At 35.9% G+C, this 115,343-nt stretch carries 93 protein-coding genes and 1 pseudogene (1 of these 94 running past the window's edge); 71 read left to right on the top strand and 23 right to left on the bottom strand.

Translation table 11 applies throughout. The features are described 5' to 3' along the window. The 5 genes from ACFSJT_RS07595 to ACFSJT_RS07575 form a co-directional block, all read right to left on the bottom strand. On the bottom strand, nt 1-7 hold the 5' end (the start) of the coding sequence (locus ACFSJT_RS07595) for an SDR family NAD(P)-dependent oxidoreductase (RefSeq protein ID WP_378319642.1). Its footprint begins 647 nt before the window's first position; the window shows 7 of its 654 coding nt (coding positions 1-7); it begins with the start codon at nt 5-7; its stop codon lies off the left edge, out of view. Between the two features lie 9 nt (nt 8-16). Next, nucleotides 17-442, bottom strand: coding sequence for an organic hydroperoxide resistance protein (locus ACFSJT_RS07590; RefSeq protein WP_378319641.1), 426 nt, complete (start codon nt 440-442; stop codon nt 17-19). A gap of 82 nt (nt 443-524) precedes the next feature. Continuing rightward, the gene (locus ACFSJT_RS07585; protein WP_378319640.1) at nt 525-1,127 is read right to left on the bottom strand and encodes an NADPH-dependent F420 reductase; all 603 of its coding nucleotides are present in this window, start codon (nt 1,125-1,127) and stop codon (nt 525-527) included. A gap of 4 nt (nt 1,128-1,131) precedes the next feature. Beyond that, entirely contained in the window at nt 1,132-2,511 is a 1,380-nt protein-coding gene (locus tag ACFSJT_RS07580) for a mercuric reductase (protein ID WP_378319639.1), read from the bottom strand. A gap of 169 nt (nt 2,512-2,680) precedes the next feature. Next, a complete protein-coding gene (locus tag ACFSJT_RS07575; RefSeq protein WP_378319638.1) occupies nt 2,681-8,071 on the bottom strand; it encodes a sigma 54-interacting transcriptional regulator in 5,391 nt (1,796 codons plus the stop codon). Between the two features lie 304 nt (nt 8,072-8,375). On the opposite strand from ACFSJT_RS07575, the gene ACFSJT_RS07570 reads away from it, so the two are divergent. From ACFSJT_RS07570 to ACFSJT_RS07535, 8 genes are all read left to right on the top strand, one after another. Next, nucleotides 8,376-9,383: a helix-turn-helix domain-containing protein gene (locus ACFSJT_RS07570; protein ID WP_378319637.1), complete on the top strand. Its 1,008-nt coding sequence runs from the start codon at nt 8,376-8,378 to the stop codon at nt 9,381-9,383. Nucleotides 9,384-9,866: 483 nt separating this feature from the next. Next, nucleotides 9,867-12,089: a xanthine dehydrogenase family protein molybdopterin-binding subunit gene (locus tag ACFSJT_RS07565; RefSeq protein WP_378319636.1), complete on the top strand. Its 2,223-nt coding sequence runs from the start codon at nt 9,867-9,869 to the stop codon at nt 12,087-12,089. Nucleotide 12,090: 1 nt separating this feature from the next. Then, the gene (locus ACFSJT_RS07560) at nt 12,091-12,483 is read left to right on the top strand and encodes a nuclear transport factor 2 family protein (protein WP_378319635.1); all 393 of its coding nucleotides are present in this window, start codon (nt 12,091-12,093) and stop codon (nt 12,481-12,483) included. A gap of 19 nt (nt 12,484-12,502) precedes the next feature. Beyond that, complete coding sequence (locus ACFSJT_RS07555) at nt 12,503-13,174, top strand: (2Fe-2S)-binding protein (RefSeq protein WP_378319634.1); 672 nt, start codon at nt 12,503-12,505, stop codon at nt 13,172-13,174. Nucleotides 13,175-13,184: 10 nt separating this feature from the next. Continuing rightward, a complete protein-coding gene (locus tag ACFSJT_RS07550; RefSeq protein ID WP_378319633.1) occupies nt 13,185-14,177 on the top strand; it encodes an FAD binding domain-containing protein in 993 nt (330 codons plus the stop codon). After that, nucleotides 14,174-14,896 carry a DUF2490 domain-containing protein gene (locus ACFSJT_RS07545; RefSeq protein WP_378319632.1) on the top strand — a complete coding sequence of 241 codons (723 nt, stop codon included), beginning with the start codon at nt 14,174-14,176 and terminating at the stop codon, nt 14,894-14,896. Before ACFSJT_RS07550 ends, ACFSJT_RS07545 begins: the two co-directional genes overlap by 4 nt. Beyond that, the gene (locus ACFSJT_RS07540) at nt 14,893-15,918 is read left to right on the top strand and encodes an XdhC family protein (RefSeq protein WP_378319631.1); all 1,026 of its coding nucleotides are present in this window, start codon (nt 14,893-14,895) and stop codon (nt 15,916-15,918) included. Before ACFSJT_RS07545 ends, ACFSJT_RS07540 begins: the two co-directional genes overlap by 4 nt. Nucleotides 15,919-16,370: 452 nt before the next feature. Further along, a complete protein-coding gene (locus ACFSJT_RS07535; protein WP_378319630.1) occupies nt 16,371-16,619 on the top strand; it encodes a hypothetical protein in 249 nt (82 codons plus the stop codon). 241 nt (nt 16,620-16,860) lie between these two features. Here the strand turns inward: ACFSJT_RS07535 and ACFSJT_RS07530 are convergent, their stop codons facing one another. Beyond that, nucleotides 16,861-18,222: an acyl-CoA dehydrogenase family protein gene (locus tag ACFSJT_RS07530; RefSeq protein WP_378319629.1), complete on the bottom strand. Its 1,362-nt coding sequence runs from the start codon at nt 18,220-18,222 to the stop codon at nt 16,861-16,863. Between the two features lie 428 nt (nt 18,223-18,650). Here ACFSJT_RS07530 and ACFSJT_RS07525 point away from each other — a divergent pair, with 428 nt between their 5' ends. The 5 genes from ACFSJT_RS07525 (at nt 18,651) to ACFSJT_RS07505 (ending at nt 24,328) form a co-directional block, all read left to right on the top strand. Next, on the top strand, nt 18,651-19,073 hold the full coding sequence (locus ACFSJT_RS07525) for an ABA4-like family protein (RefSeq protein ID WP_378319628.1): 423 nt from the start codon (nt 18,651-18,653) through the stop codon (nt 19,071-19,073). After that, nucleotides 19,070-19,870 carry a hypothetical protein gene (locus tag ACFSJT_RS07520; RefSeq protein ID WP_378319627.1) on the top strand — a complete coding sequence of 267 codons (801 nt, stop codon included), beginning with the start codon at nt 19,070-19,072 and terminating at the stop codon, nt 19,868-19,870. Before ACFSJT_RS07525 ends, ACFSJT_RS07520 begins: the two co-directional genes overlap by 4 nt. Nucleotides 19,871-19,880: 10 nt before the next feature. Next, nucleotides 19,881-20,963 (top strand): sensor histidine kinase, encoded by a 1,083-nt coding sequence (locus tag ACFSJT_RS07515; protein WP_378319626.1) that lies wholly within the window; start codon nt 19,881-19,883, stop codon nt 20,961-20,963. Then, entirely contained in the window at nt 20,944-21,696 is a 753-nt protein-coding gene (locus tag ACFSJT_RS07510; protein WP_378319625.1) for a LytR/AlgR family response regulator transcription factor, read from the top strand. The genes ACFSJT_RS07515 and ACFSJT_RS07510 overlap by 20 nt, the downstream gene beginning before the upstream one ends. A gap of 424 nt (nt 21,697-22,120) precedes the next feature. Further along, entirely contained in the window at nt 22,121-24,328 is a 2,208-nt protein-coding gene (locus ACFSJT_RS07505) for a DUF5916 domain-containing protein (protein ID WP_378319624.1), read from the top strand. Here ACFSJT_RS07505 and ACFSJT_RS07500 read toward each other — a convergent pair whose 3' ends face one another. The 3 genes from ACFSJT_RS07500 to ACFSJT_RS07490 form a co-directional block, all read right to left on the bottom strand. Continuing rightward, nucleotides 24,329-25,078: a LytR/AlgR family response regulator transcription factor gene (locus tag ACFSJT_RS07500; RefSeq protein WP_378319622.1), complete on the bottom strand. Its 750-nt coding sequence runs from the start codon at nt 25,076-25,078 to the stop codon at nt 24,329-24,331. It lies immediately after the preceding gene. A gap of 7 nt (nt 25,079-25,085) precedes the next feature. After that, complete coding sequence (locus ACFSJT_RS07495; protein ID WP_378319621.1) at nt 25,086-28,145, bottom strand: sensor histidine kinase; 3,060 nt, start codon at nt 28,143-28,145, stop codon at nt 25,086-25,088. Between the two features lie 173 nt (nt 28,146-28,318). Beyond that, nucleotides 28,319-28,888: a hypothetical protein gene (locus ACFSJT_RS07490; protein WP_378319620.1), complete on the bottom strand. Its 570-nt coding sequence runs from the start codon at nt 28,886-28,888 to the stop codon at nt 28,319-28,321. 582 nt (nt 28,889-29,470) lie between these two features. On the opposite strand from ACFSJT_RS07490, the gene ACFSJT_RS07485 reads away from it, so the two are divergent. The 29 genes from ACFSJT_RS07485 (at nt 29,471) to der (ending at nt 70,641) form a co-directional block, all read left to right on the top strand. Further along, nucleotides 29,471-30,046, top strand: coding sequence for a Pvc16 family protein (locus ACFSJT_RS07485; RefSeq protein WP_378319619.1), 576 nt, complete (start codon nt 29,471-29,473; stop codon nt 30,044-30,046). Then, a complete protein-coding gene (locus ACFSJT_RS07480; RefSeq protein ID WP_378319618.1) occupies nt 30,046-31,050 on the top strand; it encodes a hypothetical protein in 1,005 nt (334 codons plus the stop codon). The genes ACFSJT_RS07485 and ACFSJT_RS07480 overlap by 1 nt, the downstream gene beginning before the upstream one ends. 29 nt (nt 31,051-31,079) lie before the next feature. Continuing rightward, nucleotides 31,080-32,999 carry a phage tail sheath family protein gene (locus ACFSJT_RS07475; RefSeq protein ID WP_378319617.1) on the top strand — a complete coding sequence of 640 codons (1,920 nt, stop codon included), beginning with the start codon at nt 31,080-31,082 and terminating at the stop codon, nt 32,997-32,999. A gap of 37 nt (nt 33,000-33,036) precedes the next feature. Beyond that, nucleotides 33,037-33,480, top strand: coding sequence for a phage tail protein (locus tag ACFSJT_RS07470; protein WP_378319616.1), 444 nt, complete (start codon nt 33,037-33,039; stop codon nt 33,478-33,480). Then, nucleotides 33,480-33,926: a phage tail protein gene (locus ACFSJT_RS07465; protein ID WP_378319615.1), complete on the top strand. Its 447-nt coding sequence runs from the start codon at nt 33,480-33,482 to the stop codon at nt 33,924-33,926. The genes ACFSJT_RS07470 and ACFSJT_RS07465 overlap by 1 nt, the downstream gene beginning before the upstream one ends. Before the next feature lie 11 nt (nt 33,927-33,937). Then, nucleotides 33,938-34,099: a DUF5908 family protein gene (locus ACFSJT_RS07460; RefSeq protein WP_378319614.1), complete on the top strand. Its 162-nt coding sequence runs from the start codon at nt 33,938-33,940 to the stop codon at nt 34,097-34,099. Nucleotides 34,100-34,110: 11 nt separating this feature from the next. Further along, nucleotides 34,111-34,836, top strand: coding sequence for a CIS tube protein (locus tag ACFSJT_RS07455; protein ID WP_378319613.1), 726 nt, complete (start codon nt 34,111-34,113; stop codon nt 34,834-34,836). After that, nucleotides 34,837-36,582: a type VI secretion system tip protein VgrG gene (gene vgrG / locus ACFSJT_RS07450; RefSeq protein ID WP_378319612.1), complete on the top strand. Its 1,746-nt coding sequence runs from the start codon at nt 34,837-34,839 to the stop codon at nt 36,580-36,582. Nucleotides 36,583-36,614: 32 nt separating this feature from the next. Further along, the gene (locus ACFSJT_RS07445) at nt 36,615-36,905 is read left to right on the top strand and encodes a PAAR domain-containing protein (RefSeq protein ID WP_378319611.1); all 291 of its coding nucleotides are present in this window, start codon (nt 36,615-36,617) and stop codon (nt 36,903-36,905) included. A gap of 1 nt (nt 36,906) precedes the next feature. After that, nucleotides 36,907-37,323 carry a GPW/gp25 family protein gene (locus ACFSJT_RS07440; RefSeq protein ID WP_378319610.1) on the top strand — a complete coding sequence of 139 codons (417 nt, stop codon included), beginning with the start codon at nt 36,907-36,909 and terminating at the stop codon, nt 37,321-37,323. A gap of 9 nt (nt 37,324-37,332) precedes the next feature. Beyond that, the gene (locus ACFSJT_RS07435) at nt 37,333-40,626 is read left to right on the top strand and encodes a baseplate J/gp47 family protein (protein ID WP_378319609.1); all 3,294 of its coding nucleotides are present in this window, start codon (nt 37,333-37,335) and stop codon (nt 40,624-40,626) included. Continuing rightward, nucleotides 40,614-43,376 (top strand): hypothetical protein, encoded by a 2,763-nt coding sequence (locus ACFSJT_RS07430; RefSeq protein ID WP_378319608.1) that lies wholly within the window; start codon nt 40,614-40,616, stop codon nt 43,374-43,376. Before ACFSJT_RS07435 ends, ACFSJT_RS07430 begins: the two co-directional genes overlap by 13 nt. Before the next feature lie 28 nt (nt 43,377-43,404). Beyond that, entirely contained in the window at nt 43,405-44,214 is an 810-nt protein-coding gene (locus ACFSJT_RS07425; RefSeq protein ID WP_378319607.1) for a hypothetical protein, read from the top strand. Nucleotides 44,215-44,246: 32 nt separating this feature from the next. Continuing rightward, a complete protein-coding gene (locus ACFSJT_RS07420) occupies nt 44,247-44,675 on the top strand; it encodes a DUF6843 domain-containing protein (RefSeq protein ID WP_378319606.1) in 429 nt (142 codons plus the stop codon). A 26-nt stretch (nt 44,676-44,701) separates the two neighbouring features. After that, on the top strand, nt 44,702-48,880 hold the full coding sequence (locus ACFSJT_RS07415) for an eCIS core domain-containing protein (RefSeq protein WP_378319605.1): 4,179 nt from the start codon (nt 44,702-44,704) through the stop codon (nt 48,878-48,880). 31 nt (nt 48,881-48,911) lie between these two features. After that, nucleotides 48,912-49,658 (top strand): hypothetical protein, encoded by a 747-nt coding sequence (locus ACFSJT_RS07410; RefSeq protein ID WP_378319604.1) that lies wholly within the window; start codon nt 48,912-48,914, stop codon nt 49,656-49,658. A gap of 54 nt (nt 49,659-49,712) precedes the next feature. Next, on the top strand, nt 49,713-52,907 hold the full coding sequence (locus ACFSJT_RS07405; RefSeq protein ID WP_378319603.1) for a hypothetical protein: 3,195 nt from the start codon (nt 49,713-49,715) through the stop codon (nt 52,905-52,907). 16 nt (nt 52,908-52,923) lie between these two features. Beyond that, nucleotides 52,924-53,763 (top strand): DUF6734 family protein, encoded by an 840-nt coding sequence (locus ACFSJT_RS07400; RefSeq protein ID WP_378319602.1) that lies wholly within the window; start codon nt 52,924-52,926, stop codon nt 53,761-53,763. A gap of 26 nt (nt 53,764-53,789) precedes the next feature. Further along, nucleotides 53,790-55,442 (top strand): DUF6734 family protein, encoded by a 1,653-nt coding sequence (locus ACFSJT_RS07395; protein WP_378319601.1) that lies wholly within the window; start codon nt 53,790-53,792, stop codon nt 55,440-55,442. Beyond that, nucleotides 55,405-56,319, top strand: a complete 915-nt coding sequence (locus tag ACFSJT_RS07390) for a DUF6734 family protein (RefSeq protein ID WP_378319600.1) — start codon at nt 55,405-55,407, stop codon at nt 56,317-56,319. Before ACFSJT_RS07395 ends, ACFSJT_RS07390 begins: the two co-directional genes overlap by 38 nt. Continuing rightward, nucleotides 56,320-57,873, top strand: coding sequence for a contractile injection system tape measure protein (locus ACFSJT_RS07385; RefSeq protein ID WP_378319599.1), 1,554 nt, complete (start codon nt 56,320-56,322; stop codon nt 57,871-57,873). Between the two features lie 54 nt (nt 57,874-57,927). After that, nucleotides 57,928-62,118: a hypothetical protein gene (locus ACFSJT_RS07380; protein WP_378319598.1), complete on the top strand. Its 4,191-nt coding sequence runs from the start codon at nt 57,928-57,930 to the stop codon at nt 62,116-62,118. Between the two features lie 71 nt (nt 62,119-62,189). After that, nucleotides 62,190-63,032 carry an N-acetylmuramidase domain-containing protein gene (locus tag ACFSJT_RS07375; RefSeq protein WP_378319597.1) on the top strand — a complete coding sequence of 281 codons (843 nt, stop codon included), beginning with the start codon at nt 62,190-62,192 and terminating at the stop codon, nt 63,030-63,032. Continuing rightward, nucleotides 63,010-64,365 carry an ATP-binding protein gene (locus ACFSJT_RS07370; protein WP_378319596.1) on the top strand — a complete coding sequence of 452 codons (1,356 nt, stop codon included), beginning with the start codon at nt 63,010-63,012 and terminating at the stop codon, nt 64,363-64,365. Before ACFSJT_RS07375 ends, ACFSJT_RS07370 begins: the two co-directional genes overlap by 23 nt. A gap of 201 nt (nt 64,366-64,566) precedes the next feature. Continuing rightward, a complete protein-coding gene (locus ACFSJT_RS07365; protein ID WP_378319595.1) occupies nt 64,567-65,040 on the top strand; it encodes an RNA methyltransferase in 474 nt (157 codons plus the stop codon). 87 nt (nt 65,041-65,127) lie between these two features. Continuing rightward, nucleotides 65,128-66,471: an alanine/glycine:cation symporter family protein gene (locus ACFSJT_RS07360; protein WP_378319594.1), complete on the top strand. Its 1,344-nt coding sequence runs from the start codon at nt 65,128-65,130 to the stop codon at nt 66,469-66,471. Between the two features lie 99 nt (nt 66,472-66,570). Further along, entirely contained in the window at nt 66,571-67,455 is an 885-nt protein-coding gene (gene era, locus ACFSJT_RS07355; protein ID WP_378319593.1) for a GTPase Era, read from the top strand. Nucleotides 67,456-67,562: 107 nt separating this feature from the next. Then, nucleotides 67,563-69,095: a choice-of-anchor I family protein gene (locus tag ACFSJT_RS07350; RefSeq protein WP_378319592.1), complete on the top strand. Its 1,533-nt coding sequence runs from the start codon at nt 67,563-67,565 to the stop codon at nt 69,093-69,095. Nucleotides 69,096-69,333: 238 nt separating this feature from the next. After that, the gene (gene der / locus ACFSJT_RS07345) at nt 69,334-70,641 is read left to right on the top strand and encodes a ribosome biogenesis GTPase Der (RefSeq protein ID WP_378319591.1); all 1,308 of its coding nucleotides are present in this window, start codon (nt 69,334-69,336) and stop codon (nt 70,639-70,641) included. 66 nt (nt 70,642-70,707) lie between these two features. Here the strand turns inward: der and ACFSJT_RS07340 are convergent, their stop codons facing one another. From ACFSJT_RS07340 to ACFSJT_RS07310, 7 genes are all read right to left on the bottom strand, one after another. Then, a complete protein-coding gene (locus tag ACFSJT_RS07340) occupies nt 70,708-71,628 on the bottom strand; it encodes a leucine-rich repeat domain-containing protein (protein ID WP_378319590.1) in 921 nt (306 codons plus the stop codon). A gap of 83 nt (nt 71,629-71,711) precedes the next feature. Continuing rightward, nucleotides 71,712-72,518, bottom strand: a complete 807-nt coding sequence (locus ACFSJT_RS07335; protein WP_378319589.1) for a TPM domain-containing protein — start codon at nt 72,516-72,518, stop codon at nt 71,712-71,714. Next, nucleotides 72,519-72,956, bottom strand: a complete 438-nt coding sequence (locus ACFSJT_RS07330; protein ID WP_378319588.1) for a TPM domain-containing protein — start codon at nt 72,954-72,956, stop codon at nt 72,519-72,521. A gap of 24 nt (nt 72,957-72,980) precedes the next feature. Further along, nucleotides 72,981-73,592, bottom strand: a complete 612-nt coding sequence (locus tag ACFSJT_RS07325) for a LemA family protein (RefSeq protein WP_378319587.1) — start codon at nt 73,590-73,592, stop codon at nt 72,981-72,983. A 123-nt stretch (nt 73,593-73,715) separates the two neighbouring features. Next, nucleotides 73,716-74,045, bottom strand: coding sequence for a MerR family transcriptional regulator (locus ACFSJT_RS07320; protein WP_378319586.1), 330 nt, complete (start codon nt 74,043-74,045; stop codon nt 73,716-73,718). Next, nucleotides 74,045-75,154, bottom strand: coding sequence for a CapA family protein (locus ACFSJT_RS07315; RefSeq protein ID WP_378319585.1), 1,110 nt, complete (start codon nt 75,152-75,154; stop codon nt 74,045-74,047). Before ACFSJT_RS07315 ends, ACFSJT_RS07320 begins: the two co-directional genes overlap by 1 nt. A 6-nt stretch (nt 75,155-75,160) precedes the next feature. After that, complete coding sequence (locus ACFSJT_RS07310) at nt 75,161-76,138, bottom strand: M23 family metallopeptidase (protein ID WP_378319584.1); 978 nt, start codon at nt 76,136-76,138, stop codon at nt 75,161-75,163. Between the two features lie 197 nt (nt 76,139-76,335). On the opposite strand from ACFSJT_RS07310, the gene alaS reads away from it, so the two are divergent. Together alaS and ACFSJT_RS07300 are read left to right on the top strand one after the other, a co-directional pair. Beyond that, on the top strand, nt 76,336-78,969 hold the full coding sequence (alaS, locus tag ACFSJT_RS07305) for an alanine--tRNA ligase (protein ID WP_378319583.1): 2,634 nt from the start codon (nt 76,336-76,338) through the stop codon (nt 78,967-78,969). Between the two features lie 60 nt (nt 78,970-79,029). Next, the gene (locus ACFSJT_RS07300) at nt 79,030-79,977 is read left to right on the top strand and encodes a GSCFA domain-containing protein (RefSeq protein WP_378319582.1); all 948 of its coding nucleotides are present in this window, start codon (nt 79,030-79,032) and stop codon (nt 79,975-79,977) included. Nucleotides 79,978-79,989: 12 nt separating this feature from the next. Here ACFSJT_RS07300 and ACFSJT_RS07295 read toward each other — a convergent pair whose 3' ends face one another. Continuing rightward, nucleotides 79,990-81,750 carry an aromatic amino acid hydroxylase gene (locus ACFSJT_RS07295; RefSeq protein ID WP_378319581.1) on the bottom strand — a complete coding sequence of 587 codons (1,761 nt, stop codon included), beginning with the start codon at nt 81,748-81,750 and terminating at the stop codon, nt 79,990-79,992. A gap of 492 nt (nt 81,751-82,242) precedes the next feature. Then, entirely contained in the window at nt 82,243-83,310 is a 1,068-nt protein-coding gene (locus tag ACFSJT_RS07290; protein ID WP_378319580.1) for a hypothetical protein, read from the bottom strand. A 120-nt stretch (nt 83,311-83,430) separates the two neighbouring features. On the opposite strand from ACFSJT_RS07290, the gene ACFSJT_RS07285 reads away from it, so the two are divergent. From ACFSJT_RS07285 to ACFSJT_RS07275, 3 genes are read left to right on the top strand one after another with little or no spacing between them, the layout of a single operon-like run. Continuing rightward, entirely contained in the window at nt 83,431-83,955 is a 525-nt protein-coding gene (locus tag ACFSJT_RS07285; protein ID WP_378319579.1) for an RNA polymerase sigma factor, read from the top strand. Nucleotides 83,956-84,012: 57 nt separating this feature from the next. Then, complete coding sequence (locus ACFSJT_RS07280; RefSeq protein WP_378319578.1) at nt 84,013-84,918, top strand: FecR family protein; 906 nt, start codon at nt 84,013-84,015, stop codon at nt 84,916-84,918. A gap of 34 nt (nt 84,919-84,952) precedes the next feature. Continuing rightward, entirely contained in the window at nt 84,953-87,439 is a 2,487-nt protein-coding gene (locus ACFSJT_RS07275) for a TonB-dependent receptor (protein WP_378319577.1), read from the top strand. Here ACFSJT_RS07275 and ACFSJT_RS07270 read toward each other — a convergent pair. Further along, on the bottom strand, nt 87,436-87,762 hold the full coding sequence (locus ACFSJT_RS07270) for a hypothetical protein (protein WP_378319576.1): 327 nt from the start codon (nt 87,760-87,762) through the stop codon (nt 87,436-87,438). The genes ACFSJT_RS07275 and ACFSJT_RS07270 overlap by 4 nt on opposite strands. Before the next feature lie 443 nt (nt 87,763-88,205). Between ACFSJT_RS07270 and ACFSJT_RS07265 the strand changes: the two genes are divergently transcribed. Further along, a complete protein-coding gene (locus ACFSJT_RS07265) occupies nt 88,206-89,864 on the top strand; it encodes a T9SS type A sorting domain-containing protein (RefSeq protein WP_378319575.1) in 1,659 nt (552 codons plus the stop codon). A 26-nt stretch (nt 89,865-89,890) separates the two neighbouring features. On the opposite strand, the gene ACFSJT_RS07260 is transcribed toward ACFSJT_RS07265, so the two are convergent. Beyond that, on the bottom strand, nt 89,891-90,334 hold the full coding sequence (locus tag ACFSJT_RS07260) for an META domain-containing protein (RefSeq protein ID WP_378319574.1): 444 nt from the start codon (nt 90,332-90,334) through the stop codon (nt 89,891-89,893). A gap of 132 nt (nt 90,335-90,466) precedes the next feature. On the opposite strand from ACFSJT_RS07260, the gene ACFSJT_RS07255 reads away from it, so the two are divergent. The 21 genes and pseudogenes from ACFSJT_RS07255 to ACFSJT_RS07155 all read left to right on the top strand — a co-directional run bounded on the left by ACFSJT_RS07255 (nt 90,467) and on the right by ACFSJT_RS07155 (nt 110,230). Beyond that, complete coding sequence (locus tag ACFSJT_RS07255) at nt 90,467-91,036, top strand: TetR/AcrR family transcriptional regulator (RefSeq protein ID WP_378319573.1); 570 nt, start codon at nt 90,467-90,469, stop codon at nt 91,034-91,036. A gap of 101 nt (nt 91,037-91,137) precedes the next feature. After that, entirely contained in the window at nt 91,138-92,211 is a 1,074-nt protein-coding gene (paaE, locus tag ACFSJT_RS07250) for a 1,2-phenylacetyl-CoA epoxidase subunit PaaE (RefSeq protein ID WP_378319572.1), read from the top strand. Nucleotides 92,212-92,223: 12 nt separating this feature from the next. Then, nucleotides 92,224-93,204 carry a 1,2-phenylacetyl-CoA epoxidase subunit PaaA gene (paaA, locus tag ACFSJT_RS07245; RefSeq protein WP_378319571.1) on the top strand — a complete coding sequence of 327 codons (981 nt, stop codon included), beginning with the start codon at nt 92,224-92,226 and terminating at the stop codon, nt 93,202-93,204. Between the two features lie 33 nt (nt 93,205-93,237). Further along, complete coding sequence (gene paaB, locus ACFSJT_RS07240) at nt 93,238-93,522, top strand: 1,2-phenylacetyl-CoA epoxidase subunit PaaB (protein ID WP_378319570.1); 285 nt, start codon at nt 93,238-93,240, stop codon at nt 93,520-93,522. 102 nt (nt 93,523-93,624) lie between these two features. Then, nucleotides 93,625-94,380, top strand: coding sequence for a 1,2-phenylacetyl-CoA epoxidase subunit PaaC (paaC, locus tag ACFSJT_RS07235; RefSeq protein WP_378319569.1), 756 nt, complete (start codon nt 93,625-93,627; stop codon nt 94,378-94,380). 63 nt (nt 94,381-94,443) lie between these two features. Then, nucleotides 94,444-94,947 carry a 1,2-phenylacetyl-CoA epoxidase subunit PaaD gene (gene paaD, locus ACFSJT_RS07230; protein ID WP_378319568.1) on the top strand — a complete coding sequence of 168 codons (504 nt, stop codon included), beginning with the start codon at nt 94,444-94,446 and terminating at the stop codon, nt 94,945-94,947. A 1-nt stretch (nt 94,948) separates the two neighbouring features. Continuing rightward, nucleotides 94,949-95,314, top strand: a complete 366-nt coding sequence (locus tag ACFSJT_RS07225) for a VOC family protein (RefSeq protein ID WP_378319567.1) — start codon at nt 94,949-94,951, stop codon at nt 95,312-95,314. 1 nt (nt 95,315) lies between these two features. Further along, entirely contained in the window at nt 95,316-96,095 is a 780-nt protein-coding gene (locus ACFSJT_RS07220; protein ID WP_378319566.1) for an enoyl-CoA hydratase-related protein, read from the top strand. Between the two features lie 83 nt (nt 96,096-96,178). Further along, entirely contained in the window at nt 96,179-97,405 is a 1,227-nt protein-coding gene (locus tag ACFSJT_RS07215) for a 3-hydroxyacyl-CoA dehydrogenase NAD-binding domain-containing protein (protein WP_378319565.1), read from the top strand. 56 nt (nt 97,406-97,461) lie between these two features. Next, nucleotides 97,462-97,836, top strand: a complete 375-nt coding sequence (locus ACFSJT_RS07210) for a four helix bundle protein (protein ID WP_378319564.1) — start codon at nt 97,462-97,464, stop codon at nt 97,834-97,836. 36 nt (nt 97,837-97,872) lie between these two features. Beyond that, the gene (locus tag ACFSJT_RS07205; protein ID WP_378319811.1) at nt 97,873-98,277 is read left to right on the top strand and encodes a PaaI family thioesterase; all 405 of its coding nucleotides are present in this window, start codon (nt 97,873-97,875) and stop codon (nt 98,275-98,277) included. Between the two features lie 95 nt (nt 98,278-98,372). Beyond that, nucleotides 98,373-99,578: a 3-oxoadipyl-CoA thiolase gene (gene pcaF / locus ACFSJT_RS07200; RefSeq protein ID WP_378319563.1), complete on the top strand. Its 1,206-nt coding sequence runs from the start codon at nt 98,373-98,375 to the stop codon at nt 99,576-99,578. Between the two features lie 186 nt (nt 99,579-99,764). Continuing rightward, nucleotides 99,765-102,263, top strand: coding sequence for a phenylacetic acid degradation bifunctional protein PaaZ (gene paaZ / locus ACFSJT_RS07195; protein ID WP_378319562.1), 2,499 nt, complete (start codon nt 99,765-99,767; stop codon nt 102,261-102,263). Nucleotides 102,264-102,298: 35 nt separating this feature from the next. Continuing rightward, nucleotides 102,299-102,661, top strand: a pseudogene (locus ACFSJT_RS07190) (four helix bundle protein). A gap of 182 nt (nt 102,662-102,843) precedes the next feature. Further along, nucleotides 102,844-103,596, top strand: coding sequence for an enoyl-CoA hydratase/isomerase family protein (locus ACFSJT_RS07185; RefSeq protein WP_378319561.1), 753 nt, complete (start codon nt 102,844-102,846; stop codon nt 103,594-103,596). Between the two features lie 33 nt (nt 103,597-103,629). Then, nucleotides 103,630-103,974 carry a GIY-YIG nuclease family protein gene (locus ACFSJT_RS07180; RefSeq protein WP_378319560.1) on the top strand — a complete coding sequence of 115 codons (345 nt, stop codon included), beginning with the start codon at nt 103,630-103,632 and terminating at the stop codon, nt 103,972-103,974. Between the two features lie 3 nt (nt 103,975-103,977). Then, nucleotides 103,978-104,574 (top strand): acyltransferase, encoded by a 597-nt coding sequence (locus tag ACFSJT_RS07175; RefSeq protein WP_378319559.1) that lies wholly within the window; start codon nt 103,978-103,980, stop codon nt 104,572-104,574. A 5-nt stretch (nt 104,575-104,579) separates the two neighbouring features. Then, a complete protein-coding gene (locus ACFSJT_RS07170) occupies nt 104,580-105,365 on the top strand; it encodes a DUF3050 domain-containing protein (protein ID WP_378319558.1) in 786 nt (261 codons plus the stop codon). Between the two features lie 43 nt (nt 105,366-105,408). Beyond that, nucleotides 105,409-106,716 carry a dihydrolipoamide acetyltransferase family protein gene (locus ACFSJT_RS07165; protein WP_378319557.1) on the top strand — a complete coding sequence of 436 codons (1,308 nt, stop codon included), beginning with the start codon at nt 105,409-105,411 and terminating at the stop codon, nt 106,714-106,716. A gap of 149 nt (nt 106,717-106,865) precedes the next feature. Continuing rightward, on the top strand, nt 106,866-107,942 hold the full coding sequence (locus tag ACFSJT_RS07160; protein WP_378319556.1) for a branched-chain amino acid aminotransferase: 1,077 nt from the start codon (nt 106,866-106,868) through the stop codon (nt 107,940-107,942). Between the two features lie 224 nt (nt 107,943-108,166). Then, a complete protein-coding gene (locus ACFSJT_RS07155; RefSeq protein WP_378319555.1) occupies nt 108,167-110,230 on the top strand; it encodes an alpha-ketoacid dehydrogenase subunit alpha/beta in 2,064 nt (687 codons plus the stop codon). A gap of 15 nt (nt 110,231-110,245) precedes the next feature. On the opposite strand, the gene ppk1 is transcribed toward ACFSJT_RS07155, so the two are convergent. Both ppk1 and ACFSJT_RS07145 read right to left on the bottom strand, forming a co-directional pair. Further along, on the bottom strand, nt 110,246-112,285 hold the full coding sequence (gene ppk1, locus ACFSJT_RS07150; protein WP_378319554.1) for a polyphosphate kinase 1: 2,040 nt from the start codon (nt 112,283-112,285) through the stop codon (nt 110,246-110,248). A gap of 518 nt (nt 112,286-112,803) precedes the next feature. Next, nucleotides 112,804-113,553, bottom strand: coding sequence for a hypothetical protein (locus tag ACFSJT_RS07145; RefSeq protein WP_378319553.1), 750 nt, complete (start codon nt 113,551-113,553; stop codon nt 112,804-112,806). 292 nt (nt 113,554-113,845) lie between these two features. On the opposite strand from ACFSJT_RS07145, the gene ACFSJT_RS07140 reads away from it, so the two are divergent. Continuing rightward, the gene (locus ACFSJT_RS07140; RefSeq protein WP_378319552.1) at nt 113,846-114,349 is read left to right on the top strand and encodes a nicotinate-nucleotide adenylyltransferase; all 504 of its coding nucleotides are present in this window, start codon (nt 113,846-113,848) and stop codon (nt 114,347-114,349) included. 47 nt (nt 114,350-114,396) lie between these two features. Here ACFSJT_RS07140 and ACFSJT_RS07135 read toward each other — a convergent pair whose 3' ends face one another. Further along, the gene (locus ACFSJT_RS07135; protein ID WP_378319551.1) at nt 114,397-114,729 is read right to left on the bottom strand and encodes a single-stranded DNA-binding protein; all 333 of its coding nucleotides are present in this window, start codon (nt 114,727-114,729) and stop codon (nt 114,397-114,399) included. A 299-nt stretch (nt 114,730-115,028) separates the two neighbouring features. On the opposite strand from ACFSJT_RS07135, the gene ACFSJT_RS07130 reads away from it, so the two are divergent. After that, a partial coding sequence (locus ACFSJT_RS07130; RefSeq protein WP_378319550.1) for a helix-turn-helix domain-containing protein occupies nt 115,029-115,343 on the top strand: 315 nt, incomplete at its 3' end.

Below are 115,343 nucleotides of genomic sequence, written 5' to 3'. Positions count from 1 at the left end.
ATTTCATAGTCTATATTTAAAGTGTTGAAGTCATTTTGCGAACCAGATTAAGGATTACAGGAATATTATTTCTGGTGGCTTTTGAATAAGGGCAGTTTTGATGGGCTTTCTCAAGTAAATCATGGGCAGTTTCTTCGTCTATTTCGGGTAACGAAACCTCGAGAACGACAGCAATGCCATAGCTATTTTCATCTTGCTGCAAATCGACCAGACCATTCACTCCTGTTTCCGTTAATGTAAGGTGTTGCTGCCGAGCCAGCATCTGGATGGTACTTTCAAAGCAGGCTGCATATCCGGCTGCAAACAGTTGTTCGGGATTTGTGGCCGAACCATCATTTTTCAGGTTCATTTTTAAATCGAGAACACCATCTTCAGAAGTGACACTTCCTTCTCTTCCTCCCGTAGCGAATGCTTGGGCCGTATAGACTTTTCTTGTTTTCATATTCTTATGTTTAAGTAAATTGTTATTTTTCTTAATTTTAGTTTTATTTTCCTTACTTCAATGTGACTATCCGTATTTTCCTCTACGACTTTAATCTTTCTTCTATTTTTCGGTTTTTAGCAATATCGATAGTCTTGTTTCTTAGGATAGGTTGAAATTCTGGGATAAAACCTAAATGCGAAATAAGGTTTTCTACAATCTGTTTTACTTCGGGATGATTTGCTGTAAAAGGAATCGTGAGTTTTTGATGTTCAAGGCTATTAAATGCGAATCTTTTGATAACTTCGGCAGGGTGGACGTCAAAGGCTTTTGCCAAATAGGCATTTGGAAAAAGACGGCTTAAATAATTGTTTTGCGAACCATTTATAAATCGGTTATCCACTAACATTTTCTTTCCTTCAGGACAAGGTCGCGTGGTATCGATTAAAACCTTACCGGTTGTAAATCGTTCGCATTGGGCAGCTAGGTTTTGAAGTTCCATAAAAGGGATAGCTATCACATGAATATCTGCAAACTGTAACACATCTTCTACGCTTCCATAAAAAGCATTTGGTCCTATGGCTTGGGTAAATGTGTGCAAGCCTTCTTGCCTTTTACAAGTGAACATGACTTTATGCAGATTTTTACAGAACAGCTGCCCAAAGGTGCTGCCCAAACTTCCAGTTCCTATTATTCCAATGTTCATAGCGCTACTTCAAGGGTTTTAATTTTTCCATTAGGGTTGGCAAAAACTCCGACACTGTAGGATGTATGTGTACGGCATCCCTTAATTCTTCAAAGGTGCCTTTACAGTACATATTTTGAAGTACCGCATGAATGACCTCGTCCGCGCCGACGCCAAAGAGGGTCGCCCCTAAAATTTTCTTTGTTTTCTTATGAACAATAATCTCCATTAAACCCCTGGTATCACCTTTTTCTATGGCACGGGTTACATGTTCCATCGGTAACTGTGCTAGTAGAAAATTGTCCCTTTCAATAGCTGCCAAGGCTTCTTTTTTTGATAAACCTATATGGGCGAGCGGTGGGTCGATAAACAGTGACCAACAGGGTATTCTATCCGAAGCTTTGCGTTTTCCGTTGCCTAACAGTTGGTCTTTTACAATTTGATAATCGTGGTACGCCGTATGGGTAAAACCACCTTTACCGTTACAATCTCCCAATGCCCAAATATTTTTGACATTGGTTTCTAAAAGGTCATTGACTTTAATATAGCCATTATCATTACGTTCTATACCCGCTTTTTCCAGACCTAAATCATCGGTATTGGGCTGCCTGCCCGTTGCAAAAAGAATGTGCGTACCAGTTAATCGGTCTTTTTCTGATCCCGAGCAATGCAGGTGCACTTCAATTTGATTTTTACTGGTGTTGCAGTCGATGCATTCTGCATTCAGTCTAAAAATAATACCTTCTGCTTCGAGAACTTGTTGTACAGCTATACTAACATCCTCATGTTCCCTGGGTACTATCCTGCTACCCATTTCAACGATGGTAACTTTGCTACCGAAGCGGGCGAACATTTGTCCAAATTCCAGACCAATTGCACCAGCACCAATGATGATAAGATGCTCAGGTACCATTTCTAAATCGAGAATAGTAGTGCTGGTCAAAAAATCAACCTTGTACGCATACGAAGGGATGCGCGGTCGTGTACCTACGTTGATAAAAAAGAATTTTGCAGTTAAAATAGTGCCGTTGGCGCTTATACTTTGTGTACCGCTAAATCTGGCGTGTTGGTTGTAAAAATCAATATGTTTTAGTGCCTTGAATTTGTCTTCTCTCTTTTTAATCGGTGCTATAATGGCATTTTTTCGAGCTACGATTGCTTTTAAATCCGATTTAATCAAGCCCTGAACCACAACACCATATTCAGCAGCTCTTTTAGTATCATACAACATCTTGGCGCTGGCATGAAATGTTTTTGAAGGCACACCACCTACATTAGGGCAGGTGCCTCCGAAACGCTTGCGCTCAAATACAGCGACTTTTTTACCGGCGGCAGCCAAATCTTTCGCTAATGGTACTCCTGCCTGACCTGTTCCTATAATGATGGCATCATATTGTTTGTTCATACCTTACGACTAAACTCATGTTGATTTGTTCAACAGAAAAGTGGTCCTGTAAGGTAGATTATTTACAATGCTGATGTGTTTCACTTTTCCTAGGAAAAGTGACATAAAAACACTTCGGAAACTATCAGTTGTTTTTAAATAGGAAAGAAATAGTTTGGACGTCCGTTACTTATGAGGGCTTGGAAATGTGCAGTTTTTTCATGCGATACTCTAATGTTGTTGCTTTGAGCCCCAATAATTTTGCAGCTCCTTTTTGACCACTGACCCGCCAGTTGGTCTGCTCAAGTACTTGGGTGAGCAGTTCTTTTTCTAACAGGTTTTTTCGTTCTTCAATATAATCTATGGTTAAACCTTCCCTTACCATACCTTTGGTTGAAATTACGGGATGTTGCAGTGGTGATTCATCAGAGAATTGCAAGGTAACGATATCGGTTTTGGCGGTGACCAGTGCCTGTTCAACCCGGTTTTTGAGTTCACGAACATTGCCCGGCCAACTATACTCCTGAATTTGTAAAAGGCTTTGTGGTGTAAAACCGGTAAACGGTTTGCCTATTTTATAGGCAAAGGTTTTGGCAAAATGTCTTGCTAGTAACGGGGCATCTTCCAGACGGGCCCGTAAAGGTGGTAGATAAATCTGAAAGCCGTTAAGGCGATAAAACAAATCGCTTCTAAACGTGCCCTCATCTATGGCTTCTTGTAGATTGCGGTTGGTAGCAGCTACTACTCTAAAATCGGAAGTTAAGGTTTTGCTCCCTCCCAGGCGCTCAAATTCTTTTTCTTGTAACACCCGAAGTAATTTTGCCTGTGCTTCGAGGGATAGTTCACCAACTTCGTCTAAAAAGATGGTACTTTCGTGCGCCAGCTCAAATTTACCAATGCGTTGTTTGGTGGCACCGGTAAAGGCGCCTTTTTCATGACCAAAAAGTTCACTTTCTATGAGCTCAGAGGGCATTGCGGCACAATTCATCTTGATTAGCGTTTTTTCGCTGCGAACCGAGGTTTCGTGCAGTGCCCTGGCAATCAATTCTTTTCCCGTACCCGTTTCTCCTGTAATAAGGACGCTGATATCCATCGGCGCCAATTGCCGTACCTGCTCAAAAGCGTTTTTTAAGGAAATATGTTGGCCGATGATGTTCTCAAAATCATGGTCTAACTTTATTTCTTCACGAAGGTAGTTTTTCTCTTGTCTTAGCTGTGCATTCAGTTCGGTAATGCGCTCTAGGGCAAATACCTTTTCTAGAGCAAGCTCTAACGAGGGCCTAATGACTTCCAACAGCTGCTTGTCCTTTTCAGTATACCCTAAATCATTTTTGCTCAAAAAACTAAGGCGGTAGTGTCCGGGAAAGGTCAATTTAAACGAGGTTGTTAGTCTACTGTTTACATTGAACTTTTTAGCCACTTTTTGCAGTACTGTATTTTTTTGTTGATGTTTTACAAAGGCTGTACAGGTTTGCAGTAGCGAGCCGTTGGTTTTCTCTTTATTGTTTCGATATTCTTCTTCGTCAAGCTCTATAAAATCGAGAAAATTTTGATAATCAAAGTGTCTGTACTCATTAGCACCGACTTTTTCAAAAGTATGGCAGAATTCGGTGCTTCTTTCTGGTTGAAAAGCAAAAATAACTACATGGTTATCTAGATGATTAGAAAAGGATTGTGTCAATTGCAATAATTTGTCCTTCCAGGCGATGTTGCTGTTCAACGTATTAACGATACTGATTTGTAATGACTTTTCCTGTTCGCGTCGTTGAATGTCCTCAGCTGCCAATACATTGCTTACGGCCAACGCCAACTGGTTACTTAAAGATTTAAAGAGCTCGATCTGGCTGATATCAAATTTGTTGCCTTCAGTATACGCAAGTATAAAGACACCTATTATTTTTCCTGATACTTTGAGCAGTGCTATCGCACAGGTATCTAGTTTTTTGCGCAATTCTTCCAATAGCTTTTTATCCTTATATTGGCTATAGTCTTTATTGTAATCAAACAATACAGGGATATCGTTATTTTGTTTGATTGACAGAACCACTTCTTCTAATTGTGAACCTTTGTAAGGGATTTTGACACGGGAATAAAAACCCTTTTCAGATAACTTTAGGTCTAGCGCATTACCGGCGATTTCTTGGCGCATTACGGCCAAATCGACATATTCATCTTGTTCTTCATCGATAATAATCAAAGCGTGCTCTTGTGATTTAAATATAGGTACTAGTGTTTTGACTGTCTCTTTTAACAAAACATCGATTTTGTTAATGGTGCCTATCGACTTGGCAATATCAAGCGATACTTTTTTATGTTTGTTATCCAATTGAATGGCTTCATTGGCCAGTATATTACTGAGCGCCACACTTAATTGGTCGGACATGGCATTAAACAGGGTTAATTTATCATCAAACGCATTAGGTACCTTACTCCAAAAATAAAACAGCCCAATCGCTTGCTTGCCTTGTTTTAGCGGGCCAGCAATTATTTGTTGGAATGGAACTTTTTTGGTGTATTTAAAATGAGGGTGTCGATATTTTTGATATAGCTTTTCTGTAGATAATAGTACCGTCTTTCTTGCGATACTTTTAGAAAGCTCTGTCATTGGCAACCAACCCGTAATTCCAGATTGATTGATTGATTTACCTGTTTCCGATACAAAGTATCCATAGTCTATAATTAAATCACGCTCTTTTTCATTTTCCCAATCTAAATGAAATAATCCGGCCTCATCAAACTGTAATACTTTGTGTAGTTTGTCAAAAATAGCGCATACCAGTTCGGGACCGGTTGTTATGTTGGCTATACTCTCCGTAATGGCCAATAAGTCTTCAGTCTTTTGTTTTTCTTCGACTAACTGTTCATTAGCAAGAACGTTACTTAAAGCAACGCTTAATTGATCAGCAACGGTATTAAACAATACCAATTTCTCGTCGAACGCTTGAGGTGTCTTACTCCAAAAATAGAAAAGGCCAATGGTTCGCTCACCTTGCTTAAGTGGCCCTGCAATTATTTGTTGGAATGGAACTTTTTTTGTGTATTGAAAATGAGGATGCTGGTGCTTTTTATAAAGCGTTTCTGTAGATAGTATAACAGTCTTTTCAGCCATCCTTTTTGAAAGCTCGGTCATAGGTAACCAACCCCTTATTCCTGAAGAATTTATCGTTTTGCTGGTTTCTGATGAATAATATTCATAGTCAACTATAAGATCACGTTCTTTTTCGTTTTCCCAATCCAGATGAAACAGCCCGGCATTATCAAACGGAAATACCTTTTGAAGCTTATCAAAGATGGCAAGTACCAGTTCTGGGCCCGTTGTAATGTTGGCTATAGATTCAGTAATAGCCAACAAATCTTCGGTTTTTCGCTTTTCTTCGATAAGCTGTTCGTTGGCAATAATATTATTCAGAGCGATGCTCATTTGATCGGTAATCGCTTTAAAAAGTGGTAATTGATTATCAAAGGTATTGGGCTGCTTGCCATAGAAACACAATAGCCCAATAGTTTGGTCGCCATGTTGTAACGGTGCTGCTATGATTTGCTCAAATATGCGGTTTTTGGGATTTTTGAAATGAGGATGTTCAAGTTCTTCATAGATTTCTTTTCCTTTTACCAAAACACCTTGTTGTACCACCAGTTTGGAAGCTTGGCTCAAGGGCATCCATCCGGTTAATCCTTCATGCACATGGGCAGCATTGATGCCGCTGATTTCATAACCATAATCCACCGTTAAGTCGCGCTCCCTATTATTTTCATAATCTAAATGGAACAGCCCGGCATCATCAAAGGGAAAGACTTTTTGAAGCTTGTCGAAGATAGCTTTTATCAGTTCGGGTCCTGTAGTAATATTGGCGATAGATTCTGTAATGGCCAGTAAATCTTCGGTTTTTTGTTTTTCTTCGACTAACTGCTCGTTGGCAAGTACATTGCTTACCGCAACCGCCAATTGGTCGGCAATAGCTTGGAAGAGAGGAAAGTCTTTTTCGGAATAGAAGTTTTCTTGTTTACTGTTAAAGGCTAACATGCCAATTTTCTTTCCCTGATACACCAGCGGACCGCCGAAAATCTGCTTGAGTCCAGCTTCCTGCATAAACGGAAAGAAAGGGTGACCAGGGAAACGCTTTGTCAATTCACCCAATGAAATAGTCATCGGCCCTTCGTTCATAAACACCTTGACCGAATCATCGTGGGGCAAATACTCATTAATTTTTGATGCTTTTACACCTGTGTTGTATATACTATGTTCATCGGTAACCGCCAAATCACGGTGGTACCGACCGCTTGCGTCTAGGTGGAAAAGGCCAAAATCATCAAACTTAACAAGTGGTCTTATTCGTTCAAAAATGACCCGGAACAATTCTTTTCGGTCTTGAATACTTGCCACTGCCTCGCTAATACCCAATAAAGTTTCCTTAAACCGTTTCTCTTCCAGTAACTGCTCATTAGCGTTCACATTACTTACAGCCACGGCCAACTGGTCGGCAATGGCTTGGAAGAGGGGGAATTGTTCTTTTCTGTAATTTTTTTTTTCACACGAATTTAGGCAGAACAACCCTAAAATTTCCCCACTGTAACGAAGCAAAGCGATCATTGTATCCTGGTAGCCCTCTTCTTTAATTATGTCGTTTTGCACAAAATCGGGATAATTATCTGCTAGTTCTGATAAATTGACAATCAAGGGCGATCCATCATTCGTTAATTTCCTCATCAATTCAGAAACTAAACCGTCAGTATTTATTTCTATTTGACCGTACTTAGAAGGGTTTTCGAACATTTGTTGGCTACCTTTAGAGTCTGATAGGATAGGGTATTTGACTACCCAATCATTCAGATAGTTATTCTGATTATCGAAAACAAATAGTCCAATATCGTAAAAATTGAAGATGGGTTGTATATGGTCAAGTATAACTTTTATTAGCTGGGAACCGGTTTGAGTACTTGCTACTGCCTCGCTAATATCCAATAAGGTTTCTTTGAACCGTTTCTCTTCCAGTAACTGCTCATTAGCAAGTACATTGCTTACCGCAACGGCTAATTGGTCGGCAATGGCTTGGAAAAGTGGAAACTGTGTAATTTGAAAATTATTTTTTTGCAAACTGTTGACAAAAAAGGCGCCAATTAGGTCGCCACCTACAGAGAGTGTGGTAATCATAGATTCCTCATATCCTACTTCCTTCATTATATCTGTCTGGTAATAATCAGGCCACGTGTTGTAGAGTTCTTCGTTATAGTGAAGAATGTAGGGTTGCTTATTATTCTCTACAATATTTACTACCCATTCAATAGCAGATTTTTTATATTCAAAAGTATTTATTCCTTGAATAAACAGTTTATGATTTACCTCAGACGGACTTATATTTGGATTAATAGCCGCTAAATCACTTGCAGAACCATTTTTGTGAATAACAAATAAGCCAACATCATAAAAGTTAAAAATAGGCTTGATTTTTTCAAAAACCACCTTTAATAAAGCTTCACGGCCTTTAATACTTGCTACCGCCTCGCTAATGCTGAGCAAGGTTTCTTTGAACTGTATTTCTTCTTGCAGTTGTTGTACAAGCTTTTCTTCCTTTGATGTCATGGTGTTATAGACTATCGTTGTTGTTTATCAATTTCCCATATTATTTGGGAATGCAATCCTTTGGATTCTTTTTTATCGAAATACGGCCACTTTTTTCCTTGTTTTCACCAGTATCTTCTCGTGATTATGATTTTATCTTAAATTATATGGTAAATCAGGTTCAGTAGCTTTTCCATATTCCATTTTTTCCCAAAAATTATGGGATTAAATATAGCAATTTTTTCAGTTTTTTTGGGAATTTTTTTTGGTATTAAAATTATCATACAATTTAAATAATTGTAAACCAAACATTTAAATACAATAAATGTCTCTGGCATCATTTTGTGTTACTCTAAAATATAAAAGCAATTATATTTTGGATCCCAGCGCTTACACTATCTTAGACTTTCTCGATTTTGAGACCTTCTTTTTAAAAGAGGATCTCGAAGAAGGCAAATACTTTAACGTCAAACCTCATCAAGAGGTTTGTATGGCCAGGCTTGAAGATGTATCGCATACCGTTACTCAAGAATCCAACACCTACTATCAGAACTTTTTCATTATCTATTTTGTTATTGACGGTGCGATTGAAAAAACCAATCAGCTCACCCAAATTACACTGGAGCGTAACTATCTGTTTTTTACGCAACCGGGGCAGTTAAATTCTTGGAAAGAAATCAAAAAAGCTTCTGGCTATGTACTGGCCTTTACCAAAGACTTCATAGTGCGTCGTCTTACCGACAAAAAGTATATGCGTAAGCTCGACTTTCTGGACACTCGGGTGGTGCCAAAATTTCACTTGGAGCAAGAGGTGAGCGATTATTACCAGCAACGGTTCGATATTGCATTAGAGGACTATCGCTCAACAGAAGGTGACGAGTTTATACACCTATGGATTATGGAATTACTTTTACGTACTCAAAAAGAATGTCACTTAGGCAGTCTGTCCAATCTCTTGAACAGAAATCGTTCTAGAGCCATGAAAATAAGTGAAGATTTTAAAGAGAAGATAGAAGACCATTATATAGAAGGGCATAAGCAAAATTTTATAGCATCGAAGCGAGTAGCTGATTATGCCAATGATTTAAATATTAATGCCAACTATTTGAATAATATGGTAAAAGAAGCCTATGGTAAAAAAGCATCGGACCTCATTTTTGAGCGTACCTTGTTGGCAGCCCAGTCAAAGCTGATTCATACCAATAAAACGATCTCTGAAATCGCCTTTTTTCTAGACTTTAATTCACCCTCTTATTTTGTTCGCTTTTTTAAGGACCGCGCCCAAATGACCCCTAACCAATACCGGAACAGGATAGGAAAATTTTTAAAATGAGAATTATGGACGTGTAGAATGAATGTTTTTGGGTACGCACTTATCTGAATTCATTCTAAAAAAAGAAGTATGAATAAATACCAAGAAAAATGGGAATAATGACATACTTAAATACATAATGATAAATATCTTGACATAGACAAAAACTTGAGAAAATAAGACACTTTATACTAATGAATATGGGTGTACTCGTAGCAGAGGCAAACGGAAAAACAGATGCTCTCATTGTAGAAAACTACTGGATAATGGAAATCCGGTAGTCGGCCTTATCCCAAAAGAAAGTCAGGCAAGTAAGCTACAGGATAAAAGAGCAGAACCGCTCGTAAAGTATACTTAATAATGACAATAACATTGAAGAAGATGTGAAAGGTGTCGATGTTGTTGTATTTGCAGCGGCAAGGGTTACAAGTCGTTACCAAGAGGTAACAATATGAAAAAGCTGTATCTAATCTATAATTATTAAAAAATGAAAAGACAACCAATATGATAGGACAAGAAAAACTAAGGGTCGATGGCCCACTAAAGGTTTCTGGAAAAGCAAAGTATGCATCAGAACATCCTGTTGATAATCCTTTGTATGCTGTTATTGTAAAAAGTACCATTTCCAATGGAACAATAACCAATATGGCTACAGAAGAAGTAGAGAAGATTCCCGGTGTCGTGAAAGTTATTCATGCTGGTAATGCTTTAAAATTGAGACCTTACCCGACAGGAGGTGATGGTGGATTTAATCTTTTTCCCGGCGAACCTTTTATACCACTTCAAGATAATAAGGTTTACAATATAGGGCAGCACATCGCACTCATTTTAGCCGAAACCATTGAGGATGCAAGGCTAGGAGCGTCTCGACTCAAAGTGAGCTATCAAGAAAAAGCTGCGGCGCTTGACAAAGAAAGGGTTTATGATGATTATGTAACGCCAGAACGATATAATACAGGTGAAGAGCTACAGCATCGAAGAGGCAATTTTAAACAAGCTAAAAATAGCGCTTCCGTAGTAGTAGAAGAAGATTATACCGTTCCCGCAGAGCATCACAATCCAATGGAGCCCAGTGCTACCATCGCCATATGGAAAGGTGAAAAATTAACGGTTTATGATTCGACTCAAGGAGTGGACAACTCACGTAATTGCGTGGCGCATTGTTTTGAAATGGACCCAAAAAATGTTCGTTTAATTGCCTATTATATCGGTGGTGGTTTTGGTTGTAAAGGCTTTTTTTGGCCTCATACACTTTTAGCCCCAATGGCTGCCAAAATCATGGACAGACCTGTAAAGCTGATCCTGAGTAGAGAAGATATGTACACTTCGGCCGGTCATAGACCAGAAGTTAGCCAACGCATTACTCTAGCTGCTGAGAACAATGGAAATATTACAGCTGCAGAGCACATTACCTATTCTTATGGGTCCATACTAGGAGGACATTATGAACCTTGCGGATTAACATCGGCTAAATTATATGACATTCCTAATTTTTCCATGGTTCACCAATATACCAAACTTAATTACCCAACCCCAACACCCATGAGAGGACCTGGTGAAGCTAATGGCAGTTTTGCTCTGGAGTCAGCCTTAGATGAACTTGCGGAAAAATTAAAAATGGACGCCATTGATTTAAGGGTTAAGAATTTTGCAGCAGTAAATCCGGTAGATAATCTGCCTTATTCATCCAATAATGTTCGTGAATGTTATGAAAGAGGTGCAAAACTGTTTGGTTGGAATAATAGAAACCGCCAACCTGGTAAGATGGTGAAGAATGGTCAATTAATTGGGCATGGTATGGCAACAGCAACCTATCCTGCCTATCGTTCTGGTGGTAGTTGTAAGCTGATTCTTGATGAAAATGGAGTTTTAACAGTACAAACTGCTATTCAGGATATTGGTACAGGTACGTATACGGTTATGGGACAGATTGCCGCAGAGGCATCCGGATTAGCACTCGAAAATATAAAAATAGAAATTGGTGATTCAGATTTTCCCGCAGGACCCTTATCTGGAGGGTCCATGGTTACCGCAAGTGCTGGTAGCTATATTCAGAAAGGAGCGGAAAAATTGAAGAAACAACTGCTTGATTTAGCAGTAAAACAAGAAGATAGTCCATTATTTCAATTAAATTCAGATAAACTCTCTTTCGCCAACGGAACGATGCAAGATTCTAGTGGAAAAAAGGATACTATACAAGAGGTGATGAAACGAGCTAACAAAAAAGAATTGGTCATTGAAGAAAGTTCTTCTGTGGTAAAAGGCTTTGCATTCGGTCAAGAGGCTGAATACTCGTATCAATCTTTTGGAGCCATTTTCGTAGAGGCGAATATTGACCCTGATTTAGGAGTCATTACCATCCCAAGAATTGTGGGTGTATTTGATGCTGGTACAATTATTAATCCCAAGCTAGCAAACAGTCAAATGTATGGAGGGATAATATTTGGTTACAGTATGGCATTGTTAGAGGCTACGGAGTTCGACCACGATACAGGCAGAATTATCAATGCAGACCTGGCCGAATATCACGTTCCGGTTAATGCTGACATCAATGATTTAACTATAGAGTTCTTGAACATGCCTGATTATAAATTTAGCTCGCATGGTGGAAGAGGTATTGGCGAACTTAGTGCTATTGGAGTTTCCGCAGCAATTGCCAACGCCATCTATAATGCTACGGGAAAACGCATTAGAAACCTGCCTATAACCTTAGATAAGCTTCTGTAATATGAAAAATTTGGAAAAAGAAGCCAATCGGTTTTTAGATATTTTAGTAGCAGGTGATGTCAATGCTGTGAGGGATATTTGGCACCCAGATGGTACGTTAGAATTTCCATTTTCACCCAAAGGTGCCTGGAGCGTAGAAGGCAGGGATAATATAGTAGATTATTTTGAAGATGCCTTTAAAAGGAAAACACCAGAAAAGTTTGAATCCCAATCTGCTTTGTTGATGGCAGATGGTGAGCATCTATTTATGGAGTTCAAGGGCTATCTGGAAAATAATAAAAACGAAAAATACACCAACGATTACTGTGTGCTTTTTCAATTTAAAGATGATAAGCTTTTTAAGTTCAGGGAGTTTTACAACACATTAATCAGAGAAAAATACGAGGGGCAATAATCACAAAACTTATTAAAAAATGAAAAAAAACAAATCAGATAAAGAGGTATGGCCCGAGGAGATTTCCTCAGAAAAAGCCGGTTTAAGCAGGCGTACTTTTATTGCTCGGTCAACACTCGCCGCAGCTGGCTTGGCACTGGCACCCTATGTAACCTTAGCATGTAGCTCAGAAGAAAAGCCCTTGAATTTTGAGGAATATTTAGAAATAGAACCCATCATAAACGGGCAGGCCATGCGCATGAAGATTGACCCAAGAACCAGCTTGGCCGACCTGCTTCGTGAGCAATTAGGGCTTACAGGTACTAAAATTGGCTGCAACCAGGGGGCTTGCGGTGCGTGTACGGTGCACCTGGATGGCATGCGGGTTAATTCCTGCCTTACGCTGGCCATTCAAACAGACGGTCTAGAGGTCACTACGATTGAAGGCTTGGGTACTGAAAATGAATTTCATCCTGTACAAGGTGCTTTTATGATGCACGATGGCTTTCAATGTGGGTACTGTACCTCTGGTCAAATTATGTCTGCTGTGATGGTATTGAAAGAAAACCATGCCGCGACCACAGAGGAAATTCAGGAGTGGATGAGTGGTAATATTTGCAGATGTGGTGCTTACAAAGGTATCGTAGCTGCCGTTGAAGCCGCCAGGGACGGTAAGGTGCCCAAGGAATTATTACAAAGACAAAAATCTTAAAAAATAAACGATGCATCCATTTAAATACATACGAACAGAAGACGCAGCTAGCGCAATAGCAAAACATACTGAAGCAGAAAAGACACAGTTTATTGCCGGTGGTACCAATTTGGTAGATAGAATACGTAGGGATGTTTTTCACCCTGATGTCTTAATCGATATCAATAAATTCCCCTACCATAAAATAGAAGAACATCAGGGCGGATTGCGCTTAGGTGCGCTGGTAAGCAATAGCGATACGGCAGACCATAAAGCGGTAAAAAAGAACTACCCTATTGTTTCTGAAGCTATTTTGTTGGGTGCAACCGACCAACTAAGAAACAAAGCGACCAACGGTGGCAACCTTATGCAACGTACCCGTTGTTCCTATTATATGTCACCCAAATTTCCCTGTAATAAGAGAGAGCCAGGTTCTGGTTGCGCAGCAATTCATGGCCATAATAGGATTTTATCCATTCTAGGAACTTCCGAAAACTGTATCGCTTCCTTTCCGTCGGATATGTGCGCATCATTGACGGCATTAGAGGCAAAAGTAAATATAATGGATATAGACGGCAGTGAAATAGTGATTCCTATTGAAGAGTTTCACGCTTTACCAGGAGATACCCCTGAGATTGACAATGTATTGAAACCCGGGCAACTCATTACTTCGATTGACTTGCCGGCATCCACTAAAACATTTGCAAAACGCTCTACATATCTAAAGGTCAGAGATAGGCATTCGTATGCCTTTGCATTGGTTTCCGTTGCTGCTGCCGTTACGATGGAGGCTGGTGTAATAACCGATGCACGTATGGCATTTGGCAGCATAGCACCAAAACCATGGCGAGACAAGGAGGCCGAAAAGATGTTTATAGGTCAAGCACCCTCTAAAGCCCTTTTTAAAAAGATTGGAGAAAAAGTTGTTGAAAATGCTAAAGGATATGGTGGAAATTCGTTTAAAATAGAGCTGGTACCTCGTGTGGTAACGCGAGCATTCAGTGAAATTACAGGGTTAATTTGAAACGTAAAATAGCCTTGTGTCAGAGACTTCAGATATCTATTTGGTTTGTATGTATCGTCGTATTAGTAACATGGCAAGCATCAGGTCAGGTAGATATCGTTCCCGATAACGATGATGTGTCTCTCTTTCTTCATACAGAAGCACAATTTGCATTGGGTACTTCAAAATGGTTTGCTAAACCTAGTCTCATGCTCATCTTTGATGATAATTCGTCGAGTTACGGCGGTTTAATACCTGCTTTGGAAATTGGATACGCATCTGATAAACTGGGAACATTTTCACTTCATGAAAATTATATCAGTTTGCCCGATGGTCTTTCTGGGAATGCACTGCAATTAAAATGGCAGAAAGTATTTTCTAAATACAAACTCAATCCTTTGGTACGACTCACGGCAGAGCAGATTTATCTGGAGGATTTGACTATACAACAAAAAGTTCTTTTGAATTATAGAACGAGAATACGTGTAGGAATCGCACCTCAGATGCATGACAAATGGCAAGTATTTGTAATGAACGAGTGGTTCCCTACACAACAGGCAGGGTTTTCTACTGAAAATAGAATTCTTACAGGGATGAAATATAAATTAACACCATTCACAAGCGTATCGGCTATCTATTTAAATCGCTATCGGGATAGCAGGGTTTCCAGTTTGCGCTGGCAACATATTGTATTTTTTAGCATAACCTACGCTGGTCGTATTATAAATAAAGAAAAATGAAAGTATTCGAACTACAAAGAATGATAGCCTTTTACGACCGTTGCCAACATGATGGTATACCTACGGTGATGGCATCCTTGGTAGGATTGCACGGTTCTTCCTATAGAAAACCTGGAGTACGAATGCTTTTGGGTCAGAATGGCGCTATGCAAGGTGCACTAAGTGGTGGCTGTGTAGAAAAAGATATTTTTAATGCCACTAAAACAGTTTTTAAAACGGGTACAGCACGGGTGATTTCTTATGATGGAAGATATCGTTTGGGCTGTGAAGGGTATCTGTATATTCTCATAGAACCTTTTCAACTAAAAGAAGTACATCGAAAAATTATTGAGAATGCCTTGAACTCTAGACAGTCCTTTGAAATCCATTCCATCTATAAACCAACACAGGATATTAGCGGAGATTTTGGTTCTGTGTTTGCTTTTGCGGAAGTGAAGTTCTCTACAAATCCTAACATAACAACTTCTATTTCAGATGCAGAACAGGTATTTACGCAGCATATTCATCCTGATACACAGCTGGTTATCGTTGGAGCAGAACACGATGCCCAAAAACTTTGCGAGGCAGCTTCATTTTTAGGTTGGCAAGTGACTATTGTCGCTTCCATAAAAAACGCAAAGCATAAAAATGATTTTCCAAAGGCGAATAACATTCTCAATGAAACCCCAGAAACCATTAATTTTGGTTTTATAGATGATAGGACTGTAACCGTTTTGATGACGCACAATTTTGCCTTGGATGTTCAATACCTCTTAAAACTAATGCCTTTTGAGAAAAACTACATTGGGGTTTTAGGGTCTTCTAAACGAAAAGCGCAGTTAGAAAATCAGGTTTTTGATAGCTGTCCTAATATTGCATCTGAATTTTTAGAGTTAATCCACAGTCCAGCAGGGTTGAACCTAGGTGCCGAAACACCAGAGGAAATAGCATTAACCATCGTTGCAGAAATTCTGTCGATTCTTAAAAAACAAACAATAGACAAAAACCATAACACTACCAAAATAGTACTTAACGAAAAATAATTTAGAACAAATGAAACCGACTCGATTAAAATAATTATTAAACACATAGCAGAATAATTATTTTGATTGTCAAAGGTTCCATAAGACCATTAAAAGACAATAAAAATAAACTTATGAAAAAAATAGAAACAGGATTAGATAAAAATCAACGGCAATCTTTCACAGATGTCCTTACAGATGAATGTGTACTGTATTCAAAAACCCGAAAATTCCACTGTGTCTCATCCTGAAATAGCATTACACTAAACTTGAGTGTAATGCTATTTCAGGACTAGTCATAATTATAGTATTGGTAAGGGTGTTTCCGAATGATTTCCCTAATTGTCAAAAGGCTATAATACTACATTATTTTAAGGCAATCTAAATATAAACTTCCAGTGAAACAGCTATTTAAATTGTTTCTATCTACTGTTGTTAGTATTTTTAGTTGATACTTAAAAAAACAAAACAAAATGGCTATACGATTAGGAAACAGTTGTGAGAATTGTGAAAATTTAATGCAAAACGATACTTGTAAGGTACACGGAGTAAAAGTTAGTAGCAGTTATACCTGTGACAGTTTTGAGATGAAGGCTGTATTAAAAGATAATAGAAACTGTGTTACGTGTATGCGATATGAAAGCAGTGATTGTGCAAACCCGCAAAAAGCAGCTCCGGGAATGCTCTGTTCTCATTGGGCACCACAAAATGCCAGAGCATAACAACGCAACTATTGATAAAAACAAGTTTCAGGTTTATTCTGAAGCTTGTTTATTACTCCCGGTATATAATAAGAAAAGAATCTGCCTGTTTAGCTCGTTCTTTTACTTTGCCTGCAAAAGGCCCTAATCGGGTATATATCCTTTTACTTATTTGCATAAATGGTAGTTTTTACGATTACCGGTAAGCGCACATAACTGGATTGGCATAGGCACTGTCGTCTGCTCAAGGATGTTTAGTTTATTATACAAAGGCACTATAACCGGTAATTGCACGCCCTACTATTAGAGAATTTATTTCCTTGGTACCTTCATAGGAATAAATTGCCTCAGCGTCAGCTACGAACCTGGCAACATCATATTCTAGTAAAATACCATTTCCGCCCATAACTTCCCGAGCTCTACTCACAACATCCCGCGTTCGAATGGAGCAGAAAACTTTGGCTAGCGATGCATGTTCGTCTGTAAGAAGACCTTGATCTTGTAATTCAGATAAACGATAAACCATTGCTTTCATCGCCGTTAGGTTTGCTAACATTTCTACAAGATGATTTTGTATAAGTTGAAATTTTGCAATGGGTTTACCGAACTGCTCTCTTTTTTTAGTATACTTCAAAGCACTTTCATAGGCACCTCTCGCACAGCCCAGGGCTTGCCAGGCTACTCCAGCCCTTGTCATTCTAAGAACCTTTGCAGTATCTCTAAATGAATTTGCTTTTTGCAACCTGTCTTGTTCTGGTACTTTACAATCTGTGAGTGTAATCAAGGCATTTTGCACTGTTCGCAACGCCATTTTATTTTTGATTTTTTCGGCGACAAATCCCGGATTTTCTTTGCGTACCAAAAAACCTTTAACTTGATTAGAATCAACGTCTCTCGCCCATATGATCGTTACGTCAGAAAATGTAGCATTTCCTATCCATTTTTTCTGACCATTAAGCACCCATTGATCACCTTCTTTTTTGCAGGTTGTTTCTAATCCCCCAGCCGCACCACTACCAACATTAGGTTCGGTAAGTCCAAAAGCACCAATCGCCTCGAGTCGTTGCATTTTGGGCAACCACTCTTGTTTTTGTTCCTCACTTCCGCATAGATAAATAGAGCCCATGGCTAAGCCACTATGTACGCCAAAAAAAGTAGATATAGAAACATCTACTCTTGCAATTTCTTCAGCAATAATTCCTTCCATTACAAAAGGTAAGTCAGGGCACTCATAACCTTTGTAAGCAACGCCACAGATATTAAGTTTGGCTAGTTTCGGGATAATTTCCATCGGGAATTGTGCTTTATTCCAGTACTCATTTGCGATAGGTTCAACTTCATTTTCCATAAAGTTGCGAACCTTTAATTGTATAGCCCTTTCTTCTTGTGTAAGCTTTAAGTCGTAATCATAAAAATCTCCATCAATAGGTGGAAGTTTACTTTGTCCTTTTTTTTGCTTTTCGGTAAGCATTTTCATAAGGCCATTTAGCTGGGACTCATCAAGCTCTCCGACGGTTTTCATGATTTCTGAAAGGTCAATTTTTTCAGATATTTTGGACAATTCATCAAAATCCACTTCTTTCATTAAGTGGATAACTTTCTTTATTTTACTAAATAATTGCATTTACATTTCTTTTAATTGAAAGTAAGGAAACTTCACCCGAAAAGATTTGATTTATAAAAGTTTTGGAAATATTTAACTAACCTCTTATTTACGTTAGGCTTCGAAATAGAAAAGGTATTTAATTTATGACCTTTACGTTTTTATTGTTTTCTAATTAATTGATACAAAGATGGGTATACTTAAGATTACAAGCTTTTCCAAAGCTAAAGGTTCTTATTGATAAATTTACTTTTGTGTAAAGGATTTATAAAATGTATAAAAACTTCTATTTCTATAAGTCCTAGCTAAATAACGTTCGTTTGAGGCTCGTGGGTTACAACTCAATCGTAATTAACGACGGTTGAACAGAAAGTTATTTCATTTTCTATCTTACAGTAACATATTTGAGTCATTAATTCATCAAAGTGTATTTTTTAAAGCAAATAATTATGACTCCAACAGAAGTTTTTTCAATAGCAGGTATGATTACAATGCCTATGTGGATCCTGATGATCCTGTTACCTAAATGGAAGGTAACCCGATTTTTAATTGATTTTAAGGTAATTCCATTACTACTATCTATACTATATTCCATCTATATTTTTCAAGCGATCCAAATAAGTGGGGCTATGGATTTTGGTAGTCTTGCCTCTGTAATGGACTTGTTTACTGAAGAAAACGCGGTCCTGGCTGGCTGGGTACATTATCTCGCTTTTGACCTTGTTGTTGGCATGTGGATGCTGGATCAAAATAAAAAACTAAGAATTTATCAATTAGTAATGGCTCCTTGTCTTTTCGGAACATTTATGTTGGGCCCGTTAGGTTTTCTATTGTTTATGATGGTTCGAGCATTTAAGCAAAAACAATTATGAAATATCTTAACAAAATATCGAATACGGTAAAAAACGAAAGTCCAATACTCTATGGAATTGTAATGATCCATCTCATTATGGCTATAGGTTGTCTAGTGGGGCTTCTAATCGATGAAAGAACACTAATGGGAGTCAATGTTTGGGTCAAACCATTGAAGTTTTGCATTTCGGGAGGTATTTATATCTTGACTTTAGGATTTCTAATTACGTTATATCCGTTCTCAAAAACAAAGAAGAATATTATTAATAATATAGTGTCCTGCACTTTGCTCATAGAAGTAGTAATTATTGTCTATCAGGCATCGAGGGGAGTACAATCGCACTATAACCAGAGTACATTATTTGATGGATTACTTTTTGCAGCAATGGGCATATTAATAGGTGTTAATGTTTTGATCATGGTATTGTTTATCTTCGAAACTATACGATTACAGTTAAAGACCGCTAAATCGATACAACTCGCCATCTTGATAGGTTGGTTAGTGGTGTTTTTTGGAAGCTGGGTAGGTGGGCAGATGATTGGCCAAATGTCTCATAATGTTGGAGTAGCCGATGGAGGTACTGGATTACCCTTGGTGAATTGGAGTACGGTTGGAGGAGACTTGAGAATAGCACATTTTTTTGGATTGCATGGTATACAAATAATTCCGTTATTCGCATTATGGCTGTCAAATAAATGGAATACCACAAGTAGAAATCAGATCTTTGTGGTTATTGTGTTTGGATTGCTATATGCCTCATGGATCGGATTTACATTTTATCAAGCAAAACAGGGGATGCCACTTATCAAACTATAATCGCACGACAATGTTAGTCAATAAAGAAAAACGGATAAAATATTTAGGATTTAATGATTTTTGGTTTATTGTTATTGGAATTCTAATTCTTAGTTTTATTACCGACTATCTTTTTAGTAATTCGTTTGCACGGTATCCTTTTGGTAAAGCAGTTATTAGTTGGAGTATGTCATTATTTTTTTCCACATGCGATTGGTTTATCATGAGGGCTATTATGATTCTTCTCCGAAAAAAATACCCCACTCTAAAAGATAGTGTAAAGCGTATTAGTTTGTTCTTTCTTTCTATCGTAGCTACAGTAGTTTTGGTCGACTTTACAGGTGGTATGGTAATATCCCTTATTTGGAAAATTGATTATAACCCCACATATAGGTCCAAGATAATTTTACCAGTCATTTTGATCAGTACTATGACCATGGCTATTTATGAAGCTATCTATTTTTACGTTAAGCTTAAAAAATCAATTAGAGAAGAAGAACAAGCCAAACAAGCTATCGTACAAGCACAATTAGACACCTTGCGTAATCAGGCGCAACCACATTTTTTATTCAATAGCCTTAATACATTACGTGATATTATTGATCAAAATTCAAAAGAAGACGCCAAGCAATTTGTAGATAAGCTGTCAGATGTATACCGTTTTATATTAGAGTCTGGAAATGTTCATTTAACTTCACTTCGAGATGAATTGAGATTTGCAAAAGCCTATATTCATATACAATCAGAGAGATTTGGAGATAACCTGAAGGTGAATTGGAATATTCCTGCAACCTCAATGGAATTATTGATTGCACCTATGAGTCTACAGCTTTTATTAGAAAATGCTATAAAACACAATATTGTGTCTAAATCGAGGCCATTAGTTATAAATGTAAAAATCGAAAATGATCACTTGATAGTGAAAAATAGGATTCAATCTAAATCTACTAAAACACCATCAACGAGAGTGGGGCTAAAAAATATTGAAAAGAGATATGCATTAATTTCTGGCAAACCATTAGAAATCAAAAATGACGGAAATCAATTTGAGGTATCTGTCCCGTTATTGAAATTGTCGGATCAAAAGAAGAATTATGCACGTATTGATCATTGAAGACGAACCAAGAGCAGCAAATCAATTGCAAAACATGCTAAAAACATGCAGTTTCGAATATCAATTATTGGATATAATCGATACCGTTGAGGATGCTGTATTATGGTTTCAAAAACATACGGCTCCAAACTTAGTATTTATGGATATCCAATTAGCTGACGGATTAAGTTTTGAGATATTTCAGAAAATAGATATAGAGGTACCTATCATTTTTACAACGGCTTTTGATCACTATGCTATCCAGGCATTTAAAGTGAATAGCGTAGATTATCTGCTTAAACCCATCCAACAGGATGAGTTAAATAAGGCTTTGGATAAATTCTTAAAGTCAAACAAATCAGCAACTGTCGATCCTGCTATTTTAAAACAGCTATTGGGTAGCATGCAAGTAGCTAACAAACGAGAGGGTATTTTGGTCAAGGATGGCAGCGGATTTGTACAAATCAAAATTTCAGATCTTTTATACATTTATTCTCAAGACAGTATCACTTTCGGTGTGACTAAAAACAAAAGATATATTATCGATGAGACGATGGATCAATTGTTTGATTCATTAGATCATGATCGATTTTATAGAATTAATCGCGGACAAATCGTTTCTAAAAATTCAATTCTTAAAATTGATCCTTATTTCAATCACCGTGTAAAACTTTCTATTTCTAATCCACGAGATCAAGAGTTTGTGGTTAGCAGACAAAAGACGAGCGATTTTAAAGAATGGATGAATAGGTAAATAGCCCAGATATTATTAGAGGGTTTAAAATCAAAGACTTTTCAGTTCTAAATAGATTTACTATAAAAAATAATCTACATGTAAAATGTTATAGTAATCAAAAACTTTATGGTTTATTCGATAATCGAGATTTAAATGCTTCGTGGCTTGCTGCAAAATCAAAATTAATTTCCACCTGATGCCTCCGTGGGCTTACCTCTCGGTAGCTTACTGACCGCAGAAAAATAAAATCAAAGAGATGATATCTGTCCAATTAATGGTTAGTTTTTGATAGAGATACTATCCTACAACCCTAGTTTTTAATAATTTTAACAAAAACTAAATTTGGGTATCCTATTTTTAAGGATCTTATAATCATGCATTTTATGCAATATAATTTCCATTTGAAGATTTCATGATAAGGTTTTTGTTATTTTTTATAGGTATGGGCTTGGTATCAGTAAGCTGGGCGCAAGTTGAAACCAATGAAAAGAAATCTTTTACTGTAGGAACTACTTCTGAAGAAATTGAAATCGACGGTGAACTCAATGAAGCAATTTGGAAGACACTCACTCCTGCTAAGAATTTTGTCCAGTACTTCCCCTCAGATTCCTTACCGGCAAAAGCACAAACAGAGATTTATATGTGTACAGACAAAAAGAACCTTTATATAGGAATAAAGTGTTATGCCGCAGGTAATAACTGGATTGTAAATTCATTGCGAAGGGACTATCGGGCTGGAGGTGCAGATAACATTACTTTATTATTTGACACATTCGATGATGGTACCAATGCACTTTATTTTGGGATTAATCCAGAAGGAGTACTTAGAGAAGGTATTATTAGTAACGGGGGAAATGTAGGTGCAGACTTTACAACCTCATGGGATAACAAATGGAGAGGCGAAGCAAAAAAGTATGATGGATATTATACTGCCGAATTGGAAATTCCCTTTAGTACTTTACGGTATCCAACGCCTTCGAAGAAATGGGGTTTTTCAAGTTATCGATTTGACTCACAGTCTAATGAGATTAGTACTTTTTCCCAAACACCTCGTAATCAAATCGTTTTTACCTTAGCCTATCCTGCCGAAATGATTTGGGAAGAAGAGCTTACCACAAAAAGTAGTGCTGTTTCTTTGATCCCTTTTATTTCTACAGGATTTAATAAAGATTTTGAAGATGATACACCGGCCGATGAGTTTTTTGAATTTGGGGGTGATGCAAAAATTGCACTTACTCCAGGGCTTAATCTTGATTTAACTGTGAATCCTGATTTCTCTCAGGTAGAGGTAGATGAACAAATCACTAATTTGGATCGTTTTGAGATCTTTTTCCCAGAACGAAGACAATTCTTTCTAGAAAATGCAGATTTATTTGGCCAGTTTGGTTTTTCTAATATCAATCCTTTCTTTTCTAGACGTATAGGAGCCGATGAGGATGTGGTAACCGAAGAATTAGCTCAAAGTAGAATATATGCAGGGCTGAGGGTGAGTGGTAAGTTAGATCCCAACACACGAGTGGGTTTTTTAAATATGCAAACAGCTTCCAGTAATGAACAAGGAATACCAAGTGTCAATTATGGGGTGGCGGTGCTACAGCGTAAACTTTGGACACGTTCTAATATTGGCATTATTGCGGTAAACAAAGAAGCTCTTAATCTAGAAGATCTGGACTTCGATCTAGATACACTCGATATCAATAGATACAATCGGATGGTCGGAGTGGATTTTAACTATGCAACTAGGGATAATACTTGGTTTGGAAAAACATTTGCTCATGGTACTTTTTCTCCAGATTCCAATGTTGCAATTGCTCAAGGGAGTACCTTAAATTATAATACCAGAGAGTTTGGGGTGTTATGGAAACACGAATATGTAGCTGAGGACTATAATGCAGAAGTGGGTTTTATTCCTCGAACAAATTATTTTAGAATAAATCCGGTTACCGAACTGCGTTACTATCCCCAAAATGATTTTTTAAATAACCATACGTATCGAGCAGAAGCCGACATTTTTTGGCGACCTGATTTTGGCAAGACGGATCACTTTTTCTCTGTAGGTTGGGGGGGAGAGTTTACAGAGAGGGCTAGGTTCGAACTCAACCTCAATCATAATTATGTCTATTTATTCGATGCATTTGACCCTACGGGTACAGATTCGCTTGAGCTTGATGCTGATCAGGATTTCTCATATCTTAGTTTCACAGGAAATTATAGAAGTGACAATCGTAAAGCATTTAGTTGGAGTATAAGTCCGTATATTGGTGAATATTTTAATGGTTGGCGATATGGTACTCGTGGTAGTTTCAATATTCGTTATCAACCCAAAGGCTCTTTTTCATTGAATTATGCAGTAAACTTTTTTGATATGCCACATCTTGATGGTAGTAGAGAGACCTTTTTAATAAGTCCACGAATTGATTACACGTTTTCGAAAAGCTTGTTTACTTCATTGTTTGCCCAATATAATTCTCAGGATGATAATACCAATATCAATGCACGTATACAATGGCGTTTTGCTCCTGTATCGGATTTGATTTTGGTGTATACCGATAATTTTTTAACCGGCGAAGTTGATCCTCTGGATCGGTTTGCTTTTGATGTGCGTACTCGATCAATTGTTCTCAAGGTAACCTACTGGCTCAATTTATAGTTATCTGTGTAAGCGATCCAAAATCTCCATCACTTCATTCTTTTTTCGTACTGATACAGGGATATTTTCGCCATTTTTGAGCATAAGATAGCCCCCGTCAGTTTTAATGAAGGCGCTGATGCATTGTAAATTGACCAAATGACTTTGATGTACTCTTAAGAACTGATAGCTCTTAAGCATGTCGGCAAAGTATTTTAAGGTCTTGGTTACAAATATTTTTTGGCCGTCCTGGAGATAAAAAATAGTATTATTACTGTCTGATTCACATCGAATAATATCATCAAGACTAACGATAATAATTTTATCAAGGGTATGCAAAGAAATCTTATCTGGTTTTTGCTCAGGTGCAGATAATGTGTTTTTCAGGATGTTAAGTCGTTCACTATTGGGTTGTATCTGTTGTTTGGCTTTTTCTATTGCCTGTGCCAGTTCCTGGTTAGAATAGGGTTTTAATACATAGTCGATTGCCGCAAACTTAAAAGCTCGTATTGCATATTCGTCGCTTGCGGTTACAAAAATGATTTTTGATTTTAATTCCGGAAATATTTCCAGCACATCAAAACCAGTTCCATCCCCTAACATGATATCTAAGAACAAAATATCAGGTTCAGTATTTCGTAATGATTTGGCAGCTTCAACAACACTTTGAGCGGTGTCAATTACTTTTATTTCAGGATGGTTGGCCTTAAGGTCACTTTTTAAAAGTTGAAGTGCATCTGGCATATCTTCTACAATAATTGCTGTAAGCATAATTTTTTTAATAGTCGGTTTCTAATGGAATTTTAAATGCTATTTGGGTTCCGGCAACGGTACTGCCATTATTTATAATTTCTTTGATATTTAAAGAATCTTTTCCAGAAATAGATTCTAATCGTTCTCTGGTTACAGTGAGCGCCATAGATTGATGATCGGTATTAGTATTCATTTTTTGGGATTGAAAAATACCATGCCCATTATCTACTACGGTGCAATGTAAAAAATCTTCGGTAGTATGAAATTGAATTTTTAATTCGCCATCTCTACTACCTTTTAAAATGCCATGTCTCACAGCATTTTCTACAAAAGGCTGGATTAACATGGGTGGAATTAATATTTCTTCCGGATCTAGATCAGAGTCAATGGTAATTTCATACTTAAATGGTTTACTGGCCATCAATTGTTCTATTTCTATATAGTGCTTTAAAGTTTGTATTTCCTGATCTAAAGTAATATAATCCTTTCTTGAATTGTATAAAGTTTCTCTTAACAATGTGGCAAAAGTATTTATAGTACTATTCATGCGCTCAGGATTGTTGGTTCCCATTGCTTTTATACCGTTAAGAGCATTAAAAATAAAATGTGGATTCATTTGCAATCGCAATGCTTTCTGTTCTAGTGATAGTAAATGGTTCTGCATCTGTAAACGCTCTCGTTCTTCTTGATTCTTTTGTTTTACTCGTCGTATGTAAGAAATGGCATATCCTCCTACAATCAGTAATATTGTAGCTAACACGGCTAATTGAAACCAGGCTTTTTCATATATTGGACTGTCAATAAAGAATCTAAAAGTAGCCAGGTCACTTTCTTCCCACCTATAATTTCTTGATTGTGCTGAGAAATAATGAGAGCCGTAGGCAAGTCCAGCCAGGTTCTGCTTATTTTCTGACGACCAAGGGCTCCATTCAGAATTATTTAACCTAAAACGATATTGTATATCATTTGGATGATCAAGATCAACAGTTTTATAGCTGAATGATAACTCGGTTTGATTAGGACGTAGTCTTAAAACTTTATCACTGTTGGCCCAAGTGTTAAGGTTAATTGAATCTACACTTCGATAAGTTACTTCTACATCTTCGAAGAAGATACGGGGTTTAACGGTGGCTTTTGTGTTATCTGTAGGTTTATATTTGGTAAGACCGTAGATGGCACCAAACCATAGATTCCCTTTCTTGTCTTTGGTTACTGCATTAAGACAGGTCTCAATACCCAAAAAGCCATCATTTCTTCCAAAATGAAAGATATCGACAATTTCGTTGGATTGATTAAGTTCGATTTTATCCACTCCCCTTTCGCTTCCTGCCCATAAGTTGCCCAGATCGTCAAATATCATTTGATAAATGTTATCTGAGTAGGGTTTTTTTCTTCCTTTTAATTTTTTAAAACCGACTTTTTCAAGATCAGACCACCATATTCCTCTACCTGCTGTACCTATAAACATTTTATTGTTACGAAATAGCAATGTACTTATTGAAGTTTTTTGGTTTAACATGTTTCCTAAATGAGTCACACGATTATTCTTGATATACCCCAGATGACCATTTTGAGTGGTATACCATATTTTTCCCAGAGAATCTTGGGTCATGTAACTTATCTGCAAATCTTTAATACCGCTTTTTCGATCAAATTTCTTTTTCTTGAACAAACGCCTTTTTTCCGGATCATATGTAAATCGAATGATACCAGTTGAATATGAGGCGGCCCATATGGTATTTTTATCTACAAGTACCGTTCTTATCCAATCAGAAGGCAAGCCGCTGTCTCTATCTATGATATGATTCTTATACACAGTTTTTACAATAGTATCTTTTTTTACTTCGACTATAGAATCTAAGGTAGCATTTTGAACAAAGCTGCTGTCAACCACTATACTATCGATTTGTTTAATCTCTTTGAAAAGAATTCCTTTACCATCTGTTCCAGCCCAAATATTCCCAGATTGATCACTGGTAATAGTTTTGATTTTTACCTCTGCTATCTGATCTTCTTGCTCGATATGGTGAATCCCAAGAGAATCAATCTTAACCATGCCAGCTTCAGAATTTGAGGCCCAGATACCATCTTTTCCCGTATGTACTGCATAAACCCGATTACCTTTTAGTCCTGTATTTTGATCATAGTGTATAAAGTTATTCTGAAAGTATTTGTAGAAACCACCGCCAGAAGTTGCAATCCATATATTTGATTGCCGGTCCAAAATGCTTTTCCGAACATGGGAGACCGTCATTCCGTTTTGTCTGTTAATATTTCTTAAATGAGTTCGCTTATCTCCATCAACGATACTGATTCCTTCATTATCGGTTGCAAACCAAAGTTCGTTACCATTATGTAAAGAAATATTAGTCACTCGTAATGGTTTTGAAATCCAATAATTACCATAGGACTTAGCATTAGTGTTTAACACTAAAATTCCCTGATTAAAGGCTGCAGCAAAGACTTTGTCATTATAAAAAATGGCAGCTGTAAAATCGTGGGCACTATGTCTTTCTATAATACGAGCGCTCTTTTTGATAGCACTTAATTTCCAAAGCCCTTTGTTTGTTGCTATCCAAAATAGTTTTCCATCAAAAACAATGTCATTAATGATACTGGTGTTAATTTTTGAATTTAGCTTTATTTTAGTCAGACCAACATTATTCTCATAACTATAAATCCCAACATTGGTAGCAAGATAGGTTTTGTTTTTTATTCTGTAGATTTTGTTGATTCTTGGACCTTCAAGATTGGTAAATTTATTTTTAGTTTTTATAGAAAGTCCTCTTATAGTGCCAATAAACAAACTGTCGTTTACCGAATTAAGCGCATGAATATAATTGGATTGTAATCCATCTTTTTCATTCCAGATTTTGAACTCTTCACCATTAAATCTACATAACCCCCCTCCTTGAGTACCTAACCATAGATAACCCATTTCATCTTGAATGATGTCATAAACTTGAGATTGCGGCAACCCATCTTCTAAGGTATATGCTCTAAGTCTATTGTTTTGTGCAGACAAGGAGTTGATAGAAAAACATATCAGTAAAAAAGAAAAAGATATGAGCCAGAATTTGTTCATAAACGATACTTGAGGTTGAGAACAAATATAATCAAACTGATCTTGAGGTTATATGGTTCTCCTACTTTAAAATATATTAAAAACAAAACCGACAATACCTAAAAAGGATTGTCGGTATAATAAACAAAAGTTTCCCCCTTTTTGCTTATCAGATTGAGTTGTGTTATAAAATTTTAGTAACTCGTTATAGCAGTACTTTTAGAAAAGCCAAGGGTATTGTCATTCCAAACATAACTCTGCTTTAGATTTACATATTTTATATCAGATTTATTTTTGTAAAATGTTTGTGTTCGTAAAATGTTTCCGGCGATACCATATTCCTGATTTGGAAAAATATATTGAAAATCCGTATCAGAATCTTCACAATACACGTTCTTCACTTCTGGTAATTCGATGATATTATTATTTTCTCCTATCATGAAATAATAAGACTCTACATGTGCACAACAAGCCAAATATTCTACTTCCATCTTAATCACCTCAGAGACCCCTTCTAATCCGGGATTCTCTAAGGTGGTAATAAAGATGTCCTCAAAAAGCTCTGTGTCAGAAATGGTAAGCGTAGATATTATTTCGGAGCTCTCATCTGCGCGAACCAAACTGACTTTGTAAGCAGGATAGTCTTGTCCCTGATCCGAAATTTCGGTAGTGACAATATATTTTTTGGTATCAACAAATCCTTCTTGGGCATAGATCAATTGAAAACTTTGAAATAAAATGATAATTATGGCAACATTTTTCATAACAGCTTATTTTGAGGTTGGCTATTTGATATAAAAGTAGTACGATAATTATTGTTTTTTGTAGGCCTTTTAGAATTCGTTACGATTAAACTAGAATTCGTTTTATGTAAAAAATATCTCGTCTAGATTCTCGGTAATCCTTTCTTTTGGAAAAATTTTTAAATCTTCTTCACAAAGATCGCGTCAAGAATGATTCTCTATAGATTAATTCAAAATAAAAAGATTATTACGGCTTTATTTTAAAGGGTATACGGCAAAACCATATAATAAAAAATTAATTTTCACATAACATTTTTAGTTCACATTTTTTTGTATCTTCACAATGATTACCCCTATAAAAATGAAGATTTTTATAATCTTCTTTTTTGAATGATTTATAATTTACGCCCTTTGTAAAATAAATCTTTCCCTATTGATTTTTGAGTAGTGAAGGCTGAGATAATTTCTTGATATCAGTCTATATGCCAAGGATTATTTTTGAAAGTTAGTTAATACAGTATTTTTTCTTTTAAAAAATGCCAAGGTTTAGGTCTGTTTTGGGCTTGATGAATATTTCTATTGGAAAAAAAATTAAATTTTTATATGATATTTCAGGTATTACAAATTATCAAGGAAGAGGTAAATGCATATTTTGAAGATGATAATCCTGTTTCCTTGGGTAATATAGCTACTATTTCTTCTGGGGATAATGATGATGACGATCCAGACATCGTCTTAACATTAATTAATATAGACGAAGAATCTACCCTAAAAAATGTCCCAAACTATAAAATAGAAGGAACAAGTGTTTCTTATAAAAATCCTAAAGTAAATATCAATTTGTACCTGCTGTTTAGTGCAAATAATAATAGGTATACAGAATCATTGAAGAGTATTTCTAAAATAATTGAATTTTTTCAAGGTAAAAACGTATTCACTCAATCTAATAGTAATTATGATAGAGAAGATGTTGATATGCAAGGCATTGGTGATTTTAAGTTTGTTACAGAATTGTACACTCCTTCTTTTGAACAGCTTAGTTATGTGTGGGGAATACTGGGTGGCAAACAGTATCCTTCAGTTATATATAAATTAAGATTGCTTGAGATCGAAAGAGATATTTTACAGGCAGAAGGCTCTGTGATTACACAAATTGATGCTACTATAAACAAGAATTAATGAGCTTTAAAATTACATATAAACCTTTGATCGATATCAAGATTAATCACGATTATTTTCTTGATGACGGTGATACAAAATTTGATGATTTATCTGAAGATCAAAAAAACGTAAGGCTTGCAAATTATAACATTTCAAAATATCTTACGGTTACGCCGGTTCTAAAAACAAGTTTAGATCTTAGAAATCATAAAATTGTTTTTAAACAAACAGATAGGGGATTTACATTGTTGGCAAATGTTGATGAACATACCAAAGCCATTGATAGTTCTCAGGTTCTTTGTCCCAAGATTCAACCGTCGAAAGATTTGATGCTAACATTTGAGCTTAGATTTAAGGATACCTATTTCAGAAATTATACAAGTAGCATAAAGGATGAAGAAAATAGATTCTTTTATTTTTCCAATATCAGACCTGAGGGAGAAAACAACTCGTTATCCATTTTTTTCAAGAACACCAAGGTGCATACTCAATTTTTGCTTCAACCAGAAACAAGCAGAGCTATTATATATGACATTCTTGTAAACGAAATCGCTCCCATAAATTCTTTGGGTCTCGAAAATATTACCCTGATAGATCCCAAAGATATTGAAGAACCAGAAAATGTGGATCTATTAAATACCTATATCGAGACACAAAAGCTAGATGGTTTAATTGGTTATTTTCGATTTGGTATTGATGGGAGAAACAACAATGATCTTTTGGAAGACACTACTGTCGAGGTTCCTAGTGGTCTCGATGAAGTATTGTTGGGCTTACCAGATGAAACACCTGATCCTGTATTAAGATTTGAAAACACGAAAACATTTTGGAGATATATTGATATCAGTGAAGATGAGGTGTTTACTACTAAAGATGAACAGCCACTCACACAAAACGGATTCATAGCATTGAAAAAGAATGATTTTGAGAATCCAAAACCAAAGAATATGTTTTTTTCTAATCCAGATAAAAGACATGTTACAATAGACGAAGACAACATTTACTCAGAAATATTTATTTAAAACTTTTATACAAATTAAAATTCACAATTATGGCAACGTACAGCACACCAGGAGTTTACATCGAGGAGATCGCAAAGTTTCCTCCGTCGGTAGCTCAAGTAGAAACTGCTATTCCAGCTTTTATAGGATATACCGAAAAAGCAACCAATAAAGCAGAAGGGGATCTCAGCGAAGTTCCGACACGTATTTCTTCAATGCTAGAGTATGAAACATATTTTGGTTTTGCCAAGGCAGAACAAGGTATGGTTGTCGATGTCAACGATGATGTAATCTCTGTACGACCGTTGTTATCTCCATCGCCATTTTTAATGTATTATTCTCTTCAACTATACTTTGCCAATGGTGGTGGACCCTGTTATATCGTTTCAGTAGAACAGTATGGCGAAGGAACTTCTCCAGCCACCGCAGTAGCATTAGGTTCTGATACGACTGCCGGTTTAGCAAAGGGATTAAAATTACTCGAAAAAGAAGATGAACCTACATTAATTCTTTTCCCTGATGCTACTTCGTTAACTGGGGGTAGTAGCGATTTCTACAGTCTTTATAATCTTGCGCTTACACAATGTAACAAATTACAAGACCGATTTACAATCATTGATACTTTTAGCTATGACAATAGCCAGCCAATCGATGGAAATATTGCAGGGTTAAGAAATGGGATTAATCTTGAAAAGGATTTCGTAAAGTATGGGGCAGCATACTATCCTTTTGTAGAAACGATTCTTGATTATAATTACAACGAAGCAAACGTTACTGTTAATGTAAGTGATTCTTCTGGAGCGACTCCAGAACAACAAGTGCAAGCATTATCAGATTCTATAAACACAGCTTCTCTTACTCAATTGATAATCGATATGGTAGCATTAAGAGACAACGTTAACGCAGCTGCCGACGATGCTGCTGCTTTAGTTATCAAACCCTCTGTAGAATCAAAACTACAAGAAATTATTTCATTTGTAACCGATACACAACAAGCTTTAAGTGATGCCAATTCTATTGGTAGCGTAGATGCTGCGACCGAGGCTGCAGCTTTAGGGACATGGGTTTCTAGCAACATGGGTAGTCTGGATACTGATTTAAGTACTAGATTAACAAAATTAGGCACTGATGATACCAAAACTAAAATTATGAATACCATATCAGAGGCAACTAACACTATTTATGATGATCTCGGTATTGATGCAGGTACGCCTGCAAATTCTACTATTGTAACCGATTTAACTACTCTTAAATCATCTGGTGAATTATCTGCATTGATAACTGCTCTTAATGCAGCATCAGGTAGTGTAACTACTTCAACATTGGATAGTTTAGAAGGTACAGATAATGCATTGTATAATAGAGTAAAAGCAGAAATAGGACAAGTGCCTGTAATTTTACCGCCAAGTAGTGGTATGGCAGGAGTCTATGCACGTACCGATAACACAAGAGGGGTTTGGAAAGCTCCAGCAAATGTAGGTTTGAATTACGTGATCAAACCAACAGTTCATATTTCGCACGAAGAACAGGAAGAATTGAATGTTCACGGTACTGGAAAATCTATTAATGCTATACGAACATTTGCAGGTAAAGGAACATTAGTGTGGGGTGCACGCACACTGGCAGGTAATGACAACGAATGGCGTTATGTGTCGGTAAGACGTTTTTTCAATTTTGCTGAAGAGTCTATTAAAAAAGCAACAGAACAATTTGTATTTGAACCTAATGATGCCAATACTTGGGTTAAGGTTAAAGCCATGATTACTAACTTCCTTAATTTGCAATGGAGAGCTGGAGCTCTAGCAGGACCAACTCCCGATAGAGCATTTTATGTAAACGTCGGACTTGGTGAGACCATGACTGCTCAAGATGTTCTAGAAGGAAATATGATTGTAGAAATAGGCATGGCGGTTGTTCGCCCGGCAGAATTTATTGTTCTTAAATTCTCTCACAAAATGCAAGAAGCATAATAAAAAAATCATCTAATAATTTTTAAAGTATAAAAACATGGCAACGACATATCCATTACCAAAGTTTCATTTTAGAGTATCTTTCGGAGATTCAGAATTTAATTGTACCGAAGTATCAGGGTTAGATTTTGAAAGAGAAATGATCGAATATCGGGCAGGTGCTGATACAGAATATCATAAAACCAAGCAACCTGGACTTTCAAAATATAGTAATATCACTATCAAAAGAGGAACATTTGCGGATACCAATAAAGAGTTTTACGATCAATGGGTCAAAACTGTTTATTTCCAAGAGGGAGAAGAACAATATAGAGGAGATCTTACCATAAGCCTTTTAGATGAAAAACACGAGCCAGTGGTAACTTGGAAAGCCGAAAGAGCTTATGTAACCAAAATTCAATCTACTGATCTTAAAGCAGATGGCAACGAGATCGCTATCGAAACGGCCGAGTTTGTTCATGAGAAATTATCCTTATTGTAATGGCTTCTTACTATCCACCAGTAGGTTTTCATTTTAAAGTTGAATTTCAGGATTTAGAAAATAAAATTCAAATAAATGATTATCAATTTCAATCGGTTTCTGGTCTATCAGTAGATCTGGAAACCGAAGAATTTGCCGAAGGAGGAGAAAATAGATTTAAGCATAAGATACCCGTAAGAACTAAGTATCCTAATTTAATATTGAAACGAGGACTTTTAATTGATTCTGATTTGATAAAATGGTGTAGAGATGCTATTGAAAATTTTGAAATAAAGCCTATCAATCTTACCGTAATGCTACTCAACGAAAAGCACGAAGCTTTATTAACATGGAGTGTAACACATGCCTATCCTGTAAAATGGGTGGTAGAAGATTTCAATGCTGAAGAAAATAAACTGGTCATAGAGTCACTTGAACTCACATATAATTATTTTGAAACGATATAAAATACCTGCTCATGCCGATAGAAATCAAAGAATTACATATTAAAATTAATGTCGACGAGGGAAAAGGTAAACAACCTTCGATAGTAGTAGATAGTAAAAAAGAGAAATCTGCTTTGGTTGAGGCATGTGTAGAGCAGGTAATGGAAATTCTTGAAAAGAAACAAGAACGCTAACCAATTTTATTATGATAGAAGGTAAACTACAAAAACTGGTAATACGATGTTACAAGGACGAGAAATTCAATGAAGAATTACCTGATCTTAAATACACCGCTTTACTAAATCCAGAGACATATAGTTTCTCTTTAAAAAATGAGGTTCAAGAGGATCAGGCACAAGGAACCAGTTCTGATGATATAAAATTCATTAGATCCATTCCAGAAGATCTCGATTTAGAGTTTCTGTTCGATCGAACCGGGGTTATTGTACATTATGGAGATGATCCAAAATCTGGTAATGATGACAAAGTTTATAAGGATCAGGGAAACGGAATTATGGATGATCTCGATGCTTTCAAGAAAGCAGTTTATGAATATAATGGAGATACGCATAAGCCCAATTATCTTAGAATTGTTTGGGGAGCGTTAACATTTCCTTGCCTTTTGATTTCGATGGATATAGAATACAAACTTTTTAAACCAGACGGAACCCCACTAAGAGCATTGGTTAAGACTAAGTTTAAGAAATTTGTAGAGCAAGAACAAAGAGCCAGAGAACAAAACGATCAATCACCAGATCTTACACATTATAGAGCTGTAAAAGCAGGAGATACTTTGCCTTTAATGACTCATAGGATATATGGAGACCCTAAGTATTATCTAGAAGTTGCGAAGGTGAACAACATTAGTAATTTCAGAAAACTTACTGTGGGGCAAGAACTTTATTTTCCACCATTGCAAAAACAATCATAGATGAATAATAGTGGTGTTATACAAACTTCTCAAAGTTCAGATTTGGTCACTTTCAAAATTCTTATAGAAGGAGAAGAGTTATCAAAAGTATACCAAGTAAAAAGCATTATGGTTCAAAAAGAGGTAAATCGAATACCCATGGCTCAAATCGTGCTTATAGACGGTAATCCTGCTGAAAGAGATTTTGAGTTGAGTAATAAGGATCTTCTAATACCAGGAAAAGAAATTGAAATTACTGCGGGATATCACTCTGACGAGGAAACCATTTTTAAAGGTATTGTTATTAAGCACAATATTAAGATTAGATCCCATACAAGTCATTTGATTATTGAATGTAAAGATGAATCTGTTAAGCTTACGATTGGGAAGAAAAGCAAATATTATTATGAAAGTACCGATAGTGAAATTTTTGAGGAAATTATTGGCACATATGGTTTGGATAGTGATGTAGAAGCTACAGATTTCTCTCATTTAGAATTGGTCCAATACGCTACTTCAGATTGGGATTTCATGATCTCTAGAGCCCAGGCTAATGGTAAATTGTGTTTTATTGATGATGGTACTATTAGTATCAAAGAACCTGACTTAGGTCAGTCTGAGGTTGAGACCGTCACTTTTGGAGCCACATTATTGGATTTTGATGCTGAAATCGATGCTAGAAACCAAATGGAGAAAGTTTCTTCTTATGCATGGAATTATGCTGATCAGGAATTATTGGAAATTGAGGCAAACGACCCATCAGTTTCGCTAAACGGTAATTTAAGTCCCGATGATTTATCGCAAACCATTGGTCTTGAAAACTTAGAGTTAAGACATGGAGGAGCTGTAACAGATACAGAATTACAAGAATGGGCAGATGCCAAATGGTTGTTCCAGCAATTGTCTAAAGTAAGAGGCAGAGTAAAATTTCAAGGGATTCCACAGGTAAAACCTAATACCATACTCAAATTAGAAGGAGTAGGTGACAGATTTAGTGGTAATGTATACGTGACCGGTATAAGACATAATCTTAGTGAAGGAAATTGGACGGTTGATGCGCAGTTTGGATTAAATCCTGAATGGTTTTCAGAGACTTTTGACATTAGCGCACCAGCAGCATCTGGGTTACTTCCTGCAATACAGGGGTTACAGATAGGCGTGGTTTCTCAATTACAGGATGATCCCGATGGCGAAGAACGAATCTTGGTTCAAATTCCTATTGTTAATAATCAAGAACAAGGGATTTGGTGTAGAATTGCCTCCCTAGATGCCGGAGAAAATAGAGGTGCCTTTTTTAGACCGGAAATTGGAGATGAGGTTATTATTGGTTTTATCAATCAAGATCCTAATGATGCAGTTGTTCTGGGAATGTTGCATAGCAGTGCTAAACCAGCACCAATTGCAGCAGCCGACGATAATCACGAAAAAGGTTTCGTAACTCGTAGCGAGATGAAAGTACTTTTTGATGATGATAAAAAAACGATTAATATTTCTACGCCAGCAGGTAAACATATTGCATTAGATGAAGATGCCGGAACCATAATTATAGAAGACGAAAACTCCAATGTCGTAACGATCGATAGTACAGGTATTCTTATGGAAAGTGCTGGCAATATCGAACTAAAAGCATCAGGAGATGTTACCATCGAAGGAACCAATGTAAATATTACTGCTAGTGCAGCCTTCAAAGCCGAAGGCTCCTCTGGTGCCGAAGTTTCATCGGGTGCCACAGCAGTGCTAAAGGGTTCATTGGTACAAATAAATTAATAACAAGTATAAACAAAATATAAGAAAGAATTATGCCACCAGCAGCACGAATTAACGATATGCACGTATGTCCCATGGTAAATCCCGGAGGAGTGCCTCATGTAGGAGGTCCTATTTTGCCTGCAGGAGAACCTACTGTTTTGATTGCAGGAATGCCAGCAGCCCGGGTAGGAGATATGGCAACTTGTAGTGGTCCTCCAGACTCTATTGTTGCAGGATCAGGAACAGTAATGATAGGAGGAATGCCAGCAGCCAGAATGGGCGATTCTACTGCTCATGGTGGTTCGATAGTGGCAGGAGAACCTACAGTAATGATTGGATAATATGGAAAATAAAAAATCTTTTTTAGGAGTTGGTTGGAGTTTTCCTCCAGAGTTTAGTAAGAAATCAAATATGGTGAAAATGATTTCTGATGAAGAGGATATTAAAAGTAGCCTGGAGATTCTATTATCCACTCGTTTAGGTGAAAGAATTATGTTTCCAGATTACGGATGTAATCTTGACGAATTGTTGTTCGAAAGCTTAAACAGAACATTGATTACGTATGTTACCGAATTAATTAGGACAGCCATTCTTTACCACGAACCAAGAATTGATGTAGATCGTATAGATATTACTGAAAGTGATACATTACAAGGAGAGTTGTTTATCAAGGTGGATTATATCGTAAGAGCCACTAATTCTCGAAATAATGTAGTGTTTCCATTTTACCTTGAAGAAGGAACCGATATAAATTCTTAAAACCAACAAATGAGCGAAAATTGCAGTTATATCGATAGTATCTTAAGAAGAAACGGAAGAGATCAGCAACAGCGTTATAACGAAATACTTAATCCTGATAACTTAAAACTTCATGATTTGGATGTTGAAGATTGGATGTTGTTTGCTTATAATTTCGCCAAGCATGTAAACTATTTTAATACAGGGAATGATAATTCACCTTCGGGAGATTGGCAAGAGTTATTTCGATATTTTGATTTTACCAAGGATACCATTCCTCTTAGAGGCGAACCAGAATATCAAAAATTAAAAGATGAAATTACTGAAACTCTTCAAAAGCAGGAGAAAGAAGGAGAGGTAACTCCACATTTTACCTTATTCGTGTGTTTTTTACGATTATTAGAATTATCACAAAATAGATTTAATAAACTAACCAAGAGACATCTTGATTTTTATTTCTCAGAAATTTTAAAAGTAGAAAAACTTTCGGCAAAGGCCGATAAAGTTCATCTTCTTTTTGAAATAGCAAAAAAGAGTATAAGCGAGAGGATTCCTGAAGAGACCGAACTTGATGGAGGAAAAGACACCAACGGAAACAAACGTATTTATAAAACTTCGGAAGAGCTTGTTGCTAACAAAGCCAGTATTACATTCCTTAAAAGTTTATACAACCACCAAGAACGAGAAGTTGATGAGTCTAAAGAGAAATGTGAAGAAATAATTATTGATGCCGAAATAAAAACGGCCGATATAGCCAACTCTTTTGATGGCAAAGGAGAAGATTTTCCTGAAGGATCAGCAGATTGGTGGCCTTTTGGATATCCTTCTAATGAAGGCACGTATCCAGATCTGGATAATGTAAAAACTGGATTTGGATTGGCTTCGCAGTTGTTCTCTCTTAAAGAAGGAGAAAGAACAGTTCAAGTTACTATAAATCAAATACCAAAAAGAAAACCAAAAAGAGATGAAGATCAACCATGTGAAGATGATGATATAACACTCGAACTACCTCCTGAGACTTTTTCGTTTGATCAATTGCATGACAATATTACTATTTATTGCAGTGGGGATTCGGGTTGGTATGGTCCTCTCAAACCTATTCAGTCAAAGAAAATAGGCAATGAAGATTATAGCACCAGCATGCAAAGCAACAAGCTAGCTATTTTATTCGAGATTCCGCAGGATGCGCCACCAATAATTAGTTTTAATAAAGAATTACATTTAGAAGCATATAATACCGATTTACCTGTTGTTCGGTTTTTAATAGATACTAGTAAAAAAGAGAAAGGAACAACACAGGCCGGAGATAAGCAATACGATTATACAGGGTATCATCTAAATAGACGATTAGGTTTAAATACTCTTAACTCTATTAGTGCCAAAGTCCATGTAGATAACATCACTTCTTTAGAATTAGAAAATGACACAGGTATTATTAATGTAGATAAGCCTTTTTATCCTTTTACTACCGATCCGATAAACAAATCAAATTTTGACATTGATTATCCCGAGGTTTTCTCTAAACCCTGGAAAAGTATCAATATTGATATTACCTGGAAAGATACCCCCGAAGTAAATTTCGCAGATCAATATACTAATTATGGTACTCCTCCTACGGTAAATGATAGTTATTTTAAAGCGACTTCTTCAGTATTTGAGAATAATATAAAAAGATATATCATAGAAAAATCAGATGTTGTGTTATTCAAAAAATCCGGTGATCTTTATAAAACAGATTTCTCATTTTCTAGTTCGCAAAGTGCAGGGTATAAAAATGGCCCATTGCGGTTGTCATTGAATCAGTCTTTTTTACAGGAACGGTTTCCAAAAACCTATGCACTTGCAATCTCAAGAGCTATTTTAGATGCTAAAGAGGAGTCAAAGATACCTAAAGAGCCTTATATTCCTTTAATAGAAACCATCAGTATGAGTTATAATGCAGAGGCATCAACTAATCTGCAAGGAAATGAAGTAGCCTATGCCAATAACTTAATCAGTCTATTTCATGAAGATCCCTACGGGCAACATGAAGAACATCGATATTTAAAAGAAAAAATACAGGAAATCATAACTTCAAGTAGTAAGGAGAGAAATGATTTCTTAATCAATCACTTAGTGCCTAAGCATTGTAGAGGAGGTTCTTTATTTATCGGCCTTGAAAATGCAGAGATAAAACAACAGATATCACTGTTAATACAGGTATTAGAAGGGAGTGAAAACCCAAATGATGAAGGTTTTTTGGGTAATCAACGTGTAGAATGGGCAATTTTAAGCAATAACCATTGGAAAGACCTACAAGACGATATCCTTATCAACAGTACAGATAATTTATTGACATCTGGAATTATAAGATTTTCTATACCTAAGCAAGCGACAATCGATAATACCAGATTTCCAGAAGGTTACATTTGGGTACGGGCAAGGATTCATAAAAACTATGATGCGGTAAGCAAGGTAAAATCTATTCTTCCTCAGGCTGTATTAGCCACCTTTGAAGATCGTAACAATGAACTTTCGCACTTGGATACCAGTTTACCTGATGGTACAATAAGTAAGTTAATAACCAGGGTACCACAAATTAAATCGATAACTCAACCATATAATTCTTTTGATGGTAGCCCACAGGAGTCTGATGATGCTTATTATAGACGTATTAGTGAACGGCTTCGTCATAAAAATAGGGCAGTAACGCTTTGGGATTATGAAAACCTGGTTTTACAAGAGTTTCCAGAGATCTATCAGGTAAAGTGTCTTAATCATACTGATATGTTGGCTACACCTAAACCTTCCTTTTTGTCTCCAGGCTATGTGACCTTAGTGGTGATTCCTGATACCATCGATAAAAATGTATTTGACATTTTTCAGCCTAGAGTAAGCCAGGCGACTTTAAATAAAGTAAAGCGATATATTAATAAATTAAATACAATGCAGGTTGAGACTCAGGTGGTAAACCCGACATATGAAGAGGTTGAAATTTCCTTGTCGGTTAAATTTTACGATCAATACGACGAAAATTTTTATAAAAATCAGTTAAGCGAAGATATTACCAAATTTTTATCTCCCTGGGCATTTGATACCTCTAGAACTATTGATTTTGGTGTCACATTGCAGCGTAGTGTACTGATAGATTATCTAGAGGAGTTATTTTATGTTGATTATCTGCAAGGTGTTGTACTTAGAAGAGATGGAAAAATATCTGATAGTAGTATAGAACCATCAAATCCGGCATCCATACTTGTTTCGGCTAAACAACATCAAGTATCAACCGATATAGAAAAGTGCAAAGAGAGTAACGAAGAAAAAGTAGAGACATGCGAAATTTAGATTCAATCATTAATATTCCAAAAGATGTCGCTACACAGGATGACCTGGATTTCTATTTTTTAAGAAGAAAAGGAATAGAATATATCTCACAATTAGGAGGTAGGTTATGGACAGATTATAATTCTCATGATCCTGGTATTACGATTCTGGAGATGCTATCCTATGCCATTTCGGATCTCGGCATGCGCATTAATATGCCAATCGAAAATTTATTAGCATCAAATAATAAAGAGACAGGGCTCGAAACCCAATTTTTTAAACCGGCAGAGATATTTCCTTCAAAACCAATCACGGCCTTAGATTACCGGAAACTTCTCATTGATATTCCTGGGATTAAAAATTGCTGGCTACGTAAACACGAAAAGCAAGTATACCTCAATTGTAAAAAAGAAATCTTGTCTTATAACATAAAGGACGTAGAAGATGAATCTGCGGATTTTAAAAAGGATTTTACTCTGCAAGGACTTTATGATATAACATTAGAGTATGATGAAGATTTTCTGGAAGATGGCATCGATGATATTCCAGAAGAAGATAGAGAAGCTTTTATAAATGCTAAAAAAGAGAAGCTAATAGAAGCTGCCCGATCAGCATATCATCAAAACCGGAATCTTTGTGAAGATCTAGTCGGCATTGACGAGGTAGAATTACATGATATTTCAATATGTGCCAGTATAGAAGTCGAAAATGAGGCCGATGAAGAATTAATTCATGCCAAAGTACGTCTTGCTATCGATAATTATTTTTCTCCTTCTGTTAAATTCTATTCAATACAAGAAATGTTGGATAGAGATTATACTACAGATCAAATTTTTGAAGGCCCAATCCTGAAGAAAGGATTTATTGATATCAAAGAGTTAGAAGATGCTAATCTTAGGGAAGAAGTAAGACTGTCGGATATCATAAAGCTTATTATGGATATCGATGGGGTTAAATTTATTAAAGACATCGCTATAGGCAATTGTGATGATAATACAGCAGAATCAAATGATTGGCTTATTTGTATAGATGATGGTAAAAAACCGGCACTTTGTGATAAGAGTATTATTAATTATAATAAAGGCTTTTTGCCTCTTAATATTAATCAGGATAAAGTAGATGCCTTTATTGAAGAACTAAAACCACCTGTTGATCAGGTTTTGGATCAAAGTTTATCATTCCCTAAAGGTCAATATTTCGAAAATGAAGCGTATACCACTATACAAAATGATTTTCCTGATACCTATGGAATTGGGATTAATGGTTTGTCTGCCAGGGTTACTACCGAAAGAAAAGCAAAAGCCAAACAGTTAAAAGGATATCTATTGTTTTTTGACCAGATTTTAGCAAGCTATTTTCAACATCTTGGTAAAGTAAAAGAACTGCTATCGGTTAGTGGTAGATCATCCAATACCTATTTTACCCAAGCTATCAAGGATATAGCAGATTTTGAAGATTTAGTTAATGATTATATAACAGATAATGATGAGGTGCTTACCAATGAATTATTCAAAGAAATGGATAATAGCGTTGAGCGCAGAAACCAAATACTGGATCACTTATTGGCCCGTTTTGCAGAGCGCTTTAGTGAGTATACTTTTTTAATGAAAACGCTATATGGTGATAGTACTGATGAAGTGGTACTTCGCAATAAAGAAGCATTTTTACGAGACTATAAAATAATTAGCTCAGAGCGGGGTAATGCGTTTAATTATTACAAGCAACCCTTACCAAACTTATGGAATACAGACAACATATCAGGAACCCAAAAAAGATTAGCTAGATTATTAGGTATAAAAAATTATAACCGTAGAAATATTTCTGATTCTTTTATCACTATCACTACAAGTGTAGATGATAATGATTGTAAAGTGTATAGGTGGGAAATTAAGGATACTGAAGGTAATCCAATTCTAAGGTCTACGGAAGGGTATAATTCAAAGACCGCAGCAATCAATGAACTCAATTTTACTGTTTTACAGCTCATAGAAACCAGTACTTATGAACTTGAAGCAGCGTTTTCTGAAGAAATTAAGGATGATACCGAAGTTGATAATATCAAAATAAATAAATCAAGTAATACAGGGGTTTATTCTTTTAGTGTGATCAATCCCGAAGTTCCGGCTTCAAGCACAGATCATATCATTGCCATCCATTCAAGATTTTATGATACCCAAGAAGAATTAAAAAAAGGAATATTTGATACACTAGCATTTATTGAAAATGATTTTACCGAAGAAGGGTTATTCTTGGTAGAACATATTTTACTAAGACCAGCCTTCAAAAAAGAAGGAGTCGATGTATATCCCGAGCCAAGTAAGTTTATTCCAATATGTTCTGATACCTGTGAAAGTTGTGAACCTATAGATCCATATTCGTATAGGGTGAGTATTATTTTACCGGGATACACTTTTCGATTTGCCGATACAGATTTCAGAAATTATATGGAGAATGTGATTAAGCAAGAAATACCAGCCCATGTGGTAGCACGAATTTGCTGGGTAGGGCATAGACAGGGTGAAGTGCCTGATGAAGAAAACGGACTAATGAGATTCGAAAAAGCATACAAAGAATACTTAGAAGCAAAAACCAATATTTTAGGAGAAGAAGAAATGAAACCTGAAGGAGACAACTCAAAATTAGAAGAAATGCTGGATAAATTATTTAGTCTACAGACTTTATATCCGGCGGGTAGATTAATTGACTGTGATAATGATGATGATATTGAAGGACAAATTATTCTTGGTAGAACAAGTTTAGGATCACTTTGATAATATAAGATTAGGTAATACGAACACTATGTTTGCATCAAAGACAACAAAAACTGCATCCAAAGGAAATAATATTCCTTCCGTTTTTAAACCAAAAGACGGAAGTGATTTATTTATTCAGCCTAAGCAGGAAGCAAGCCAAAGTGCAAATATTAATATTGAAATGGGATTTAACGCTTTTATTCCTAATGTCTTAAATGCTCCAGTATATCAAGGCAATAAAGCCTGGAAAAAAGAGCCTGATCCCTTTAGCGAAAAGCTATTTGCCAGCGATAATAGAAGCTACAATCAAGAGGGTACCTCTAGGATATGGCAAAAAGGGATTATGCAATTTAATGGAGAAAGTCTGGTAAGTAGAACATCCCGTCAGGGGGTCGGAGAATCTCACCAAGCTGATCCGGTTTATCAAATTATAGGGCAGACTCCACTTTACCCAGGAATGGATGTAGGTGGAAGGCCAATAAAAAAAATAGTAGGAATTAAAAATATAATCGGTAAAACAGCGCCAGATAAAGGAAAAATAGAGCACGAAGATCACCAGGATTATACAGGTTTTAATTTGGTAGGTGAGGCTTCTTATCCTTTTTCTATAGTAGCTCCTGATATTGATTTTGAAGTAAAAGCATGGGCTAGAATTGTAAAAACAGAAGGTGTATATCGTGCCTTAATCCTATTTGTAGGCGAACGAAATAATTTTCCTGCATACGAAGCCTATGTGAAAATAAACGGAACAAAGAATTATTTATATACCTACAAAGTGGGTAAAAATGATGGTCCGGGAATGGTTAATTTAAATACTTCTACCGATTTAAGTGTAGGAGATACATTTGAAGTATGATGCAGGTTTTGTTTAAAATATATATGGCAAGTATGACCTTATTACTTTTTTCATGTAAGCAGGAAGTGAGTGACCCTGCTATTTATCTGATACCTGATGGGTATATAGGTGAGGTAGTGGTGGTTTATAATCATCCAAACGGCCAGGAAGAAATGTACGAAGGCGAAAAAAGGTTATATGTGATTCCAAAAACTGGGGTGCTGAAAACAAAGTTTACCCCAACCTATGGACTGATATATGATCAATATTTTTATGTGGATGCGTCACAAAATAAAAAAGAAATTTTTCAAGAGCATAAGGTAGAAGACGCAGATGATATATGTATATATAATGGCATGACTGGAAAGAAAAAAATAGAGAATGAAACCTATAACATTTCAGCTTTTATGGTCTGTAAAAAAGATGCTATAAAGCATTTTAACGAATTCAAATTTGAAAGTAAAGAACTAAATAAATTATAGCCTGATCATTTTAATCAGATAGTACGATGTTTACACCTAAAACGGCAAATACCGCAACCAAAGGAAACAATACTCCTTCTGTTTTTAAGCCAAAAAACAGAAGCGACTTGTTTATCCAACCTAAATTGAAGGTGGGACTGCCCGGTGATAAATATGAAGTTGAAGCGGATCATGTAGCCGATCAGGTTGTAAATAAGCAACAAAACGGTACACATTCTAATATTTCTTCTTCTCCTATTTCGGTACAAACCATGACCGAAGATGAAAATATTCAGGAAAAACCAATTGCAGAGCGTATTCAACCTTTAACACATTTATCCGATGCTCCTATACAGCGAATGGAGGAAGAAGAGCCTGTTCAAATGCAGGAAGAAGAGGATGTGCAGCTGCAGGAAGAGGAAGAGGTTCAAACAATGGCTGAAGGAGATGTACAGCTGCAGGAGGAGGAAGTGCAAACACAATCTGAGGAGGAAGATGTACAATTACAGGAGGATGAAGAAGTACAAACACAATCTGAAGATGAGGAAGTGCAGGCTCGTGAAAATCCAGGAAGCTCTGGGTTAAGTACTACCAATATTGGTCAGTCGATAAGAAATACAAGGGGTCAGGGTTCTCCGCTTCCAAGTGGAGTACAAACCCAGATGGAATCTGGTTTTGGGGCAGATTTTAGTGGTGTAAGAGTACATACTGGCAGTGAGTCTGTAGCCATGAATCAGTCATTAGGAGCTCAAGCGTTTACCAATGGAAATGATATTCATTTTAATCAAAATCGATTCAATCCGGCAACAACCGAAGGGCAAACACTCTTAGCGCACGAACTCACCCATACCATCCAACAAGGAGCATCAGGCCCTGCCACTCAAGAGGGTGCAACCACCAAAGAAGGTGGAGCGGGTACCACCCAAACTCCTTCTGAAGAGGCCGAAGCCGAAACGATACCAGAAACTCAGGTAGAAGAAACCGCAGGTGAAACTGTCGAAACTCCCCCACCAGGGCAAGAAGGAGTAGAACAAGGCGCTCCTGGTGCAGGTGAAGCGGCAGAATCAGAAGCCGAACCTACTACTCCACGCAGTCCAGAGGAAGATCCTAATTTCCAACAATTAGAACAACGTGTCGATAATAGAGCTGAAGAACAGCAAGATCACGAACCTGCAGCAGCTTCAGCCGGAAGTGCTCAGGCAGCAGCGGCATCTCCGGCAAACGAAAGACAAAGTGGTGCCCAGGCTGCGCAGGTAGATACCATGGAAGAACAGGAAGCTGGCGAGTTTAGTGCTGAAGCATTTAAAGCACAACTCATGCAGCGTATCGAAAGTATGCAACTACCAGCCAATGAAGATGAAGCTGCCGATTTCGAAAACAACAACAACATAGATGAAGTTCGGGATGCGGCAACACAAGATGTGCAAAACGAACAGGCAGCTGCTTCAGGTAATATTTCAGAGGCAACTGCTCAAGAACCAAATACAGAAGCAGTACCAGAACGAGAAATAACACCATTGCTTCCTGCACCGATTGGAGATACGCCAAATAGTGTGCGGGCACAAAATGCCATGCCACCAGCAAGAGGTGAGTCAGAGGTAAGTCAGCCGCTACAAGACAACATGTCCGAGGTAGACCAGCAAATGGCTGATAATGAAATTACTGATGAGCAGTTGGCCAAGTCCAATGAGCCAGAATTCACTTCAGCATTGGATTCTAAAAATGAAGCAAAAGAAAACACAGAACAGGCTCCAGGTGAATTTAGAACGGCAGAGCAGGGAACGCTTCAAAGTGCTCAGACAAGTGCAGAAAATAATAGTCAGCAATCTCTGGAAGGCATGCATCAGGATCGAGCTGGTTTATTAAACCAGGTCGCCGGTCAACAAGTGCAAACAGGTACTACAGATACCGCCGAACGTGAGCGTATTGCTAGTGAGATTAATACCATTTACGAAAATACCAAGACCGATGTAGAGACTATCCTAAGTGACCTTGATACCACGGTTAACGATATGTTTACCGCTGGTGCAGAGCGGGCAAAACAAGCGTTTGAGGACTATGTTGAGCGAAAAATGGACGCCTATCTCGATGAACGTTATGGTGGATTTGGAGGTTTCTTAAACCGCGTGGGTGATGTATTTACCGGGCTACCCGATGAGGTAAATCAATTCTTTGTAGATGGCCGCCAGGTATTTATTGATCGTATGGATTCAGTAATAACCGATATTGCCAATGTAGTAGCTACCGAGTTAACTGCCGCCAAAGATCGTATTACACAGGGTAAACAGGAAGTGCAGGATTATGTGACGGCGCTACCAGAAAATCTACAGGAAATTGGTCGCGAAGCTGCCGAGGGTATCCAGGAGCAGTTTGATGAGCTAGAACAATCTGTAAATGATAAACAAGACGAGTTAATCGATAGTCTTGCTGACCAATACAATGAAAGTCTACAGGAAGTAGATGCCCGAATCGAAGAGATGCAGGCAGCGAACCGTGGATTGATCGATATGGCATTAGATGCGGTAGCAGGTGTGATCCAGACAATTATCAATATCAAAAACATGTTGACAGAGCTTTTAAGCGCTGCACTAAGTGTTATTGGTACTATCATACAAGACCCTATTGGTTTCTTAGGGTTATTGATTGAAGGAGTTGGCCAGGGATTAAACAATTTTATAAGTAACATCCTCTCCCACATGCAGGAAGGTCTCATAGCATGGCTCACAGGTTCTCTTGGCAGTGTAGGTATCACCATGCCTGATAATCTATTTAGTCTTTCCGGGATCTTCAATTTGGTGGCACAGATACTGGGAATATCTTGGGATTTTGTACGAGGAATAGCAGTAAAACTTCTGGGAGAACCAGTGGTTCGAGTGGTTGAAACTGCCTTTGAAATTTTCATGATTATACGCAATGATGGTATCGCAGGGCTATGGGAGTATATCAAAGAGCAATTTACGAATCTTAAGGAGATGGTGATGGATGCCATAAGAGATATGATTATCTCAAAGGTGGTAGAAGCAGGTATCAAATGGGTGTTAGGACTACTAAATCCAGCAGGGGCCTTTATCAAGGCAGCCATGCTGATCATAGATATTGTCAAGTTTTTTATAGAACGTGGTAGCCAGATCATAGAAATGGTGCGTGCCTTTATCGAAGGGGTAAAAGCGGTGGCATCGGGTAATGTAAGTGCTATTGCCAATGCCATAGAAAATGCCTTGAAAAAATCAATACCGGTATTAATTGGATTCCTGGCTTCTTTATTAGGGATTAGTGGTCTTACCAAAAAAGTGCAGGATATTATCAAAAAGGTACGTAAGAAGATTGAGAAGGCAGTTACTAATGTAATCAAGAAAATTAAAAAGGCCGCAAGAAAACTGTTTAGGAAGCTTACGGGAAAAGGCGCCAATGATGCTCCCGACACCAGAACTGCTCAAGAGAAACAAAGAGATGTTGATGCAGCTGCGAGAGAAGGAGGTCAGCTTTTGGATAGACCAGAAATTAGTCCTGAAAAGGTGCGGGCGGAATTGCCAGGATTAAAAAATAAGTATCAGTTGCAAAAGGCAGAATTAAAACAAGATAATTCTGATGGAAAGTATTTTATTGAGGTGGAAATAAACCCTAAAAAACCAACTAGTAAAAAGAATCTTGCTAAAGCGCGACCTCCTGAACTTATTGGTAAAAATACACCAAAACTGGATCAACTTGAACAAGTAGAAAATGGGGTTTCTGTAAGATACGTACATGAATTCAAAAATGTTTATAAAGGGACTAGATATAGTGTGCCAGGAGATATTGTTCCATATGTCGAACATAGAGCTGCAAGGAAACTTGGGAAATCTGGAGAAAGCGAATCGCTAAGTAAATATTCCACTGAGTCAGGAATTTCTGGACTAACTAAACCTCTCATTGATGTATATGACAATGTTGCTTTAACAGGCAATTTTAGGACAAGAATTCCAGATATTTTTAAAGAAGGTGTCGTCGTTGGAGATGTTAAAAATGTAAAAACAATCTCTCTTGATTCTCAAATGAGGGATAACGTGGCGATAATTGAGAATAAAGCAGCTTATTCAGGAGAAAAAACAAGAATAAGTAATAGACCTCGTAAATTCGACTTAGTGGTTAGAGATTCTAAGGATGGGACTGCGGAAAGTACTCACGTTTCGGGTCCATTAAAACAGGCAATAGAAAACACAGGGGGTAAGATTTATGAAATAATTTGATTTTAAAATCATTCATGCAAAAGAATAAATTATGAAAATAGGATTTAAGGTCTTTCTGAGAACTGAAAATTTTGAGATATCAACAATTGAAGAAATTTTAAGATCAGAGAACGCTCTTTTCAAAATTACTAAATACGGATATACAGAACCTGTTAGAAATAAATTTGAAGATGATACTAAGGAAGTCGTTGAAATGTATGAAAATAATTACAGTTTGATCCTCAAAGGTTCTAATAAATTTTGGTTATCAAGTTCGATCTTTCCAGAAGGAATTTCAATATGGGCAGGAGAAGTAGAATTAAAGGAAACTAAAGTTGATTCGATTAGCGAATTAATAAACTTTGTTCAACTATTCTCAAGGAATAATCAATTGCTATTTGGGAACATTAAGAGTGTAGAAGAAAATGATCAGAAACATAAAAAAGTAGAAGGTTCTGGTGTTGGATGGGAAGGAGCATCTATTTGGGATTTTTTCGAATTTTTACCAGGGATTTATTGGTATACAATTTTCGGAAGAGAACTTGTAAACGCAATTGGGAGAGAAAATTTTGACAATATTAAAGGAGTGGTTAGGACTGATCCTGGAGATGAATCTTTGGCCTTTCATCTGAATGAACCAATTATTCCAGATGATTGGCAAAAAAGACTTGCAATAGAAAATGAGATAGCTCAGATTATTAGAAAAGATCTTTTCTATAATAAAGAAACTAATAAGGATAATTTATCATATCCGGAGAAATTTAAAGATTATATAATGACGTTTGGACCAGGATATTAATTTTTAAAGAATAAAGACAACAAAAACATACAATAACAAAACACACATAAGGTTATGACAACGACATTAGAGGCAATAACCACCAATTTTAGACGGTTTACCAAAAATCAGGTACTTACCGAGGGGCACCTAAACCAAATCGTAGATTATTTTGATGATCAGATACGATTGTCCAGAACATGCCTTAGTGGCGTTGGGATCGTTTGCGGTTTTGAGGTAAGCTGTGACGAAACTACCAGCGAGATTACCATCACTCAAGGCGTGGGAGTCACCACAGACGGAGATTTGATGCATCTGTTTCGCCCCGCCGATGAGGGTAATTATACCATAGATTTTGAGTCTATAACGTATGGCGGGTATAGAACATATGATAATACTAATGCAGGTTATAAGCCTTTCTTCTATAGAGGGCAAACGCAAATTAATCTTTTAGAACTGGTTGAAGAATCAAGTGGCGAAGGGATTACGCCTTTAAGCAGCTTATCGGGCCTTAAAGACAGGGTAGTTTTGTTGTATCGCGAGTCTTACATCGAAGATGCCGATTTATGTACTACCTTGGGATGTGACAACCAGGGAGAAAGTAGTGTGGTAAATCATCGTGTATTACTGGTTAGCAAAGCCGATGCCGAATATATTATTAGCCAGGATCCAACCATACAAAAAACCAACTATGCCAATGTATATTACAGCCTGCCAGAGGTAGTCATGAATAAGGTAGTTGCCAATCCAGAGATTTTTGATACCTATACCGATCTAAAACAAAGCTTCCTGGATGCTATAATCGCAGATAATACGGTGCAAAAATTAGAAGAAGGGTTTACCAAACTGTTAACAGCTCTAAAAGCTCCGGGTATACTAACTGTTGTACAGGATCAACTTACCGAACTTTTTGGTTTTAATGCTTCGAGTATTCCTGATGATTTTCAATATCGCTATGATGCCTTAAAAGATTTGGTAGATACCTATAACGAAATCAAAGATATATTATTAAATGTCGAAACATCAGATTGTTGTGCGGGATATAAAGATTTTCCAAAACACCTTATGTTAGGCGAAGTAGAAAAATCTGGTCCTTGTTATGAATGTAGACATGGGTTTTATAAATCACCAATCCTGGCAGATCTAGTAGCGACTACTTGTGATAGTTGTGAACCTATCGAGCTTATTTATGATATTGATACTGGAGGCGATGATGATTCACCCTGTGTAGATGGCGGTAGTACAGCCGATAATCACATTGTTTTTGTGATAGATGAGTCTGGTTCCTTCAGGTCTCAGATAACATTTGTAAAAGATGCTTTAAACGGATATTTAGATTCAATCGCGGCAACAGAAACACGTATATCAATAATCGGAATGTCCGGAAGCATTAACAATACACGAAACGATCATATCATCTATAGACCGGTAAGTGATCCAGCCCTTAAAAATTGGATTGATAATATTTATGGTACTACAGCTTCGCAAGGAGCAAATGGATCTGATTTTTGGGGAAGTGGATATCAGGTAGTGATAGAGTCTATTTTAGATACCGAGATTCCTGATCCAACTATTGTAATTGTATTAGGAGATGAGCAACCAGGCCCTTACTCAGGCAATCATAGTATTCCTCTGGATAGAGCAGGAGCCATTAAAAGAGAAACCAAATTATTTATTTATATTGTAGATTCTGATCGAAATAGTATATTATCAGGCAGTGCACCAAGAGCGGTTTCTGCAGATTCTGTGGCCAGTATTGATGGAGAAACAGATTTAGATACTTCAGATTATTTCCTTACCACTGATTTTAGAGATCTAGAAGTTAAGATTATCAATTTAAATGAATCTCTTATTAATTCGGGTGTTTTATGTCCCGAAACTACAGAAGATGAGGTCGTGATTGATCAGGATAATAACGAACTTACTGTTTGTTATAGTGCAGGAAAAAGTGAGCAAAGATTGTTTACTTTGGTAAAAAGAGCGGTAACACAGCTTGCAAACTACAATGCAGATTACCAATTTATAAAAGTAACACCTTCACTAAATTTAGGTAAATTAAGTAAAAAGGCTATTCCGTTTTACTACAACGTTGGTGAAAAGTTAATCGAATATTGGGATTTTGATAAAACCATACAAGGAAGACATAAAACCAATCTAAGTTATCACGATAGTTTGTTGGCTATAAAAAAGCCATTAGAGTTTTGTATTGATAGTGATTTCTATAGAGTAGAGGGACATTTAGGAAGAAATTATAAAGAAGTAGTTGGTAGAATTAATACTATCAAAAAATCAAATAGCTTAGGATTTAATGTGGTTGCATTACCAATAGAAAATGAAGATATCCTTGGTGAAGATTTTAAATCCTTTTATCTTAACCGTAATTTGGGATTAGAACATAAAGCAGGGGTACCGCCAGGAGGAACTTTGGTGTTATTTTATTTACAAACCTCGCAACCCAATGGAGATGGTGGAGCTACTTTAGTGAGCGAAAGAGAAGGGGTTGCCGTTCGCGAAAAAACGAAAGCAATAACTAGAGCGGCACGAGTTTCAAATAGTGATATTAGTTTAGAAGCATTTTCTTTTGAAATAGATCCTAGAATATCAGATCCTGTGGTGGCCGATTTTTGCCTGCCTTATTTATGTTGTGATGAAAATGAAATTGAAATAAGCTTACCAGACGAAGTCATCTGTTTTGATGAAAATACACAACCTATACCATTCAATGTTGTACCTGCTACTGCAGTAGTTAGAGCAGATGTTCCTGCTGGTCTTGATGGGGGTGTTGTTAGAAATGCAGATGACACATATTCTTTTGATGCGAGAAGAGTGAGTAGACAATTACATGGTACTAGTATACGATTCATAGTCAACAATCAAAGTGCAAATTTTGGAGTACGAGTGTATGAAAAACCAGAAGCATCTGTAACCAGATCAATTGCATATAATGAAACGAAAACGGTCGCTATCGTAACCTTTACTGTCTCTGGTATCGATCTTAGTACAATTACCGAATTTACCTGGGATTTTGGAGATGGTTCACCATTGTCAAATGAAAGGCCAAATGCATCAGGACAGATAAGAAGATCATATAATCTTCCTGTAAACGCTACCAATACGATATTTCCACAACTTACTATAGCTCGGGATTTTTGTGATACAGATATTGCAATAGAATCAATCACATTTGAAACTACGTATTACTATTATTATGGTGGTGACAGCAGTATTGAAGGAGATGACGCATTATCAATGTCAGTTGGAGATTTATAAATAAAAAAGAAGATTGATGAGGATTATTTATAGCTTAAATACGTATCCGGTCGCCAATAATCGGTGGAATATGGGTAATAGATTTGATGATACTATTTATATGACCGCAGGAAGCATTCTGCATACGCATATGTGGTATAAAGACATTACTTTGTATATAGACCCGATAGGCTACGAATATCTTTCAGGATTGCCATGTAGAGTGGTCAAGGTAGATTTTAAACAGGATTTAGAACTATGGATGGAACCAAAGCTATATGCCATCGAAAATCAAAGAGAACCCTTCGTACATGTAGATACAGATATATTTATAAAACAACCAATTGAATTCGAATTCGAAAAAGTAATAGTAGAGAGAAAAGACATAGGGTATTATTGCTACGAACCTCTCATTAAATTTTTTGATGACTATTGTAAAAACTTGCCTTTATGGGACTCGACTATTCCTTACGCTTGGAGTTGTGGTGTGATAGGGTTTAAGGATTTTGCTTTAAGAGATGAGTTCCTTTCATTTTACAGAATACTTAAAGGTATTTTGAGTGACCATAGAAAAGAATATGATGCTTTTATCGATGATTATCGTGGTTATTTAGAGATAGCTTTATTGCTAGAGCAATACAATCTTACAAGCATGTTAAAGGTAATTGGCATCGCTCCAACTGTTCTGATACCCGGAGATACAATACAAGAACAATCAAGGTATGCTAACAATTTAGGATACACTCATTTGCTGGGAGCATCCAAATATCATCCAAAAAATATAGACAAAATAAAGAGGTTAATGTATATAAAGTTTGCAGACCAATACAAATCCATTCAGGATAGATTAGAAAACACTATTATAGGTAGTCTTTAAATCAATAGAAATAAGGAATAATATAAATGAATAAAATTGTTTACAGCTTCTGGACAGCGCCTTTACAGAAAAGATGGGCCAAACATAAGAAAGATCATGATCTTGAAGACATCTTACAGTCCTCGATCAACTGTTTGTATCTTTCTGTTTTATATGCCAAAAAATGGGGGTTCGAAGTAGAAATTGTAACCGATTTAGAAAGCGTAAACTATTTTCAAGACCTTCCTGTAGATCATCTTTCTACAGATCTTACATTTTTAGATTACAACCGTACCTGGACCAAAGGTAAAATATTCGCTATTGCAAAACAAACAAGACCTTTTATACATATGGACTGGGATGTTATTCTGAAGAAAAAAGAAGTGGTTCATCAAATACGACAATGTACCTCAGATGTAATTGTTCAGAGTATAGATACTCTAGTTTTTGAAGACCATTTAGCCAAGAGCAACGATATCACATTTGAAGATGTTAAAAATATTAAATGGCTTGTTGATTTCAAACCGCATGCAGTCGAAGAAATTATTAGAACCTATGATGCTGTTTGTAACACGGGAATTGTTGGATTTAATGATATGAAACTAAAAGATTCATATGTGTCCAATTACTTAAAATGCCTTGAAGTTTCAGATACTACAACATGGGTAGATTCTTCTCGAGTTATAGATCAGTATTCTCTGTATTGCTCAGTAAAGGCTAATAACTCCAGTGTAGAGCAAATATTACCAGATAAAGATACCATCCAGGAAAGAGCTAATGCCATTGGATATACGCATTTTGCCCACATCAGTAAATATACTAGAACGATACAGGATAAAATTATAAATAAAATTAATGAGGAATTTCCCCAATATGGGTATTTGGTAAATTCAAAGCGTCCAATTAAGAATCTGATTAAATTAAGTCTATGTACGGTTGTTATGAATCGTTTTGATCATTTGGTGGCTACGCTAGAAAATAATGTAAAGGTGGCAAGACAATTTAGGGGGCAAGTAGACGTGAATGTTTTGGATTATAATTCTACAGATGGGTTAGAAGACTACTTATTTGATCAAGATTGGTTTGTTCAGGGAATAAAAGATGGATTATTATATTACTACAAGAATACTACAGCAAAATATTATCACAGAACACTCCCTAAGAATGCAATCCATAATTTGGCAAAAGGAGAATACTTGATTAATGTAGATGCCGATAATTACGTAGGGCCAAGTTTTCTGACCTATTGTATTACGGTTGCCGAAAACGAAAAGAACTTCTTCCTTAGGCCAACGTTACCTAGTGCAAAAGGTAGTTTGGGGCGTATTATGGTGCATCATAATGATTTTAAAAAGCTAGGAGGCTATAATCTCAAGATTTCAAATTATGGTTATGAAGACACAGAATTTTCGTTACGCTTGCGAAAATTGGGGATTAGAAAAATAGATACTCCACCACATTTATGTCAAGATACCATAGATCATGGAGATCATGAAAGGATTGCTAATGAAAAGCCAAGAACTAAAATTCGTTTTGAGGATGCGTTAGAAGATTCTGATTATGAGAATAAAATGATGGATTTTGAACTTTATCCCAATACCAACCAATCGGCAGATATCGATTTGTATAAAATTGATCATACAAAAAAAAGAAATAAAGTATATGATACCAGTACACATACTCTGGACAGAGCCATTTAAGAACAACCATAAAAAAATAGAATCGTGTATTCATATGTTCTTAAGTGCAACCAAGATCAAAGAGGTCTATGGCGAGGTTCATATTATTACTGATAGATACGGTGAGTATTTGATAAGAAATCTGGGATTGCCATATGATAAGGTGCATTTAGGATTAGATCAGGCAACACCTAATTTTACTTTTCCAGACGCCAAAGTTATAGCATATAAGCTATTGTCTGATAGTATTCCGGGATACTTGTATTTTGATTTTGATGTTTTTATAACCAAACCGGTACCAAAAAAGAATATTATAGTTCAGTGTGATGAAGGAGCAACACCTTATCCTTACCGCATTTATCAGTATTTACTTGATAAAGGTATTGAGTTTTGTTTTGATTATTCACTCAAAGATTTAAGGTTTTTTAATATGGGATTGTTTCGATGTTTGGATAAAAGAATTATTTATGAGTATTACGAATCCTATTTCACTACAAAATATAAGAATCAATATGTGAAGTTGGATGACGTACTTATCCCACAATATGTAATGTTCCTGGAGCAAACGTATATCTATAAAGTGTTACAAAAAAATGGATTATTAGATCAGGTATACGAACATTATCCTAGACATATTAATCAATTTAATGATGTAGAACTACATATCGAACTGGATAAGGCAAATGCAATTATGGATGCATACCATAATACTGATTTAGATTTTGAAGGATATTATCATTCACCTTCTGACATTAATAATATAGAAAAAACCGGGTATACACATTTGATGTATTTCAAAACAGAAGAAAAAGTGTTAGAAGATGTGGCAGAATATGCCTTTAAGAATTATCCAAAAGAGTTCGCAAAATTAATGGTAAACCTGAAATGCCTCTGCTAGATGATGAGAAAGGAAACACATATCATCAATAAAATGTATCTAGAAGTTAATACGACCTCTAAAGAACAAGGGTATCGTATTAAGGATAATCTGGATTCATTTTTGAAAGAAGAAGTTTTTCCTTTACTAGAAAATAGATTGAAAGTTTTTGAAAAACAGGTAAAAGACAAAACATTACGAATTGACAAATTAGATCTGGAGATTGAGCTAAAAAATGATTTCAAATTAATAGATGTAAAACAAAAGATAGTTACTGGTATTGAAAATTCGATACAAAAACAACTACAAAAGTCTGAAGACCAAATTATACAAATTGATGATAAATGGTTTTCAGAAGAAAGTTTGGAATTTTTTAGTACCGATATCAATACTGCAAGAGCCCTAATTTATTTTCTTGAAAAAGGAAGTTCTCCTTGGTGGGGAAGTAAAGAATTATTTGCTTTTTTATTTGATGAAGATATATTAGAGGAAATTCTCCAAACCAGGAGTTTGGCAAGTATTTTTTATGAAAAATTAAAACAAAAAAACATCAGAAAACGATTTATACAGCAGTTCTCTGATAGAGCCATTAAAAAAACGCTAAATAATATTTTTAAGACCCTAAGCACAACCATTCTTAATCCGCAGAAATTAGATCGTGAATTTGAGGTGTTTATAACCTCGGTATCACTGGAGTTAAGATTTGAAATTTGGGAGGAGATTATTCAATTTTTTCAAACCAATAATATTCAAGAATTTTATAAGGCCCTGTCTCGTTGGAAAAATATATTGACAAGAGAGCCTAATCAAAATCAAGATAGAATATCAGATAGTTTAGATGAAATAGATACTAAGGAAACAAAAGAGTTTATAGAAATGAATAGGCGAAAATCTAATTGGATAGAGACTGTAATTAAATCAATTGACAGCCAGTTTCCTGAGATTCAAAACAAAATTTCTCAAGACGCTAAGGGTATCCAAAATACTGTTCAAAAAACACCAAAAGATGCTATAGTTCCGCCACAAGATAAAGCGAATAAGAATCCTAAAGAAATCAATAAAAATGAAGAAGAAATCCCCGAAGGAGGATATTATATAGAAAATGCCGGTTTAATTTTGGTTCATCCATTTCTAAAAAATTTCTTTGAGCATTGTAAATTGATTAACGATCAAAATAAAATAAACGATCCAGAATTGGCGATTCATTTATTGCATTATCTGGCTACCAAACAAGAAAAGCAACCAGAGCACCAAATGATTTTTGAAAAGTTTTTATGTAATATACCATTACATCTATCAATTAATAGAAATATAGAGATTTCTCAAGAATTTAAAACACAATCTGAAGAGCTATTAGATGCTATGACCCACAACTGGGGAGCACTTAAAAATGCATCTTCAGATTTAATGCGAAATGAGTTTCTACAAAGACGGGGTAAACTTATCCTGAATGGTAAAAACCCTAAAATTATTGTAGAAAGAAAAACCCAGGATATTCTTTTAGATCGATTACCATGGAATATAAGTATAGTTAAACTGCCATGGAAGGATAAGCTAATCTTTGTTGATTGGTAAGAGAATAAATCCAATACATTTAGAAAGAAAACATAAAAAATATATACACAAATCATGATCACAAAATTAGACAAAATAGTGCCAGGTTTTAGAAGGTTTTCGAGAAGTCAGTTTTTGACAGACAGCCATCTTAACCAAATATTTGATCATTTTGATGATCAAATTAGGTTATCCAGAGTAAATCTAAGAGGAGTTGGTATTGTGTGTGGCTTTGAGATAAGCAGTACTCGTGGCGCAGTAACAATAAATCAGGGTTTGGGAATCACCACAGATGGAGATTTGTTACATCTCTATAAAGATAATGAAGGCAATAAAACAATTGATTTTACAAGTATTAATTATCGATACTTCAGAAAATACGACAATAGTAGATCTGATTATTCTCCATTTTTTTATCAAAATGATGATCAGATCGAGTTATATGAATTACTAACCAAAGATGAGGATAGCGAAACATTAAATCTAAGAAATTTCTCAAACGATGGAAGACCTAATCTTGAAGATATGGTCGTATTACTTTATATAGAGAATTATGAACGAAATATTAACCAATGTAGTAGCTTAAATTGTGATGGAGAAGGTATTGATGTAGTCGCCAATTACAGAGTTTTAATAACTACAAAAGCCAACGCAGAATTTATTAATAGTCATGATAATACTATTAGTAGAATAAATTATCGTAAACTGTATTATCAGCTTCCAGAGGTTTTACTAACTAGAGTTATTTTTGAGATTGAAGACTTTGTTGATTTTAATACGTTTCTAAATAAATTAGCTTCACCTTTTTCAAATACAAAGGTGCTAGAGGATCTAGTTGATGGTTATAAAACCATATTTGATACATTAAAATTACCTGATCTTGGTACAGAATTTGAAAATCTCATAACTGCTCTCTTCGATTCTGATTCAGGTCAACTAAGAAGGCCGGACATTCAATATAGGTATGACCTTCTAAAAGATATAGTGGATTCCTATAAAGAAATAAAGAGGATAATGTTAGAATTATCTTCTAAAATTTGTAATGCTAACATAAACGATTTTCCAAAACATTTGATGTTAGGAGAGTTGGTCAATGAAAAGAGTTGCTATAATTATCGGCATAGTTTTTATAAATCTGTGGTGCATACTACAAAAGCCGGCAAACGGTGTTTTAGTGGTGATGGTTCCTCAAGTAATGGAGATACTGGTCTAACAGTATACTACGATATTCACAAACCTGAGCAAAAATTATTTAGCCTTTTATTAAGAACATTAAAACAGTTAGAAAGCTATAATCTAGTATTCGGTGAGATTAAGATTACACCGTCAAGACTGCTTGGAGATTTAGGTCAAAAGGCAATCCCTTTTTATTATAAAGTAGACGAAGAGCTAATCAAACTCTGGAATTTTGACAAATCGGCAAAAAACTTAGAAAAATCTAATGTTAGTTATCACAGAGATTTATTAGACTCGGATAACCCACTAAGTTTATACATTGATAAAGACTTTTATCGGATCGAAGGTCATCTTGGGCAAGATTATAAACACGTTATTGAAGAACTCAAAAAACTTAAAACACAAAATGCTGTAAGTTTTAATATTGTGGCGTTACGTATTTCTAATTCCATAGGATTAATTGGTGGTGAAATAAGAAGAGAAGGAGAAGGTGTAGTTGCTGCACAATTAACTGAAATAAGAGAACTTGCAGAAGATTATACGTCGTATTATGTATCAAGAAGACAGGGGCTTGAACATAAAGCTGGGGTATCACCCAGGGGAACCTTTGTACTCGTTTTTCTGGATGATATTGCAGTGCTTTCAGGAGAAGGTGAAGGAGAAGGAAGTGTGTCACGCAGGAGAAAGCTATCCTCATCAGCCGAACGTATGGCACTTACAACCAATCCGGTGATTGCAGATTTTATGGTTCCTTATTTATGTTGTGACGAGAGTGTACTAAAATTAGAATTACCAATGAACACCCTTTGTTTTGGTAGAGATACAGAACCTATTCCATTTAAGGCTACTCCACCAAATGGTTTTGTAACCGCAGATATACCCAGAGGTCTTAATGGAGGAGTGATAAGAGATAGTAATGGAGATTCTTTTTTCGATCCAAATTTAGTCAGCCCAGAACTAATTAATACGCCAATACGATTCGAATTAAATAATCAGGATACAGGAGCAGTAATCATTATACATCGTTTACCAGAACCAATAATTACAACAACGGTTGTTTACGATAATCCTTTTAAAACAGAAGTTACCGTCACCTATAATCTTTCAGGGCCATTTCTTGATGAGATTGAAAGATTTGAATGGGATTTCTTAAGCGATGATACTTTTATTAATATCGAACCAGATGCTTCGGGTAATGTGGTAAGACAATATCAAAATCCCGTTGAGTCGGCACCTACAACAATTCGATCTAGACTTAGAGTTAGTACAAACTTTTGTGAAAATGAAATCGTGATCGATCCAATAACGTTTGAGGATCCGATCGTTATCGAACTTGATTTTGATAGAAATGAAATATGTGTAAATCCCGAAGATTGCGATATTCCTATTCACATAGCATTAGTGCTCGACGAATCAGGATCAATAAGCGGAGATGAAATTCCAGAAATTAAGAATGGATTAAGAGCATTTGTTAACGATCAGGAAGGTTCAAATAATTTTATAACACTTCTGAACATGAACGATGCATCTGGCGAGTTAGAGCCTCCATCTCGTATTATATCAGAAACAAAAATAACTACAGAGAATAAATTTCTATTTTTAAATTGGATCGATGAGTATCGTACAGATGGTAACGGAGTTCCTGGTGGAGCCGCTAGTTGGACCAGTGGACTGCATCATATTAACAATAACCTAAGCCAAGATCCAGACATTGTGATAATTATTGCAGATGGACTAGTAGGAGGAATAGGGTTACTAAGGGATGAAGTAGAAATATTAAATAATAAAACCCACATATTTTATTACGCACTCGAACAAGGGGCGTATTCGGGATTCAGTATCTTGATTGACGCATTAAGAGAAATTCTCAACAGGGAACCGCAATTAAGTCAACCAGATTTTTCTGATATCGATTCTGCAGATTATTTCTCGTTTACAAACTTCAGTCAACTTGGCGGATTCCTCACAAATCTTAAGCAAATATTAGATAATGCAATTGGTTGTATAGAACAAATAAATGTAACAAATCTCAAACCAGAGAGGGGACAGATTGCCACGCTTGGTATTGCGCCATATAATGGATTGAGCATCGATGGAAGAGTAATTACCATAAACCCTAAAGAATTTGATGCTTTTGGAAGTACTATAAGATTTGCCGTTGATGGATTTGAAACCGATGAAACACTAATTGTAGACAGGTTACCAGAAAATGTAAGGATAACGGTTAATGAGATTCTATATAATGAAGATAAAACACAAGCCAGTGTAACATTTGGGATAAGCGGAAATTATATACCAGAGATATCTATGCTATTTTGGAATTTTGGTGACGGATCGGAGGTTGTTGAAGGACCAGAGTTGATACAAACACACGAATATACAGATATCCCCAGTTTAGAAGGGAGAGCAGCACGTATTAGTCTAGAAATTGCAAATCCTATATGTGGTCCTGTTACTCAGGATACTAGGGTAGTGTTTGAGGATATTGTTGAAGAAGTATCTCTTTCAATTCAAGAACTACTATGTTTGGATAGTAGTGCAGACGATGTTACCTCTGTATCATTTGAGGTAAGTCCACCCGGAGCAAAATTGAGTGCAGTTACACGTACTACAGGCATGCGAGTAGGTTCAAATGAAATAATTTTTGATTCCTCAAGTTTTACTAAATATGACATCCCGATAGAATTTACAGTAAACGATCAGCCTGTGTCTGCAACAATTACTGTTACCAAAAAACCAATTGTTTCTATTTCTACGGGTCGTTATTTTGGTTATAGACCTGAAGAAGGAGAACCAACATTAGAGGAAATACCGCTTACAGAAGGAGATATTCTGGAAGGGACAATATCTGATAATGATTTTGTCTCTAATGAAGCACTAATGTTTAGGATCAAAAATCAAAATGATTTTGATGAGTCGAGGTATAATATTCTATGGGATTTTGGTGATAACAGCACAGCTCAGGGTAGTATCGTTGGACATAATTACCGATTTAGAAGAGATACTAATGTGACTGTTAGACTTCTGGTTTCAGATGGTTTATGCGAGACAGAAGTAAAAGAAGAAATCGAGTTACTAGCTGCAACATAAATTGGTTTGATAATTTCTCGAATAAGAGGAATATTTTTATATGTAAATGGATAAAGATTAATAACAAATAAATGAAAACAATACGATACCGTTCTAGGGGACAAGAAGTTCATTATTTAGAAGAACTTTTAACAAAGTTGGGATATAAGGTTTATGTATCTACTTTTTTTGGTAGGGACACTCATGAGGCTGTAAAGGATTTTCAAAGTAAAAAAGGTTTGGTAGTCGACGGTATTGTTGGACTTAAAACTTGGTCAAAGCTCATAGAAGCCGAAAGAAATTTGGTGGCATTTAATGATAAGTTTTTATCAGAGCAGGATGTTCAAGATTTTGCTAATCAGTTTGGATTAGAACTAGCGATGGTAAAAGCTGTAAATGAAATAGAAAGTAGAGGTAAAGGTTTTTTGGTGGACGGAAGACCTGTAATTTTGTTTGAAGGACATATATTTTGGAGAGAGCTTGAAAAACGAGGAGTGAATCCTTCCCAATACGTTTCTCAGCATACCAAAGACGTACTTTACAAAAAATGGACAAGAACTCATTACAAGGGAGGTGCGGGCGAATACGATCGTCTTGAAAAAGCAGCAGGAATATCAGACTTGCCTGCTTTTCATGATGCAGCTTACAGTTCGGCTTCATGGGGAGCTTTTCAAATTATGGGTTTTCATTATGACTATCTTGGATATGCCTCTATAGATCATTTTGTTTCAGAAATGTATGAGCATGAACGAGAACATCTAAAAGCTTTTGGTAAATTTATAGAGAAAACTTCGTTTAAAGGGAAAAAGCTAATCGACTGGATCAAAGAGAAAAATTGGGCCAAATTTGCAGAAGGCTATAATGGACCCGGCTACAAAAAGAACAAATACGATACTAAACTGAAGAATGCCTATGTCAAATATAGCAATGGCTAGTACCATCCATAAAACTGAAATACATACATTATTTCAATATCTAGAAGCATATGTAGAGTATAGGCTAAATATAGAGTTTAGGAAAGAAAAGATCGAGTTACCAACTTTGCATTTAAATTCTATACAGTCGCCATTAGCTATATTTATAAATGAAAATAAATTATCAGAGACAGAAATAATACTTCTCTTACTTGCTTTGACACCTCATATTAATCCTGCACTATTACAACAAATAGTATCCTCATATTTTCCTGATGGAGGGCAATTTGTTGCATTTGGTGGAGTAACAGGAAAATCACATCGAGGAATTATCCCAACCGGAGAAACTGCATTATATATTATAGCAGGAAATGATCTTAATGAACGATTGGCACTGATGGATTATATAGATTTTGGTTCCTCTCTATTTAAGGATAAAATAGTCTATATAGATAGTATTCCTAAAGGAGAGCCAAAAATGAGTGGTAAATTGCTTATCGACGAAGAATATTTATCACTCCTTATTTTTGGGAAAATATCAAAGCCAACTCTTAGCCAAAAGTTTCCGGCAAGCCTAATCATTACAGAATTAGAGTGGACCGATCTCGTACTACAAAAAAAGACATTGAATCAAATTCACGAAATAGAAGTTTGGTTAAAACACAATGAAGTATTGATGCACCAGTGGGATATGAAAACTAAAATCAAACCAGGTTACAGAGTTTTATTTTACGGTCCGCCGGGAACAGGAAAAACTTTAACCGCCAGTTTATTAGGGAAATATACCCATAGAGATGTGTATCGAATAGATCTATCCATGGTAATTTCTAAATATATAGGAGAAACCGAAAAGAACTTATCTTCCTTATTTGATAAAGCAATAAATAAAGATTGGATTTTGTTTTTTGATGAGGCAGACGCCATTTTTGGAAAAAGAACTAATGTACGAGATGCTCATGATAAATATGCCAATCAAGAAGTCTCTTATTTACTACAACGAATTGAAGCGCATCCTGGGTTAGTGATTTTAGCGTCAAATTTTAAAACCAATATCGATGCAGCTTTTACACGTAGATTTCAATCTATCGTAGAATTTCAATTACCCGGTGCTCAAGAACGACTTCAGTTATGGCAAAACATACTTCCTAAAAATGTTCAATTAGAAGATCTGGTTTCTTTGGATGAATTTTCAAAAAAATACGCAATTACTGGTGCAAATATTGTAAATATCGTACAATTTGCCTGTCTAAAAACTATTGCTAATAATCAATCAAAAATAAAACAAAGCTACCTTCTGGAAGGTCTTAAAAAAGAATATAATAAAGAGGGAAAAACAATTAATATTTCTTTGTAAAACCTTCAGAGAAGAAAATTAAATTATTCTTAGATATTATAAGTATTAAATCATTTCAAAAAGAGTTACAGATTAATGTTTTTCTAGATACGATCTATTACTTTTTTCGGTCTTGCTTGAGTGCTGCTTGAACAAAGCGTAAATAGTATAATTTGAAAGAGAATTGATGGGTTTATCTAATCTTTTAATATTTTTATACCCATGATTGATAATTTCGAAAATGAATTTTTTGGTATCGGGATTCAGAATGGGAAAACCCCAGAAAATCTTGGCGTTTTGTGGCGATCTGCTCAAAATATGGGTGCAAGTTTCATATTTACCATTGGCAATCGATATGCCAAACAGGCAAGCGATACGCACAACGCAGTAAAGGCAATGCCTTATTTTCATTACGATACATTTGAAGATTTTTACAACCATTTACCCAAAGGAGCGATGCTTGTCGGAGTAGAATTAACAGATACTGCTGTACCACTTGAAACTTTTAAGCACCCAAAAAGATGTGTATATCTTTTGGGAGCAGAAGATCATGGATTATCAAAAATGGCCATCAAAAAATCACAGTTCTTGGTAAAATTTAAATCAGAATTGAGTATTAATGTGGCCGCTGCAGGCACCATCATAATGTACGATCGAGGAATTGATAAACCTAGATTTATAAAATCTCTCCATTGATTTTTAAGTATGTTGAATTTTTGAGATGTAGCTTCTAGATTGGATTCTTCAATTTTTAGATTACTTTTATAGTAACTACAATATTTTATGTTCAAAACATTTGAAGGTCTTGTTGCAAGTTTTAGCGCTTGGGTTTGGGATTGGCCCTTGCTGGTATTGCTCATCGGAGGAGGTACATTTTTCCTGATTTATTCGCGCTTTACTCCGTTTTTTTATTTTAAACATGCTATAGATGTCCTAAGAGGGAAGTATGATAGTGAATATGCTCCTGGGCAATTAAGCCATTTTCAAGCGTTATCTTCTGCAATAGCCGCAACGGTGGGTATGGGAAATATTAGTGGAGTGGCTGTGGCAATAGTCATGGGTGGTCCAGGAGCAGTTTTCTGGATGTGGATTAGTGCTTTGATTGGTATGGCTACCAAATTTTATACCTGTTCACTTTCGGTAATGTATCGTTCTAAAGATAATGATGGTAATTTTCTTAGCGGGCCAATGTATGTTATTACTAACGGTTTAGGAGCACGATGGAAACCATTAGCGATCCTTTTTGCTTTAGCGGGATTGGTAGGGACACTTCCTGCGTTTACTGCTAATCAATTAACACAAACATTGATCGATGTCCTTGATTGGGATGATGAATACAAATGGTACATAGGAATTACTCTGGCTGGAATAGCGTCTTTGGTAATCTTGGGAGGAATTAAAAGAATCGGAATAGTAGCAAGTAAATTGGTTCCGTTTATGGTCGTGTTATATTTTGTTACTGTAATTACAATTTTGATTTTGCAGATTCAGGTTGTTCCAGAAATGTTCATGTTGATTTTTTCAGATGCATTTTCTGGTGATGCCGCTGCAGGTGGAGCGTTAGGATATCTCATAAAAACAGGAGTCAAAAGAGCAGCCTTTTCTAATGAAGCAGGCATAGGAACTGCTCCAATGATGCACGGTACGGCAAAGACGAATGAACCAATTCGTGAAGGTCTCGTGGCTATGATGGGGCCGGCTATAGATACACTACTTGTTTGTACGTTAACAGCCTTGGCAATTCTATCAACAGGAGTGTGGCAGCGTACAGATGATAATGGAATATCACTTACTTTGGAAGCTTTTAATACTGTATTGCCTTATGGATTGGGTAATGTTGTAGTGTTAATTATGGTTTTGGTATTTGCTTTTTCAACCTTGTTCTCTTATTCGTATTACGGCACAACCTGTTTGGGATTTTTGACCAAACCCAAATACGGAAAATACTATAATTACATTTACATCTTCTCTATAATAATAGCCGCAGTGGTAAAAATTGATTTTGCCATTAACCTTATTGATAGTGCTTTTGCGATTATGGCAATTCCCACTGTTTTTTCTGGATTGCTATTGGCACCCAAGGTTAATGCTATGGCAAAAGTTTATTTTAAAAATCTTAACCGTTAATTATAAACTTCCACATTTTTTATCAATACCATTCTAATTATATCCCAAGGAGTTATCTTCTTATTTAATATTCATCTACCTTTGCATAAAAGTAATTATATGGCTCATAAAGCAGGTTTTGTAAATATTATAGGAAATCCTAATGTAGGGAAATCAACCCTAATGAATGCTTTTATAGGGGAGAAGTTGTCAATCATTACTTCCAAAGCTCAAACAACAAGACATAGGATTTTAGGAATAGTTAATGGAGATGATTTTCAGGTGATTTTATCAGATACTCCAGGTATTATTAAGCCAGCATATGAGCTTCAGGAATCTATGATGGATTTTGTTAAATCTGCTTTCGAAGATGCCGATGTACTCATCTATATGGTTGAAATCGGCGAGAAAGCTCTGAAAGATGAAGCCTTTTTCAGTAAGATTACTAATTCTAAAATACCGGTGATCTTGTTGATCAATAAGATTGACAAGTCAAATCAGGAAAATTTGGAAGAACAAGTGCAATTTTGGGCAGAAAAAGTTCCCAATGCCGAAATATATCCTATATCTGCTCTCGAAAATTTTAATATAAAAGAAGTTTTTGGTCGCTTGGTGGAGCTTTTACCAGAATCTCCGGCGTTCTATCCCAAGGATCAGTTAACTGATAAACCCGAACGATTTTTTGTTAATGAGGCGATTCGCGAAAAAATATTGATGAATTACAAGAAAGAGATTCCATATGCTGTAGAGGTCGAAACTGAAGAGTTTATGGAAGATGAAGATATCATTAGAATACGTTCTGTGATCATGGTAGAAAGAGATTCGCAAAAAGGGATTATTATTGGCCATAAAGGTAGCGCATTGAAAAAAGTGGGTACTGAAGCCCGTAAGGGATTAGAAAAGTTTTTTGGTAAAAAAATTCATATAGAACTCTATGTTAAGGTCAATAAAAACTGGAGAAGTAATCAGCGGCAATTGAAACGTTTTGGGTATAATAAACAATAGTAAACCAATATAGGTATACGTTGATTTTAAATTTAGCCTTGGGATAACGTTAAAGAAACATTGTTTATCAAAATTTGTGGGTTTAATCACACAAAATGTAATGAACAATGAAAATCTTTAACAAATCAATTCTTTATTTTACAGCAATTTTAGGGCTATTTGCTTCATGTGATCTTGATGACTACTCCGGAGGAGGTGGAACTGGAGAACTCGAATTTAACAAAATAGGAGGTTTTACTAACGGATCGGGTGACGAGGGTTTTGCCGAAATCTCTGCTTTCGATTCTAAAACCAATAAACTTTTTATTGTCAATCCTAACGAATCAGAGCTTTCTGTATGGGACTTGTCAAATCCAAGAAACCCTTTACAAGGCATTGACATATCGCTATCGGGCATACCTAATAGTGTATCGGTTTATGAAGGTATGGTGGCAGTAGCCTTAGAAAATTCTTCGAATAAGCAAGCTAATGGAACTATTGCATTATATGATTCTGAAAAACAAACTTTATTAAATACCTATGCGGCCGGAGCATTACCTGATATGGTTACCTTTAGTCCTAACGGTAAGTATATCATTGTCGCTAATGAAGGTGAGCCAAATGATCTTTATACAATCGATCCAGAAGGTTCTATAACTATTATAGAGGTGGCTTCCAGTCAAGTATCTACTCTTTGTTTTTCAAGATTTAATAGCCAATCTATAGGGAATGATTTCAGGGTTTTTGGTCCTAATGCTTCTTTAGCTCAAGATGTAGAGCCCGAATTTGTAACCATTTCTGATGATTCAAAATTCGCATATATCACCTTACAAGAAAATAATGGAATCGCAGTGGTTAACTTAGAAACCAAAACAATTACAGATATTATCGGGTTAGGCGTAAAAGATTATTCATTACCTCATAATCAAATAGACGCCAGTGACAAAGATAATAGTGTAGGTAATTTTCAAAATTGGCCAGTTCTGGGATTTTATCATCCAGATGCTATAACCTTTGCAAAAATAAAAGGTAGTAAATTCTTAATAACAGCAAATGAAGGAGATGCACGCGATTATGAAGGCTTTTCTGAAGAAACCAGAGTCAAAGATCTTTTGCTTGATCCTATAGCTTTTCCTGATGCTGCTACCTTACAATTAGATGAGAACCTTGGGCGACTAAAAACCACTACGACCAATGGAGACTTAGACGGTGATGGAGATCATGATGTAATTTATGCTTACGGAGGACGATCTTTTACGATTTGGACGACATCTGGAACTGTGGTTTATGATAGTGGAGATCAAATAGGAAAAACCATTTTCGAATTAGATCCAGGAGCTTTTAACAATGATGAAGGCAGCGAGGCTGATAAAAGATCTGATGATAAAGGTGCAGAACCAGAAGCTGTAGAAACATTGAGTGTAGGAAACAAAACACTATTATTTGTTGGGTTAGAAAGAACTGGTGGTGTTATGGTTTATGATATTTCTAATCCTTTTTACCCAGAATTTATAGAATGGTTGCAGGATGATGTGGATATTTCTCCAGAAGGTTTAATTGCTATTGAAGCAAAGGATAGTCCAACTGGAAACCACTTAATAATCGTTACTAATGAGGTGTCTAATACGGTAGCTATTTATGAAATTACTGAAATTAACTAGTTGATTTTAAGATGTTTAAAACACTTCCATAAAAAGTTTGTTGTTTTACAGTAACCAAGTTAACCAGAATACTTGCTATCTTTGAACTGAGTAATTATTTCACTGACTGACTATCAATTATGAAAAGTTCCTAAGGTCTTTAAATGTTTGGCCTTGGGGCTTTTTATTTTTACTTCGTTTTGATGGTATTGCTTAAATAAAAAGTCTAATTTTGCAAAAATTTTAGATATAGATTTCAATGAGCAGTATAGTAGCAATTGTAGGGAGGCCTAATGTGGGAAAATCGACTTTCTTTAATCGTTTGATTCAAAGAAGAGAGGCTATTGTGGATGCTGTGAGCGGCGTTACAAGAGATCGCCATTATGGGAAAAGTGATTGGAATGGTGTCGAATTTTCCTTAATTGATACTGGTGGATATGTTGTGGGGAGTGATGATATTTTCGAAGCTGAAATCGATAAACAGGTAGAACTCGCCATTGATGAAGCCGATGCGATCATTTTTATGGTTGATGTCGAGTCTGGGGTCACCGGAATGGATGAAGATGTAGCCAACCTACTTCGTAAAGTAGATAAACCTGTGTTTTTGGTAGTTAATAAGGTAGATAATGCCAAGAGAGCTGCAGATGCAGTCGAATTTTATAGTTTAGGTCTTGGGGAGTATTATACTATTGCCAGTATTAACGGAAGCGGTACAGGTGATCTGCTCGATGCACTTGTAAAAGAATTACCAGAGAAAGAAGAAAAAGAAGAAGATGAATTACCTCGATTTGCCGTAGTGGGGAGACCTAATGCCGGGAAATCGTCTTTTATCAATGCGTTAATCGGCGAAGAACGATATATAGTAACTGATATAGCAGGAACTACACGCGATGCGATTGATACAAAATATAATCGCTTTGGGTTCGAATTTAATCTGGTAGATACTGCCGGAATACGAAGAAAATCCAAAGTAAAAGAGGATTTAGAATTCTACTCTGTCATGCGATCTGTTCGAGCCATCGAACACTGTGATGTATGCTTACTTGTTTTAGATGCAACCAGAGGATTTGATGGCCAGGTACAAAATATATTTTGGCTGGCAGAACGTAACCGCAAAGGGATCGTAATTCTTGTCAATAAATGGGATCTCATCGAAAACAAGGAAAGCAATACCCTCAAAGATTTCGAAAAATATATTCGTAGAGAGATTGAGCCTTTTACCGATGTTCCTATCGTATTTATTTCTGCACTAACAAAACAAAGAATATTTAAAGCTATTGAAACTGCCGTAGCCGTATATAAGAATCGATCCAAAAAAATCAAAACCAGCGAGCTTAATGATGTGCTATTGCCGATCATAGAGCATAACCCACCGCCAGCATACAAAGGTAAATATGTTAAAATAAAATACATCACACAGTTGCCTACGCCTCAACCACAGTTTGCTTTTTTCTGTAATCTACCACAGTATATAAGAGATCCTTATAAGCGTTTTATCGAAAATCAGCTACGTAAAGAATTTGATTTTCATGGCGTACCGATTTCAGTTTATTTTAGGAAGAAATAGATTTTATATGAGTTGGTAAGAGGTAGAGAAGTTTTAGTTTATAGTTAAATCGAATTATAGATAGTTTTAGAATATAACTTTTGTGTTTGGCAGAGCTGTTTTTATTCTTGATTTTTCCTCTTCAGAAAAATTGTTGCCACTAAGTTCTAGAACAGATAGTCTTTTAAGAATATTTAAGTTTTTGGGAAGTACATTTAATTTACTATTTCTCATTAATAGAACTTTTAAATTTTTTAATTGTCCTATTCGTGCAATAGACTCCATAATTTCAATATTTGGGTTATTGTCTAATACCAAACCATTTAGTTGTAGCATTAATTTAATTTCGGTAGGGATAATTCTTATGTTATTATTTGCTAGTGCTAAAATCTTTAAGGTTTTTAATTGTGATAATATTTTGAAGCATTCTATTAAATTAATGTGAGGATTTTTGGATAAATGAAGTTCTTTAATTTTCTGAAAATTACTTATGGTTTTAGGTAAAATAGTGATGTCGTTATTATTTAAATACAAAAAATCAAGATTCTCAATTTTTGTGAGAGCATACGTTGCTTTTGAAAGTTCAAGTTTAGAATTACCGCTTAAATCGATTTCTCTAAGTAGTGGTAACTCTAATAAGATTTCAGGAAAATTTCTGAAATTATTATTCCTAAGATTTACAACTGTAATCTTTTGAAGTTCTTTTAATTGTAGAGGTAATGAGCTGAGATTATTGTCCTGAACATTGAGTAGTCTCAGGTTTTTCATTTTCTCGACACCAATGGGAAGTGACTCAAGCTTACATTCGTTGAGATATAAACTTTCTAAGTTTATAAGTTTTTCTGCCTCTTTCATTAGGTTTAGCGTATCCTTACAAACTAGATGAAGTGATTTTACTTTTTTGGGTTCTTTAAGAGCCTCTTCAAAAGAAGAAGTATTTCCTTTATTTTGTCCAACTATAGTAAATGGAATTATTGAAATAATAACAAAAAAAAGTACTTTTCTCATCTATTTTATTTGAGCTATATTTTATTTAAATTCATATCATGAAATGCAAATCCTTTTAATTAGTCATTCTGTAGAAATAAACTCTACCAACTGCCCCCAGCACCACCACCGCCAAAACCGCCACCACCGAAGCCGCCACCAAAGCCTCCGCTGGATCCACCGCCAAAACTTCCTCCACCATAGCTACCACGGCCCATATTGCTCAAGATAATTGCATCCAAAAGACTGCCTCCTCGAGATCTGTTTCCACGATTTCCTTTGCCGCCATTGCCATGATTGCTTTTAGAAAATGCTTTTACAATAATAATGAAGAAGATAAGCAACAGTGCCAATTGCCCGATAGGGAAATCTTTTCTACTTTTCTTTTTCTTCGCTCCTTTAAAAGTGCCATCGAGTACCTGAAAAATAGCGGTTATTCCTTCATCCAATCCAGTATAGAATTTTCCTTTCTTAAATTCAGGAGTGATGATCTGATCTATAATAGTTTTAGAAGTAAAGTCTGTAAGTTTTTCTTCGACACCATAACCTGTTGCAATCCAAATCTTACGATCCATCTGGGATACAAGAATAAAAACTCCATTATCCTCTTTTTTTTGTCCGATACCCCATTCGTGGGCCCATTCGGCAGCATACAACCCAATATTTTCACCTTGCAGTGAGTTGATGGTGGCCACTACTATCTGCGTAGAAGTAGTATCGGCATATTGAATAAGTTTTTTCTCAAGTTGCTCAGCTTCAGAACCAGAAAGCATTTTTGCTTCATCGTACACAGCAGTCTCCAATGTTGGTTTGGGAGGAATAGCTCGTTGTGCAAGACCTTGGTGTGTAGCGATAAAAAATATACCCAGAACAAAGAAAGAGGATACTATGAATTGTTGTACGTTTTTCATTTATCCTTTTGAAATTTCATCTGATAATTCATTTGATCCCGTGTGATCCCAAGGAAAATACCTTTGTAATTGCTCCCCAGCCATGAGAATGCCATCTATTAGTCCTTGTGTAAAATCACCTTTCTTAAATTGTTTTAGGATAGCATCTCTGGTACTCTCCCAAAAATTATCACCCACTACGTTATGAATGCCTTGATCTCCATAAATTGCAAATCTATGATCATCTACAGCTACATAAATCAGCACACCGTTATGTTGTATGGTATTGTCCATTTTGAGTAGATGAAAGACTTCTTTAGTCCGGTCTAAAATATCAAGATCTGTATGCTTTTCAATATGAACACGAATTTCTCCCGATGTCGTTTTTTCTGCACGTCGAATTGCGGCAACTATTTGCTCTTCTTGATCTGCAGTAAGAAAATCTTCAACTTTTGACATGTGATGAAATTTTATATCGTGATCTTATTTAAAATCAAAATCAACTTCTGGTGCCTTTTCAACACCTTCTTCACCCTCAAACCTTGTCATTTCGTCAAATCCTAAAATGCTCGCAAATAATGAGTTTGGAAGAACTTTGATGTGTTTGTTATAAACACCAACCTGCTCGTTAAAACGATTGCGTTCTACGTTAATTCGATTTTCGGTTCCTTCGAGTTGGGTTTGTAAGTTCAGAAAGTTCTGATTAGCCTTTAGATCGGGATAGCGTTCTACAGTAACCAGTAATCGCGATAAAGCAGAGGTTAATCCGCTTTGTGCTTGTTGAAACTGAGCCATCTGACCAGGAGTGATGTTGCTAGGATCAATATTGACTGAGGTTGCTCTTGCTCTGGCATCAATAACATCTTTTAGTGTAGAGCGTTCAAAATCTGCTGCACCTTGTACTGTTTTTACCAGATTGCCAATAAGATCACTTCGTCTTTGGTAGGCACTTTCTACGTTAGACCAGGCCGTTTTGGCATCCTCTTGTAATACCACAGCCTTGTTATTAAAACTATATGCCATGATTGCACCAATTACAAGGATGACTATGACTAGTCCTAGACATCCTAATCCTGCAAAAAGTCCTTTTTTCATTTACTATTATTATTTTTCGGGTTATCCTATGTGATTAGACTACAATTATTGAATTTTGTTTCAAATTGAGACAAAATTTTTAAATCTCACCTACGGGATTTGTAGCATTTAAGAAATTAAACCTTACAATTGCTCTTTAATTTTAAGAAGCTGTCCTTTAATAGATTCTAATTTACGTATGATATCAAAACTATCCAACGCTTCTTGCTTTTGCTCCTTAAGATGTGTTTTGGCTCCTTCTAATGTGAACCCCCGCTCTTTTACCAAATGATAAATCAATTCAAGGTTTTTAATATCTTCTTGAGTGAATTTGCGATTACCTTTAGCATTTTTTTTTGGTTTTAGGATATCGAATTCTTTTTCCCAAAAACGAATTAAAGAGGTGTTTACATCGAAGGCTTCAGCTACTTCGCCAATACCATAGTACATTTTTTTAGGTAAGTCTACATACATTAGTATTCTTTTTTTTGGGTAAAACTACCGTCTTCTTCAAAAATAAGCTTGCTTTCCGGAAAATCTTCTTCAGTCAATTTTTTTATCTCCTTTAATGCCCTTTTTTTCTCATCCATAAATGGATATACTTCATCGATTTGTTTGGCAGAATGAAGCATGCCTTTTACAAAATTACCTTCAAGATCAATGTCTACCTCTGCAATAGGTGCATATCCTTTAATTCCGGTTAGATTAAATCGGGAATAGGTGCAAAAATTACCTAGACTATACGCTATAAACTTGTTTTTATACACTTCAAAAGCTCTCGAAACATGGGGGCCATGTCCTAGAACAACATCGGCTCCGGCATCAATCATGGTATGGGCAAAGAGGTATACGTTGCCTCGATCCTCTCCATAAAAACGTTCTGTCTTTCTGGTAACATGTGTGTGTTTAAGGCCTTCTGCACCTCCATGAAAAGAGACAATCACAATATCTGCTTTTTCTTTAAGTTCGCTAACGATTTTTTTTGCATTGGTTAAGTTATGAATTTTTACGCAATCTTTATTAGGGGCAAAAGCACAAAATCCATACGTGATTCCATTTTTTTCAAAAATTGTATAGGGTTGAGCAAACACTCCGGCATAGGCTATGTTATGTTTTTCTAAGGTTTTTGAAGTATTTTTAATTCCGATTTCACCAAAATCACCAATGTGATTATTTGCAATACTCATCACATCAAAACCGGTTTCTTCAAGATATTTACCATAGGATTCGGGAGATCTGAAAGAATAACACTTAGAAGGGTCAGAACATCTTTTAGCATTTTCTCCTTCATCGGTAAGAGTTCCCTCAAGATTTCCAAAAAGAATATCGGCCTGAGTCAAGATATGATTAACGTCATCAAAAGGGCCTTTTCCCTGAGGAGGTAAGTAGCTATTATCAGGGAAATTTGTTCCCATCATAATATCTCCCACAGCCATGAGTTTTATTTTTGAAGGCTTCGAAAGTTTTTCTTTTGTATGCTGTACGATAGTGTACATTGAATCAATTACTTCTTTTGAAAATTTTTGGGCCTGTATTGAAGAACTGAAGCCAAAAATGAGGGCCACAAGAAATAATTTACGCATACATATTTAATCTAGAGATTCATTGATTAGATTGGAAGCTTTAAGCATTTGATCGAACTCTTCAGAAGTTAAACTTCCGTAGTAAAAATTCCTCGGATTAATTTTTTCTCCATCTTTAAAAATCTCATAGTGCAAGTGAGGTGCCACAGATCGTCCGGTGCTACCTACATACCCAATAACGTCACCACGTTTTACTTTTTGACCCTTCTTAACATTATACTTACTTAGGTGTGCATAAAGACTTACATAATTGAAACCATGATCAATTCGTATGTGTCTTCCATAACCAGTAGAATTAGCATCTGCTCGGGTAACCACTCCATTTCCGGTCGCATATACAGGTGTACCTGTAGATGCCGAAAAATCCATACCATAGTGAAATTTTCTAGCTTTTGTGAAGGGGTCGCTTCTCCATCCGTAACCAGAGGCCATCCTTTTAAGGTCAGAATTTTGAATAGGTTGTATGGCAGGGATAGTAGCTAATAGTTCTTCTTTTTGTTCTGCTAGAGCAGCAATTTCATCGAGAGATTTTGATTGTACTACAATTTGTTTAGTCAACTTATCTATTCTTTCGCTACTCTCGATAATCATTTTTGAGTTATCAAAACCTTCTAGATTTTTATAGCGATTTACACCACCAAAACCTGCATTTCTAAGGTCTTCTGGTATGGGTCTGGCTCCAAAATAAAGTCGATATATATTATCGTCCCGCTCTGCAATTTCCTGAAGAACATTTTCATTCCGTTCCAGTCGCTTATTCATAAGATCATATTGCAGTTGCATATTTTCAAGTTCTCTCTTATACGCTTTTTCTTTAGGAGTTTCTAATTGCGGGATGTTTAGATAGATGAGAAGAAGTATAAAACCGGCCAAAAATGAACCAATAACTCCTATAGCGGCAATACCAAATTTACGACCTTTCTTCTGCTCTATTCTTCGATAAGAAAGCGTTTCACTATCATAGTAATATTTAACCTTTGACATAATCTAAAATATGCTATTTTTGCAGGATATCAACCAAAAAAGTCTTGTTTTCGAGTAAGACCCGGCAACAAATATAGTAAAATGTTGCAAAGTGTAGAAAAAACTGACAAATATAGAAGTACTATCTTTTATGAATTATATAGATAAGTACTTGATATTCAGTTTATAATATAATTTATTGAACTAATAATAAGCTAGTGAAATCCCAAGAAATCAGAAATCAATTTTTAGAGTTTTTTAAAAACAAAAAACATCAAGTGGTACCATCTGCTCCCATGGTAATTAAAGATGATCCTACATTAATGTTTACTAATGCCGGGATGAACCAATTTAAAGAATTCTTCTTGGGGAACGGTACTCCAAAGAGTAATCGTATTACAGATACTCAAAAATGCTTACGCGTAAGTGGTAAGCACAATGATTTGGAAGAAGTTGGTATGGACACCTATCATCATACCATGTTTGAAATGCTAGGGAACTGGAGTTTTGGTGATTATTTCAAAAAAGAAGCAATTCAATGGGCCTGGGAACTACTTACCGAGGTGTATAAAATTGATAAGGGCATTCTTTATGTGTCGGTTTTTGAAGGGGCCAAGGATGAAGATCTAGAAATGGATAAAGAGGCTTATGATTTATGGAAGGAAATTGTTCCGGAAGATAGAATTATCATGGGTAATAAGAAGGATAATTTCTGGGAGATGGGAGACCAGGGACCTTGCGGACCCTGTTCAGAAATTCATGTAGATATTCGATCTTCGGAAGAGAAAGCTAAAATTCCCGGGCGTGACTTGGTTAATGCAGATCATCCCCAGGTAGTCGAAATCTGGAACCTTGTCTTTATGCAATATAACAGAAGGGCTAATGGCTCTTTAGAAAAGCTACCAGCGCAGCATGTAGATACCGGGATGGGATTTGAGCGCCTGTGCATGGTATTACAAGGGGTAAAGTCTAATTATGATACCGATGTGTTTACACCATTGATCCGAGAGATAGAAACGATTACGAATTCTAAATATGACAAAGAAAGTTCACCTGCTGATGAAGATGGGAAAGTAAGTGTTGCTATTCGGGTAATTGCAGATCATATACGAGCAGTGTCTTTTTCTATTGCTGATGGCCAGTTGCCTAGCAATACGGGAGCTGGATATGTGATTAGAAGAATCTTAAGAAGAGCGATACGTTACGGCTTCACGTTTTTGAATACCAAAGAGCCTTTTATTTATAAATTGGTGCACACACTGGTTAAACAAATGAGTGTTGCATTTCCTGAGCTAAAAGCACAAAAAAACCTGATTGTAAATGTAATTAAAGAAGAAGAGCAATCCTTTTTAAGGACATTGGATCAAGGACTCGCCCTTTTAGACACCGTTATTAAAAATACTAAAGGGAAAGTAGTTTCGGGAGAGAAAGCATTCGAGTTGTATGATACCTATGGATTTCCAATAGATCTTACTGCACTCATACTTAGTGAGCAAGGATATAAACTAGATGAAAAAGGTTTCGAAACTGAGCTCCAGAAGCAAAAAGAAAGATCCAGAGCTGCGTCTCAGGTCTCGACTGGAGACTGGGAAGAGCTTAATCAAGATGTTACTGAAGGTTTTATTGGGTATGATCATCTTTCTGCGGATGTTAAAATAACTCGTTATCGTAAAGTGACCAGTAAAAAAGAAGGAGATTTATATCAGTTAGTTTTCAATAAAACACCGTTTTATCCAGAAGGAGGGGGGCAAGTTGGCGATAAAGGATATCTGGAAGCTGCTAACGGAGATGTGGTATATATTATAGATACCAAAAAAGAAAATAATTTAATCGTTCATTTTTCTAAAAGCCTACCCAAAAAGATAGAAGGAGAATTTAAGGCCGTTGTAGATAGCAAGCAACGTGCCCGAACAGCTTCTAACCATACAGCTACTCATCTTTTACACCAGGCACTTCGATCGATTTTAGGAACACATGTCGAACAAAAAGGTTCAATGGTGCATAGTGGTAATTTAAGATTTGATTTTTCACATTTCACAAAGGTTACGAATGAGGAGCTAAAACAAGTAGAAGATTTTGTGAATGCCAGGGTTCGAGAAAACCTTCCACTTGAAGAAAAACGCGGTATTTCTTATGATCAGGCGATTGCAGAAGGAGCAATTGCCCTTTTTGGTGAAAAGTACGGGGATGCCGTACGGGCAATACGATTTGGCGAATCTATGGAGTTATGCGGTGGTACTCACGTGCAGAACACCAGGGATATCTGGCATTTCAAGATTACTTCAGAGAGCGCTATTGCTGCAGGGGTAAGACGTATTGAAGCGATAACCAGTGATGCTGCCAAAGAATATTTCACTACGCAGTCTGAAGCTTTTAATCAAGTTAAAGCTGTTCTCAAAAATATAAAAGACCCTGTAAAAGCAATCACAACATTACAGGAGGAAAATATGAGTCTTAAAAAACAGATCGAAGTATTGCTAAAAGATAAAGCCAAAAATCTAAAGGGAGATCTTAAATCTGAATTTGAAGAAATTAACGGGATTAAGTTTTTAGCCAAAAAAGTAGATTTGGATGCTTCCGGAATAAAAGACTTATGTTTTGAGTTGGGTGGAGAAGTTGAAAATATTCTTGTGGTATTTGGTGCAGAACAAAATGGAAAAGCACTGCTGTCGTGTTATGTTTCTAAAAATCTAGTTAAAGAAAAAGAACTGAATGCCGGACAAATAGTACGCGAACTTGGTAAATATATCCAAGGTGGTGGAGGCGGACAACCATTTTTTGCTACCGCCGGAGGTAAAAATCCGGAAGGAATAGAAGATGCATTAAAGAATGCTAAAAAGTTTGTACAATAACATTTTACTAATAAAAGCTCCTTTTTTCACTCTTGGCGAGAGGTTTGGGCTGAAGAGATTATGAACCTACAAACGAAAATACCGTTACGATCTCAAGAGCCTAAAATTGGCTATGATTCAGAAATATTCATGCTGGGCTCCTGTTTTGCCGAAAATATAGGCGAAAAGTTCGAATACTATAAGTTCAAAAATCGTATTAACCCATTTGGAATTCTATTTCATCCCAAGGCCATAGAAACATATCTTTGGATGGCAAGTCAGGATGAAAACTATACCGAGACGGATCTATTCTATCATAACGAGCGTTGGCATTGTTTTGATGCACATTCCTCACTAAGTAATCCGGATAAAAATGTTTTACTTTCTAGATTAAATGAAAGTTTGTTTGATACAAAGGAAAAAATTAAATCGTCTACACATATTTTTATTACGTTAGGAACTGCTTGGGTATATCGACTTAAGTCACTAGATATGGTAGTGGCGAATTGCCATAAAATTTCACAAGCAGAGTTTGATAAAGAATTGCTTTCTGTAGAAGAAATAGAGCAAAATCTTCAAAACTGTGTGCGTTTGATTAGAAGTGTAAATCAATCAGTTCAAATTGTTTTTACGGTATCTCCAGTACGGCATATAAAAGATGGTTTTGTCGAGAATACAAGGAGTAAATCGAATCTAATTGCTGCTGTGCATAGGATTGTAGAGACCAGTTCAAAGTTTGTTTACTTTCCTTCATATGAATTAATGATGGATGAGCTTAGAGATTATAGATTCTATAATGAAGACATGGTTCATCCTAGTGATCTTGCAATTCAATATATCTGGGATCGTTTTTCAGAAGTTTGGATTTCTGAACACGCCAAACGAACCATGAAACAAGTTGAAGAAGTTCAAAAAGGACTAAGCCATAGACCTTTTAATCCTCAAAGCGAGCAGTATACTTTATTTCTTAAAAAACTTACGTTAAAAAAGAACCAACTTCAAAGTGAATATCCATTTATGAGTTTTTAGAAAGCGATAATTTTACACAGTAGTAAAGTTTGCGTCAATAATTTCTAAACCACCATCTATTAAATGTTTAATTTCGGGTCTTTTGGCTTTCATATTTTTTAGATATTTTAAAACTTCTGAGGTAAATGTTGTATCGCGATCAAAAACGAGCTCGTAAATTTCCAAAGGTAAAAGCCAATCTTCTGAGTGATCTTCTTTTATGATATCAAAAACAGCTCTAAGTGAAAACTTTGTATTTTGACCTTCTCTTATATTTCTTACTGATTGATACAAAGAATGTAATTCTAATTGTTTGTCAGAATACACTTTTTTAACTGTTGTTAAAGAAGGATTATGTGTTACCAGGTCAAACGAGTTGTCGTCTGCCGGTCCTGAAAAAGCAGAAACAATTTCTTTTCCTACAGCAAAGTCAAACGTACCCCATTCGGGTTTAAAAAGATATTCGTCTTTGTACTTTATAGTACAATCACTAAACTGAATCAAAATTAGCTCTCCCTGGATATTCCGCATACCGGTAATATTATTTCCTGCAACAGTAATTCCGCTTTCAAACTCGAATTCTATATATTCCCCATCATAAAAATTATACGCTTTTAAATCTCGTGGAGACATATTTTCTATGGCAAGGTTTATTCCCTTTAACTTTCCTAAAGGAGACCTAAATCCATTGGGATGAGCATCTATGCCGTGACCAATAAGTTCTTTTTCTCTAAAGGATAATGCTGTTGGTCCAGAAGTTTCGAAATAAATTACTTCGTTATCTTCATTTTTAATCATTCGTGTAAAAACTCCTGAAATTTGTAAACCTGTACTCAATTCTATAGTTCCTAAATTTTCTGATTCTATCAATTTAGCGAGACCTCGATGCCCCCCTTTTCTAAGTGCCATAGTATCTGCAAATTCTTCTAATACTTGACATAAATAGGCGAAGTCTGGAGTAACAAATAGTTGAGGTTGAGGTTTTGTAATATCAAAATCTTGAAAAGCTGCTTCGGGTGAGTAGGGTAGTTTTTTAACCTGATCGGTCATGCACCATTCACTTTCACCAATCGATGATAGTAATCCTGCACCGTAAATTTTAGGATGATCGGTTGTGCCAATAAGTCCATATTCAACAGTCCACCAATGCAAATTACGAATTAAAGCTATCTCTGATGGGGTTGACTTTTGATTTTGAAGCTGTTCTACTCTTTTTTCTGCTTTCAAAATGTCTTCGGGATTGGTGTTATGAGCTTCTTTCAAAATCGAAAGAGAACGCACTGCTTCATACATTTCATAATCCCTTTTTGAAGAAATAGCTTTACATCCTATTTTTCCAAATCGACGTAAATATTCTGCATAATCGGGATTTGCAATAATAGGAGCATGTCCCGCAGCTTCGTGAATAATATCTGGTGCAGGAGTATACTCTATGTTTTCTAGTTGCCTAATATCAGAAGCAATAACAAGAATATTATAGGCCTGAAACTCCATAAAAGCATTAGGTGGAATAAAACCATCAACAGCAACGGCAGCCCATCCTATTTCTTTTAAAATTCTATTCATCCCATACATGCTTGGGATTTTATCAATAGAAATACCTGTTTTTTTAAGTCCTTTTGTATAAGAATCATGCGCTACTTGTGTTAAAGAAGAGATGTTTTTTCGCATTACATATCTCCAGACTGCTTGATCGATAGGTGTGTAATCCTCATAATTTTGTGGTTTTATAAATTGTTTTAGATGAGGAGGAAGCTTTTCGATTAAAGGATTTGAAGGTATATTTTGTGCCATGTGAAGATTAAATTGTTGTAAAATAGAAAATCTATTGGAAAAGTAATAGTTTTATTTGAATATGAAGCAGATCCAAATGTCTAAAATTTTATTTCGTATTTAAAACCCATGTAAGCGGTGGGTTTGATAAATATTATTTTGATATATTAATACTTCCCTAAAGGATCTTTTGAAAAAAATACTCTCTGAAGTACGAAAAAAGATACAAGAACATGATTTGTTCACCCTTGGTATAGACTTTTGCTGGTTCTGTTCAAAATAACGATCAAAACCCAAATTTCTATATCCAGTCTTGTTTCAAATGTTCCTAAAGTTGGATGGTAGATCTCATTAAAAGACTAACAGAAATTCATAAAAAAACTGCCTCTTTTAAAAGAGGCAGTTGGCGATTAACTTTATTCAATAAAAATTCTATACATAAAGGGAGCTTCTTAAATATTGAATTATGTTAATCTTGGCAAATAGAATATATCCGTTCCTATTCTTCACCAATTAACAGTTACTTTCAAATTCTAATTCATCCTCTCCCATATCTAATTCAACTTCAAATTCAGAATTTTTCTCGTAAATTTCGTGCAAGGTCCAGGAGCCATTAAAATCATCTAAACCTTCAATATTTATAGTTACTGTTATGTCGTTTCCGGTACCTGTACTTTCCCAAGTACCACTAAAGCTATCAGTTCCATTTTCAACAGCGATAGTACCGTTAGCACTAAAATTAAACGTGTATTCAGTATAAAGATCTTCTAAATATTGGTTATTACGCTCCAACGTATCTACTTTCCAGTCAGAACAATTCGTTAAAAAATCAGTTAGCTGTTCTGTTGTGCAGGTATCACAGTCATCATCATTATAGTCATAATCATCATCTTCATCACAGTCATCTTCAGCATCTTCGATAACAGCTTCTAATTGTTGAATAGAGTTTACGGTTACCTCAGATTGATCTGATAATATTAAAGTGATTGGGAAATCGATACTTACGGTCAAGTCATCGTCCAGATCATCTATAAACTCATATAGTTCTTCATCATTATTTATAGAAATATCATTGATTACATCGTTATTATTATTGAATAATGTAGCAGTGATTGGATATTGAAAATCTATACATTCTATATCATCATCCTCTTCGTTCTCATCAGGACAGGTACTTGCCAGATCATCAAAACTTGAAAGATCGTCGATTGTAATTTCGGTAAAATCCTCTTGAATAATAACAATAGGAAATTGTATTTCTATGATGTCTTGGTCATCATCAAATTCATCAAGGATATCTTCTGCTGTTTCTAAACCTTCTTCATTATTTACCGTTAATTCTACTCCATTAACGCTAACGGTAAAAGGAGTCTTGATCGTAAAACAATTTGCCCGGTCAATTATATTATCGAATGATCCATCCTTCATCGAGGTGTTTTGAATCAGATTGGCAACATTGGTATTCGCCTTTAGAGCGTCTTGTTCAGAAGGTCTTAATACATCCTCGTCTTCAGATCGACAAGAAAACAATACTAGTGTAATTGTCATTAGTAAGGCTGTAAATTTTAAAATATTTTTCATAATTAAAAGATTTATAGTTTTTTCATTTTTTCTGATACTGAAACAACTTATCCCGAAAAAGTCCTGAAAAAAAATTAAAAAATTTATTTTTACTTTGCGATCATCTTAAAATCTAAGGCTTTGTCAGAAAATCAAAATCAAAATATTTGTACTAAAAAAGTATTTAAAGAAATATATGATCGATATGCAAAGGAAATCCATGACTATTTATATTACAAATATGGAGCTCGATTCAATCCTGATGATAAAACACAAGAAACCTTTATAAAACTTTGGGAAAATTGTAAAAAAATAGAGTTTAAAGCTGCAAAGGCTTTCTTGTATAAGGTAGCAAACAATCTTACTTTGAATGAAGTAAAACACTTTAAGGTTGTACTGAAATACCAAAAAATACCTCCAAAATATTATACTAATGAGAGCCCTGAATTCTTAATGGAAAAGGAACAGTTTCTTGGGCATTATGAAAAAGCATTAAGCAGTCTTACAGAAGAACAAAGGATTTGCTTCGTATTGAATAAGATAGAAGGAAAAACACATAAAGAGATTGCTGAAATGTTGGGAATTACAAAAAAGGTGGCAGAGTATAGAATATATAGCGCTTTTGACAAATTGAAAAAAGAATTGAAAGGATTTAACATAAAATAATCAGGACAACTGGCTTTATGGTTGTTTAAGTGTTGATAAAAATTAAATACCAGCTGTATGGACAAAGATTACTTAATAAGAAAATGGCTTAAAGGCGACTTGACCGATGAGGAAAAAGAAGCCTTTAACAAGTTGGATGATTATCAGCTGAATGTTGATATTGTAGAGGATATTAAACATTTTAAAGCGTCTAATTTTTCTAAGGTTTCAGACTTTGATGTCTTGGATCAAAAATTAGTTTCTAAAAAAACACCAGTGAGGCATATAAACTGGAACCGGGCTTTGTTGAGAATAGCAAGTGTAGTGATTATAGCTTTTGGACTTTATTTCTCATTCTTTCTTAGTGGAGAGCACAAAATAGAAACTCTTGCCGGTGAAAAAAAGACCTTTGAATTACCAGATACTTCTGATATCGTACTAAATTCTCGATCTATCTTAACATATAACAAAAAAAACTGGAGCAAAGAGAGAGAAGTGAGCTTAGAAGGTGAGGCCTATTTTGAGGTAGCAAAAGGTGCTACTTTTACGGTGATTACACCCGGTGGAAATGTTCAAGTCTTGGGTACCAAATTTAATGTTAAACAGAGAGAAAATTTCTTTGAGGTAGAATGTTATGAAGGTCTTGTAAAGGTTAATATACATAGTACTTCCAGGAAACTTTCTGCCGGAGAAACTTTGAGATTCATAGATGGAGAAGTTTTGTCTAATAAAACATTACAGTCAGAACCTGAATGGATTGGGAACAAAAGTTTATTTAACGCTGTTCCCCTCTACGAAGTTTTTGCAGAAGTTGAGCGCCAATACGATGTACGAATAAAATTTAAAAATGTAGACGAAAATCGATTGTTTTCAGGAGGTTTTGGTCATAAAAACCTTGAAAACGCTGTTAAATCGATAACCACACCTTTGGGACTTGTCTATGTAATTGAAAATGAAAAGTTGATCATTATAAAATCACAATAAGGTGAAATATTGGGGGCCATTAATGCAGTTGATTATGATAGTTTTATCATCTACATCTCTTATGGGTCAGGATGAAAACAACCAGGTTCCTTTAGAGGACCTCTTACTACAGTTTGAAAAACAACATGGTTATCATTTTAATTACGATAAAGATTTAATAGGTAAAGAGATAATTATCCCTCCAGACTCCAATTTATCTTTTAATCAAGCTATAGCATATTTAGAAAAAAATACTGCTTTCCAATTTACTGTAACCGAAGATAATTTTGTTTTAATTAGTGAGCCAACCAAAGAGTTTCGGGTATGCGGTTACATTCAAAGCAATGTTTCAGGAGAACCCTTAGCTTTTGCTAATGTGATGTTTGGTAAAAAAGGTACAACAACTGATAAGAAAGGATATTTTGAACTGAAAACCAATACGAATTCTGGGATACTATCTGTTACTTATGTTGGGTTTCAAACCAATGAATTTTTTTTTGATATTCTTTCTAGCACCGCCTGCTTGGATATTAAACTGTTGCCTAAAGAAGAAACGTTATCAGAGATTATTATTTCTGGATTTATCGTTCAGGGAATCGATAAAATGAAAGATGGAGGATTACGAATAGATTTTTCTAAATTTAGTATGCTACCTGGTCTTATTGAGTCAGATGTACTTCAATCCGTCCAGGCATTTCCGGGAATACAGAGTATCAATGAAACAGTTTCCAATATTAATGTGCGGGGTGGCACACATGATCAAAATCTCATATTATGGGATGACATTAAAATGTATCAATCAGGTCATTTTTTTGGCCTCATATCGATATTTAACCCTAATATTACAGAAAAGGTTACGCTTCTAAAAAATGGAACTTCAGCTGCATATACCGAGGGGGTTTCCAGTACAATTGCTATGCGCACTGATACTGAGTTAACCGACCATTTTACAGGAAAAATTAGTGCCAGTTTCATTGATACAAACGGTTTTATAGATACACCCATCGGAAAAAAATCGTCTGTACAGGTAGCGGTTAGAAAAGCATTGAGTAATTTTGCGGAAACTCCAACCTATGATGCGTACTTCGATAGAATAGCTCAAAACACTGAAGTAGAGAGCAATGAGGTAAACATTACAAATTCTGACAAAATGTTTGACTTTTATGATGCATCCTTACGATGGCTTTATAAAATTAATGATAAGAGTGAGTTAAGACTCAATTTTATAGGGGCAGCCAATGAATTGGTTTATACTGAAAGTTCAATAATAAATACTATCGAAAGATCCAGGGAGAGTAGTTTATCCCAGAATAGTATCGCAGGAGGACTTCAATATAAAAGAACCTGGAATGATAGATTTAGTACAGTTTTACAAGCGTACAATACAGATTACAAATTACAGGCATTTAATGTTAATCTTGCACGATCACAACGTTTTCTTCAAGAAAATATCGTTTCTGAAACAGGAATAAGAGCACATGCTTTTTATAATATTTCTGATCGGTTAGAATGGCAAAACGGATATCATTTTACCGAAACAGCAGTGACCAATCTCGATGATGTTGACGATCCCGTTTTTAGGGATTTCTTTGTAGAAGTTTTAAGAACTCATAGCGTTTTTACCCAACTGCATTTTGGATCCCATAACCGAAAAACGTATTTAGATTTAGGCGTTCGCTACAACTATCTTGATAAATTTTCTAAATCTATTGTAGAGCCTAGAATTAATTTTAACCAAAAAATTGCAAGGGACTTAACCTTTGAAATACAGGGCGAATTAAAACATCAAAGTACTTCAAAGATCATCAATTTTCAAAATGATTTTTTGGGCATAGAAAACCGTAGATGGCAATTGACCGATAATGATTCTATACCAATTATAAGAAGTAAGCAAATTTCATCTGGTTTGCAGTTTGAAAAAAAAGGTTGGCTTTTAAATGTAGAAGGATATTACAAGTATGTAGACGGAATAACTACCAGAAGCCAAGGTTTTACTAATGCTTATGAATTTGTAAGAGAAAAAGGGAGTTATGATGCCTATGGAATAGATTTTTTATTGAGAAAACGCTGGGGAGGTTTTAACTTTTGGTCAAGTTACTCCTACTTAAAAAGCGAATATACTTTTGATGCTTTGCCAGAAGAAACTTTTCCTAGTAATTTTGATACAACACATTCCATCTCTTCAGGAATCTCTTTTAAATCTAGAGATTTACAATTGGCAGCAGGGTTTAACTGGCGCACGGGCAGACCTACCACCTCATTAGTGTTTGGCAATGAAGTGGATAACCAGGGGGATCTGAACTATAATACTGCTAATGCAGAACGGCTAGATGATTATTTCAGATTTGATGTATCAGCAATGTACCAGATAAGATTTGCTACACCATACACTCTTAATTTGGGAGCTTCTGTCTGGAATGTATTTGATCAAGAAAACACTATCAATAATTATTATCGGTTAAATACGAATAGAACACCTCAAGAATTTGTTCAACGCTCCTTAGGTATAGTTCCTAATGTATCAATTAAAATGAATTTTTAACTTAACTCTCCTTCACCAATAGGTTCATCAGCTGTAGAAATACGCGAGTTATTAAAGCCATTATCATTGTTGAAATAAACAAAAATAGGACTTTCGTTTCTAAGCATATCGATCAGGTGTTGAAGCTGGTAATGATGATAGTAAAATGCATAATACGATCCTGATTGAGTGGCTTCTGGCAAGACCTCATTAGGATCTTCTCTAAACCAAACCGAACATGTTTCTCCTGCTGTCCCTCTAAGAATGAGGTTTGTTTTTCCGTTGCCTCTGGAAGACCAATTATAATAGGTATATGTTGCTACTTGAAAAGATGATTGTGCCATTTAATTTGTTTTTTTAAGTAAAATTAAAGTTTGTTCTTACGATCTCATAGGGGTAAATGATCTTTTTTACTGCGTCAAATGACTGTATTCCCTTTTTTCTTAAAAAACTCTTCTATATTAGTCGTTACAAATCAACAATGATAATGAGAATATAAGATAGTCAACTATCAGGTTTCAAAGTTAAAATTTGGATTTTTTTTTGCAATAGTAAAGATTTATATTCGTTAATATTATATCCATATCTTTGTACCAATCAAAAAGTCAGAGTCCTAACTGACTTAAAATGTTTAGGAATTTTTGTATTTCAAGTACTATTTATCAAAAAAAACTTTTATACAGCTTCACGTTTTTCGAAAATCTGTTAGAGTGAAGTAAGTAGTTTTAGCTAAGTGTAAAGTATGTCGAAAACGTCAAATTTGAATCTACTTATTAAAACCTCTGCTTTGAGATTGATATTACTGCACATTTTTGTATTCTCTGCTTTTGTAATGAAAGCCCAGGTAACCAATGAGGGAAAGCCCAAAAGTTGGCAACTTACCAGTAAAAAAAGCAGTACTCCTGTTGTGATGAAAGCTTTTGATCTTAATCGTATCAAAACCGAGGATGCCAAAAATGACGTTGATAAATCAAGACCTTGGAGATTTGGATACGAATTTAAGGTAAATCTGGGATTAGATAATTCTGGAGTCTGGGATGTTTTACCAGATAAAAGTAGAATATGGAGGATTAATATTATTTCTAAAGGAGCCAAAACCTTAAACTTTATTTTTGATACTTATAAAATCCCTCGAGGAGCTACTATTTATCTTTACAATAATGATAAGTCAGATTTACTGGGTGCATACACTAATATTTTTAACAGACCAGATGAAATGCTGGGCACTTGGTTGGTCCAAGGTGAAAATGTGTGGATAGAATATTATGAACCTGCTTCGGTAAAGGGGCAAGGAGAGTTGAATATTTCGAAAGTAGTACATGGGTACAGAACGTTAACGACCAGAGAGATAGAAGGAAAAGCAATCAATGATTCTGGTAATTGTAATCTAGATGTTAACTGTCCAATAGGGAATGATTATGATGCATTAAAGGATCGGCTCAAGAAAGCGGTGGGGCTTATATTAGTCAATGGCACAGGTTTTTGTACGGGTACTTTAATAAACAATACAAATAATGACAAAGCTCCTTATTTTCTAACCGCCAATCATTGCTCTGGAGGAGAATCGATCTGGGCATTTAGATTCAATTGGATTAGTGCAAATACAGTATGTGCCTCGTCAGACGAAAGCATAAGTAACGGCCCCGAAAATTATTATCAGACAACCAGTGGTGCTAGAGTATTGGCATCAAATCCAGAATCAGATTTTGAGTTAGTTGAAATTACTGGTGGATTAAATCCATCGTGGGATTTAGAATGGGCTGGTTGGGATAAAACGGATAACACACCTGATTTTGGTGTGGGTATTCATCACCCCCTAGGAGATATTATGAAAGTTTGTAGAGAAAATAGTCCTTTAACTAAAAGAGAAGAAGTTTCTATTGGTGGTATTCAGGCGCCAGTCGATTCCTGGGAAGTTCGCGATTGGGACTTAGGAGTAACAGAGAGTGGATCTTCGGGTTCTGCTCTTTTTGATCCCAGTGGGAGAATTGTAGGTCAGTTGGCAGGAGGTGGTGCAGCCTGTGTTAATACCAATGATAATAATGAACCCGATTATTACGGCAGATTAGGGGTTTCATGGGACTTTGGTAATTCAGAATCAACAAGACTTTCAAATTGGTTAGATCCGTCAAATACTGGAAAAGAAACTTTAGATATGCTTTCTCAAGAATTAGATGGCGGAAATCCCCCTGTAGAAGAAGAAGCAATTTCAGTCTTTTTCGACGTTTCGAAAGCTATGGTTACTGTCTCAAATGGAGCAAATAAAATTTTAGACTACAATGTCTATGATATGGCAGGTCGGGAAATAACATCTGGGCGACTGCTACTAGATGATGAGACTATCGATTTAACAGATAGAGCGTCGGGGATGTATTTCATTTATATTACAAATACCTCAGATGGTACTTCGTTTACAAAAAAAGTAATTGTGAATCAAAGATTCTGATTGTACTTATCAAACAGAATCTGAACCTATTGATCAAGTTTTAGTGTTCCTGATAATAATTTATTTCCATTTTTATCCTTTAGAAGCAGTACATCATCAGTTACAGTCTTGGTTTTTATTTCTAATAGGGCTTTGAAAAATTCTTGTTCTAAGGCAACTTTTTTTTCACAATACATTTTGGTAGCTATTGGGAATCCTAGTGAAATACTATCATCATTAATGGTATATTGGCTCGAAAATGTATTGCAGCCAGCATATCCTGAAATAGAGGTGTCTTTATTATTAAAAATTATATAGAGCTTTTCTTCAGAAACATCTTTTCCGTTAAGAGAATTTATATAATATTTCTTTTTTTCAGTTTCTTGAATTGTACTTTCTGGGTTATTATTTTTCTTTATAGTCTTACTGACGCATGTTTTTGTGTTTGATAATAAGGCTAAAGAAAATACTATAAGGGTTAAGGATTTCATAAGTATGTTTGCTTTTATAAAAAGATGTGTGTTAAAATAATAAATTTATTAGAATTCAGGTTTTTACTTGAAAAAATATATGTAATAACAGATTAAAATTTATTTTTGGTAGGAAAACTAAGGAAAACATTTATGAAGCCTGAAAGTAGAAAGCAAGAAATTATAAACGCTGCCGCTATTCTTTTCAAAGAAAAAGGATATAGTGCAGTGACTATGAGAGATTTGGCAAAAGCTATGGGGATAAAGGCTGCAAGCTTGTATAATCACATTCAGTCTAAACAAGAAATTTTATCTACAATAATTATCGATCTGGCAGAAAAGTTTACAGACGGAATGAACCAAATTGCAAACTCAAATAAGGAAGCTACTCAAAAACTGGAAAAGATTATAGATTTACATATAGATGTTACCCTTAGCAATGCAGATGGCTTGGCTTCTCTTAATAATGACTGGATGCACCTGGAGGAAGAAAATCTTCAGTATTTTGAAAAAATGCGTCATGATTATGAAGAAAATTTCAGAAACATTGTAAAAAAGGGTGTAGATCAAGGAGAGATAAAGTCGTTTAACATAGAGATTATGGTTTTCTCTACACTTTCTACCTTAAGAACACTTTATTTATGGTATCCAAAACAAAAAAACATCGATGCCGAGATATTAAAACATGACATGGTCTCGGTTTTACTAAAAGGGATTGTGTGATCGATGCTTCGTCATGCTGAAAATTAACAAATAATTATTTGTGTATGCAACTAACAATTGTTAGTTTTGCTTAGCTATAACGTTATAGTTAAAGAAGATATATGACAGACTTTTATCCCATATCGGTTGCTGAAGTTCAAAAGGAAACCAAGGATTGTACGGCTATCACCTTTGATATTCCTGAAGAGTTAAGAGAAAGATTCATGTTTAAGCAAGGTCAGCATCTTACCCTTAAAGCATCTATTAATGGTGATGATGTGAGACGGTCTTATTCGCTTTGCTCAAGTCCCTTAGAGAATAAATGGCAGGTAGCGGTCAAGAGAATACATGGCGGAATATTTTCAAATTATGCGAATGATACCTTAAAAGCAGGAGACGTATTAGAATTAATGCCACCTGTGGGAAACTTTTTTGTAGAAGTAGAACCTTCGATTGCCAAGAATTATGTGGTTTTTGCAGCAGGAAGCGGGATTACTCCTGTTTTGTCAATAATAAAAACTCATTTGGCATCTGAGCCAAATAGCACTTTCAAGCTCTTTTACTTGAATCGCAATGCTAAATCTATTATCTTTAAAGAAGAGATAGAAGCGTTAAGGAATACCTATTTTGGAAGGTTAGAAATATTTTATTTTTTAACGAAAGAACAGCGAGATATCCCATTGCTTAACGGAAGATTTACTGCTGAAAAAATACAAGAATTAACTGATAAGGTACTTGATGTTACCAATATTCATGAATGTTTTGTTTGTGGCCCGGAGGAGATGATTTTCATTATTCGAGATGGGTTAGAAAAAGCTGGTCTGTCCAAAGATAGAATTCATTATGAGCTTTTCTTTTCAGGAGCTACTGAAGAAGATAAAAAAAGAGCTGCTCAGGCAGTAGAGCATAAATTTGAAGGAACAAAAGTTACTATCATTGATGGAGGGAAAGAATTTCATTTCGCCATGGATGATGATTACGATAATATTTTAGATGGAGCCTTGGCAGCAGGAGCAGATTTGCCTTTTGCATGTAAAGGAGGAGTTTGTAGTACCTGTAAGTGTAAAGTTGTTGAAGGTGCTGTAGAAATGAAAATTAACTATGCATTAGAAGAAGACGAAGTGGCCAAAGGACTTGTGTTGTCTTGTCAGGCGGTACCTACAACTGAAGAAGTAGTCGTTGATTTTGATGTGTAAAACTCTATTGTTATGAGTGAAAAAGAAGTAAAAAACCTTAGTGCCAAGGGCACTCGAAGTCTTGAGGAAATTTTTGAGCAAAGAATTGCCAGAGATGAAAAAATTGAACCTAAAGATTGGATGCCAGAGAAATATAGGCAAACCCATATCCGGCAAATTTCGCAGCATGCACATTCTGAAATAGTGGGAATGCTGCCTGAAGGAAATTGGATAACCAGGGCGCCATCTTTACGTCGAAAGGTTGCATTATTGGCCAAAGTTCAGGATGAGGCAGGACACGGTTTGTACTTGTATAGTGCTTGTGAGACACTTGGGATTTCGAGAGACGAGTTGTATGAACAATTACACACCGGGAAGGCGAAATATTCAAGTATCTTTAATTACCCTACGATTACCTGGGCAGATATTGGTGCTATTGGATGGTTGGTTGATGGGGCTGCAATTATTAATCAGGTTCCACTTTGTAGTACTTCTTACGGTCCATATGCAAGAGCTATGGTTCGTGTTTGTAAAGAAGAAAGTTTTCACCAACGTCAGGGATATGAGATCATGACCAAACTTGCCAACGGTACATCAGAGCAAAAAGAAATGGCTCAAGACGCTTTGAACAGATGGTGGTGGCCATCCTTGATGATGTTAGGACCTACAGATGCAGAATCAGTGCATACCGAGCAATCGATGAAATGGAAATTAAAACGAAAAACCAACGATGAACTACGTCAGCAGTTCATAGATCAAACTGTTCCTCAAGCAGATTTAATAGGGCTTACCATTCCTGATCCAGATTTGAAATGGAATGAAGAGACTGGGCACTATGATTTTGGGGAAATTGATTGGGATGAGTTTTGGCAAGTAGTAAAAGGTCATGGTCCTTGTAATAAAGAAAGACTTTCGGCAAGGGTCAGTGCATGGGAAAAAGGAGAATGGGTGCGAGATGCAGCTATGGCATATGCCAAAAAACAAGAAGATAAAAAGCTTAAAAAAGCAATATGATAATTCTGAATACAGAATTCAAAACTCATAATTATGAAGAATAATTGGCCGCTTTGGGAAGTATTTGTAAGAAGTAAAAATGGTTTAGAGCATCGTCATTTCGGTAGCCTTCATGCTGCTGATGCAGAAATGGCGTTAGAAAATGCAAGAGATGTATACACTCGTAGGAATGAGGGAGTAAGTATCTGGGTGGTAGAGTCAAAACATATTACTGCTTCGAATCCAGAAAATAGTGGAGAACTTTTTGAGCCTGCTCAGGATAAAGTATATCGACATCCTACTTTTTACACGTTGCCAGATGAGGTAAAGCATATGTGATTGTGTAGTGCATAATAATTGCAATTCCTATAAAGATGGGAAACTTTTCAAAAGACAATTTTTAAGTCGAATAAAAAGATACCCGTGTATGCGGGCAGTGTTATGAAAAACGAGAATTTAATACAATATATTTACGGAATAGCTGATAATGCACTAATTCTGGGACAACGATTGTCCGAATTGTGTGGTCACGGACCCAGTCTTGAGACTGATATTGCTTTAACGAATATGGCATTGGATCTGTTGGGTCAAACCAGAAGCTACTATCAATATGTAGCGCGGCTAACAGGAGATGAAAAAACGGAAGATGACATTGCTTTTTTAAGGATAGAAAGACAATATAAAAATGTGCTATTGGTCGAGCAACCGAATAGGCATTTTGGATATGTCATCACGAGACAATTCTTTTTTGATGTTTTTCATTTGTTACTTTTACAAGAATTACAAAACAGTAAGGATGAAACCCTTTCAGCAATAGCTAAAAAAGGAATTAAAGAAGTAAGTTATCATCAGCGTTTTTCTTCAGACTGGATGAAAAGATTAGGCGATGGTACCGAGGAAAGTCATCAAAAAGTTCAGGAAGCTGTAGATGATCTTTGGAGATTTACCGATGAGCTGTTCCATTTGACAGAAGACGATAAAGAAGCTATTGAAACAGGGATAGGAATTGATGTCACTAAATTGAAGGAAAAGTATAATCAAAAAATAAAAGAAATTCTTGAAGAAGCAACACTAACCATACCTGAGATCAAATGGTTTCAAAAAGGAGGTAAACAAGGAATCCATAGTGAACACATGGGATACTTGTTAGCAGACTTACAGTATATGCAAAGAGCTTATCCAAACATGGTGTGGTAGCTAAATCTTTTTATGCGAAATCCGTGTAGATGAAATTCTCATTTTTAGTCCTTGATACAAACAATGACCATAGAACTAAAACAACATATCGACGCTAACTTAATTCCGATTCTTGAAAAAGTTCATGATCCGGAGATACCTGTATTATCTCTTATGGACATGGGAGTGGTTCGTTCTGCTTATCTCAAGGATGATGTCGCTTATATCAAAATTACACCAACATATAGTGGATGCCCTGCTATGGATGTTATGGGTGAAGATATCATCAAAGCGTTTGCCGATATGAATATTGAAGCCAAAGTTTCTTTGGTGTTATCTCCTGCCTGGACTACAGATTGGATCACTCCTAAAGGAAGAAAGGCTTTAGAAGAATATGGTATCGCAGCACCATTAGAAGAAAATGCAGATAAAGAGGCTTTACTTGGAAATAAAAAAATAGTAAAATGTACGAATTGTGGATCTACGAACACAAAATTAGTAAGTCAATTCGGGTCTACAGCGTGCAAAGCACTATTTCAATGCGAAGATTGTCTGGAACCTTTTGATTATTTCAAATGTCTCAAATAATATGCTTGGATTAAGAACGACTATATACAAAGTAGATAACCTGGCGAAGGCTAAGAAATGGTATTCCCAAGCTTTTGAGAAAGAGCCTTATTTTGACGAACCTTTTTATGTAGGATTCAATATTAGAGGATACGAATTGGGATTGCTTCCAGAAGAAGTGAGTAAAAATGAAAAATCTGATAGCATACTATCTTATTGGGGGGTTGAAGATATCGAAGCTGAATATCAAAAATTAATCGATTTGGGAGCGGTAGAACATGAGAAACCTACAAATGTAGGAGGAGAACTCATGGTGGCTTCAGTCAGATGTCCATGGAACAATATAATAGGAATTATTTATAATCCAGAATTTAAAATAGAAAATTAATATGCCTTCAATCGAATTACAAATCGAGAATGGAGTGGCGCGAGTAACCCTCAATCGTCCAGAAACCTTTAATAGCTTCAATAGAGAGATGGCGTTGCTGTTACAACAAACATTGGATCACTGTAACACTAATGACGAAGTTAGGGCAATTATACTTACAGGTAACGGAAAAGCATTTTGTGCGGGCCAGGATCTTAACGAAGTTACTTCGCCAGAATTAAATCCTGGGTTCAGAAAGATATTAGAAGAGCATTATAATCCGATAATTGAAAGAATACGGTCTATAGAAAAGCCAATTATTGCCGCAGTAAACGGTGTTGCTGCTGGTGCCGGGGCCAATATTGCTTTAGCGTGCGATATCGTAGTGGCTGTAGAGAACGCTAGTTTTATTCAGGCTTTTAGTAAAATAGGATTGATTCCCGATAGTGCCGGAACCTTTTTCTTGCCTAGACTAATTGGTTTTCAAAAAGCCTCTGCATTAATGATGTTAGGAGATAAAGTAAGTGCAAGCGAAGCTGAACAACTCGGAATGATATACAAAATGTTTTCTGTTGAAAATTTTGAGGAAGAAGTTGCTAAACTAGCTTCAAAAATTGCTAAAATGCCGACTAAGGCTTTAGGCTTGACCAAGAGATTATTAAATCAATCTATGGTAAATAATCTGGATCAGCAATTGGGTATGGAATCTGACTTGCAAATAGAAGCCGCAGAAAGTGAAGACTATGCAGAAGGTGTAAACGCATTTATAGAAAAAAGAAAACCTGTGTTTAAAGGTAGATAAGTTAAAAATATAAAACAGAAAAATGATAAATGTAAAAGTATTTAAGAACAGAAAGCAACTTTTACATTTTACATTTTACATTTATGATTTGTAAAGTAGGAATAATAGGTTCTGGAACAATGGGAAGTGGTATTGCACAAGTAGCAGCTACCGCAGGTTGTTTGGTAAAAGTATTTGATACGAATCTTGAGGCGCTAGATAGAAGTAAACAAGCCTTGGAAAAGATTCTCTCTCGTTTAGTAGAAAAAGGAAGAATAGATGACACAGAAAAACGTCGTATTCAACAAAATATATTGTATGTAGATGATTTAAAAGATTTAAAAGATGCTGATCTTACCATCGAAGCGATTATCGAGAATTTGGAAATAAAAAAGAAGGTGTTTTCAGAATTAGAAGGTTATGTCTCAGAAAACACGATTATTGCTTCGAATACTTCTTCATTATCCATTGCTTCAATTGCTTCATCTTTACAAAAACCTGAACGATGCATTGGGATTCATTTTTTTAATCCCGCACCTCTAATGAGACTGGTAGAAGTAATTCCTGCCGTACAAACTTCTCAGGAGGTTACAAATCAGGTAGTTCACATTATTAAAGATTGGAAAAAAGTCGTTGCTATTGCAAAAGATACCCCAGGGTTTATTGTAAATAGAGTGGCCAGGCCTTATTACGGAGAGTCTCTACGAATTTTAGAAGAAGGCATAGCTGATGTTAGCGCTATAGATGAAAGTTTAAAATCTCTAGGTGGTTTTAGAATGGGGCCTTTTGAATTGATGGATTTTATAGGCAATGACGTGAATTATACAGTTACAGAAACAGTTTTCAAAGCTTTTTATTATGATCCAAGATATAAACCTGCTTTTACACAAAAAAGATTAGCAGAGGCAGGGTTTTTAGGTAGAAAGTCCCGAAAAGGGTATTATAACTACGATGAAAATGGAAAAACTAGTTCTCAAAATATAAATACTGTTGTCACTTCGAGCCTGCCTGCCGGCAAGGCAGGTGAAGTTGGGAAGAAATTATCTAGAAAAGAAATTTCTCAATATATTTTTGATAGAGTATTAGTTATGCTGATCAATGAAGCCGCAGATGCTTTGTTCTGGAATATTGCCTCCGCTGAAGATATTGATAATGCCATGACCAAAGGAGTAAATTACCCAAAAGGATTATTATCCTGGGCAGATGAAAAAGGAATGGATTGGTGCGTTGATAAGCTGGACCACTTGTATGACGAATATCGTGAAGACCGATATCGATGCAGCCCTCTGTTGAGAAAGATGAAGAGGGAAGAAAAGAAGTTTTTTAATTAGAGGTGAGTCCGTTAGAGGTGAGTTTGTGAGTACTCAAAGTTTATTCAAAATAAAAGATGAAAAGTAAATATCATTTCAAGTTTGAAGATCTAATGATTTATAATAAAGCTATTGACTTTGGTGAATCTGTAAATAATCAAATTCATACTTTTCCGAAAGAAGAGACATATAGACTTGCTTCACAGTTTACAAGAGCTGCAGATTCATTGGCCTTAAATATTGCCGAAGGTTCCTCAAGTTCAAGTGCTCAATTTAATAGATATCTGCAAATGGCATGGGATAGTGCGCATGAGTGTATCGTTTGCAGTACGAAGGCTAGATTAAGAGGATTTATTACTGAAGAGCAAGATGAAAAAAATAGAGCAAATATTACAGAACTATCCAAAATGATTACTTCGTTTAAAAAACATTTGAAATCTAAAATAGAATGAATATTGAAAGAAAATAACTCACTTACTCAAAAACTCATGGACTCAAAGGCCATACCCGTAAAGATGCTCTCACAAGATGCGTTCAGTACTTGGTTGGGTATTGAAATCCTTGAGGTTGAAAAAGGCAGATGTAAAGTAGGGATGACGGTACGAAAAGAGATGTTAAATAGTATGGGAAAGGCTCATGGAGGAATATCGTATAGTCTGGCAGACACTGCTTTTGGATTTTCTGCAAATACTCATGGTAAATACGCGGTGTCTATAGAAACATCGATTAACCATATCGAGGCACTGGAAGAAGGTGATTACCTAACTGCAGAAGCCACGGTTGATGTAACAAAGACCAAGGTAGGATTTAATATTGTTGAAGTAAAACGGGAAGATCAAATCGTTGCGCTTTTCAAAGGAGTAGTTTACAGAACAAGTAAAAACTGGGAATAGATAAAATATAAAACCAAGAAATGTGAAATTTTAAAGTTCTCACTTCATTATTTGTATTCAGACTTTATTATTCAGTATTCAAAATTCGATATTTAATGGAAGCATATATCATAGACGGAGTAAGAACTCCAATAGGAAGTTATAAAGGGACTTTGTCTACAATTCGTACCGATGATTTAGGGGCTTTGGTGATCAAAAAACTAGTTGAACAAAACCCCGGTATTCCCAAAGAAGCTTATGATGATGTGATTATGGGATGCGCCAATCAGGCGGGAGAAGATAATCGTAATGTAGCCAGAATGGCTTTGCTACTCGCAGGATTACCATTTTCTGTTCCCGGCGAGACGGTTAATCGTTTATGTAGCTCGGGTTTATCGGCTATCATTCATGCGAACCGAGCTATCAAAGCTGGTGATGGTGATTTGTTTATTTCGGGTGGAGTGGAGAATATGACCAGAGGTCCTTATGTGATGGCGAAGCCTTCTTCAGCTTTTGGAAACGATTCTAAAATGTATGATTCTAGCTTCGGATGGCGTTTTGTGAATCAAAAAATGCAGGAATTATATGGTACAGATGGTATGGGCAATACTGCGGAGAATTTGGTAGAAAAATATAATATCTCCAGAGAAGATCAGGATGCCTTTGCCTATTGGAGTCAGATGAAAGCAACCAAAGCTCAACAATCCGGTAGATTGGCAAAAGAGATCACTACAGTTGAAATTCCGCAAAGAAAAAAAGACCCAATTCAATTTTCTAACGATGAGTTTGTAAAACCGACTACGACTAAAGAAATATTAGGAAAGTTGAGACCTGCTTTCAAAAAAGATGGAAGCGTAACCGCTGGAAATTCTTCAGGATTAAATGATGGTGCGGCAGCTACGATTATTGCTTCAGAAGATGCTGTCAAAAAATACAATCTAAGACCATTAGCTCGAATTGTAAGTTCTGCTGTAGTAGGTGTTGAACCTAGAATTATGGGTATTGGTCCGGTTCAGGCTTCGAATAAGGCATTAGAAAAAGCAGGGATTAAAATGAAGGATATTGATATCATAGAGCTTAATGAAGCATTTGCTTCTCAGGCACTGGCCTGTATACGAGAATGGGGATTGGCAGATGATGATCCAAGAATAAATCCCAACGGAGGGTCAATCGCCATCGGACATCCATTGGGAGTGACAGGAACCAGAATTGCATATTCTGCTGCATTAGAATTGCAAGAACAAAAGAAACGCTACGCTTTGATTACCATGTGTGTAGGAGTAGGCCAAGGATATGCTTGTGTAATAGAGCGAGTGAGCTAGCTAGTAGGTGAGTAAGTGAGTACATATGTTCTCTTTGCTTTCTTTGAGATTAGAAACATATTGGAATTAAATTGATATTTCAGCGCAGACTGCAATCTGCTTATAGAAGAAGATATTAAATAAATAATAACTAAAAAACTCCCGGTAAACTCTCTCTCCTTTTGGGAGAGGGTCGGGGTGAGGGCTATGAAAAAATTAGAAAGCTATATCAACGGTAAATGGGCTTCGGGTTCTGGCGATGGACTTATAATGCATGATGCCATTACCGGTGAAATTATTGGACTATCGACTACAGCCGGATTAGATATTCCTGAGGTATTGCAGTATGGCAGAACCAAGGGAGGTGAAGTACTCAGAAAAATGACTTTTCAGGAACGAGGAAACATGCTAAAAAAGTTAGCCTTGTATCTTACCAAAAGAAAAGAAGAGTTTTATGAGCTAAGCTATCGCACCGGGGCCACCAGGGTGGATAGCTGGATTGATATAGAAGGAGGTTTTGGCAACTTATTTGCTAACGCATCCTTAAGAAAGCTTTTCCCCAATCAGCCCTATCATGTAGAGGGTGATCCTATCGACCTTTCTCGAGGGGGCCGTTTTATGGCACATCATATTTTAGTACCTAAAAGAGGGGTTGCTGTGCATATTAATGCTTTTAACTTTCCTATTTGGGGAATGTTAGAAAAATGTGCAGTAAACTGGATGGCAGGAGTACCTGCAGTGGTATTGCCAGCACCGCAAACCGCATATCTAACAGAAGCTGTAGTACGTGTAATTGTAGATTCTGGTATTCTTCCGGAAGGTGCATTACAATTACTTAGTGGAATGACCAAAAATATACTCGATACAGTAGAATCTCAGGATGTGGTAACGTTTACAGGTTCTGCTCATACTGGTAAAGTATTAAAAGCCCATCCACGTTTGATCGAAGAATCGGTACCTTTCACGATGGAAGCCGATTCTTTAAACGCTTCAGTATTAGGAAAAGACGCAATACCGGGAACGCCAGAGTTTGATCTGTTTATCAAAGAGGTGCGAAAGGAAATGACAGTAAAATCTGGTCAGAAATGTACAGCCATACGAAGAATTATTGTGCCTGCAAATCTTGTTGAAGATGTACAAATCGCATTGGCACAACAATTGGATAAAGTGACCATTGGTGACCCTAGACTCAAAGAGGTCAGAATGGGTGCCTTGGCAAGTAAACAACAAGTAGACAGTTTTAAAAATAATGTATCAGAGATTGCCAAAACTGCTCAAATGGTATATGGCGATCTCGATAAGATAGAAACCGTTGGGGCTGACGCTCAAAAAGGAGCTTTTGTATCTCCAATTTTGTTACGAGAAGACAATCCCTTCAAGAATACCGAAGCGCATAGGATTGAAGCTTTTGGACCGGTTTCTACCATCATGCCCTATGATACGTTGGATGATGCGATTACCTTAGCTCAAATGGGGAAAGGTTCGTTAGTATCTTCGATTTTTACATATGATGACAAAATAGCTAGAGAATTTGTTGTGGGAGCCGCTTCTCATCATGGACGAATTTTGGTTGGGAATCGTGAGAATGCCAAACAAAGTACCGGCCATGGTTCACCACTACCCATGCTTACTCATGGTGGTCCTGGTCGCGCAGGAGGTGGAGAAGAAATGGGAGGTATGCGTGGAATAAAGCACTATATGCAACGATGTGCAGTGCAAGGCACTCCAACGACTTTAACAGAAATTACAGGAATCTACCAGGCAAATGCAGCCTATAAGGTCTCAGAAAAACATCCTTTTGCCTATCATTGGGAAGATATCGAGCCGGGTATGTCGCTCCAAACGCATAAGCGTACCGTTACAGATACCGATATTATCAATTTTGCGAATCTCACCTGGGATCACTTTTATGCGCATACAGATATTACGTCTTTAGATGGAAGTATCTTTGAAAAGCGAACAGCTCACGGATATTTTATTCTGGCAGCGGCAGCAGGATTGTTTGTGTATCCTAATAAAGGACCTGTAGCGGCTAATTACGGATTAGAAGAATGTCGTTTTTTAAGACCGATTTATCACAATGATACCGTCTACGTAAGATTGACCTGTAAGCAGAAAATTGATCGCGATCACCGGGGAAAAGAATTGCCTAGTGGCATTGTAAAATGGTTTGTAGAGGTATTTGATCAGGAAGATGAATTGGCAGCAATTGCTACAATATTAACGATGGTACAGAAAAAATCACCATTTATACAAGTGGATCGATCAAATATTAAAGGATATTTATCAAAACTAAAAGAAGATGCGAAACCCAAATGGGGAATGATGACGCCACAACATATGGTAGAGCATTTAGAATATACCATTAGAATAGGATCTGGCGAAATTCAGGATTTTGAAATTGCTACACCTCTAGATAAATTAGAAAGAGTTCAGGAAATGATTTATAATCATAAGCCTATGCCCAAAGACCATAGTCATCCTTTATTAAAAAAAGGAACACTAGAGGATTTGAAATATGAAGATTTGTCTGCCGCTAAAGCTAAATTGTTAGAAGCTTATGATGAATTTGAAACCTATTTCAAAGAAAACCCAGAAGCAACAACAAAAAACGCTGTATTTGGAGCAATGAATAAGTTCGAATGGGATTTATTAAATACGAAGCACATGAATCACCACTTTGAACAATTCGGGATATTAGAATAAGAATTAAAAATATAAAACCGTAAAAAGTAAAAGTTTTGAATGGAATTAAAAAATATGACCTTCAACAGAGATTAGTAAAGTTTTCTTCTAGTATTATTTTAAATATAAATACATTGAAAAAAAATTTTGCTTCAGAACATTTGGCTAAACAATTGATACGTTCCACTACTTCTGCGGCACTAAATTATGGAGAAGCTCAGGGAGCAGAATCAAAAAGGGATTTCGTGCATAAAATGAAAATTTTTTAAAAGGAGTTAAGAGAGTCTCAGGTCAACTTGCAAGTTTTACAAGAATCAGAATTAATTCAAGATATGGAAAGTTTTGAGAATATTATAAAAGAGTGTAAAGAATTAGTAGCCATTTTCACTTCAAGCATAAAAACATCAAGTACGAAATGATTTTCTAAGAAAATGATAAAGTTTTAAACATTACTATTTCCTTTAAACTTTTACATTTTGCACTTAAAATTTGAACTTAAGAAATGTAAAACCGCAAAATATAAAATGATAAACGATAAAGTTTTAAGCATTACTATTTCCTTTAAACTTTTACATTTTGCATTTAAAATTTAAAATTTATTTTGACACAACCATACGTAAAGATAGCTATAGAAAATGGAGTAGGAATGATTGAGTTTTTTCATCCTGCTCATAATTCATTACCGGGAGATATTCTGGCAAAACTTGCTCAAACAATAACTGAAGCAGGTACTAACGATGAGATAAAAGTAATTGTACTAAAAAGTGGAAAAGACCGAACTTTTTGTGCAGGAGCAAGTTTTAAAGAATTAATCAATATTAATGATGCAGAGACAGGAAAAGTGTTTTTCTCAGGCTTTGCTAATGTGATTAACGCCATGCGAAAATGTCCAAAATTTATTATCGGTCGTGTACAAGGTAAAACTGTAGGTGGCGGAGTAGGACTTGCTTCTGCGACAGATTATTGTATGGCCACAAAATATGCATCTATTAAATTAAGTGAACTCAATGTGGGCATAGGACCTTTTGTTGTGGGGCCAGCTGTTGAACGTAAAATCGGCTTATCAGCCATGTCTCAAATTGCGATCGATGCAAACACTTTTTATAGTGCAGAGTGGGCTAGAGATAAAGGATTGTTCACTAATGTTTTTGAAGACATAGAAACTCTGGACGCAGAAGTGAAAGCATTTGCAGAGCACCTTTGTACATATAATCCTGATGCAATGCGTGAGATGAAAAAGGTATTTTGGGACGGTACAGAACATTGGGATACACTCCTGACAGAAAGAGCAGTAATAAGCGGAAGGTTGGTGTTGAGTGATTTTACGAAGGAGACATTAAAACGATTTAAATAAATTCCTGCGGAGGCAGGAATCTCTAATAAAGTAATGAAAAAACTCTGGTATGTCTATATCATGGCAAATAAGTCTAACAAAGTTATTTATATTGGATGTACGGATGATTTAGAAGCTAGGATAATAGAGCATAAAAACAAAGTTTTCAAGAAATCATTTACCGCAAGATATAACTGTAACAAGCTGGTATATTTTGAAGAATTTGAAAATGGATTGGAGGCTTCTAAAAGAGAAAAGCAAGTGAAGAAATGGAAAAGAGGTTGGAAAGACAATTTAATAAACGAGATGAATCCAAGTTGGATGGATATTTCTTTAAATTGGTCAAATAGTGTTAATTCGATTTACAAAATTAAAAGATTCCTGCCTACGCAGGAATAAGTTATGATTTACGCATTCAAAGGATACATACCTGTAGTGCACAAAAGCAGTTTTGTGCATCCACTTGCTGCAGTTACCGGTAATGTAGTTATTGGTAAAAACTGCTATGTAGGTCCGGGAGCCGCAATTCGTGGGGATTGGGGTGAAATTATTCTAGAAGATGGTGTTAACATTCAGGAAAATTGTACAGTGCATATGTTTCCAGGGAAATCAATTGTACTAAAAGAAAGTGCCCATGTGGGTCACGGAGCGGTAATTCATGGGGCTAATTTAGGACGTAATTGTTTAATAGGAATGAATACTGTAATTATGGATGATGCCGAGATTGGTGAGGAATGCATTGTGGGAGCGATGTCTTTTATAAAAGCCAATGTAGTTTTTCCGAAACGTAGTTTAATTGTTGGTAACCCTGCAAAAATAATTAGAGAAGTGAGTGATGAAATGATAGATTGGAAAACCAAAGGAACCAAATTGTATCAACAATTACCGGCCGATTGTTTTGAATCTTTGCGAGAAGTTGAGCCGTTAAGAGAAGTGCCAAAAAACAGACCTACTCAAGAATCGTTTTATAAAACATTAGAAGAGTTTAAGGGAAAGTAAACAGTATGGAAAGAATCGAAGCGTTACAACAAGAATTACAATCTCATCGGGATACGTTGATTATGCATCCTTTGTATCATCAGATCAATGATATCACGAACATACAAACATTTATGAAGCATCATGTATTTGCGGTGTGGGATTTTATGTCATTGGTAAAGAGTCTACAAGAAAATCTCACTACAATTTACAATCCGTGGATACCTGCATCCAATCCTGTACTAGTTAGATTTATCAATGAAATTGTTTTGGCAGAAGAAAGTGACTTTAATAAAGAAGGAAAGCCAATGAGCCATTTTGAGATGTATCTCGAAGCGATGGCAGAAGTGAAGGCAGATACCACTCAAATTAAAGAATTAGTTAGTCAGATTGCTAAAGGTGTTTCAGTGCGGCAAGCATTAAAAAACTTAGATATAGATCAGAAAATTAAGGAGTTTGTGTCTTATACTTTCGATATTATTGACTTGCAAAAGCCTCATATAACTGCTGCAGTATTTGCAATGGGTAGAGAAGATTTAATTCCGGATCTATTTCTGGAAATTGTGAAAAAACTACAAAGTAATACGAATACATCTGTTAGCAAACTAGTATATTATCTTGAGCGCCATATCGAATTAGATGGCGATACGCATGGTCCATTAAGTTTAAAAATGATCGAAAATCTATGTGGCAGTGATGATATTAAATGGAAAGAAGCGCAATATTACGGGGCCGTTGCTTTAGAAAAACGATTGATATTGTGGAATAGTATTAGCGATGCCTTAACACAAAAAGAACGAGTTTTATCGTAAATTAATTTTTAAAAATAAACTAACAAACATTAGTTAACCAAGTATGGCGACAGTTGAATTGAAAATGCCTAAAATGGGTGAAAGTATATCGGAAGCTACCATTCTCAATTGGTTGAAAAAAGTTGGTGATACCGTTGAAGAGGATGAAACCATTCTTGAGGTTGCTACAGATAAGGTTGATTCTGAAGTACCCTCACCTTGTAATGGGGTTATTTCTGAGATACTGTTCGAACCTAATGAAGTGGTTGAAATAGGTAAGGTAATCGCTATTATTAATGCTGATGGCAGTACTAAGGTTAAAAGCTCATTATCTGAAGAATCAAAACCTTCAGAAAAAGTAGAAACTGAACCAAAAGAAACCATTCAATCTACAAAAGGAATAATAAGTAGTTCTGAATTTAAGTTCCGAAATTCAGGAGAAAATGATGGTTTTCTATCGCCATTAGTTATTAGTATAGCCCAAAAAGAGAACCTTACTATTGAAGAGATTCAAAGTATTGATGGTACAGGAGAGGGTGGACGTATACGGAAAAGTGATGTGATGCAATATCTCAAAAACCGAAAGTACCCATTGCCTAGCAGACCACAAGCTAATGTTTCTAAATCTACTTATAAGGCACCACCCATATCCTTTGTAGAAGGTAAAGACAGGATTGTAGAGATGGATCGTATGCGCAAAATGATCGCAGATCATATGGTGTACTCCAAACATACTTCTCCCCACGTAACGAGTTATATTGAAGTGGATGTCAGCAATATTGTGAATTGGAGAAACAGGGTGAAAGAGGAGTTTTTGACCAAACATGGTGAAAAACTTACGTTTACTCCAATTTTTGTTGAAGCAGTTTCCAACGCAATTGCAGCTTATCCTATGATTAATGTTTCGGTTGATGATAAAAAGATAATAGTACACAAGGATATCAATATAGGTATGGCGACAGCATTGCCGAGCGGTAATCTGATTGTTCCTGTGGTTAAGAATGCAGATGAAAAAAATCTTTTAGGATTGGCGAAAAATGTGAACCATTTGGCAAATAGTGCTAGAAATAACGCTTTAAAACCAGATGAAATAGGTGGAAGTACATTTACAATTTCTAATGTAGGAACTTTTGGTAGTTTAATGGGAACTCCTATTATCAACCAGCCAGAAGTAGCCATATTAGCCTTAGGAATCATTAAGAAAAGACCAGAAGTGATCACTACAGATAAAGGAGATGAAATTGCAATTAGAAGTATGATGTATTTATCCTTATCCTTTGATCATAGAGTGGTTGATGGGTTTTTAGGAGGCTCTTTCTTGCGTAAAGTAGGAGATGAACTAGAAGCTTTTGATATAAATAGAGAAATATAGTAAATGCGCAAGGACTTCCTGACGGTAGGCAGGGATAGTAGTAGCATCTTTTTTGAAGTACCCTGAGGTTCTCGAAGGGTACGAAATTAAAAAGATATAACGAATAGCCCAACCCGCCACAGGTAGGGATGCGCCCAAAATAAATAAAAATGGAATCACAAATTAAAATTACTAAGACTTCGAATTCAGGATTAAAAGATATTGATTTTGATAATATTCCGTTAGGTACAGTATTTACGGACCATATGTTTGTATGTGATTATGAAAATGGCGCATGGCAAAATCCTAGGATAGAACCCCTCAAGCTTATTCCAACACATCCTGCAGCTATGGCATTGCATTACGGTCAGGCCATTTTTGAAGGAATGAAAGCAACTGTTGGTAAAGATAATACTCCGTTGCTTTTTAGACCCGAAGAGAATGCCAAACGTTTTAATCATAGCGCGGTAAGAATGGGTATGCCAGAGATTCCTGAAATACTTTTTGTAGAAGCAGTAAAGCGAATCGTGGGAGTGGAGCATGCCTGGATACCACCACAAGATGGAAGTGCATTGTATCTAAGACCATTTATGTATGCCGATGAACCTTTTATAGGCATGCGAGCTGCAACAAGTTATAAGTTTATCGTCATTTGTTCTCCTGCAGGGCCTTTTTTTACAAAAAAGATAAAGTTGTATGCCGAGACTGAATTTATTCGCGCTGCCAACGGAGGTACAGGTGAGGCCAAAGCAGCTGGGAATTACGCTGCAGCTATTCTTCCTACAGAAAAAGCCAAAGCCAAAGGATATGATCAAGTACTATGGCTGGATGCCAATGAGCATAAATATGTACAGGAAGTAGGAACCATGAATATCTTTTTTAAGGTGAATGGTAGATTTATTACTCCAAGTACAGACGGATCAATCTTAAAAGGAATAACTAGAGATAGTGTAATCACATTACTAAAAGATAAAGGGTTTGAAGTTGAAGAACGCCCAATCACGATAGATGAGGTTATTCAATTTCATAAAGAAGGAATGTTGGAAGAAGCTTTTGGAACAGGTACGGCTGTGGCTATAGCTATGGTGGAAGCAATAGGGTATAAAGATGAAGTAATCACTTTACCCCAAGAAAATCCGGTAAGCCATGATATGAAAACCACATTAGACGAAATTAAAACCCAAAAAAGAGAAGATCAACACGGGTGGATTGTACCGGTACCCATAGAAGAAAAGGTAGGATCATAAGAATTTATAAATTACGAATTTGGATTTACGAAGGGTAAAGTAGTACTATAAAACTTGTGCAAGGGATAGAAGTGACATCCTTTTTTGAAGTACCCTAAGGTTGTACACTGAGCTTGTCGAAGTGTACTCGAAGGGTGTTTCATTAAAAGATATAACGGATAGCCCGGCCCGTAGGGATGCACCCAAATCAAAACTCGTAAATCGCATATCAAAAAGGAAAGAATATGTTAGCCGAAAAAACGATTGCAAAAGAAATATTACAGGAAGCATTTTTAACACTTTGTAAAGCAAAGGCAATGACAGCCTTATACGAAGAAAACTTCAAAACAGTGTCAAAATATGTCCATGCAACCTCGAGGGGGCATGAGGCGATACAGATTGCCACTGCAATGCAATTATTACCTCAGGATTATGCATTTCCTTATTATCGTGATGATGCCATGTTATTGGGAATAGGTATGCGTCCATACGATTTGATGTTACAATTGTTGGCTAAAAAAGATGATCCATTTTCTGGGGGGAGAACCTATTATTCTCATCCAAGTTTACGAGATGATGATAAACCTAAAATACCACATCAATCTTCGGCAACAGGTATGCAGGCCATACCCGCAACAGGAGTAGCTTTGGGAATGCAATATAAAGAATTAGTGCATCTTGATGATAAATCGATCAAAGAAAAACCTTTGGTAGTATGTTCCTTAGGAGATGCTTCGGTTACCGAAGGTGAAATTGCTGAGGCCTTTCAGATGGCTGCCCTAAAACAATTGCCTATTCTGTATTTGGTACAGGACAATGGATGGGATATTTCTGCTAACGAAGCAGAAACCCGTGCTCAAAATGCGTTTGAATATGCTGCTGGTTTTCATGGTTTGGATGCAATTTCTATCGATGGAGCTAACTTTACAGAAAGTTATCTGGCTATTGAAAATGCCATTCAAATTGTTCGAGAGGAAAGACGACCTATTTTAGTGCATGCTAAAGTTCCGTTATTAAATCATCATACATCTGGAGTACGAATGGAATGGTATCGTGATGATTTGGAAGAAGCTCGTTCCAGGGATCCTTATCCAGTACTAAAGAATCAATTATTGGATAGTGGTTTTTCTGAAGATGACCTTACCACTATTGAAGAAGAAGCAAGAACTCTTGTAGCCGCAGATCTAAAACAGGCTTTGAAAGCTGAAGATCCCAAGCCTGAAGACTTGTTTACTCACGACTTCGCACCTACATCTATTACCGAAGAAACAGGAGAACGATCTCCATCAGATAAGGATGAAGTAGTCATGGTAGATTGTGCATTGTTTGCTGTTGAAGAACTAATGAAACAACATAAAGAATGCCTGCTATACGGCCAGGACGTTGGAGGAAGATTAGGGGGTGTTTTTAGGGAAGCAGCTACGCTGGCACAAAAATTTGGAGATGAACGTGTATTTAATACTCCGATTCAGGAAGCTTTTATTGTAGGCTCTACAGTGGGAATGTCTGCTGTGGGTTTAAAGCCTATTGTCGAAGTACAATTTGCAGATTATATCTGGCCTGGCTTAAATCAATTATTTACCGAAGTAAGTAGATCTTGTTACCTTTCTAATGGAAAATGGCCAGTATCTATGATCCTTAGAGTTCCCATAGGAGCTTATGGAAGTGGAGGGCCTTATCATTCATCTTCAGTAGAATCTGTATTGACCAATATTCGGGGGATTAAAATTGCCTATCCTAGTAATGGAGCTGATTTAAAAGGGTTGATGAAAGCAGCATATTATGATCCTAATCCTGTGGTGATTTTGGAACATAAAGGATTGTACTGGTCAAAAGTAAAAGGAACTGAAGCGGCAAGAACCATAGAGCCTGCCGAAGACTACATATTGCCTTTTGGTAAAGCTAACACTGTACAACGTATTTGGCCAGAGGATGAAAAAGAAACATTGACAGTAGTAACCTACGGAATGGGAGTACATTGGGCATTAAATGCTACAAAAGATATAAAAGATATTGTAGAAATTATCGATTTACGTACGTTATACCCTTTGGATGAAGAAACGGTGATGCAGTCGGTGAAGAAGACAAAAAAATGCCTTGTAGTCACAGAAGAGCCAACTAATAACTCTTTCGTCAGAGCCTTGGCGGGAAAGATCCAGGAAGAATGTTTCAGATATCTGGATGCTCCGGTAATGACGATCGGTTCTGAAAATATGCCAGCAATCCCGTTGAATAGCACATTAGAAGAAACTATGATTCCTTCTACAGAAAAAGTAAAGGTTAAAATAGATGAGTTGTTGAAATATTAAGCTCGAACCCTATTTTTATGATAAGATCTTTTGCTTATCAACAAATCGCGAGAGAGTTTCCATTTGCGCTCTTATCGATCCAGTAGAGTTTACATAAGTGTTATCCTGCTCTTGGTTTATAATTCTGGCTTTTATGTTATCGTCCAATTGCAGTTGTATCATCTTTCTAATTTTTGAATAGACATCTGTATCAAGTATAGGAGTGATCACTTCAATTCTGTGATCAAGGTTGCGGGTCATCCAATCGGCAGAACCAATATACATTTTTTCATTCTCATCATTACCAAAAATATATACTCTACCATGCTCTAGAAAACGATCAACAATACTGGTAATGTAAATGTGTTCGCTTTGGCCTTCAATACCTGGAACCAGGCAACAAATTCCTCTTATAATGAGTCGTATTTTTACTCCTGCATTATTGGCTTCATACAATAAATCTATCATTTTATGATCTTGAAGACTATTGAGCTTTAGAATGATATAGGCATTTTTTCCGGACTTGGCGTTTTCAATTTCTGTTTTTACCAGTTTCTCAAAAGTACTTCGAGTGGTGAACGGAGAAATAAGGAGGTTTTTTGTTTTAGGAATGATAATATCTCCTTCTAAAAGTTGAAAAACCTGATTCAATTCGGAAGTTATTTTCTTGTTAGCAGTCATTAATCCAAAATCAGTATATATTTTGGCAGTTTTTTCGTTGAAATTTCCCGTACTGATATATCCATAGGCTTTAGGAATATTATTTTCCATTCGTTCTATTAAAAGAATTTTAGAGTGTACTTTGATACCAGGATAGCTATATATCACTTTTGCCCCGTTTTCTTCTAAAATTTTACCCCAGCGTATGTTATTTTCTTCGTCAAACCTTGCTTTGGTCTCTATGAAAACGAAAACTTCTTTTCCATTTTTTGCAGCATTTAATAAGGCATCGGCAAGTTCGGATTTTTTGGCAATTCTATATAAAGTTACTTTAATTCGAATAACATCTTTATCTTCTGAAGCCTGACGTACAAGACGTAATAGATCATCAAAAGATTCATAGGGATAATAAAGTAGTCTATCTTTTTTAGTAATTGCATCGAACATATCCGAAAACTGCTGAAGCTCTGGTTCAGGAACAGGTACTAATCGCTCTTCTGAAAGTTTTTTGCCGGTAGGATTCGGAAAATCAAAGAAATCTTTGAAATTATGATACTTTCCACCAATTAGAATATCGGTCTCATTGGCATCTAACATTTTTTTAATGTGTTCAAGTAATTCAGAAGGCATAGTATTGTCTATAAGAAGTCGCGTTACTTGCCCGGTATTCCTGTTACCTAACGAATCTTTGATCTTAGTAAGTAAATCTCCAGAATATTCGTTATCAATATATAATTCTGCATCTCTTGAGATTTTGATAGCATGAAAAACCGACGGCTCTTTTTGCTTATAAAATTTTGCAAAATTATGTTTCAGGATATCATCAATAAAAGTGATATAATGGATGTCACTTTTTGCCGGAAATGTTATGAATCTTGGAGAATCTGAAGGAATTTTTACTACAATAAGTTCTTCATTATTTAATAACGCAGTTAAATACAGTTCTTCATTTTCTATAAAAACAGTCTCATCACCATCTTCCGTATTTATATTTAGTGTAAGCGTATTCTCTAAGTATTCTTGATAATAATCTTCTGCAAACTTTTTTTGAGCATCAGAAAATTGTTCACAGCTAATTAGCTGAATCCCCTCCTCTTTAAGTTTGGGGACGATATGATTTATAAAAATATCTCCAAATTCTTCTTGTTGAAGATGTACCTGCTTTTTAATTTTTTTCAAAAGCTTATTAGGTTTGGTAATCAGTTTTTTTCGTAGCGGTTTATCCAGATTTTTAATTTTCCTAATGTCTGATACACGTACTTTGAAAAATTCATCAAGGTTGGAAGAAAAAATAGCAAGAAACTTAATTCGCTCATACAGAGAATTACTTTGGTCTGCGGCTTCCTGTAAAACCCTGTGATTGAAACGTAGCCACGATAAATCTCTATTATAATATTTTTTTGAAATTAATTTCATTTTCTGTGTATCACTTGAATTTTATAAATGTAACTATGCTGCCAATTTAATTTTGCAATTATAAATTAGATTTAGGTTATTTTAATGTAAAAAAAACATAAATTTTAAGGGGGCTATCGATTACGCTTAACGATCAGCAGTCATTATTAAATTGATCTTTTCTAAATTCTTACAACTCTAAAAGAATGAATACTAAGGCAATCAAGTCTAAAAGAGTAGTGATCATCACAGCTATGGTAGTGTAGATTACTAAATCAAAATAAGCTACTGCACTTTTGTATACCTGAAATCAATGCGCAACCACAAGGAATGCAACAGCATATGAAGAAAAACCAAAGTATTGTTTAATGACCTAAGCTGTTTAAGCTTATGCCTTTTAAGTATTTCTTTCATTGTTACTTCTGGTAGTAGTGCATTTATTTCTGTGCTAAGATGAACAAGAAAATTAAGAGTGGAGTTTATCAAAAGCTTAATGTCTGGTATGATCGTAGCGGGAACGTATCAATGTTCCATATTGTTTAAATTATATAGGCCGCTAATGCTTCATTAAAAAAAGTAACTCCATCGTTTTGATTAATTTTGGAGACAGGTAAAACAGCTCCTTTAAAACCACGAGTATACCATTTTCCGTTTGTCAATGAACTAAAACCGGATGTGTCTATACTGTCATAGCCTCTATAACCACTTATGTAGAAGTAATAGTCGCCAATCATTTTATCTGGAATTGCAAGGCCTAATCTAAGTGAGATCGCAGAATCATTTTCTAGCTCTACAAAAGCTCCAGTATCAAAATGATGAGGCCAAATCCTGATATCAGATTTTAAACGTTGATTTTCTAAGAATATTTCTAAAGTTCGTTGTGCGAGTGTTCTAAAATCAGCTAACTCGTGAAGTCTTTTTACATCATTGAGTTTGAATTCAAAATGACCTGTAACAGGGTTATAGGGTAATCTGTAGTGCAGGTTGTATTTATAGGGTTCATGAATATTGGCTTCTTCAGCTGTTTGCTGTATCCATTTTAAAATTTCAGCATGTGTAGTTTGGTTTAATCGTAATGAACTTTTTGAATTTTTTGTATTCCATTCTAAAGTAAATCGATTATAATTTAGAGAAAAAACATCGCCATTGTCATTTAAGGGGTGTGTTGACAAGCTTCTTTCCTCAATTGAAAATCCTAGATTGGTATGGCTATCGTCTTCTTTTTTTTCAAGAAAACTACTTCCTGCAGCGGCCAGGTACTGAGCTGCTAAGTGCATTTGAGTCGTCATGTTTTGTTGATTTATTAGTGAATATTTGACGTGTGATGTGTTTTAAAATTAGGGAGGTAAGGGGTATTTACTGTTCTAAAAATACTAAATTTTAACAATATCCATCATGAACTGATTTTCAAGACTTATTTGAGGCTATAAAAGGATAACTATATCTGTGATTGACAAAAGAAACAATATTCAATCAACTGACAAATATCATAGTTTAATTACTAATTGGTCGATATTTTTAGAGTCACACTACAAGAATCATTTTTTCATTTTTACTAATCATTCATTAAAAATTAAAATCATGAAAAAAATAATTTTAGGTTTACTTGTTTTTGGATTAACCATCCCAACTTTCGCTCAAGACGTAGAGCAGTTAGCTGAAGTATGGATAATAGCTACAAATTATAAATATCTCAGTGGAACTGATGCTGAAGATGAAGCTCTGCCGGTCGAATTACTTCAACGTAAGGTGGCTACTTATGATATAAAGAGTTCAGATATTTATGATGATGAATATGATCATTATGAAGTAGCATTTTATATTCCAGAAGGTAAAATTTTGGCCGCTTATGATAAGGACGGTAAAGTTTTGCGTACTGTAGAAAAATTTAAGAATGTAAAGTTGCCAGTAGCAGTATCAAGATCTATACAAAAAAGATTCCCTGGATGGACTGTAACCAAAGATGTATATTTGGTTAATTACAATGATAAAAGCGGGAAAGCAAAAAAAATGTATAAACTTAGATTAGAAAATGGGGATAAACTCATTAAGGTAAAAACCGATGATGAAGGTAAATTTCTTTAAAATGAAAAAGTATGAAATTGGGGCACAGATTTCTGTGCCCCAATTTTTTATTTTCCTAACATTAACAGCTCATTACAGACTACTTCAGTAACATATCGCTTTTTACCTTCACTATCTTCATAACTTCTGGTAGTTAATTTACCTTCTACAGCAATTTCTTGCCCCTTATTTACGTATTTTTCAATAATGTCTGCAGTTTTACCCCAAGCGATAATATTATGCCATTGGGTGTCTGTGATTTTATCGCCTTTTTTATCATAATAATAGTCATTGGTCGCAATAGAAAATTTAGCTAATTTTTTACCTGATTCCAAGTTTACGATTTCAGGTTCTTGTCCTAAGTTTCCAATCAACTGTACTTTGTTTTTAAGCGTGTTCATAATTTTTATTTTTTGTGTTAAACAATTGATACTATCGAGTTCTTATGTTTCGACGATGCAAACATAGATCAGGAAAACATGGAGATTCGGTTGGGAAGTATTTAATTTCGTTTGTAACCGTTTGTAGTCGTTTAAAAACTTTTAAAATATTGATTATAAATATTTTGAAATTGAATGCGGTATCCTATTATTTTAATTAGAAATGAGTATTTTTAGATATATATAATATATGAGTACATTAGTGTGCTTATTTGTTTGTTGTAGCACATTANATCATGCCTTGGAAAAACACAACAACTATGGAACAAAAAATTGAATTTATCTGTGAATGGCGTACTGGAAAATATACCATCACAGAATTATGCAAAAGTTTTGGAATCTCCAGACCAACAGCTTATAAATTGATTGATCGATTCGAAAACCAAGGCTTTGAAGGTCTAAAAGAACAATCCAGAAAACCAGGAAAACATCCTAATGCAACCGATCAAAAAATCATTGATGGTATTCTTAAATTAAAAGAAAAACACAAACTCTGGGGAGCTAAGAAAATTAGAACTTTATTGTTTAAAGAGTTTGCTGAAGAAGAAATCCCATCGGTGGTAACTGTTCATAAT

The organism is Aquimarina celericrescens (genome assembly GCF_042682765.1).
GTDB classification, from domain to species: Bacteria; Bacteroidota; Bacteroidia; order Flavobacteriales; family Flavobacteriaceae; genus Aquimarina; species Aquimarina celericrescens.
The sequence above is the reverse complement of the archived record's forward strand: the minus strand, read 5'-3'. Positions and strand labels throughout refer to the sequence as shown.

Excerpts from the sequence above, each read along its gene's own strand:
- ACFSJT_RS07430 (WP_378319608.1), top strand. The coding sequence starts at position 40,614 with ATGCGAAATTTAGATTCAATCATTAATATTCCAAAAGATGTCGCTACA.
- ACFSJT_RS07220 (WP_378319566.1), top strand. The coding sequence starts at position 95,316 with ATGCCTTCAATCGAATTACAAATCGAGAATGGAGTGGCGCGAGTAACC.
- ACFSJT_RS07135 (WP_378319551.1), bottom strand. The coding sequence starts at position 114,729 with ATGAACACGCTTAAAAACAAAGTACAGTTGATTGGAAACTTAGGACAA.
- ACFSJT_RS07555 (WP_378319634.1), top strand. The coding sequence starts at position 12,503 with ATGAAAAAAAACAAATCAGATAAAGAGGTATGGCCCGAGGAGATTTCC.
- ACFSJT_RS07395 (WP_378319601.1), top strand. The coding sequence starts at position 53,790 with ATGAATAAAATTGTTTACAGCTTCTGGACAGCGCCTTTACAGAAAAGA.
- ACFSJT_RS07175 (WP_378319559.1), top strand. The coding sequence starts at position 103,978 with ATGATTTACGCATTCAAAGGATACATACCTGTAGTGCACAAAAGCAGT.
- ACFSJT_RS07515 (WP_378319626.1), top strand. The coding sequence starts at position 19,881 with ATGTTAGTCAATAAAGAAAAACGGATAAAATATTTAGGATTTAATGAT.
- ACFSJT_RS07400 (WP_378319602.1), top strand. The coding sequence starts at position 52,924 with ATGAGGATTATTTATAGCTTAAATACGTATCCGGTCGCCAATAATCGG.
- ACFSJT_RS07145 (WP_378319553.1), bottom strand. The coding sequence starts at position 113,553 with ATGACGACTCAAATGCACTTAGCAGCTCAGTACCTGGCCGCTGCAGGA.
- ACFSJT_RS07255 (WP_378319573.1), top strand. The coding sequence starts at position 90,467 with ATGAAGCCTGAAAGTAGAAAGCAAGAAATTATAAACGCTGCCGCTATT.
- ACFSJT_RS07325 (WP_378319587.1), bottom strand. The coding sequence starts at position 73,592 with ATGAAAAAAGGACTTTTTGCAGGATTAGGATGTCTAGGACTAGTCATA.
- ppk1 (WP_378319554.1), bottom strand. The coding sequence starts at position 112,285 with ATGAAATTAATTTCAAAAAAATATTATAATAGAGATTTATCGTGGCTA.
- ACFSJT_RS07310 (WP_378319584.1), bottom strand. The coding sequence starts at position 76,138 with ATGTCAAAGGTTAAATATTACTATGATAGTGAAACGCTTTCTTATCGA.
- ACFSJT_RS07590 (WP_378319641.1), bottom strand. The coding sequence starts at position 442 with ATGAAAACAAGAAAAGTCTATACGGCCCAAGCATTCGCTACGGGAGGA.
- ACFSJT_RS07500 (WP_378319622.1), bottom strand. The coding sequence starts at position 25,078 with ATGCTTACAGCAATTATTGTAGAAGATATGCCAGATGCACTTCAACTT.
- ACFSJT_RS07475 (WP_378319617.1), top strand. The coding sequence starts at position 31,080 with ATGGCAACGTACAGCACACCAGGAGTTTACATCGAGGAGATCGCAAAG.
- ACFSJT_RS07495 (WP_378319621.1), bottom strand. The coding sequence starts at position 28,145 with ATGAACAAATTCTGGCTCATATCTTTTTCTTTTTTACTGATATGTTTT.
- paaA (WP_378319571.1), top strand. The coding sequence starts at position 92,224 with ATGAGTGAAAAAGAAGTAAAAAACCTTAGTGCCAAGGGCACTCGAAGT.
- ACFSJT_RS07445 (WP_378319611.1), top strand. The coding sequence starts at position 36,615 with ATGCCACCAGCAGCACGAATTAACGATATGCACGTATGTCCCATGGTA.
- ACFSJT_RS07385 (WP_378319599.1), top strand. The coding sequence starts at position 56,320 with ATGATGAGAAAGGAAACACATATCATCAATAAAATGTATCTAGAAGTT.
- ACFSJT_RS07320 (WP_378319586.1), bottom strand. The coding sequence starts at position 74,045 with ATGTATGTAGACTTACCTAAAAAAATGTACTATGGTATTGGCGAAGTA.
- ACFSJT_RS07210 (WP_378319564.1), top strand. The coding sequence starts at position 97,462 with ATGAAAAGTAAATATCATTTCAAGTTTGAAGATCTAATGATTTATAAT.
- ACFSJT_RS07160 (WP_378319556.1), top strand. The coding sequence starts at position 106,866 with ATGGAATCACAAATTAAAATTACTAAGACTTCGAATTCAGGATTAAAA.
- ACFSJT_RS07535 (WP_378319630.1), top strand. The coding sequence starts at position 16,371 with ATGGCTATACGATTAGGAAACAGTTGTGAGAATTGTGAAAATTTAATG.
- ACFSJT_RS07295 (WP_378319581.1), bottom strand. The coding sequence starts at position 81,750 with ATGGCACAAAATATACCTTCAAATCCTTTAATCGAAAAGCTTCCTCCT.
- ACFSJT_RS07455 (WP_378319613.1), top strand. The coding sequence starts at position 34,111 with ATGATAGAAGGTAAACTACAAAAACTGGTAATACGATGTTACAAGGAC.
- ACFSJT_RS07520 (WP_378319627.1), top strand. The coding sequence starts at position 19,070 with ATGAAATATCTTAACAAAATATCGAATACGGTAAAAAACGAAAGTCCA.
- ACFSJT_RS07180 (WP_378319560.1), top strand. The coding sequence starts at position 103,630 with ATGAAAAAACTCTGGTATGTCTATATCATGGCAAATAAGTCTAACAAA.
- paaE (WP_378319572.1), top strand. The coding sequence starts at position 91,138 with ATGACAGACTTTTATCCCATATCGGTTGCTGAAGTTCAAAAGGAAACC.
- ACFSJT_RS07360 (WP_378319594.1), top strand. The coding sequence starts at position 65,128 with ATGTTCAAAACATTTGAAGGTCTTGTTGCAAGTTTTAGCGCTTGGGTT.
- ACFSJT_RS07315 (WP_378319585.1), bottom strand. The coding sequence starts at position 75,154 with ATGCGTAAATTATTTCTTGTGGCCCTCATTTTTGGCTTCAGTTCTTCA.
- vgrG (WP_378319612.1), top strand. The coding sequence starts at position 34,837 with ATGAATAATAGTGGTGTTATACAAACTTCTCAAAGTTCAGATTTGGTC.
- ACFSJT_RS07380 (WP_378319598.1), top strand. The coding sequence starts at position 57,928 with ATGATCACAAAATTAGACAAAATAGTGCCAGGTTTTAGAAGGTTTTCG.
- era (WP_378319593.1), top strand. The coding sequence starts at position 66,571 with ATGGCTCATAAAGCAGGTTTTGTAAATATTATAGGAAATCCTAATGTA.
- ACFSJT_RS07330 (WP_378319588.1), bottom strand. The coding sequence starts at position 72,956 with ATGTCAAAAGTTGAAGATTTTCTTACTGCAGATCAAGAAGAGCAAATA.
- ACFSJT_RS07165 (WP_378319557.1), top strand. The coding sequence starts at position 105,409 with ATGGCGACAGTTGAATTGAAAATGCCTAAAATGGGTGAAAGTATATCG.
- ACFSJT_RS07215 (WP_378319565.1), top strand. The coding sequence starts at position 96,179 with ATGATTTGTAAAGTAGGAATAATAGGTTCTGGAACAATGGGAAGTGGT.
- ACFSJT_RS07390 (WP_378319600.1), top strand. The coding sequence starts at position 55,405 with ATGATACCAGTACACATACTCTGGACAGAGCCATTTAAGAACAACCAT.
- ACFSJT_RS07550 (WP_378319633.1), top strand. The coding sequence starts at position 13,185 with ATGCATCCATTTAAATACATACGAACAGAAGACGCAGCTAGCGCAATA.
- ACFSJT_RS07365 (WP_378319595.1), top strand. The coding sequence starts at position 64,567 with ATGATTGATAATTTCGAAAATGAATTTTTTGGTATCGGGATTCAGAAT.
- ACFSJT_RS07585 (WP_378319640.1), bottom strand. The coding sequence starts at position 1,127 with ATGAACATTGGAATAATAGGAACTGGAAGTTTGGGCAGCACCTTTGGG.
- ACFSJT_RS07280 (WP_378319578.1), top strand. The coding sequence starts at position 84,013 with ATGGACAAAGATTACTTAATAAGAAAATGGCTTAAAGGCGACTTGACC.
- ACFSJT_RS07340 (WP_378319590.1), bottom strand. The coding sequence starts at position 71,628 with ATGAGAAAAGTACTTTTTTTTGTTATTATTTCAATAATTCCATTTACT.
- ACFSJT_RS07560 (WP_378319635.1), top strand. The coding sequence starts at position 12,091 with ATGAAAAATTTGGAAAAAGAAGCCAATCGGTTTTTAGATATTTTAGTA.
- ACFSJT_RS07465 (WP_378319615.1), top strand. The coding sequence starts at position 33,480 with ATGGCTTCTTACTATCCACCAGTAGGTTTTCATTTTAAAGTTGAATTT.
- ACFSJT_RS07530 (WP_378319629.1), bottom strand. The coding sequence starts at position 18,222 with ATGCAATTATTTAGTAAAATAAAGAAAGTTATCCACTTAATGAAAGAA.
- ACFSJT_RS07490 (WP_378319620.1), bottom strand. The coding sequence starts at position 28,888 with ATGAAAAATGTTGCCATAATTATCATTTTATTTCAAAGTTTTCAATTG.
- ACFSJT_RS07435 (WP_378319609.1), top strand. The coding sequence starts at position 37,333 with ATGAGCGAAAATTGCAGTTATATCGATAGTATCTTAAGAAGAAACGGA.
- ACFSJT_RS07565 (WP_378319636.1), top strand. The coding sequence starts at position 9,867 with ATGATAGGACAAGAAAAACTAAGGGTCGATGGCCCACTAAAGGTTTCT.
- ACFSJT_RS07300 (WP_378319582.1), top strand. The coding sequence starts at position 79,030 with ATGAACCTACAAACGAAAATACCGTTACGATCTCAAGAGCCTAAAATT.
- ACFSJT_RS07260 (WP_378319574.1), bottom strand. The coding sequence starts at position 90,334 with ATGAAATCCTTAACCCTTATAGTATTTTCTTTAGCCTTATTATCAAAC.
- paaB (WP_378319570.1), top strand. The coding sequence starts at position 93,238 with ATGAAGAATAATTGGCCGCTTTGGGAAGTATTTGTAAGAAGTAAAAAT.
- ACFSJT_RS07290 (WP_378319580.1), bottom strand. The coding sequence starts at position 83,310 with ATGAAAAATATTTTAAAATTTACAGCCTTACTAATGACAATTACACTA.
- paaD (WP_378319568.1), top strand. The coding sequence starts at position 94,444 with ATGACCATAGAACTAAAACAACATATCGACGCTAACTTAATTCCGATT.
- ACFSJT_RS07460 (WP_378319614.1), top strand. The coding sequence starts at position 33,938 with ATGCCGATAGAAATCAAAGAATTACATATTAAAATTAATGTCGACGAG.
- ACFSJT_RS07570 (WP_378319637.1), top strand. The coding sequence starts at position 8,376 with ATGTCTCTGGCATCATTTTGTGTTACTCTAAAATATAAAAGCAATTAT.
- ACFSJT_RS07485 (WP_378319619.1), top strand. The coding sequence starts at position 29,471 with ATGATATTTCAGGTATTACAAATTATCAAGGAAGAGGTAAATGCATAT.
- ACFSJT_RS07580 (WP_378319639.1), bottom strand. The coding sequence starts at position 2,511 with ATGAACAAACAATATGATGCCATCATTATAGGAACAGGTCAGGCAGGA.
- ACFSJT_RS07225 (WP_378319567.1), top strand. The coding sequence starts at position 94,949 with ATGCTTGGATTAAGAACGACTATATACAAAGTAGATAACCTGGCGAAG.
- ACFSJT_RS07440 (WP_378319610.1), top strand. The coding sequence starts at position 36,907 with ATGGAAAATAAAAAATCTTTTTTAGGAGTTGGTTGGAGTTTTCCTCCA.
- ACFSJT_RS07270 (WP_378319576.1), bottom strand. The coding sequence starts at position 87,762 with ATGGCACAATCATCTTTTCAAGTAGCAACATATACCTATTATAATTGG.
- ACFSJT_RS07425 (WP_378319607.1), top strand. The coding sequence starts at position 43,405 with ATGTTTGCATCAAAGACAACAAAAACTGCATCCAAAGGAAATAATATT.
- ACFSJT_RS07405 (WP_378319603.1), top strand. The coding sequence starts at position 49,713 with ATGACAACGACATTAGAGGCAATAACCACCAATTTTAGACGGTTTACC.
- ACFSJT_RS07575 (WP_378319638.1), bottom strand. The coding sequence starts at position 8,071 with ATGACATCAAAGGAAGAAAAGCTTGTACAACAACTGCAAGAAGAAATA.
- ACFSJT_RS07510 (WP_378319625.1), top strand. The coding sequence starts at position 20,944 with ATGCACGTATTGATCATTGAAGACGAACCAAGAGCAGCAAATCAATTG.
- der (WP_378319591.1), top strand. The coding sequence starts at position 69,334 with ATGAGCAGTATAGTAGCAATTGTAGGGAGGCCTAATGTGGGAAAATCG.
- ACFSJT_RS07275 (WP_378319577.1), top strand. The coding sequence starts at position 84,953 with ATGATAGTTTTATCATCTACATCTCTTATGGGTCAGGATGAAAACAAC.
- ACFSJT_RS07470 (WP_378319616.1), top strand. The coding sequence starts at position 33,037 with ATGGCAACGACATATCCATTACCAAAGTTTCATTTTAGAGTATCTTTC.
- pcaF (WP_378319563.1), top strand. The coding sequence starts at position 98,373 with ATGGAAGCATATATCATAGACGGAGTAAGAACTCCAATAGGAAGTTAT.
- ACFSJT_RS07350 (WP_378319592.1), top strand. The coding sequence starts at position 67,563 with ATGAAAATCTTTAACAAATCAATTCTTTATTTTACAGCAATTTTAGGG.
- ACFSJT_RS07540 (WP_378319631.1), top strand. The coding sequence starts at position 14,893 with ATGAAAGTATTCGAACTACAAAGAATGATAGCCTTTTACGACCGTTGC.
- ACFSJT_RS07155 (WP_378319555.1), top strand. The coding sequence starts at position 108,167 with ATGTTAGCCGAAAAAACGATTGCAAAAGAAATATTACAGGAAGCATTT.
- ACFSJT_RS07415 (WP_378319605.1), top strand. The coding sequence starts at position 44,702 with ATGTTTACACCTAAAACGGCAAATACCGCAACCAAAGGAAACAATACT.
- ACFSJT_RS07370 (WP_378319596.1), top strand. The coding sequence starts at position 63,010 with ATGTCAAATATAGCAATGGCTAGTACCATCCATAAAACTGAAATACAT.
- ACFSJT_RS07410 (WP_378319604.1), top strand. The coding sequence starts at position 48,912 with ATGAAAATAGGATTTAAGGTCTTTCTGAGAACTGAAAATTTTGAGATA.
- ACFSJT_RS07205 (WP_378319811.1), top strand. The coding sequence starts at position 97,873 with ATGGACTCAAAGGCCATACCCGTAAAGATGCTCTCACAAGATGCGTTC.
- ACFSJT_RS07480 (WP_378319618.1), top strand. The coding sequence starts at position 30,046 with ATGAGCTTTAAAATTACATATAAACCTTTGATCGATATCAAGATTAAT.
- ACFSJT_RS07375 (WP_378319597.1), top strand. The coding sequence starts at position 62,190 with ATGAAAACAATACGATACCGTTCTAGGGGACAAGAAGTTCATTATTTA.
- ACFSJT_RS07335 (WP_378319589.1), bottom strand. The coding sequence starts at position 72,518 with ATGAAAAACGTACAACAATTCATAGTATCCTCTTTCTTTGTTCTGGGT.
- ACFSJT_RS07170 (WP_378319558.1), top strand. The coding sequence starts at position 104,580 with ATGGAAAGAATCGAAGCGTTACAACAAGAATTACAATCTCATCGGGAT.
- paaZ (WP_378319562.1), top strand. The coding sequence starts at position 99,765 with ATGAAAAAATTAGAAAGCTATATCAACGGTAAATGGGCTTCGGGTTCT.
- ACFSJT_RS07140 (WP_378319552.1), top strand. The coding sequence starts at position 113,846 with ATGAAAAAAATAATTTTAGGTTTACTTGTTTTTGGATTAACCATCCCA.
- ACFSJT_RS07420 (WP_378319606.1), top strand. The coding sequence starts at position 44,247 with ATGACCTTATTACTTTTTTCATGTAAGCAGGAAGTGAGTGACCCTGCT.
- ACFSJT_RS07505 (WP_378319624.1), top strand. The coding sequence starts at position 22,121 with ATGGGCTTGGTATCAGTAAGCTGGGCGCAAGTTGAAACCAATGAAAAG.
- paaC (WP_378319569.1), top strand. The coding sequence starts at position 93,625 with ATGAAAAACGAGAATTTAATACAATATATTTACGGAATAGCTGATAAT.
- ACFSJT_RS07525 (WP_378319628.1), top strand. The coding sequence starts at position 18,651 with ATGACTCCAACAGAAGTTTTTTCAATAGCAGGTATGATTACAATGCCT.